The organism is Pseudomonas sivasensis (genome assembly GCF_013778505.1).
GTDB classification, from domain to species: domain Bacteria; phylum Pseudomonadota; class Gammaproteobacteria; order Pseudomonadales; family Pseudomonadaceae; genus Aquipseudomonas; species Aquipseudomonas sivasensis.
In genome coordinates this window covers 57,044-166,665 of the sequence record NZ_JAAOWU010000009.1, presented here as the reverse complement: position 1 = coordinate 166,665, position 109,622 = coordinate 57,044, and the positions used below count along the sequence as shown (strand labels likewise).

The 109,622-nt window shown below is 58.3% G+C and carries 114 protein-coding genes and 2 pseudogenes (2 of these 116 running past the window's edge); 64 read left to right on the top strand and 52 right to left on the bottom strand.

From position 1 onward, the window contains the following. Both G9Q84_RS16930 and G9Q84_RS16925 read right to left on the bottom strand, forming a co-directional pair. Nucleotides 1-586, bottom strand: partial view of a class I SAM-dependent methyltransferase gene (locus tag G9Q84_RS16930; protein WP_181643750.1) — the 5' portion only. The gene continues 77 nt to the left of window position 1, outside the view; 586 of the gene's 663 nt are visible here — the first part of the coding sequence; it begins with the start codon at nucleotides 584-586; the stop codon falls past the left edge of the window. Beyond that, the gene (locus G9Q84_RS16925) at nucleotides 583-1,038 is read right to left on the bottom strand and encodes a YbaY family lipoprotein (RefSeq protein ID WP_032884559.1); all 456 of its coding nucleotides are present in this window, start codon (nucleotides 1,036-1,038) and stop codon (nucleotides 583-585) included. Before G9Q84_RS16925 ends, G9Q84_RS16930 begins: the two co-directional genes overlap by 4 nt. A 139-nt stretch (nucleotides 1,039-1,177) precedes the next feature. Here G9Q84_RS16925 and nrdR point away from each other — a divergent pair, with 139 nt between their 5' ends. The 11 genes from nrdR to G9Q84_RS16870 all read left to right on the top strand — a co-directional run bounded on the left by nrdR (nucleotide 1,178) and on the right by G9Q84_RS16870 (nucleotide 9,383). Continuing rightward, a complete protein-coding gene (nrdR, locus tag G9Q84_RS16920; protein WP_160385008.1) occupies nucleotides 1,178-1,648 on the top strand; it encodes a transcriptional regulator NrdR in 471 nt (156 codons plus the stop codon). Continuing rightward, nucleotides 1,645-2,781, top strand: coding sequence for a bifunctional diaminohydroxyphosphoribosylaminopyrimidine deaminase/5-amino-6-(5-phosphoribosylamino)uracil reductase RibD (ribD, locus tag G9Q84_RS16915; protein ID WP_122681787.1), 1,137 nt, complete (start codon nucleotides 1,645-1,647; stop codon nucleotides 2,779-2,781). The genes nrdR and ribD overlap by 4 nt, the downstream gene beginning before the upstream one ends. 47 nt (nucleotides 2,782-2,828) lie before the next feature. Beyond that, complete coding sequence (locus G9Q84_RS16910; RefSeq protein ID WP_032884562.1) at nucleotides 2,829-3,491, top strand: riboflavin synthase; 663 nt, start codon at nucleotides 2,829-2,831, stop codon at nucleotides 3,489-3,491. A 15-nt stretch (nucleotides 3,492-3,506) separates the two neighbouring features. Next, on the top strand, nucleotides 3,507-4,598 hold the full coding sequence (gene ribBA / locus G9Q84_RS16905; RefSeq protein WP_032884563.1) for a bifunctional 3,4-dihydroxy-2-butanone-4-phosphate synthase/GTP cyclohydrolase II: 1,092 nt from the start codon (nucleotides 3,507-3,509) through the stop codon (nucleotides 4,596-4,598). An 88-nt stretch (nucleotides 4,599-4,686) separates the two neighbouring features. After that, nucleotides 4,687-5,163: a 6,7-dimethyl-8-ribityllumazine synthase gene (gene ribH, locus G9Q84_RS16900; protein WP_003176356.1), complete on the top strand. Its 477-nt coding sequence runs from the start codon at nucleotides 4,687-4,689 to the stop codon at nucleotides 5,161-5,163. Further along, complete coding sequence (nusB, locus tag G9Q84_RS16895; protein ID WP_032884564.1) at nucleotides 5,160-5,660, top strand: transcription antitermination factor NusB; 501 nt, start codon at nucleotides 5,160-5,162, stop codon at nucleotides 5,658-5,660. Before ribH ends, nusB begins: the two co-directional genes overlap by 4 nt. An 18-nt stretch (nucleotides 5,661-5,678) precedes the next feature. Further along, entirely contained in the window at nucleotides 5,679-6,644 is a 966-nt protein-coding gene (gene thiL / locus G9Q84_RS16890) for a thiamine-phosphate kinase (protein WP_032884565.1), read from the top strand. 66 nt (nucleotides 6,645-6,710) lie between these two features. Further along, complete coding sequence (locus tag G9Q84_RS16885; protein ID WP_181643749.1) at nucleotides 6,711-7,439, top strand: substrate-binding periplasmic protein; 729 nt, start codon at nucleotides 6,711-6,713, stop codon at nucleotides 7,437-7,439. Between the two features lie 128 nt (nucleotides 7,440-7,567). Further along, the gene (gene ribA / locus G9Q84_RS16880; RefSeq protein ID WP_032884567.1) at nucleotides 7,568-8,185 is read left to right on the top strand and encodes a GTP cyclohydrolase II; all 618 of its coding nucleotides are present in this window, start codon (nucleotides 7,568-7,570) and stop codon (nucleotides 8,183-8,185) included. After that, nucleotides 8,182-8,598, top strand: a complete 417-nt coding sequence (locus G9Q84_RS16875) for a nuclear FMR1 interacting 1 family protein (protein WP_095186193.1) — start codon at nucleotides 8,182-8,184, stop codon at nucleotides 8,596-8,598. The genes ribA and G9Q84_RS16875 overlap by 4 nt, the downstream gene beginning before the upstream one ends. Beyond that, complete coding sequence (locus tag G9Q84_RS16870) at nucleotides 8,595-9,383, top strand: cobalamin-binding protein (protein ID WP_181643748.1); 789 nt, start codon at nucleotides 8,595-8,597, stop codon at nucleotides 9,381-9,383. The genes G9Q84_RS16875 and G9Q84_RS16870 overlap by 4 nt, the downstream gene beginning before the upstream one ends. Before the next feature lie 19 nt (nucleotides 9,384-9,402). On the opposite strand, the gene G9Q84_RS16865 is transcribed toward G9Q84_RS16870, so the two are convergent. The 14 genes from G9Q84_RS16865 to exaC form a co-directional block, all read right to left on the bottom strand. Next, nucleotides 9,403-11,292 carry a TonB-dependent receptor domain-containing protein gene (locus tag G9Q84_RS16865; RefSeq protein ID WP_181643747.1) on the bottom strand — a complete coding sequence of 630 codons (1,890 nt, stop codon included), beginning with the start codon at nucleotides 11,290-11,292 and terminating at the stop codon, nucleotides 9,403-9,405. A 141-nt stretch (nucleotides 11,293-11,433) separates the two neighbouring features. Further along, nucleotides 11,434-13,332: a 1-deoxy-D-xylulose-5-phosphate synthase gene (gene dxs, locus G9Q84_RS16860; RefSeq protein WP_095186196.1), complete on the bottom strand. Its 1,899-nt coding sequence runs from the start codon at nucleotides 13,330-13,332 to the stop codon at nucleotides 11,434-11,436. 111 nt (nucleotides 13,333-13,443) lie between these two features. Then, nucleotides 13,444-14,331 carry a (2E,6E)-farnesyl diphosphate synthase gene (ispA, locus tag G9Q84_RS16855; protein ID WP_032884572.1) on the bottom strand — a complete coding sequence of 296 codons (888 nt, stop codon included), beginning with the start codon at nucleotides 14,329-14,331 and terminating at the stop codon, nucleotides 13,444-13,446. Beyond that, on the bottom strand, nucleotides 14,328-14,570 hold the full coding sequence (locus tag G9Q84_RS16850; protein ID WP_003176346.1) for an exodeoxyribonuclease VII small subunit: 243 nt from the start codon (nucleotides 14,568-14,570) through the stop codon (nucleotides 14,328-14,330). The genes ispA and G9Q84_RS16850 overlap by 4 nt, the downstream gene beginning before the upstream one ends. A 265-nt stretch (nucleotides 14,571-14,835) precedes the next feature. Continuing rightward, complete coding sequence (gene ycaC / locus G9Q84_RS16845) at nucleotides 14,836-15,468, bottom strand: isochorismate family cysteine hydrolase YcaC (RefSeq protein WP_027605204.1); 633 nt, start codon at nucleotides 15,466-15,468, stop codon at nucleotides 14,836-14,838. A gap of 423 nt (nucleotides 15,469-15,891) precedes the next feature. Beyond that, a complete protein-coding gene (locus G9Q84_RS16840) occupies nucleotides 15,892-16,668 on the bottom strand; it encodes a LexA family transcriptional regulator (protein WP_081797587.1) in 777 nt (258 codons plus the stop codon). A 211-nt stretch (nucleotides 16,669-16,879) separates the two neighbouring features. After that, nucleotides 16,880-17,407, bottom strand: a complete 528-nt coding sequence (ppa, locus tag G9Q84_RS16835; protein ID WP_003176323.1) for an inorganic diphosphatase — start codon at nucleotides 17,405-17,407, stop codon at nucleotides 16,880-16,882. Between the two features lie 108 nt (nucleotides 17,408-17,515). Continuing rightward, entirely contained in the window at nucleotides 17,516-18,331 is an 816-nt protein-coding gene (locus G9Q84_RS16830) for a M90 family metallopeptidase (RefSeq protein ID WP_032884574.1), read from the bottom strand. 6 nt (nucleotides 18,332-18,337) lie between these two features. Continuing rightward, nucleotides 18,338-18,994: a DedA family protein gene (locus tag G9Q84_RS16825; protein ID WP_122752993.1), complete on the bottom strand. Its 657-nt coding sequence runs from the start codon at nucleotides 18,992-18,994 to the stop codon at nucleotides 18,338-18,340. 300 nt (nucleotides 18,995-19,294) lie between these two features. Beyond that, a complete protein-coding gene (locus tag G9Q84_RS16820) occupies nucleotides 19,295-19,753 on the bottom strand; it encodes a GNAT family N-acetyltransferase (protein WP_032884576.1) in 459 nt (152 codons plus the stop codon). A gap of 91 nt (nucleotides 19,754-19,844) precedes the next feature. Continuing rightward, nucleotides 19,845-20,678, bottom strand: a complete 834-nt coding sequence (gene eutC, locus G9Q84_RS16815) for an ethanolamine ammonia-lyase subunit EutC (RefSeq protein ID WP_181643746.1) — start codon at nucleotides 20,676-20,678, stop codon at nucleotides 19,845-19,847. Then, a complete protein-coding gene (locus tag G9Q84_RS16810) occupies nucleotides 20,675-22,069 on the bottom strand; it encodes an ethanolamine ammonia-lyase subunit EutB (protein ID WP_099603283.1) in 1,395 nt (464 codons plus the stop codon). Before G9Q84_RS16810 ends, eutC begins: the two co-directional genes overlap by 4 nt. Nucleotides 22,070-22,121: 52 nt before the next feature. After that, complete coding sequence (eat, locus tag G9Q84_RS16805) at nucleotides 22,122-23,555, bottom strand: ethanolamine permease (RefSeq protein WP_181643745.1); 1,434 nt, start codon at nucleotides 23,553-23,555, stop codon at nucleotides 22,122-22,124. 145 nt (nucleotides 23,556-23,700) lie between these two features. Further along, nucleotides 23,701-25,221, bottom strand: a complete 1,521-nt coding sequence (gene exaC / locus G9Q84_RS16800; protein ID WP_032884580.1) for an acetaldehyde dehydrogenase ExaC — start codon at nucleotides 25,219-25,221, stop codon at nucleotides 23,701-23,703. 272 nt (nucleotides 25,222-25,493) lie between these two features. Here exaC and G9Q84_RS16795 point away from each other — a divergent pair, with 272 nt between their 5' ends. From G9Q84_RS16795 to G9Q84_RS16780, 4 genes are all read left to right on the top strand, one after another. Beyond that, entirely contained in the window at nucleotides 25,494-27,395 is a 1,902-nt protein-coding gene (locus G9Q84_RS16795; RefSeq protein ID WP_181640284.1) for a sigma-54-dependent Fis family transcriptional regulator, read from the top strand. Nucleotides 27,396-27,474: 79 nt separating this feature from the next. Further along, entirely contained in the window at nucleotides 27,475-28,824 is a 1,350-nt protein-coding gene (gene mpl / locus G9Q84_RS16790; protein WP_032884582.1) for a UDP-N-acetylmuramate:L-alanyl-gamma-D-glutamyl-meso-diaminopimelate ligase, read from the top strand. Next, a complete protein-coding gene (ubiX, locus tag G9Q84_RS16785; protein WP_032884583.1) occupies nucleotides 28,821-29,450 on the top strand; it encodes a flavin prenyltransferase UbiX in 630 nt (209 codons plus the stop codon). Before mpl ends, ubiX begins: the two co-directional genes overlap by 4 nt. Beyond that, nucleotides 29,443-29,727: a YceK/YidQ family lipoprotein gene (locus tag G9Q84_RS16780; RefSeq protein WP_032884584.1), complete on the top strand. Its 285-nt coding sequence runs from the start codon at nucleotides 29,443-29,445 to the stop codon at nucleotides 29,725-29,727. The genes ubiX and G9Q84_RS16780 overlap by 8 nt, the downstream gene beginning before the upstream one ends. 137 nt (nucleotides 29,728-29,864) lie before the next feature. Here G9Q84_RS16780 and G9Q84_RS16775 read toward each other — a convergent pair whose 3' ends face one another. The 3 genes from G9Q84_RS16775 to G9Q84_RS16765 form a co-directional block, all read right to left on the bottom strand. Further along, the gene (locus tag G9Q84_RS16775; RefSeq protein ID WP_122681778.1) at nucleotides 29,865-30,506 is read right to left on the bottom strand and encodes an oxidoreductase; all 642 of its coding nucleotides are present in this window, start codon (nucleotides 30,504-30,506) and stop codon (nucleotides 29,865-29,867) included. Nucleotides 30,507-30,535: 29 nt separating this feature from the next. Continuing rightward, on the bottom strand, nucleotides 30,536-32,254 hold the full coding sequence (locus G9Q84_RS16770; protein ID WP_181643744.1) for a C13 family peptidase: 1,719 nt from the start codon (nucleotides 32,252-32,254) through the stop codon (nucleotides 30,536-30,538). Nucleotides 32,255-32,359: 105 nt separating this feature from the next. After that, on the bottom strand, nucleotides 32,360-32,815 hold the full coding sequence (locus G9Q84_RS16765; RefSeq protein WP_032884587.1) for a MaoC family dehydratase: 456 nt from the start codon (nucleotides 32,813-32,815) through the stop codon (nucleotides 32,360-32,362). Between the two features lie 164 nt (nucleotides 32,816-32,979). Between G9Q84_RS16765 and G9Q84_RS16760 the strand changes: the two genes are divergently transcribed. The 3 genes from G9Q84_RS16760 to G9Q84_RS16750 are packed head-to-tail and all read left to right on the top strand — an operon-like array spanning nucleotide 32,980 to nucleotide 34,661. Further along, nucleotides 32,980-33,333 (top strand): CidA/LrgA family protein, encoded by a 354-nt coding sequence (locus G9Q84_RS16760; RefSeq protein WP_032884588.1) that lies wholly within the window; start codon nucleotides 32,980-32,982, stop codon nucleotides 33,331-33,333. Further along, entirely contained in the window at nucleotides 33,330-34,046 is a 717-nt protein-coding gene (locus G9Q84_RS16755; protein WP_032884589.1) for an LrgB family protein, read from the top strand. Before G9Q84_RS16760 ends, G9Q84_RS16755 begins: the two co-directional genes overlap by 4 nt. 21 nt (nucleotides 34,047-34,067) lie before the next feature. Beyond that, a complete protein-coding gene (locus G9Q84_RS16750; protein ID WP_095186203.1) occupies nucleotides 34,068-34,661 on the top strand; it encodes an LON peptidase substrate-binding domain-containing protein in 594 nt (197 codons plus the stop codon). Here the strand turns inward: G9Q84_RS16750 and G9Q84_RS16745 are convergent. Beyond that, nucleotides 34,655-35,971 carry a bifunctional DedA family/phosphatase PAP2 family protein gene (locus G9Q84_RS16745; protein ID WP_032884591.1) on the bottom strand — a complete coding sequence of 439 codons (1,317 nt, stop codon included), beginning with the start codon at nucleotides 35,969-35,971 and terminating at the stop codon, nucleotides 34,655-34,657. The genes G9Q84_RS16750 and G9Q84_RS16745 overlap by 7 nt on opposite strands. 25 nt (nucleotides 35,972-35,996) lie before the next feature. Next, nucleotides 35,997-36,680 carry a DNA-3-methyladenine glycosylase gene (locus tag G9Q84_RS16740; protein WP_095186266.1) on the bottom strand — a complete coding sequence of 228 codons (684 nt, stop codon included), beginning with the start codon at nucleotides 36,678-36,680 and terminating at the stop codon, nucleotides 35,997-35,999. A 174-nt stretch (nucleotides 36,681-36,854) separates the two neighbouring features. On the opposite strand from G9Q84_RS16740, the gene G9Q84_RS16735 reads away from it, so the two are divergent. The 13 genes from G9Q84_RS16735 to G9Q84_RS16675 all read left to right on the top strand — a co-directional run bounded on the left by G9Q84_RS16735 (nucleotide 36,855) and on the right by G9Q84_RS16675 (nucleotide 49,316). Continuing rightward, nucleotides 36,855-38,120, top strand: coding sequence for a glutamate-5-semialdehyde dehydrogenase (locus tag G9Q84_RS16735; protein ID WP_032884592.1), 1,266 nt, complete (start codon nucleotides 36,855-36,857; stop codon nucleotides 38,118-38,120). Continuing rightward, entirely contained in the window at nucleotides 38,120-38,764 is a 645-nt protein-coding gene (nadD, locus tag G9Q84_RS16730; RefSeq protein WP_095186205.1) for a nicotinate-nucleotide adenylyltransferase, read from the top strand. Before G9Q84_RS16735 ends, nadD begins: the two co-directional genes overlap by 1 nt. Before the next feature lie 69 nt (nucleotides 38,765-38,833). Next, nucleotides 38,834-39,328 (top strand): ribosome silencing factor, encoded by a 495-nt coding sequence (gene rsfS, locus G9Q84_RS16725; RefSeq protein WP_003176298.1) that lies wholly within the window; start codon nucleotides 38,834-38,836, stop codon nucleotides 39,326-39,328. A 9-nt stretch (nucleotides 39,329-39,337) separates the two neighbouring features. Further along, nucleotides 39,338-39,805 (top strand): 23S rRNA (pseudouridine(1915)-N(3))-methyltransferase RlmH, encoded by a 468-nt coding sequence (gene rlmH / locus G9Q84_RS16720; protein WP_003176297.1) that lies wholly within the window; start codon nucleotides 39,338-39,340, stop codon nucleotides 39,803-39,805. Nucleotides 39,806-39,820: 15 nt separating this feature from the next. After that, a complete protein-coding gene (mrdA, locus tag G9Q84_RS16715; RefSeq protein WP_032884594.1) occupies nucleotides 39,821-41,719 on the top strand; it encodes a penicillin-binding protein 2 in 1,899 nt (632 codons plus the stop codon). Nucleotides 41,720-41,750: 31 nt separating this feature from the next. After that, nucleotides 41,751-42,854 (top strand): rod shape-determining protein RodA, encoded by a 1,104-nt coding sequence (rodA, locus tag G9Q84_RS16710; RefSeq protein WP_050442794.1) that lies wholly within the window; start codon nucleotides 41,751-41,753, stop codon nucleotides 42,852-42,854. A gap of 17 nt (nucleotides 42,855-42,871) precedes the next feature. After that, entirely contained in the window at nucleotides 42,872-43,882 is a 1,011-nt protein-coding gene (mltB, locus tag G9Q84_RS16705) for a lytic murein transglycosylase B (RefSeq protein WP_032884595.1), read from the top strand. After that, entirely contained in the window at nucleotides 43,882-44,883 is a 1,002-nt protein-coding gene (locus tag G9Q84_RS16700) for a septal ring lytic transglycosylase RlpA family protein (protein ID WP_032884596.1), read from the top strand. The genes mltB and G9Q84_RS16700 overlap by 1 nt, the downstream gene beginning before the upstream one ends. A 180-nt stretch (nucleotides 44,884-45,063) precedes the next feature. Next, complete coding sequence (locus G9Q84_RS16695) at nucleotides 45,064-46,221, top strand: D-alanyl-D-alanine carboxypeptidase family protein (protein ID WP_032884597.1); 1,158 nt, start codon at nucleotides 45,064-45,066, stop codon at nucleotides 46,219-46,221. An 84-nt stretch (nucleotides 46,222-46,305) separates the two neighbouring features. Then, complete coding sequence (locus G9Q84_RS16690; protein ID WP_032884598.1) at nucleotides 46,306-46,581, top strand: DUF493 domain-containing protein; 276 nt, start codon at nucleotides 46,306-46,308, stop codon at nucleotides 46,579-46,581. Next, nucleotides 46,581-47,228, top strand: coding sequence for a lipoyl(octanoyl) transferase LipB (gene lipB, locus G9Q84_RS16685; RefSeq protein WP_032884599.1), 648 nt, complete (start codon nucleotides 46,581-46,583; stop codon nucleotides 47,226-47,228). The genes G9Q84_RS16690 and lipB overlap by 1 nt, the downstream gene beginning before the upstream one ends. Nucleotides 47,229-47,254: 26 nt before the next feature. After that, entirely contained in the window at nucleotides 47,255-48,256 is a 1,002-nt protein-coding gene (gene lipA / locus G9Q84_RS16680; protein ID WP_162163623.1) for a lipoyl synthase, read from the top strand. Between the two features lie 139 nt (nucleotides 48,257-48,395). Further along, a complete protein-coding gene (locus G9Q84_RS16675) occupies nucleotides 48,396-49,316 on the top strand; it encodes a S66 peptidase family protein (protein WP_181643743.1) in 921 nt (306 codons plus the stop codon). Between the two features lie 120 nt (nucleotides 49,317-49,436). Here the strand turns inward: G9Q84_RS16675 and G9Q84_RS16670 are convergent, their stop codons facing one another. The 5 genes from G9Q84_RS16670 to leuS form a co-directional block, all read right to left on the bottom strand. After that, complete coding sequence (locus tag G9Q84_RS16670) at nucleotides 49,437-50,762, bottom strand: lytic murein transglycosylase (protein ID WP_181643742.1); 1,326 nt, start codon at nucleotides 50,760-50,762, stop codon at nucleotides 49,437-49,439. 61 nt (nucleotides 50,763-50,823) lie between these two features. Next, the gene (gene arfA / locus G9Q84_RS16665; protein WP_003176285.1) at nucleotides 50,824-50,988 is read right to left on the bottom strand and encodes an alternative ribosome rescue factor ArfA; all 165 of its coding nucleotides are present in this window, start codon (nucleotides 50,986-50,988) and stop codon (nucleotides 50,824-50,826) included. Between the two features lie 228 nt (nucleotides 50,989-51,216). Continuing rightward, the gene (gene holA, locus G9Q84_RS16660) at nucleotides 51,217-52,254 is read right to left on the bottom strand and encodes a DNA polymerase III subunit delta (RefSeq protein ID WP_005791737.1); all 1,038 of its coding nucleotides are present in this window, start codon (nucleotides 52,252-52,254) and stop codon (nucleotides 51,217-51,219) included. Between the two features lie 39 nt (nucleotides 52,255-52,293). Further along, nucleotides 52,294-52,899 carry an LPS-assembly lipoprotein LptE gene (locus G9Q84_RS16655; protein ID WP_032884603.1) on the bottom strand — a complete coding sequence of 202 codons (606 nt, stop codon included), beginning with the start codon at nucleotides 52,897-52,899 and terminating at the stop codon, nucleotides 52,294-52,296. An 88-nt stretch (nucleotides 52,900-52,987) separates the two neighbouring features. After that, nucleotides 52,988-55,594: a leucine--tRNA ligase gene (leuS, locus tag G9Q84_RS16650; protein WP_032884604.1), complete on the bottom strand. Its 2,607-nt coding sequence runs from the start codon at nucleotides 55,592-55,594 to the stop codon at nucleotides 52,988-52,990. A 261-nt stretch (nucleotides 55,595-55,855) separates the two neighbouring features. On the opposite strand from leuS, the gene G9Q84_RS16645 reads away from it, so the two are divergent. Continuing rightward, nucleotides 55,856-56,173: a hypothetical protein gene (locus G9Q84_RS16645; RefSeq protein WP_181643741.1), complete on the top strand. Its 318-nt coding sequence runs from the start codon at nucleotides 55,856-55,858 to the stop codon at nucleotides 56,171-56,173. Between the two features lie 99 nt (nucleotides 56,174-56,272). Next, nucleotides 56,273-57,034 (top strand): YdcF family protein, encoded by a 762-nt coding sequence (locus G9Q84_RS16640; protein WP_095186210.1) that lies wholly within the window; start codon nucleotides 56,273-56,275, stop codon nucleotides 57,032-57,034. Nucleotides 57,035-57,108: 74 nt separating this feature from the next. On the opposite strand, the gene lnt is transcribed toward G9Q84_RS16640, so the two are convergent. From lnt to miaB, 5 genes are all read right to left on the bottom strand, one after another. Beyond that, nucleotides 57,109-58,632: an apolipoprotein N-acyltransferase gene (lnt, locus tag G9Q84_RS16635; protein ID WP_181643740.1), complete on the bottom strand. Its 1,524-nt coding sequence runs from the start codon at nucleotides 58,630-58,632 to the stop codon at nucleotides 57,109-57,111. An 8-nt stretch (nucleotides 58,633-58,640) separates the two neighbouring features. Continuing rightward, entirely contained in the window at nucleotides 58,641-59,480 is an 840-nt protein-coding gene (locus G9Q84_RS16630; RefSeq protein ID WP_005791724.1) for an HlyC/CorC family transporter, read from the bottom strand. A gap of 31 nt (nucleotides 59,481-59,511) precedes the next feature. Next, nucleotides 59,512-59,970, bottom strand: coding sequence for an rRNA maturation RNase YbeY (gene ybeY, locus G9Q84_RS16625; protein ID WP_032884608.1), 459 nt, complete (start codon nucleotides 59,968-59,970; stop codon nucleotides 59,512-59,514). Then, complete coding sequence (locus G9Q84_RS16620; RefSeq protein WP_181643739.1) at nucleotides 59,963-60,967, bottom strand: PhoH family protein; 1,005 nt, start codon at nucleotides 60,965-60,967, stop codon at nucleotides 59,963-59,965. Before G9Q84_RS16620 ends, ybeY begins: the two co-directional genes overlap by 8 nt. A 132-nt stretch (nucleotides 60,968-61,099) precedes the next feature. Further along, nucleotides 61,100-62,428, bottom strand: a complete 1,329-nt coding sequence (miaB, locus tag G9Q84_RS16615; protein WP_032884610.1) for a tRNA (N6-isopentenyl adenosine(37)-C2)-methylthiotransferase MiaB — start codon at nucleotides 62,426-62,428, stop codon at nucleotides 61,100-61,102. Between the two features lie 131 nt (nucleotides 62,429-62,559). Here miaB and G9Q84_RS16610 point away from each other — a divergent pair, with 131 nt between their 5' ends. Next, nucleotides 62,560-62,886, top strand: a complete 327-nt coding sequence (locus G9Q84_RS16610; RefSeq protein ID WP_003236992.1) for a DUF1820 family protein — start codon at nucleotides 62,560-62,562, stop codon at nucleotides 62,884-62,886. Nucleotides 62,887-62,894: 8 nt separating this feature from the next. Here G9Q84_RS16610 and G9Q84_RS16605 read toward each other — a convergent pair whose 3' ends face one another. The 4 genes from G9Q84_RS16605 to G9Q84_RS16590 all read right to left on the bottom strand — a co-directional run bounded on the left by G9Q84_RS16605 (nucleotide 62,895) and on the right by G9Q84_RS16590 (nucleotide 66,428). After that, complete coding sequence (locus G9Q84_RS16605) at nucleotides 62,895-63,449, bottom strand: tetratricopeptide repeat protein (RefSeq protein WP_032884611.1); 555 nt, start codon at nucleotides 63,447-63,449, stop codon at nucleotides 62,895-62,897. 225 nt (nucleotides 63,450-63,674) lie between these two features. Continuing rightward, on the bottom strand, nucleotides 63,675-64,958 hold the full coding sequence (gene hemL / locus G9Q84_RS16600; RefSeq protein WP_032884612.1) for a glutamate-1-semialdehyde 2,1-aminomutase: 1,284 nt from the start codon (nucleotides 64,956-64,958) through the stop codon (nucleotides 63,675-63,677). 17 nt (nucleotides 64,959-64,975) lie between these two features. After that, nucleotides 64,976-65,599 (bottom strand): thiamine phosphate synthase, encoded by a 624-nt coding sequence (gene thiE / locus G9Q84_RS16595; protein ID WP_032884613.1) that lies wholly within the window; start codon nucleotides 65,597-65,599, stop codon nucleotides 64,976-64,978. A gap of 31 nt (nucleotides 65,600-65,630) precedes the next feature. Further along, entirely contained in the window at nucleotides 65,631-66,428 is a 798-nt protein-coding gene (locus tag G9Q84_RS16590; protein WP_032884614.1) for a hydroxymethylpyrimidine/phosphomethylpyrimidine kinase, read from the bottom strand. A 275-nt stretch (nucleotides 66,429-66,703) separates the two neighbouring features. Here G9Q84_RS16590 and G9Q84_RS16585 point away from each other — a divergent pair, with 275 nt between their 5' ends. The 4 genes from G9Q84_RS16585 to G9Q84_RS16570 all read left to right on the top strand — a co-directional run bounded on the left by G9Q84_RS16585 (nucleotide 66,704) and on the right by G9Q84_RS16570 (nucleotide 73,194). Further along, nucleotides 66,704-69,094: a hybrid sensor histidine kinase/response regulator gene (locus G9Q84_RS16585; protein ID WP_095186214.1), complete on the top strand. Its 2,391-nt coding sequence runs from the start codon at nucleotides 66,704-66,706 to the stop codon at nucleotides 69,092-69,094. 68 nt (nucleotides 69,095-69,162) lie between these two features. After that, nucleotides 69,163-70,818, top strand: coding sequence for an acyl-CoA dehydrogenase family protein (locus G9Q84_RS16580; RefSeq protein WP_181643738.1), 1,656 nt, complete (start codon nucleotides 69,163-69,165; stop codon nucleotides 70,816-70,818). A 195-nt stretch (nucleotides 70,819-71,013) separates the two neighbouring features. Beyond that, complete coding sequence (amn, locus tag G9Q84_RS16575) at nucleotides 71,014-72,486, top strand: AMP nucleosidase (RefSeq protein WP_163033266.1); 1,473 nt, start codon at nucleotides 71,014-71,016, stop codon at nucleotides 72,484-72,486. A 72-nt stretch (nucleotides 72,487-72,558) separates the two neighbouring features. Then, nucleotides 72,559-73,194: a pseudouridine synthase gene (locus G9Q84_RS16570; RefSeq protein ID WP_242461451.1), complete on the top strand. Its 636-nt coding sequence runs from the start codon at nucleotides 72,559-72,561 to the stop codon at nucleotides 73,192-73,194. Here the strand turns inward: G9Q84_RS16570 and G9Q84_RS16565 are convergent. Next, nucleotides 73,189-73,398, bottom strand: a complete 210-nt coding sequence (locus tag G9Q84_RS16565) for a DUF2788 domain-containing protein (RefSeq protein ID WP_032884769.1) — start codon at nucleotides 73,396-73,398, stop codon at nucleotides 73,189-73,191. The two genes, G9Q84_RS16570 and G9Q84_RS16565, sit on opposite strands and share 6 nt — an antisense overlap. 196 nt (nucleotides 73,399-73,594) lie before the next feature. Further along, nucleotides 73,595-74,074 (bottom strand): Lrp/AsnC family transcriptional regulator, encoded by a 480-nt coding sequence (locus G9Q84_RS16560; protein WP_003176264.1) that lies wholly within the window; start codon nucleotides 74,072-74,074, stop codon nucleotides 73,595-73,597. Between the two features lie 416 nt (nucleotides 74,075-74,490). Between G9Q84_RS16560 and G9Q84_RS16555 the strand changes: the two genes are divergently transcribed. Next, nucleotides 74,491-75,564, top strand: coding sequence for a DUF6515 family protein (locus G9Q84_RS16555; protein WP_181643737.1), 1,074 nt, complete (start codon nucleotides 74,491-74,493; stop codon nucleotides 75,562-75,564). Here G9Q84_RS16555 and G9Q84_RS16550 read toward each other — a convergent pair. Together G9Q84_RS16550 and G9Q84_RS16545 are read right to left on the bottom strand one after the other, a co-directional pair. Next, the gene (locus tag G9Q84_RS16550; protein WP_032884620.1) at nucleotides 75,561-76,454 is read right to left on the bottom strand and encodes a cation diffusion facilitator family transporter; all 894 of its coding nucleotides are present in this window, start codon (nucleotides 76,452-76,454) and stop codon (nucleotides 75,561-75,563) included. The two genes, G9Q84_RS16555 and G9Q84_RS16550, sit on opposite strands and share 4 nt — an antisense overlap. Before the next feature lie 9 nt (nucleotides 76,455-76,463). Next, nucleotides 76,464-76,883 carry a hypothetical protein gene (locus G9Q84_RS16545; RefSeq protein WP_032884621.1) on the bottom strand — a complete coding sequence of 140 codons (420 nt, stop codon included), beginning with the start codon at nucleotides 76,881-76,883 and terminating at the stop codon, nucleotides 76,464-76,466. Between the two features lie 110 nt (nucleotides 76,884-76,993). Between G9Q84_RS16545 and G9Q84_RS16540 the strand changes: the two are divergent. Both G9Q84_RS16540 and hrpB read left to right on the top strand, forming a co-directional pair. Then, a pseudogene (locus tag G9Q84_RS16540) lies at nucleotides 76,994-77,374 on the top strand (DEAD/DEAH box helicase); the annotation flags it as partial. A gap of 129 nt (nucleotides 77,375-77,503) precedes the next feature. Continuing rightward, complete coding sequence (gene hrpB / locus G9Q84_RS16535) at nucleotides 77,504-80,026, top strand: ATP-dependent helicase HrpB (protein ID WP_145162405.1); 2,523 nt, start codon at nucleotides 77,504-77,506, stop codon at nucleotides 80,024-80,026. 147 nt (nucleotides 80,027-80,173) lie between these two features. Here hrpB and G9Q84_RS16530 read toward each other — a convergent pair whose 3' ends face one another. The 5 genes from G9Q84_RS16530 to G9Q84_RS16510 form a co-directional block, all read right to left on the bottom strand. Then, a complete protein-coding gene (locus G9Q84_RS16530; protein ID WP_008374671.1) occupies nucleotides 80,174-80,944 on the bottom strand; it encodes a DUF4365 domain-containing protein in 771 nt (256 codons plus the stop codon). Nucleotides 80,945-80,972: 28 nt separating this feature from the next. Continuing rightward, nucleotides 80,973-81,665, bottom strand: coding sequence for a helix-turn-helix domain-containing protein (locus G9Q84_RS16525; RefSeq protein WP_145162402.1), 693 nt, complete (start codon nucleotides 81,663-81,665; stop codon nucleotides 80,973-80,975). Between the two features lie 89 nt (nucleotides 81,666-81,754). Beyond that, a complete protein-coding gene (locus tag G9Q84_RS16520; protein WP_145162399.1) occupies nucleotides 81,755-83,383 on the bottom strand; it encodes a DUF2326 domain-containing protein in 1,629 nt (542 codons plus the stop codon). Then, complete coding sequence (locus G9Q84_RS16515) at nucleotides 83,376-83,546, bottom strand: ABC-three component system middle component 7 (RefSeq protein ID WP_242461450.1); 171 nt, start codon at nucleotides 83,544-83,546, stop codon at nucleotides 83,376-83,378. Before G9Q84_RS16515 ends, G9Q84_RS16520 begins: the two co-directional genes overlap by 8 nt. Before the next feature lie 37 nt (nucleotides 83,547-83,583). Further along, nucleotides 83,584-84,318 carry an ABC-three component system protein gene (locus G9Q84_RS16510; protein WP_145162393.1) on the bottom strand — a complete coding sequence of 245 codons (735 nt, stop codon included), beginning with the start codon at nucleotides 84,316-84,318 and terminating at the stop codon, nucleotides 83,584-83,586. Nucleotides 84,319-84,753: 435 nt separating this feature from the next. On the opposite strand from G9Q84_RS16510, the gene G9Q84_RS29845 reads away from it, so the two are divergent. Next, nucleotides 84,754-85,308 carry a hypothetical protein gene (locus tag G9Q84_RS29845; RefSeq protein WP_242461449.1) on the top strand — a complete coding sequence of 185 codons (555 nt, stop codon included), beginning with the start codon at nucleotides 84,754-84,756 and terminating at the stop codon, nucleotides 85,306-85,308. 75 nt (nucleotides 85,309-85,383) lie between these two features. Here the strand turns inward: G9Q84_RS29845 and G9Q84_RS16505 are convergent, their stop codons facing one another. Then, nucleotides 85,384-86,442, bottom strand: coding sequence for a hypothetical protein (locus tag G9Q84_RS16505; RefSeq protein WP_181643736.1), 1,059 nt, complete (start codon nucleotides 86,440-86,442; stop codon nucleotides 85,384-85,386). A gap of 356 nt (nucleotides 86,443-86,798) precedes the next feature. Here G9Q84_RS16505 and G9Q84_RS16500 point away from each other — a divergent pair, with 356 nt between their 5' ends. Together G9Q84_RS16500 and G9Q84_RS16495 are read left to right on the top strand one after the other, a co-directional pair. Then, on the top strand, nucleotides 86,799-87,755 hold the full coding sequence (locus tag G9Q84_RS16500; protein WP_181643735.1) for a restriction endonuclease: 957 nt from the start codon (nucleotides 86,799-86,801) through the stop codon (nucleotides 87,753-87,755). A gap of 281 nt (nucleotides 87,756-88,036) precedes the next feature. After that, the gene (locus tag G9Q84_RS16495; RefSeq protein WP_145162381.1) at nucleotides 88,037-88,831 is read left to right on the top strand and encodes a hypothetical protein; all 795 of its coding nucleotides are present in this window, start codon (nucleotides 88,037-88,039) and stop codon (nucleotides 88,829-88,831) included. Nucleotides 88,832-88,850: 19 nt separating this feature from the next. Here G9Q84_RS16495 and G9Q84_RS29625 read toward each other — a convergent pair whose 3' ends face one another. Beyond that, a complete protein-coding gene (locus G9Q84_RS29625; RefSeq protein WP_032861746.1) occupies nucleotides 88,851-89,057 on the bottom strand; it encodes a hypothetical protein in 207 nt (68 codons plus the stop codon). Between the two features lie 18 nt (nucleotides 89,058-89,075). Then, complete coding sequence (locus G9Q84_RS16490) at nucleotides 89,076-89,483, bottom strand: hypothetical protein (protein WP_032861954.1); 408 nt, start codon at nucleotides 89,481-89,483, stop codon at nucleotides 89,076-89,078. 272 nt (nucleotides 89,484-89,755) lie between these two features. Between G9Q84_RS16490 and G9Q84_RS16485 the strand changes: the two genes are divergently transcribed. From G9Q84_RS16485 to G9Q84_RS16460, 7 genes and pseudogenes are all read left to right on the top strand, one after another. Next, a complete protein-coding gene (locus G9Q84_RS16485) occupies nucleotides 89,756-89,989 on the top strand; it encodes a hypothetical protein (RefSeq protein ID WP_242461448.1) in 234 nt (77 codons plus the stop codon). An 84-nt stretch (nucleotides 89,990-90,073) separates the two neighbouring features. Continuing rightward, nucleotides 90,074-91,147 carry a hypothetical protein gene (locus tag G9Q84_RS16480; RefSeq protein WP_032861748.1) on the top strand — a complete coding sequence of 358 codons (1,074 nt, stop codon included), beginning with the start codon at nucleotides 90,074-90,076 and terminating at the stop codon, nucleotides 91,145-91,147. Between the two features lie 34 nt (nucleotides 91,148-91,181). Next, nucleotides 91,182-91,358: pseudogene (locus G9Q84_RS29355) on the top strand (NAD-dependent dehydratase); the annotation flags it as partial. Nucleotides 91,359-91,404: 46 nt separating this feature from the next. After that, complete coding sequence (locus G9Q84_RS16475) at nucleotides 91,405-91,614, top strand: hypothetical protein (protein WP_177068473.1); 210 nt, start codon at nucleotides 91,405-91,407, stop codon at nucleotides 91,612-91,614. Then, the gene (locus G9Q84_RS16470) at nucleotides 91,611-92,087 is read left to right on the top strand and encodes a hypothetical protein (RefSeq protein WP_145162372.1); all 477 of its coding nucleotides are present in this window, start codon (nucleotides 91,611-91,613) and stop codon (nucleotides 92,085-92,087) included. The genes G9Q84_RS16475 and G9Q84_RS16470 overlap by 4 nt, the downstream gene beginning before the upstream one ends. A 53-nt stretch (nucleotides 92,088-92,140) precedes the next feature. Continuing rightward, entirely contained in the window at nucleotides 92,141-92,545 is a 405-nt protein-coding gene (locus G9Q84_RS16465) for an SH3 domain-containing protein (protein WP_338104102.1), read from the top strand. Nucleotides 92,546-92,760: 215 nt separating this feature from the next. Then, the gene (locus tag G9Q84_RS16460; protein WP_032861751.1) at nucleotides 92,761-93,801 is read left to right on the top strand and encodes a DUF4062 domain-containing protein; all 1,041 of its coding nucleotides are present in this window, start codon (nucleotides 92,761-92,763) and stop codon (nucleotides 93,799-93,801) included. Between the two features lie 44 nt (nucleotides 93,802-93,845). Here G9Q84_RS16460 and G9Q84_RS16455 read toward each other — a convergent pair whose 3' ends face one another. Continuing rightward, nucleotides 93,846-94,301, bottom strand: coding sequence for a helix-turn-helix domain-containing protein (locus G9Q84_RS16455; RefSeq protein ID WP_032861752.1), 456 nt, complete (start codon nucleotides 94,299-94,301; stop codon nucleotides 93,846-93,848). 157 nt (nucleotides 94,302-94,458) lie between these two features. On the opposite strand from G9Q84_RS16455, the gene G9Q84_RS16450 reads away from it, so the two are divergent. The 6 genes from G9Q84_RS16450 (at nucleotide 94,459) to G9Q84_RS16425 (ending at nucleotide 97,900) form a co-directional block, all read left to right on the top strand. Then, nucleotides 94,459-94,854: a DUF6957 family protein gene (locus G9Q84_RS16450; RefSeq protein WP_032861754.1), complete on the top strand. Its 396-nt coding sequence runs from the start codon at nucleotides 94,459-94,461 to the stop codon at nucleotides 94,852-94,854. Nucleotides 94,855-94,894: 40 nt separating this feature from the next. Next, nucleotides 94,895-95,365: a hypothetical protein gene (locus G9Q84_RS16445; protein ID WP_181643734.1), complete on the top strand. Its 471-nt coding sequence runs from the start codon at nucleotides 94,895-94,897 to the stop codon at nucleotides 95,363-95,365. Nucleotides 95,366-95,367: 2 nt separating this feature from the next. Next, complete coding sequence (locus G9Q84_RS16440) at nucleotides 95,368-95,757, top strand: hypothetical protein (RefSeq protein ID WP_181643733.1); 390 nt, start codon at nucleotides 95,368-95,370, stop codon at nucleotides 95,755-95,757. Between the two features lie 654 nt (nucleotides 95,758-96,411). Continuing rightward, nucleotides 96,412-96,939, top strand: coding sequence for a hypothetical protein (locus G9Q84_RS16435; protein ID WP_181643732.1), 528 nt, complete (start codon nucleotides 96,412-96,414; stop codon nucleotides 96,937-96,939). A 176-nt stretch (nucleotides 96,940-97,115) separates the two neighbouring features. Next, nucleotides 97,116-97,481 carry a hypothetical protein gene (locus G9Q84_RS16430; protein ID WP_181643731.1) on the top strand — a complete coding sequence of 122 codons (366 nt, stop codon included), beginning with the start codon at nucleotides 97,116-97,118 and terminating at the stop codon, nucleotides 97,479-97,481. An 86-nt stretch (nucleotides 97,482-97,567) separates the two neighbouring features. Beyond that, on the top strand, nucleotides 97,568-97,900 hold the full coding sequence (locus G9Q84_RS16425) for a hypothetical protein (RefSeq protein ID WP_181643730.1): 333 nt from the start codon (nucleotides 97,568-97,570) through the stop codon (nucleotides 97,898-97,900). Between the two features lie 337 nt (nucleotides 97,901-98,237). Here the strand turns inward: G9Q84_RS16425 and G9Q84_RS16420 are convergent, their stop codons facing one another. Together G9Q84_RS16420 and G9Q84_RS16415 are read right to left on the bottom strand one after the other, a co-directional pair. After that, nucleotides 98,238-99,107: an ImmA/IrrE family metallo-endopeptidase gene (locus G9Q84_RS16420; RefSeq protein ID WP_181643729.1), complete on the bottom strand. Its 870-nt coding sequence runs from the start codon at nucleotides 99,105-99,107 to the stop codon at nucleotides 98,238-98,240. A 14-nt stretch (nucleotides 99,108-99,121) separates the two neighbouring features. After that, a complete protein-coding gene (locus tag G9Q84_RS16415; RefSeq protein WP_181643728.1) occupies nucleotides 99,122-99,493 on the bottom strand; it encodes a helix-turn-helix domain-containing protein in 372 nt (123 codons plus the stop codon). Nucleotides 99,494-99,707: 214 nt separating this feature from the next. Here G9Q84_RS16415 and G9Q84_RS16410 point away from each other — a divergent pair, with 214 nt between their 5' ends. From G9Q84_RS16410 to G9Q84_RS16390, 5 genes are all read left to right on the top strand, one after another. Next, the gene (locus G9Q84_RS16410; protein ID WP_181643727.1) at nucleotides 99,708-100,457 is read left to right on the top strand and encodes a multiubiquitin domain-containing protein; all 750 of its coding nucleotides are present in this window, start codon (nucleotides 99,708-99,710) and stop codon (nucleotides 100,455-100,457) included. Beyond that, nucleotides 100,432-101,622 carry a ThiF family adenylyltransferase gene (locus tag G9Q84_RS16405; protein ID WP_181643726.1) on the top strand — a complete coding sequence of 397 codons (1,191 nt, stop codon included), beginning with the start codon at nucleotides 100,432-100,434 and terminating at the stop codon, nucleotides 101,620-101,622. The genes G9Q84_RS16410 and G9Q84_RS16405 overlap by 26 nt, the downstream gene beginning before the upstream one ends. After that, nucleotides 101,619-102,062, top strand: a complete 444-nt coding sequence (locus G9Q84_RS16400; protein ID WP_122379444.1) for a ubiquitination-like system serine protease family protein — start codon at nucleotides 101,619-101,621, stop codon at nucleotides 102,060-102,062. The genes G9Q84_RS16405 and G9Q84_RS16400 overlap by 4 nt, the downstream gene beginning before the upstream one ends. 587 nt (nucleotides 102,063-102,649) lie before the next feature. Then, nucleotides 102,650-102,817 carry a hypothetical protein gene (locus G9Q84_RS16395; protein WP_181643725.1) on the top strand — a complete coding sequence of 56 codons (168 nt, stop codon included), beginning with the start codon at nucleotides 102,650-102,652 and terminating at the stop codon, nucleotides 102,815-102,817. A gap of 55 nt (nucleotides 102,818-102,872) precedes the next feature. After that, on the top strand, nucleotides 102,873-105,125 hold the full coding sequence (locus G9Q84_RS16390) for a C39 family peptidase (protein WP_242461447.1): 2,253 nt from the start codon (nucleotides 102,873-102,875) through the stop codon (nucleotides 105,123-105,125). Nucleotides 105,126-105,383: 258 nt separating this feature from the next. Here the strand turns inward: G9Q84_RS16390 and G9Q84_RS16385 are convergent, their stop codons facing one another. Beyond that, nucleotides 105,384-106,187: a DUF6694 family lipoprotein gene (locus G9Q84_RS16385; protein ID WP_122379464.1), complete on the bottom strand. Its 804-nt coding sequence runs from the start codon at nucleotides 106,185-106,187 to the stop codon at nucleotides 105,384-105,386. 230 nt (nucleotides 106,188-106,417) lie between these two features. Here G9Q84_RS16385 and G9Q84_RS16380 point away from each other — a divergent pair, with 230 nt between their 5' ends. Then, on the top strand, nucleotides 106,418-107,509 hold the full coding sequence (locus G9Q84_RS16380; RefSeq protein WP_181643724.1) for a hypothetical protein: 1,092 nt from the start codon (nucleotides 106,418-106,420) through the stop codon (nucleotides 107,507-107,509). Nucleotides 107,510-107,734: 225 nt separating this feature from the next. On the opposite strand, the gene G9Q84_RS16375 is transcribed toward G9Q84_RS16380, so the two are convergent. After that, nucleotides 107,735-108,487 (bottom strand): NAD-dependent protein deacylase, encoded by a 753-nt coding sequence (locus G9Q84_RS16375; RefSeq protein ID WP_181643723.1) that lies wholly within the window; start codon nucleotides 108,485-108,487, stop codon nucleotides 107,735-107,737. 311 nt (nucleotides 108,488-108,798) lie between these two features. Here G9Q84_RS16375 and G9Q84_RS16370 point away from each other — a divergent pair, with 311 nt between their 5' ends. Then, nucleotides 108,799-109,622: the 5' portion of a hypothetical protein gene (locus G9Q84_RS16370; protein WP_145162344.1), read on the top strand. Its footprint extends 82 nt past the window's final position; the window shows 824 of its 906 coding nt (coding positions 1-824); it begins with the start codon at nucleotides 108,799-108,801; its stop codon lies off the right edge, out of view.

The window sequence follows — 109,622 nt, the reverse complement described above, 5'->3', positions numbered from 1 at the left end:
GCGCATCGAGGATTTCCAGGCGCTGATAAGCCGGGTGTTGGAAGTCGCGCACCCGTGAGTCCGCCACCAGTGCTTCGCGGCCGCGGCTGAGGAAATGATCCAGCAGTGGCAGGTTGGCGCGATCGTAAAGCACATCGGCTACCAGGATCAGGTCGAAGCGATCGGCTTCGGCGAAGAAGTCCGGCGAATAGGTTAATTCCACGTTATTGAGCTCGGCATTGGCGCGGCAAGATGCCAACGCCAGCGGATCCAGGTCGCAGGCAACTACTTCCACCGCACCTGCCTTAACCGCCGCAATCGCGGCCACGCCGGAACCGGCGCCGAAGTCCAGCACGCGCTTACCCGCGACCCACTCGGGGTTCGCCGTCAAATACCGCGCCAATGCCAGGCCGCTGGCCCAGCAAAAACTCCAGTAGGGCGGCTCATGCAGAATGCGCCGGGTTTCTTCGGGACTGAAGGCGCGGTCCATGTTGTCCGCATCCAACAGCCACAACGAGAGTTCGGTGCCCGGCAGCGGGCAGGGCACCAGTTGAGCGTCGCCGATCAGCTCGCTCAGGGCGCGCTGCAAGTCCAACGGTGGCGTCATGGTGCCTTGACGAGTTCCAGGGGGCCGGTGGTCTGGGTGATTGCCTGGGTGATGCGTACGGCGGGCAGGTGCAGGATCAACTGACCGGACTGGCTGGCGCGGCCACGCAGCTCAACCCGTGCACCGGCCGGGAAAGCCTCTGGGTTAAAACGCAGGCGGAAGGCCACGGGCTTGCCGTTGCCGGTCAGTACGCTGCTGGCGAGCAGTTGTTGCGGGCGCGAACGGTCGTCGATCACCAGCAGGGCCATCTCGACTTCGGCGCCGGCGGGGACGTTGGTCAGGCTGCCGTTGATTTCACGTTGGTAGGCGGGTAGGGGGCCCAGGTCTTCAATGCCAGGGACTTTTTTCTCCTGCGCAGGCACCGGTTGGGGCGCAGACGGCTTGGGGGCTTCGCTGCTGCAGGCGACCAGGACACTGAACAGGGTGAGCAAAACAAGTGGTCGTAACTGCATGTACGGCTCCAGAAAGGACAAAATCCGTGGCTTGAAATGTAAGAAACATAATAGCCCGCCTGTATACCGTAAAGGCTATGGCTTGTCTTGCCACAGGGATGCGCTACCATGGCCCTCCCTTTTTTTGTTGCCTGCCACCATGCACTGTCCCTTCTGCGGTGCCAACGACACCAAGGTCATTGACTCGCGTCTGGTCGCCGAGGGCGATCAAGTACGTCGCCGGCGCGAATGCCTGGCCTCTGGCTGCGGTGAACGTTTCACCACCTTCGAAACCGCCGAACTGGTATTGCCACGTCTGATCAAGTCCGACGGCAGCCGCCAGCCTTTCGACGAAGAAAAACTGCGCGCCGGTATGCAGCGCGCGCTGGAAAAACGCCCAGTGAGTGTCGAGCGACTGGAAGCGGCGCTGGTGCATATCAAGCACAAGCTGCGAGCGACTGGCGAGCGCGAGGTCAAGAGCCTGGTGGTGGGAGAGTTGGTGATGGGCGAGCTGCAAAAGCTCGACGAAGTCGCCTATATCCGTTTCGCTTCGGTGTATCGACGCTTCCAGGACCTCAATGAGTTCCGCGAAGAGATCGACCGCCTAGCCCGTGAGCCGGTCAAACCATGATTCCTCCTTCTGCTGAACAAACTGTCCTCGACGCCCATTACATGGCCCGCGCCCTTGAACTGGCGCGCAACGGCCTGTACACCACCCACCCTAATCCGCGTGTTGGCTGCGTGATTGTGCGCGATGGGCAGATTGTCGGCGAAGGCTGGCATGTGCGCACGGGCGAGCCCCATGCGGAAGTGCATGCCTTGCGGGCTGCCGGCGATAAGGCCCGAGGCGCCACGGCATACGTCACCCTCGAACCGTGCAGCCACTATGGTCACACCCCGCCGTGCGCCGATGCGCTGGTGAGCGCCGGGCTGGCGCGGGTGGTCGCGGCGATGCAGGACCCTAACCCGGAAGTTGCCGGGCGCGGTATGCAGCGCTTGGCCCAGGCCGGGATCGAGGTGCGCAGTGGCGTACTGGAAGGTGAGGCGCGGGCGCTCAACAAAGGCTTTCTCAAACGCATGGAACACGGGTTGCCGTTCGTGCGGATCAAAATGGCGATGAGTCTGGACGGTCGTACCGCGATGGCCAGCGGCGAAAGCCAATGGATCACCGGTCCCGCCGCCCGCGCCGCCGTGCAGCGCCTGCGCGCCGAGGCCAGCGTGGTGCTGACTGGCGCCGACACGGTGTTGGCCGACGGTGCGCGGCTTACCGTCCGCGCGGCCGAGCTGGGACTGGATGAAGAAACCACCGCCCTGGCCATGTCGCGCCCGCCGTTGCGTGTGTTGATCGACGGCCGCCTGCGGGTGCCGCTCAACGCACCCTTCTTTAAGGCGGGCCCGGCATTGGTCATCACCTGTGTCACCCCGGAAAACCAGTTCCCCCGAGGCCCCGAGTGTCTGGTGGTGCCAGGCGTAGAAGGCCAGGTCGACCTGCGCTCGGCGCTGGTGGCGCTGGCCGCCCGTGGCGTCAACGAAGTCTTGGTGGAAGCTGGCCCAAGCCTGGCAGGGGCGTTTGCCCAGCAAGGTCTGGTGGACGAATACGTGATTTTCGTCGCCGGCAAGTTCCTCGGCTCCGCTGCCCGGCCTTTGCTGGACTGGCCGCTTGAGAAACTGGCCGACGCCCCCCAACTCAAGATCACTGAAATGCGCGCTGTAGGCGACGACTGGCGAGTCACTGCCATCCCTGTGCCAGCAGCGAGCGTATAATTCTGACCGGGCGCTCAAGTGCCCGCCCCGTTTTCCAGGAGAAGGCCATGTTCACCGGCATTATCGAATCCATCGGCAGCATTCGCGCCATGACCCCCAAGGGCGGCGACGTGCGCCTGCTGGTTGAAACCGGCAAGCTCGACCTCGGCGACGTCAAGCTGGGCGACAGCATCGCCGTCAGCGGCGTGTGCCTGACTGTCATCGAACTGCCGGGCAATGGCTTTGCCGCCGACGTCAGCCGGGAAACCCTGGACTGCACCGCGATGAATGACCTCAAGGCTGGCAGCCCGGTCAACCTCGAAAAAGCCCTGACGCCCACCACCCGTCTCGGTGGTCACCTGGTCAGCGGCCACGTCGACGGTGTCGGCGAAGTCGTTGCCCGCAGCGAAAATGCCCGTGCCGTGGAATTCCGCATCCGCGCGCCCAAAGAGCTGGCCAAATACATTGCCCACAAAGGTTCGATCACTGTCGACGGCACCAGCCTGACCGTGAACGCCGTGAATGGCGCCGAATTTGAACTGACCATCATTCCCCACACCCTGAGCGAAACCATCATGGCGTCGTACCAGCCTGGTCGCCGGGTGAACCTGGAAGTCGACTTGCTTGCCCGTTACCTGGAGCGCCTGCTGATGGGCGATAAGGCCGCAGAGCCTGCAACTGGGAACATCACTGAGAGTTTTTTGGCCGCTAACGGCTACCTGAAATCCTGACCAAGGGGGTGCCGCGTGGCGCTCAATAACATCGAAGAACTGGTTGAAGACATCCGCCAAGGCAAGATGGTCATCCTGATGGATGACGAAGACCGCGAAAACGAAGGCGACATCATCATGGCCGCCGAGGCCTGCAAGCCTGAGCACATCAACTTCATGGCCAAGCACGCTCGCGGGCTGATCTGCATGCCCATGAGCCGCGAGCGCTGCGAGCTGCTCAAGCTGCCGTTGATGGCGCCGCGTAACGGCTCGGGTTTTGGTACCAAGTTCACCGTGTCGATTGAAGCGACCACAGGCGTGACCACCGGCATTTCCGCCGCTGACCGCGCCCGCACCGTTCAAGCCGCTGCCGCCAAAGACGCCAAGGCCGAAGACATCGTCAGCCCAGGCCACATCTTCCCGCTGATGGCCCAACCGGGTGGCACCCTGGCCCGTGCCGGCCACACAGAAGCAGCCTGTGACCTGGCGCGCATGGCCGGTTTCGAGCCGAGCGGTGTGATCTGCGAAGTGATGAACGACGACGGCACCATGGCTCGTCGCGCCGAACTCGAAGCATTTGCCGCCGAGCACAACATCAAGATAGGCACCATTGCCGACTTGATTCACTACCGGATGATCCACGAACGTACCGTTCAGCGGATTGCCGAGCAGCCACTGGACAGCGAATTGGGCCAATTCAATTTGGTGACCTACCGCGATTCAGTGGAGGGCGATGTGCACATGGCCCTGACCCTGGGCACCATCAGCGCAGACGAACCGACCCTGGTGCGTGTGCACAACATGGACCCGCTGCGCGACCTGTTGATGGTCAAGCAACCGGGCCGTTGGAGCCTGCGCGCCGCGATGGCTGCGGTGTCCGAGGCGGGCAGCGGTGTGGTGCTGCTGCTGGGTAACCCGGTGGACGGCGATGTATTGCTTGCCCATATCCGCGAAACCGCCGAGCAGACCCAGGTTAAAACACCGACCACCTACAGCATCGTCGGTGCCGGTTCGCAGATCCTGCGTGACCTCGGTGTGCGCAAAATGCGCCTCATGAGCGCACCGATGAAATTTAATGCGATATCCGGATTCGATCTGGAAGTTGTAGAATACGTGCCCTCCGAATAAAGGCTGGCGTCTTTTGCCCCTTGTTCGCGGTTAAATCATCACTGAGGGACGCACTTTTCGCGTCCCGGCTCTTTAAGAGATTTGTCGAATGACCCTGAAGACCATCGAAGGTACCTTCATCGCCCCCAAAGGCCGCTATGCCCTGGTGGTTGGCCGCTTCAACAGCTTCGTGGTTGAAAGCCTGGTAAGCGGTGCCGTGGATGCCCTGGTTCGCCACGGTGTGAGCGAAAGCGATATCACGATTATCCGTGCCCCTGGCGCCTTCGAAATTCCACTGGTTGCGCAAAAAGTTGCTCAGCAGGGTGAATACGCAGCAATCATCGCCCTGGGCGCTGTGATTCGTGGCGGTACCCCGCACTTCGAATACGTGGCCGGCGAATGCACCAAGGGCCTGGCCCAGGTGTCCATGGAGTTCGGCGTGCCAGTCGCTTTCGGCGTACTGACCGTTGATTCCATCGAGCAAGCCATCGAGCGTTCCGGCACCAAGGCTGGCAACAAAGGCGCTGAAGCTGCTCTGTCCGCCCTGGAAATGGTCAGCCTGCTGTCGCAGTTGGAGGCCAAGTGATTTCCGACGAGAGCGATCGTTTCAACCCGCGCGACGAGCGTCCAGCGGACGCCGGCAAACCTTCGAAGAGCGAAAAGCGCCGTGCTGCCCGTCAGCTCGCCACCCAGGCGTTGTACCAGCGCCATATGGCCGGTACTTCGCTGAACGAAATCGAAGCGCAATTTCGCGTCGACAATGACTTCACCTTTGCCGACCAGAGCTATTTCCACGACATCCTGCACGGCGTTCCGGCCAACCTGACCGAGATCGACGCTGCACTGACGCCGTGCCTGGACCTGACCCTTGAAGAGCTGGACCCGGTTGAACTGGCAGTACTGCGCCTGTCCACCTGGGAGCTGCTCAAGCGCGTCGACGTGCCGTACCGCGTGGTGATCAACGAAGGTATCGAACTGGCGAAAGTCTACGGTTCGACCGACGGTCACAAGTTTGTCAACGGCGTGCTCGACAAGCTGGCTCCGCGCCTGCGTGAAGCCGAAGTGAAGGAACACAAGCGCTAAGTTGCGCTTGAGTTCTCGATGGGCGAGTTTGAGCTGATCCACAAGTACTTTGCCGCCGCGCCCTGTGCGCAGGGCGGCGAGGGCATTGCCTTGGGGATCGGCGACGACTGCGCCCTGCTGGCGCTCCCTGCCGGGGAGCAACTGGCAATCTCCACCGATACCTTAGTGGCCGGCGTGCACTTTGCCGACCCTTGCGATCCGTTCCTGCTCGGCCAGCGTTCGCTGGCGGTGGCGGTGAGCGATCTGGCTGCCATGGGCGCCAACCCCCTCGCGTTTACCCTTGCACTCACTACGCCCACCGTCGATGCCGACTGGTTGCAACGCTATGCCCAGGGTTTGAACGCCATGGCGCTAAGCTGCGGCGTGGGCTTGGTGGGCGGCGACACCACGCGGGGGCCGCTCAGTTTGACCCTGACGGTGTTCGGCCGTGTGCCAGCGGGCCAGGCGTTGACGCGCAGCGGTGCGCAGCCGGGGGACCTGCTGTGCGTGGGCGGTGAGTTGGGCAATGCCGCTGGCGCCTTGCCACTCGTGCTGGGCCAGCGCAACGCCGATGCGGCCATCGCTGATCCTCTGCTGGCCCATTACTGGTCACCGCAGCCGCAGTTGGCTTTAGGGCTGGCGCTGCGGGGCAAGGCGACGGCTGCGATGGATATCTCCGACGGGCTGTTGGCCGATTGCGGGCATATCGCCAAGGCGTCGGCCGTCAGCCTGTTGATCGAGCGTCAGAAGCTTCCGCTGTCCAGCGCCTTGCTGGCGTTTGTCGGTGATGACCAGGCGCGGGTGGCTGCATTGAGCGGTGGCGACGACTACGTGCTGGCCTTCACCTTGCCGTCCGTCGAGTTGGCACCGCTGCTGGCCGCGGGTTGGCCGGTGCACGTTATTGGCCGTGTCCAGGCGGGGCAGGGTGTGACGCTCCTCGACGCCAACGGGCAGGACATCACTCCGGCCATCCGGGGTTATCAGCACTTTCGCGAGACGCCCTGAGTCGGCGTGCTGCGCTACCCTCTACTACGTCATTACGCAAGCAAGGCATTGCAGGAGGTCGTACCCATGGATGTGCGCCACTGGCTGCTGACACTGCTGTGTGTCATTCCGGCGTGGGTCCTGGCGCAGGATGAGTCTGTTGTACCAGGCAAGATCATGCTCGCCAGTGAGGCTTGGGACGACTACACCAATGCGGACGGCAGCGGTCTGGCCTGGGATGTGCTGCGGCAGGTCTTCGAGCCGGTCGGGATCACTCTGCACACCCGCATCGAGCCCTATACCCGCTCGGTGGGCCTGGCCCAGCGCGGTGAGGTAGATGGTTGGGTCGGCTCTTACCGTGACGAGGTCACGGGCGTCCTTTACCCGCACTGGAAGTTGGACTCCGACGCTATCTACGCCCTTGGGCTGGCAACCTCCCCGACTCCGAGCGTCGCAACGCTGGGTGAATACCGCCTGGCCTGGGTACGCGGCTATCGGTACGAGGCGTACTTGCCCAATGTGCGACGTTTCAACCAGATCCAGCGGCGCGATGGGATTTTACCGATGCTCCAGCATGGTCGGGCCGATTTCTACATCGATGCCCTCAGCGAAACGCAATACGTCCTCAAACAGGCGCGAGACCCTTCCACGTTCAGGCTTACCCACATCATCGACCTGCCGCTATACGTTGGCTTTGCCGATACCGAGCGCGGCCGTTCGTTACGCACCGTGTACGATCAGCGCATGGCCGTGCTGGTCAAAAGCGGCGTGCTGAAGCCGATCTTCCAGCGCTGGAACCTGCCGTATCCCTTCTAACTGCATAGAACCGAGATGAAGGCCAATCGAACCGATTGATCTTTATCAGCGATCATTCAGCTTAAGCGTGTGCAGGAACCTGCTGTTACAATGCCCGCCTCTGTAAAATCTGAAATCAGGAGCACACGGTGCCCGTCGTTTTCGTCGCCGCTTCCAAGCTGCCTACCCCTTTTGCCACGTTCACCATGAACGGCTTTCTCGAAGAAGCCACCGGGCGTGAGCACGTTGTGCTCAGCCTCGGCGATATCGCGGATGGCGCGCCAGTACTGGGTCGTGTGCATTCCGAGTGCCTGACCGGCGATGCGTTGTTCAGCCAGCGCTGTGACTGCGGCTCGCAACTGGAGGCGGCCATGCGCGCCATCGCCCGTGAAGGCCGTGGCGTGCTGCTGTATCTGCGCCAGGAAGGCCGCGGTATTGGCCTGCTGAACAAAATCCGCGCCTACGAGCTGCAAGACGGCGGCGCTGATACCGTTGAGGCCAACGAGCGCCTGGGCTTCGCTGCAGACCAGCGTGACTACGCGATCTGCCTGCCAATGCTTGAGCACCTGGGCGTGAAATCCCTGCGTCTGATGACCAACAACCCGCGCAAGGTCAAAGCCTTGACCGAGATGGGCATCACCGTGGCCGAGCGTGTGCCGCTGCATACCGGGCAAAACCCCCACAACAAGCTCTATCTGGCGACCAAAGCCAGCAAGCTCGACCATATGATGGGCAACGAGCATCAGGGCGAGGTCGACCGCGCGTGACCCGTGGCCAGGTAAAGCGGCGACTGTCCTTCAACTGGTGGCAGTACCTGGCCTTGGCGCTGCTTCCGTTGTTCGTGCTCAACCTGGTGTTTGGCCAGGTAGCGCTGCTACCCGTGCTGGCGATGCCGTTCTTCATCGCTGGCGTGGCCTCGATGTTCCTAAGCCTGCGTTACTTCCACGGCTATAAACACGCGCTGATCGCCACTTCAAAAGCTCTCGATACTCCCGAAGAACCGGCTGCCTGGATCACCCTCGCGGCCCGCCGGCGCACGGCTTTGCTGGTGGCGGCGATTCCCGCGTGGGTGGGCGCGCTGGCGGTGTTCGTTGGCCTGGAAGCGGTGCCGCTGTTCCTGCTGGCGCTGTCGACGATGGTGCTGTTTTACCTCTACCGCATTCCCCGTCAACTCGGATGATGCGCCGCTGGCTGGCGCTTCTGCTGCTGACACTGAGTGCACAGGCCTTGGCCGCCGAGCGGGTGGTGAGCCTGGCGCCATCCCTGTCTGAAATCGTGGTCGAACTGGGTGCTGCCGATCTGCTGGTAGGCGTGCTTGATGGCGGCGAACGGCCGGCCGAGTTGGTGAAGGTGCCATCGGTGGGGCATTACGGCCAGTTAGACATGGAGCGCCTGCTCAGCCTCAATCCCGACCTGATTCTGCTGTGGCCCGGCAGTGTTGGCCCGGCCCAGCGCGAGCAGCTGCAACGCCTGAATATTCCGGTGTACGTCGCCGAACCTCATAGCCTCGAACAGTTGACCACCCAAGTCCAGGCCATAGCCGAGCAATTAGGCCGTGCCGACGCCGGCCGGCAATTGGCCGCGCAACTGCGCGAGCGCCTGGCCGGGTTGCGCCAGCGTTATCAACGTGTCGAACCGTTGCGGGTGTTCTATCAGGTGTGGAACCAGCCGCTGTACACCGTGGGCGGTGGCCAGATCATCAGCGACGCGCTGAGCGTGTGCGGTGCGCGCAACGTGTTTGACGACCTGAAGCTACCCGCACCGCAGGTCAGCATCGAGTCGGTGTTGCAACGTAATCCCGAAATGATTCTGGTGGGCGATCAGGCTCAGAAGGACGCCTGGAAGGACTGGCCAAGCATGGCGGCGCGGGTACAGTTGGTTCCGGACAAAGGCCTGGAACGGCCCAGCGGGCAGATGCTGGAAGCGCTGGCGCGGCTGTGTCAGGTAATTGCCCCGAGCCGATGAAGCCAGTACCAGGCGACAATCAGATTTCAGGTGTCCAGGTCACACCAAACATCCACGCCCGGCCCTCTTCACGGTAATCCTGATTGTTCAGAAATGCCGGATCGTTGTAGCTATAACGTGCCCGCGAATAGGATTTATCCAGCACGTTATCAACCTTCAGCGACAGCGCTACTTCTCGGCTAACCGCCCAACTGCTGCGCAACCCGAGCAATCCGTAGCCGCCCAGGCGCTGCGTGTTGTCTTCATTGTCGTAGCTATTGCTGATGGCCTGCCAACTGGCGCCCACGCCCACCTGATCGAATTGCCGATCCATATCCAGGCTCAATGTGCGGCGTGCACGACGGGCCAAGGTGTGGCCGCTGTCCCGGTCGCGCGGGTCGATGATCGAAACACCGAGGTTGCCCTGCCAGCCGAACAGTTCCTGTTTCAGCGCCGCTTCAAAGCCATCGATGCGCGCCGATGCCACATTCTGCGGTTTGTCGGTACGGTCGAGGATGATCGCATTGCTCAGGTCGGTGCGGTACACCGAGGCTTCCAGGCGCGTGCTGTCACTCAGTTGGCTGCGCCATTGCAGTTCGTAGCTTTTCGAGGTTTCGGGCTGCAGGTTGGGGTTGCTGTATTGCGTTTGCGGGTAATACAGGTCGTTGAAGCTCGGCGCACGGAATCCTTCGCTGTAACTCAGTAACAGGTCATTGTCGGGATTGACCGGCACGGTGAGCGTACCGCTCCAGCTGTTCTGGCCGCCAAACTGCTGGTTCTCGTCGTGGCGCAAACCCAGCTCTGTGGAGAACCGTTCGCTGCGGAAACGGTGCTGCACAAAGGCGGCGCGGTTCCAGCGGCTGTTTTCGGTGAAAGTGGTGGAGCCGTGGAAGCGGTCTTCGTACCAATCACCGCCCAAGATCAGGCTGTTCTGTTCATCCAGGGTCAGGTCGTTCTGCCAGTTGACGGAGTCGCGGTAGGTGTTGAATGCGCTGAAATAATCACTGAGGGTGTCGCGTTTGGTGTCACGGTTCTCGCTGTGGCCCAGTTCCACGCGCGATTGCCAGCGCTCACTGAACGTGGCGTCGATATAACCGCTGGCGCTGCTCACGGCGTAGTCGGTGTAGGGTTTTTGCCCAACAGTCTGCTTGGTGACGATGTCGTAGCGGCCGAAGCTGTTGTCGTACTCCGACTTGCCACGGTTATCCAGCAGGTTGAAACCCACCTCCAGCGCATCGCTGAACGAATGGCTGAGGTTCAGGCTCACCGATTGGTTGCGATAGGCATCATGGTCGCCGTCGCTGGGGAAGGATTCGTGGGTCGAATTGATCCCGGCAGTTTCATCCAGGCTCGCCCCGAGGTTGAAGCGCGTGTGTTCATCGCCACCCGAGAGACCGAGGCTGCGCTCCCAAGTGTTATTGCTGCCAAAACCCAGTTTCACGCGCGGTTGCAGGCCTTGCTCGGCGTTGCGCCGGGTAAACACTTGGATCACACCGCCGATGGCATCGCTGCCGTAGATCACCGAGCGCGAGCCGCGCAGGACTTCCACGCGCTCAATCTGGTCGATATTCAGGTATTGCAGGCCGCTGTCGCCGGACGTGGTGTTGGCGATGCGCTGGCCGTCCACCAGCACCAGGCTCTGGGCGGATTTAGTGCCGCGCAGGTAGATCCCCGGCAAACTGCCGCGCCCGCCGGTTCGCGCGACTTGCGCGCCGGGCACTCGGCTGAGCAGGTCAGTGAGGCTGGTGGGTTGCAGGCGATCGATGTCATCGCGGGTGAAGACGGAGTTGGCGGCGCTGCTGTCGTTGCGCGCCTGGACCTGACGGTTTGCGCTGATAACCACTTCGGGGAGCTTCAGGGCCTCGTCGCGGGTTTCGGCGAGCAATTCAGGGGAGGGCAGTAGCAGCAGGGTAAGGTACAGGCGATTCATAGACTGTTCACAGCTTTTGAAGGTGACACAAATCAAATGTGGGAGGGCGCTTGCCCCCGATGGCGGCCTGTCAGTCAGCATAGTTGTTGACTGAACTGCCGCTATCGGGGGCAAGCCCCCTCCCACATGTTGATCCGGTTTCTACAGGTCCAGCAGCGCCATTCGTGCGCGCACCGAAGCCTCGATCCCTGCTTCGTCCAAGCCGCACTCCGCCAGCATCTGCGCTGGCTTGGCGTGCTCGACGTACACATCCGGCAAGCCCAGGTGCAGCACCGACTTGAGGATATTCTCCCGTGCCAGGAACTCACTGACTGCCGCGCCGGCGCCGCCCATGATGGCGTTCTCTTCAACGGTCACCAGCAACTCATGGCTACCGGCGATCTCGCGTACCAAGGCTTCATCCAGCGGTTTGACGAAGCGCATATCGACCACGGTCGCGTCGATCTTTTCGGCGACTTTCAGTGCTTCGGCCAATTGCACGCCGAACACCAGGAACGCGACCTGGCTGCCCTGGCGACGCACGATGCCTTTGCCGATCTCGATCGGCTCCAGATCTTTTTCGATCACTGCATTCGGGCCATTACCACGCGGGTAACGCACGGCGGCCGGGCCGTTATACAGGTGGCCAGTGCTGAGCATCTTGCGCAGTTCGTTCTCGTCGCTCGGCGTCATTACCAGCATGCCGGGGATGCAACGCAGGTACGACAGGTCGAAGCTGCCGGCGTGAGTTGGGCCGTCTTCGCCTACAAGACCCGCGCGGTCGATGGCGAACAGCACGTCAAGGTTCTGCACCGCCACATCGTGAATGAGCTGGTCATAACCGCGTTGCAGGAACGTGGAGTAAATCGCTACTACTGGCTTGGCGCCTTCACAGGCCATACCGGCGGCGAAAGTCACCGCGTGCTGCTCGGCAATCGCCACGTCGAAATAGCGCAGCGGGAAACGCTCGCTGAACGCGACCAGGTCGGAGCCTTCCTTCATCGCCGGGGTAATGCCCACCAGGCGCGAGTCGGCAGCGGCCATGTCGCACAGCCATTCGCCAAACACACCGGAATACTTCGGCCCGCTGGCCTTTTTCGGCGCAGCGGCTGGGGCGTCCACAGGTTCCAGCTTGGTGATCGCGTGGTAACCAATCGGGTCGACTTCCGCCGGGGCGAAGCCTTTACCTTTCTTGGTGACGATATGCAGGAACTGCGGGCCTTTGAGGTCGCGCATGTTACGCAGCGTGGCGATCAGAGTGGGCAGGTCGTGGCCGTCAATTGGGCCGATGTAGTTCCAGCCCAGCTCTTCGAACAGGGTGCCGGGGACAAGCATGCCCTTGGCATATTCTTCGGTGCGTCGGGCAATTTCCCACGCGCCGGGCAGACGCGAGAGCACCTTCTTGCTGCCTTCGCGCATGCTGGCGTAGGTACGGCTGGAGAGGATTTTTGCCAGGTAATTGGACAGGCCACCGACATTGCGAGAGATCGACATGTCGTTGTCATTGAGGATCACCAACATGTTGGCGTTCACTTCAGGCGCATGGTTCAGCGCTTCGAAGGCCATGCCGGCGGTCAACGCGCCATCACCGATCACGGCAATCGCCTTGCGATCACTGTTTTGCAGGCGGGCGGCAATCGCCATGCCCAGCGCTGCACTGATAGAGGTGCTGGAGTGACCGACGCCAAAGGTGTCGTACTCGCTCTCGGCGCGGCGCGGGAAGGCGGCAACACCGTCCTTTTGGCGCAGGGTACTCATGCGCTCGCGTCGGCCGGTGAGGATTTTATGCGGATACGCCTGATGGCCCACGTCCCACACCAGCCGGTCGTCCGGGGTATCGAACACGTAATGCAACGCGATGGTCAGCTCGATGACGCCCAGGCCTGCACCAAAATGCCCACCGGTCTGACCGACCGTGTAGAGCAATTCCAGGCGCAGTTCATCGGCCAGGGTTTCCAGCTCGGCTTCACCCAGACGACGCAGGCCGTCCGGCGTGACAGCACGGTCGAGCAGGGGCGTGGACGGGCGCTTGCGGGGAATCTCTTGAAACGTCGTGGGCATCAGGCGAATCGTTATAGGTATAAGAAGAGGCGGCAGTTTACCTCAAGCATCGCAAACTGCCCACGCAGAGCGCCGAACTTGGCCGATATGCGGCTGCAATGGCCGCTGTTATCAGTGGCGGCGTTCGACGATATACCGCGCCAGGTCACGCAGTGGCGCGGCTGCCGCGTCGAAAGGTCGCAGGGCGTCCAGGGCCTGGTCGCGCAGTTCCAGGGCATATGCCTTGGCAGCGTCGAGACCAAGCAGCGCAGGATAAGTCGGTTTGTCCCGTGCGATATCGGCACCTTGGCGCTTGCCCAAGGTGGCCGTGTCACTTTCCACGTCGAGAATGTCGTCCTGCACTTGGAAAGCCAGGCCGATGGCGCGGGAATACGTCTGCAAGGCCGCCAACTGCGCAGCTTCGGCACGGCCACTGGCCAGGGCACCGAGGTGAACGGCAGCCTCGATGAGCGCGCCGGTCTTGTGGCGATGCATATGTTCCAGAGCTTTTTGATCCAGCTTGAGACTGACCGAACCCATGTCGATCGCCTGCCCACCGACCATACCGGCCGGGCCCGCAGCGTGGGCGAGGGCGGTGACCATGCGCAGGCGAGTCTCGGCGTTGACGCTGCTCAAGCCCGGGTCCAGCAATGCGCTGAACGCCAGACTTTGAAGGCCGTCACCGGCCAGAATCGCATAGGCTTCATCAAAGGCTTTGTGAGTGGTTGGCTGGCCGCGACGCAGATCGTCGTCGTCCATTGCCGGCAAATCGTCGTGTACCAGGGAATAAGCGTGGATCAGCTCCACCGCACACGCCGCGCCGTTGGCCTGCTCGGCAGGCGCACCGAGGGCTTCACACGCCGCATACGCCAGCAACGGGCGCACACGCTTGCCGCCATTCATCACGCTATAGCGCATGGCTGCATAGAGACGGTTCATTTCTGGGCTGGGCGCAACAAACAAGGGCTCCAGCGCCGCATTCACCCGGGCTTGGCTACTGGCCTGATACGCGTCGATCATTCCGGCTGTTCCGCATCGAAAGGTTCTTCGGCCAACTCCCCGTCACGCTCCAGCAACACCTGCACCTTCTGCTCCGCCTGCGCCAGCGCGCTCTGGCAGTCGCGAGTCAGGCCGATGCCTTGCTCAAACGCCGTCAGCGAGTCCTCCAGCGACAACTCGCCATTCTCCAGACGCTCGACCAGGGTTTGCAGGTCGGCGAGGGATTGTTCGAAATCGAGTGCAACTTTTTTGCGGGCCATGGCGGCTATTCCGGTAGACGGTAAACCGGCGGGACACTAGCAGACATGGGGGAGTGGGGCAAATGAGTGGTGGGAATTACGAGGTGGTAAATCGCACAGTCGATTGAACACAGGTGGTCCCGCAACACGCGGGATGGGGACGTTGCCGGCAGTTGCAAAACAGTTGCCAAGCCCCGAGCAAGTTGAGCGTGAACTGGCGGGTTACGCTCAGGTGAACACCGAAAGCCTGCTTTTCAAGGCAGGCTTATCGGGAATTTCGGCTGACTTATTTCTGATGGGCTGTCAGCGCCGCATAACCATTCATCAAGTTGCGATAGTTGGGAATACGCTGGGACAACAGATTGCCCAGGCCTTCGATATCGTTGCGCCAGTCGCGATGCAGCTCACACGCCACCGAGAACCAGTTCATCAACTGTGCACCGGCTTGCGTCATCCGGCTCCATGCCGCTTGTTGCACGGTGGTATTGAACGTGCCGGATGCATCGGTCACCACAAACACCTCAAACCCTTCTGCCAACGCCGACAAGGTCGGGAACGCTACGCACACATCCGTTACTACGCCGGCAATGATGATCTGCTTACGGCCGGTAGCCTTGATCGCCTTGACGAAGTCTTCGTTGTCCCACGCATTGATCTGGCCAGGACGAGCGATGTACGGCGCGTCCGGGAACATCTCCTTCAACTCAGGCACCAGAGGGCCGTTGGGGCCTTGCTCAAAGCTGGTGGTGAGGATGGTCGGCAGGTTGAAAAATTTGGCCAGGTCGGCCAGTGCCAGCACGTTGTTCTTGAACTCGTTGGGCGAGAAGTCTTGCACCAAGGAAATCAAGCCGGTCTGGTGGTCGACCAGCAGGACTACGGCGTCGTCTTTGTTCAAGCGGTTGTAGGTCGGAGTGCTCATGGTTGAATCCTTTTTTGTTTAAGTGGGTTTGGCGTTGCGTTCAACATGGGCACAGATTAATGGGTCGTGATTGGAGGATAAATCGGGCGAGGGGAGTCTTACTGTCAACTAAAAAGGGACAAAGGATGGAGGCTGGGCATGGGGTTGGGAGCGAGCGGAGGCAAAGAGGATGGGTGCACGTTGGCTTGATTTGCAGGGGGGGGAGATTATTAGAGGCATTAAAAAGCCGGCTTGTGGCCGGCTTCTCGGGGACTGCCTCAGCTTGTTTTTGACAAACCTCACCAGCCTTCAAATCGCTCAGCCCACATTGCGTCGGGCTGAATAGTAGGGGCATCCGCGGGAACTCCTCCGCTTCGCCGAGCAGGGTGGTTAGCCTTAAGCCACCCCCTGCCAAATGTGCGGCGCATGATACCCACATTCACCTTAAATGCCCACCTCCGGTTCCGATTTAGAGCCTTCCCAGCCTAATAGGTGCTCATCCAGCGGAACGGGCGGGCGGCGGTTGTTGAGGGTGGACCACCAGAATATCCAGCCGACAATTTTGAAGTTCTGCTCGAAGCGTTCTTCATGGTTGAGGTATTCGTCCGGGTGTTCGCTGGCGTTGTGGCTTCGCATGCGCAACCCTCCCCCTGGACGGTTGTAGAGATATTTGATGCGCAGCATGCCGTCGTGTTCGACGGCGTAGATTTCGCCATCAATGATTTGGGTGCGGCCTCTGTCGATGGCGAGGGTGGCGCCCTGTTGGATGATGTCGATCATGCTGTTGTCGACCATGTAGGCGCCTACCGCGCGGTCAGGGTTGACGGTGAGGGTTTCGAGGGTATGCAGGGAGACGCGGATGCGCTCGGTCGAGGTGAATGTGGGGTGGAGGGGAATCTCCACATCGAGTGGTTCCGGAGGGCAGGTTGGGCCTGTGAGGTACTTTCCGCCTCCTTCTCGGGTGCTGGGCAGTCCTTTCCGGGCGTCTGGGCCTTCCAGCAGGAAGTTGGCCGGTGGGTGTTTGGGGCCTTCGCCGGTGCGCAGCCAACGGCTGGAGACGCAGAGAAGTTCTGCAAACTCGTTGAGTCGGCCCATGGGTACACCGCGTTTGAACCAGTTGTTCACGTGTTGAGGCGTGACACCACGGTTTTTGGCGAAGTCGGATGCGGAAAGATGAACTTCCTGCAATAGCACTTTTAAACGATCACCTGATGTATTCATAAACGCAGAGTTTACTGGCCAAGAAAACCAATCAAATAAACCATGCGTTGAATTGCGCCTGTAGGTTTTTGCTTAGTTGTGGCTTGATCTTTCAGTTGTATCGCTTAGTTGAACAGCGTGTACTAATTTTTGAACTTGTTGTTTAGTTTTCCCACAAAAAAGCCCCGAATAATCGGGGCTTTTTAATTGCCGGGGCAATGAAGAGCGGGTATCAGCCTTTGTAGGCTGCAACCGACTTCATGATCTCGGCGCGGGCGGCGTCTGCGTTGCCCCAACCGTCGATCTTCACCCACTTGCCTTTTTCGAGGTCTTTGTAGTTCTCGAAGAAGTGCTTGATCTGTTCCAGCAGCAGTGGTGGCAGGTCGGTGTATTCCTTCACGTCCACATACAGCTGGGACAGCTTGTCGTGTGGGACTGCGATAACTTTGGCATCGCCGCCGCCGTCGTCGGTCATGTTCAGGATGCCGACCGGACGTGCGCGGATGACCGAACCAGGGGTGACCGGGTAAGGCGTTACGACCAGCACGTCGAGGGGATCACCGTCGTCAGCCAGGGTGTTCGGGATGAAACCGTAGTTGGCCGGATAGAACATCGGGGTGGCCATGAAACGGTCAACGAACAGGCAGTCGCTGTCTTTGTCGATTTCGTATTTGATCGGCGCGTGGTTGGCCGGAATCTCGATGGCGACGTAGATGTCGTTCGGCAGGTCTTTGCCAGCCGGAATCTTGCTGTAGCTCATTGGGCGTTGCCCCCGTAGTTGGCCATATGACATGGCCGGATTGGCCTAAAAGTGGCGGCGATTATAGGCATATTCTGACGGCGATGCCATGCGCCAGACGTCGTACGGTCATTCGTCTTGTGGCTGATAACGCGGGTCGTGGGCTTGCAGATGGGTCAGGCGGGCCAAGGGGTCTTGGCGATAAAAGCGACTGAGTTGGGCATACACCTGTGGATAAGTGCGGACCAGTAAATCCGGGGCGCTGAAAAAATATTCGCTGGTGACTGCGAAGAATTCCGCCGGGTTTTCTGCGGCGTAGGGGTCGATCTCGGTGTCGGCGTCCGGGTTGGCGTCCAACTGGCGATTGAGATCGTCATAAGCGCTTTGCATCACGCTGGCCCATTCCTGCACGCGCATGTCGTGGTGCAGCGGCGGTAGGCCGTTGGCGTCGCCGTTGAGCATGTCGAGTTTGTGGGCCAGTTCGTGGATCACCAGGTTGTAGCCCTCCCACTGGCCGCTGGCGAGTACGCCCGGCCAGGCGAGGATTACCGGGCCTTGCTGCCAGGCTTCACCGCTGTGTTCGCCGTCCCACTCGTGTTCGATACCGCTGCTGTCTCGATGGCGCTGGGGGCTCAGGAAGTCGTCGGGGTACAAAACGATTTCGTGGAAGCCCTGATACCAGTCGAGGTCGCCGAGGTTCATCAGTGGCAATTGCGCCTGAGCGGCGAGCAGCAGGCGCTGTTCCTGGTGCAGCTCGACGCCCGGCAGGGCGGTGAGGTGTTTTTCGGCGAGAAACACCACGCAGGCTTCGCGCAACCACTGGTCCTGCTCGGCGCTGATACCGTCGAGGAAGGTCAGGTGGTGGCGCACCCGTTGCCAGGTTTCATCGGCAATCGGGTGCTTGGCCAGCAGGCGCCGGCGACGCCAGGCGCTGAGGGACCACATCGCAGGTTACTGCGGCTTGGCTTCGGAGGAAGTGCGGCCAAAACGGCTGCGGAACACACCAATGATCATCGGCACCAGGGACAGCAGGATGATGAACACCACCAGCAGCGACAGGTTTTTCTTGATAAAGGGCACGTTGCCGAAGAAGTAGCCCAGGGTCACCAGGCCGCCGACCCAGAGGATAGTGCCCAGCACGCTGAATCCGAAGAACCGTGGGTAGGGCATTCTCGCGATGCCGGCCACGAACGGCGCAAAGGTGCGCAGAATCGGCAGGAAGCGCGCCAGGGTCACGGTTTTGCCGCCGTGCTTGTCGTAGAAATCGTGGGTTTTTTGCAGATAGTCGCGGCGGAAAATCTTCGAGTTCGGGTTACTGAACAGGCGTTCTCCAGCTGTTCGTCCGATTACGTAGTTGGTGCTGTCGCCGAGGATTGCCGCCAACATCAACAGGCCGCCCAGCAATACCGGGTCCATGCCGCCACCTGCGGCGATGGCTCCGGCGATAAACAGCAAGGAGTCGCCTGGCAGGAACGGCATGACCACCAGACCGGTTTCGCAAAAGATGACCAGAAACAGAATGGCGTAGATCCACGGACCGTAATTGGTTACCAGCAGGTCGAGGTAGACGTCGAGATGCAGGATAAGGTCGAGCGGGTTGAAATCCATGGATGGCACCTGTGTGAACGGCCCGGCTCAGCGGGCCTGTGCGGAAGCTCGGGTAATAAGGCTACAAGTGTATGCCGCATTTCTTACAACCCTGAAAGGTCCGCATTATACGGATTGAGAGGTGAAAAGCGTGTTGGTTTTGTAGCGGGGGATGTCGTGGCGTGAGGTCTGAAGATCGCCAGAAATCAATGTGGGAGCGGGCTTGCTCGCGAAAGCGGTGGGTCAGTTATAAATAGTCTGACTGACAAACCGCTATCGGGGGCAAGCCCCCTCCCACAAGGTGTCCACGGTGTCCGGGAGTCAGTCTTCGCTGATCGGCAAGGTGTAGTTCTTGAACTCGGTGTCTTCACGAAACCCGATTGACTCGTACGTTTTCTGCGCCACTTGGTTGTCACTGCTGGTCGACACCCGCAGCCGCACTGCGTGCGTCTCTTTGGCCATCTTTTTCGCGGTGCGCATCAGGTTATCCGCCACCAGCTGCCGACGCGCGTCTTCGGCTACGTAGATGTCATTGAGGATCCACACCCGCTTGAGCGAAAGCGACGAAAAGCTCGGATACAACTGACAAAAACCAAGCAACTTCTTGTCGTCATCATCGGCCAAGGCCAGGTAAATCACTGACTCCTTGCGGCGAAGGCGCTTTTCCAAAAAAGCCCGCGATGAGTCCGGGAACGGCAGGGCCCCATAAAACTCGCGGTATTTGACGAACAGCGGGGTCAACAGGTCCAGGTGTTCCAGGGTCGCTTGAGTAATCCGCATGCCAGGCCTCAACTTCCAAATGGGTATGACCACACGTGCGGCCGTGAATTGATGCTGCCTAAAGACGCCAAAAAGCGCAATCGTGCCGGGATCAGTCCTGCGGTGGGCTGAGCAGGAAATTACCTTTCATCAGGTTCGGGTCGTCGGACTCGATGGTCTGCAGCTGCGCCTCATCCTTGAGGTTTACCCCCGAGAGCTGCCGGCGACACGCCTCTTTCATCAAATACAGCAAACGATGGGCCGCCATCCCGTAACTCAAGCCTTCCAAGCGCACGTTGGAGATGCAATTGCGATAGGCATCGGTGAGTCCGATCTTAGGGTTGTATGTGAAATACAGCCCCAGACTGTCCGGCGAACTGAGCCCCGGCCGTTCGCCGATGAGGATCACCACCATTTTGGCGCCGAGCAGTTGCCCGATTTCGTCGGCCACCGCCACGCGCCCCTGTTCCACCAGGATCACCGGCGACAAGGACCACCCTTCGGCGTGGGTTTGTTCTTCCATGCGCGTAAGAAACGGCAACGTATGTTTATGCACTGCCAGCGCCGACAGACCATCAGCCACCACGACCGCCAGGTTCACGCCGCCGGGATGCGCTGCCGCGTAATCCCGCAGGCTCTGTGCCGATTCGTCGCTCAAGCGCCGCCCCAAATCCGGACGTTGCAAGTAGCTATGCCGGTCGGTTGCGGCGCTGTGCAGCAACAGGCTGTCACGCCCACGTTCGGCCAGTTGACTGCTAAGGCCTGCATGGTCGAAAGGCAGGTGCACCGCGTCCCGCGCCTGGGCGTGGGCAAATTGGAAATCAAGCTGGGCGTTGGTAGGAATGCTGGTACCGGTACGGCCCAAGGCAATACGCGCCGGGGTCAGGCGCCGCAGTTCCAACCACGGGTTTTCAGGCAGGTCGAGTTGCACAGGCGGCTCCTTCATCCCAATTGCGCCAGGGCGTGGCGAAACGCCGGTGGCAGGCTGTTGCCGAAGCGCACCTTGCCGTCGGCTTGCGTAAAAATGCCCATTTTTGCCAGCCACTGTTCAAACTCCGGTGCCGGCTTTAAACCCAACGTCTGGCGAGCGTACAAGGCGTCGTGGAACGAGGTTGTCTGGTAGTTGAGCATGATGTCGTCGGAGCCGGGGATACCCATGATGAAGTTGATCCCGGCCACGCCCAGCAGGGTCAGCAGGGTGTCCATGTCGTCCTGGTCGGCTTCGGCGTGGTTGGTGTAACAGATGTCGCAACCCATCGGTACACCCAGCAATTTGCCGCAGAAGTGGTCTTCCAGGCCGGCACGGATGATCTGCTTGCCGTTGTACAGGTACTCGGGGCCGATAAACCCGACCACCGTGTTTACCAGAAACGGTTTGAAATGCCGTGCCACGGCATAGGCGCGGGTTTCGCAGGTTTGCTGGTCGACGCCAAAATGCGCGTTGGCCGACAAGGCGCTGCCCTGGCCGGTTTCGAAATACATCAGGTTTTGGCCCAGAGTGCCCCGGTTCAAGCTCAAGCCCGCGTCGTAGCCTTCCTGCAGCACATTCAGGTTGATGCCGAAACTGGCGTTGGCCGCCTCGGTGCCGGCAATCGACTGGAACACCAGATCCAGTGGCACGCCGCGGTTGATGGCTTCGATGGAGGTGGTGACGTGGGTCAGCACACAGGCCTGGGTGGGGATTTCGTAGCGCTGGATAATGGCGTCGAGCATCTCCAGCATCGCGCAGATCGAGGCGATGCTGTCGGTGGCCGGGTTGATGCCGATCATGGCGTCGCCGTTACCGTACAACAGGCCGTCGAGAATGCTCGCAGCGATGCCCGCCGGCTCGTCGGTCGGGTGGTTGGGTTGCAGGCGGGTCGACAGGCGCCCGCGCAGGCCCATGGTGCCGCGAAACTGAGTGACGACGCGGATCTTCTGCGCCACGAGTACCAAGTCCTGCACGCGCATGATCTTGGACACGGCAGCAGCCATTTCCGGTGTCAGACCCGGCGCCAAGGCGCGTAGGGAATGTTCATCGGCAGCGTCGCTGAGCAGCCAGTCGCGCAGGCCACCGACGGTCAGGTGACTGACAACGGCGAAAGCCTGCTTGTCGTGGGTGTCGATGATCAGTCGGGTGACTTCATCGCTTTCATAGGGGATCAGCGCTTCTTCGAGGAAGTGTTTCAACGGGATATTTGCCAGCGCCATTTGCGCCGCCACCCGCTCACCGTCGTTCTGCGCGGCGACGCCGGCGAGAAAGTCTCCGGAGCGCGCGGGACTGGCCTTGGCCATCACGTCCTTGAGGCTGTCGAAGCGGTAGGTTTGTGCACCCACCGCGTGGGAAAAGCTTGCCATACAGTGTCTCCTTGACGACGCGGGCAGCAGCCCGCGTCGAGGTTTACGGCAGTTAGTGCAAGGCGGCCTCTGCGGCCTGGATCGCCGCGAATTCCTCTTCGGGCGTGCCTGCTACCAAGTGATGCCGGCTGTAGAAAGCAAAGTAAGCAATTAATACTCCATAGATGATCGCGGCGCCAATCACCACCCGTGGATCCACCAGAAAGCCCGCAACGACGGCCACGCAGGCGAGTACCAAGGCAACCCCTGAAGTGAAAATGCCACCCGGCGTGCGGTAAGGACGGTCCATTTTGGGGCGACGGATGCGTAGGGTGATGTGCGCGGCCATCATCAGTACGTAGGAAATGGTCGCGCCAAACACCGCCACCAGGATCAGCAAATCCCCCTGGCCGGTCAGCGACAGGCCGAAACCGATAATGCCGGGGATCACCAGCGCCAGTACCGGTGCCTTGCTCTTGTTGGTCTCAGACAGCTTGCGCGGCAGGTAGCCGGCACGGGACAAGGCGAAGATCTGCCGCGAATAGGCATAGATAATCGAGAAAAAGCTGGCGATCAGTCCGGCCAAGCCAACCAGGTTGACGAAGCTGCCCATCCAGGTCGAACCGCCGTAGGACAACGCCAGCGCTTCCACCAGCGGGTTTCCGGATTTGATTAACGCGTAAGTGCCCGCGCCGCCCGGTGCAATCACCAGGATCGACAAGGCAAAGCTGGTCAGCACCACAATGGCGCCGATCAGGCCACGAGGCAGGTCGCGCTTGGGGTTCTTGGTTTCTTCGGCGGCCAGCGGCACGCCTTCTACGGCGAGGAAAAACCAGATCGCGTAGGGAATTGCCGCCCACACGCCGACGTAGCCAAACGGCAGGAAGGTGCTGGCGCCCTTGGCCTCGGTCACCGGAATATCCAGCAAGTTGGCGACGTTGAAGTGCGGCACCATCGACACCAGGAACACGCCCAGTGCAACCGCGGCGATGGCAGTGATGACAAACATCAGCTTCAAGGCTTCGCCAACGCCAAAGATGTGGATGCCGATAAAGATGATGTAGAACGCCAAGTAGATCATCCAACCGCCAATGCCGAACAGCGACTCGCAGTAAGCGCCGATAAACACCGCGATGGCGGCGGGGGCTATGGCGTATTCGATCAGAATGGCCGTGCCCGTGAGAAAACCGCCCCAAGGCCCGAAGGCACTGCGGGCAAAGCCGTAGCCACCGCCAGCGGTAGGGATCATCGAAGACAGTTCGGCCAGGGAGAAACACATGCACAGGTACATGGTGGCCATCAGCAATGTGGCGAGGAACATACCGCCCCAGCCACCCTGGGCGAGGCCAAAGTTCCAGCCGGCGTAGTCGCCGGAAATAACGTAGGCAACGCCGAGCCCAACTAACAGGACCCAGCCGGCGGCGCCTTTTTTAAGTTCGCGTTGTTGGAAGTATTGGGAGTCGACTTTTTCGAAGTCGACAGAAGATCCAGTCGGTTCGCTAGGCATGAAGAAGTACCTTTCGTTGTTATTGTTTTTAACTCGGCCTCTGTGTGCCGAATGCTATTCGCAAGTACTTGTGACGATCTAAGTGTGGGAGGGGAAAACCCCCTCCCATCATTGACCTTGTTTCAAAAGTGGGAGGGGATGTTAGTTAGAAGAAGCCCAGTGGATTAATGTCGTAACTCACCAGCAAGTTCTTGGTCTGCTGGTAGTGGTCCAACATCATCTTGTGTGTCTCGCGGCCCACACCGGACTTCTTGTAGCCACCGAACGCGGCATGCGCCGGGTAAAGGTGGTAGCAGTTGGTCCACACTCGGCCCGCCTTGATCGCCCGGCCCATGCGGTAGGCGCGGTTGATGTCGCGGGTCCACACGCCGGCGCCCAGGCCGAACTCGGTGTCGTTGGCAATGGCCAGGGCTTCGGCTTCGTCCTTAAAGGTGGTGATGCTCACCACTGGGCCGAAGATTTCCTCCTGGAACACACGCATTTCGTTGGTGCCCTTGAGCAGCGTCGGCTGGATGTAATAACCGCCGGCCATGTCGCCGGTGAGCTGCTCCACCTTGCCGCCGGTGAGCAACTGCGCGCCTTCGCCCTTGGCGATTTCCAGGTAGGACAGGATCTTGTCGAACTGCTGCTCGGACGCCTGGGCGCCGACCATGGTGTCGGTGTCCAGCGGGTCACCGCGTTTGATCTGCTCGATTTTCTTCATCACCACTTTCATGAAGTCGTCGTAGATCGACTCTTCCACCAGCGCACGGGATGGGCAGGTGCACACCTCGCCCTGGTTGAAGAACGCCAGCACCAGGCCTTCGGCGGCTTTCTCGATGAAGGACGGTTCGGCTTTCATGATGTCGGCGAAGAAGATGTTCGGCGACTTGCCGCCCAGCTCAACGGTGGACGGAATAATGTTCTCCGCCGCCGCATGCATGATGTGCGAACCCACCGGGGTGGAGCCGGTGAAGGCGATCTTGGCGATGCGTTTGCTGGTGGCCAGAGCTTCGCCGGCTTCTTTGCCGAAACCGTGGACTACGTTCAGCACGCCCGGTGGCAGCAGGTCGCCGATGACTTCCATCAGCACGTTGATGCCCAGCGGGGTTTGTTCGGCGGGCTTGAGCACCACGCAGTTACCGGCCGCCAGGGCCGGGGCGAGTTTCCAGGCGGCCATCAGCAGCGGGAAGTTCCACGGGATGATCTGACCAACCACGCCCAGAGGCTCGTGGAAGTGATAGGACGCGGTGTGTTCGTTGATCTCGGCGCTGGTGCCTTCTTGGGCGCGGATGCAGCCGGCAAAGTAGCGGAAGTGGTCGGCGGCCAGCGGGATATCGGCGTTGAGGGTTTCACGCACGGCTTTGCCGTTGTCCCAGGTTTCGGTAATGGCCAGCAGTTCGAGGTTCTGTTCGATGCGGTCGGCGATTTTCAGCAGCACCAGCGAGCGGTCCTGGGCCGAGGTCTTGCCCCAGGCGTCAGCGGCGGCGTGGGCGGCGTCGAGGGCCTTGTCGATGTCTTTGGCAGTGGAGCGCGGGAATTCGGCGATGGGTTTGCCGTTGACCGGCGAGGTGTTGGTGAAATAGTTGCCGTCGACCGGCGCAACGAATTCGCCACCAATGTAGTTGCCGTACTTGGCCTTGAACGAAACGATCGCGCCTTCAGTACCGGGGTGTGCGTAACGCATGGTGGGTATCTCCTGGCTTTTATGTTTATTGGAGTGCAGCGCTCAAGCGCTTGGTAAAGCGTAGAGCAAAGGTCGGGCCACTGCCTTGAGGGCCAGGTAAATCAAGGGGTTGAGGTTTGTTGAAAGGCATTGCTGTCACACGCCTGGCACAGCCTGGGTGACACTTTGTGCCATAAACGGTACAGCCTGTGACCGGTGGGTCTGCACGGGATTGCATCTCTTGCAGGGCTGGGGGATGCTGGACGCTCTCACGCAGGGAGAATAATAAGAACATGCACAACGATCATTTCAGTCGCCATGCCCAGCAAGTCCTCACCGTGGCACGTGGCCGTGACCCCTCCAGCGATCCGTCCATCGCCCGTTCCTGGCTGCGGTGCCTGGAGGATTACCACCTGGATCCCGCGCAGACCATCGCACCCACCGTGCTTGAACACGGGCGCCTGTTGGAAAGCCGCGAGCGTCTGCAGCAAGTGCTGCACATCGCCGGCAGTGAGATGAATAGCCTGCACCAGCAGCTCTCCGGTGCCGGCCACGCGGTACTGCTGACCGATGCGCGCGGAGTGATCCTCAACTGTGTCACTGCGCCGTCCGAGCGCAAGATTTTCGAGCGCGCCGGTCTGTGGCTCGGTGCCGATTGGAGTGAAGCCTGCGAAGGGACCAATGGCATCGGCACCTGCCTGGTGGAGCGTCAGTCCCTGACCATTCATCGCGATGAACACTTCCGTGGCCGCCACACCGGGCTGACCTGCTCGGCGAGCCCGGTGTTCGACCCCCATGGTGAATTGCTGGCGGTGCTGGACGTGTCGTCAGCCCGGGAAGCGGTATCGCGCCAGAGTCAGTTTCACACCATGGCGCTGGTGAACCTGTCAGCGAAGATGATCGAGAGCTGCTACTTCCTGCGCCATTTCGAGCATCACTGGCTGTTGCGCTTTCATCTGCAGGCCGAGTCCGTGGGCCTGTTCAGCGAAGGGTTGCTGGCGTTCGATGGTGAAGGGCGCATTTGCGCGATGAACCAGAGCGCGCTGAATCTGCTGGGGCAGGTTCGAGGCAACCTGCTGGGTCAGCCGGTGGAGGCGTTCTTCGACTGTTCTCTGGATCAATTACTCGGTCGCGCCAGTGCCAATGCGACCGCCAGTTGGCCACTGCGCACCCGCGATGGGCGGCGCTTGTTTGCCGCACTGCGTGGTCAGCCACGCAGTGTGTCTTTACCCATCGCGAAGGCTGAGCCCGCCCGCCTGGCTGGCATCTGCCTGGGTGATCCTGCGTTGCAAAATGATTTTCGCAAGGCGCTGCGGGTATTCGAGCGAGATGTGCCGCTACTGATTAATGGGGAAACCGGCAGCGGTAAAGAAGCCTTCGCTAAGGCCGTGCACCATGCCAGCCAGCGTGCCGACAAAGCCTTCGTCGCCCTCAACTGTGCCGCCATCCCGGAAAGCCTGATCGAAAGCGAGCTGTTCGGTTATCGCGGCGGCAGTTTCACTGGCGCGCGGAAGGAGGGCATGCAAGGTAAGTTGCAACAGGCCGACGGCGGCACTCTGTTCCTCGATGAAATCGGTGATATGCCTCTGGCTCTGCAAACCCGCTTATTAAGGGTTCTGGAGGACCGTATGGTGGTGCCTATCGGCGGTGAGCCCCAGGCGGTTAACGTCAGAATTATCAGCGCGACGCACCGCAACTTGCTGGGGCGTGTCCAGGACGGCAGTTTCCGTGAGGACTTGTATTACCGGCTCAACGGCCTGGAAGTTGGTTTGCCTCCACTGCGTGAGCGCAGCGATAAATCTCAGTTGCTGGATTTTCTGCTGGCTGAAGAGGCGGGCGGGCAGACTGTACAACTCGACCCGGCGGCGCGTTCGGCGTTGTTGACCTTTGCCTGGCCCGGTAACGTCCGACAACTGCGCACGGTGCTGCGTACGTTGGCGGCGCTGTGTGACGACGGGCGCGTGGGCCTTGAAGATTTGCCCGCGTCGATCCGCCAGGCCCGGCCGCAACCGGTGGTTGAGGCTAAGCCCGCCGAGTCGCCCCTGGAAGACGCCGAGCGACTTGCCTTGCTAACGGCCTTGGAACAACAGCGCTGGCACATGTCCCATACGGCGGAGCAACTGGGTGTCAGCCGCAATACGTTGTATAGAAAGCTGCGCCGGCACGGCATCGCACGCGCGTCTCTGCCCGGGTGATCGTGGTTTGGTCCTACAGCTAAAGAGTGCGATTTTCGCCCCCCTGCGCTAACCTGCCTCGATGTTTACGAGGTCGACTATGCACATTCATATTCTTGGTATTTGCGGCACCTTCATGGGTTCGATGGCGGTTCTGGCTAAAGAGCTGGGCCATCACGTGACAGGCTCCGATGCCAATGTTTACCCGCCCATGAGCACGCAACTCGAAGCGCAGGGCATTGAACTGACCCAGGGTTACGATCCGGCGCAATTCGACCCGGTGCCGGATCTGGTGGTGATCGGCAATGCCATGTCCCGTGGCAACCCGGCCGTCGAGTACGTGCTCAACAAAGGTTTACCGTACGTTTCCGGCCCGCAATGGCTGGCCGATCATGTGCTGCAAGGCCGCTGGGTACTGGCCGTTGCCGGTACCCACGGCAAGACCACTACCAGCAGCATGCTGGCCTGGGTGCTGGAGCACGCGGGCATGAGTCCTGGCTTCCTGATCGGCGGCGTGCCACAAAACTTCTCGGTCTCCGCGCGCCTGGGCGACACGCCGTTCTTTGTGATCGAAGCTGACGAATACGACAGCGCCTTCTTCGACAAGCGCTCCAAGTTTGTCCACTACCGTCCGCGCACGGCGATCCTCAATAACCTTGAGTTTGATCATGCGGACATCTTCCCCGATCTGCCCGCTATCGAGCGGCAGTTCCACCATTTGGTGCGGACCATCCCAAGCGAAGGCCTGGTCATTTACCCGACTACCGAGCCGGCTTTGCAGCGCGTGATCGAGATGGGCTGTTGGACACCGGTGCAAACCACCGGTGCGGGTGGGCAATGGCAGGTCAAGTTGCTCAGTGAAGACGGTTCCAGGTTTGAAGTGCTGTTTGAGGGTGAGGCCCAAGGCATCGTCGAGTGGGACATGACTGGTCAGCACAACGTTGCCAATGCCTTGGTCACCCTGGCTGCCGCACGGCATGTGGGCGTGGTGCCTTCCATGGGTATTGCTGCGCTGAGCGCATTCAAAAGCGTAAAACGCCGCATGGAAAAAGTCGCCGACGTGAATGGGATTACCATCTACGACGACTTTGCCCACCACCCAACCGCCATTGCCACCACCCTTGACGGACTGCGCAAGCGCGTTGGCGATGCCCCGATCATTGCTATTGTCGAGCCGCGCTCAAACTCCATGAAGCTCGGTGCACACCGCGACGGCCTGCCGGAAAGCGTCAACGATGCCGACCAGGTGGTGTGGTACGCCCCGACCAATCTTGGCTGGGACTTACCGGCGATTGCGGCCCAGTGCACGGTGCCGTCGAAAGTCTGTGATTCCATCGAGGGCATCATTGAGTTCGTCAAGCAGCAGGCCAAGCCTGGCACCCATGTGGTGGTCATGAGCAACGGCGGCTTCGGCGGCTTGCACGGCAAACTGGCCGAGGCGCTGAAATGAGCGGGCCGGAACGCGTCACCCTGGCGATGACCGGTGCCTCGGGCGCGCCCTACGGCCTGCGTCTGCTTGACTGCCTGGTGCGTGAAGATCGCGAGGTGCACTTTCTGATCTCCAAGGCCGCGCAGTTGGTGATGGCGACCGAGACCGACGTGGCACTGCCTCCCAAGGTGCAGATGATGCAGGCCTTCCTCACCGAGTACACCGGTGCGGCGCCGGGGCAGATCAAGGTTTACGGCAAAGAAGATTGGATGTCGCCGGTGGCCTCGGGCTCCGGTGCACCGGCGGCAATGGTTGTTGTGCCGTGCTCCACCGGCACCTTGTCGGCGATTGCCACCGGGGCCTGCAATAACCTGATCGAGCGCGCGGCAGACGTGACATTGAAGGAGCGCCGCCAGTTGATCCTGGTGCCGCGCGAGGCGCCGTATTCGAGCATTCATCTGGAACACATGCTCAAGTTGTCGAACATGGGCGTGACCATCTTGCCTGCGTCGCCGGGCTTTTATCATCAGCCGCAGACCATCGATGACCTGGTGGATTTTGTGGTGGCGCGCATTCTCAACCTGCTGAATATTCCACAGGACATGCTGCCGCGTTGGGGCGAACACCATTTGAGCAGCGATGAATAAGGCACTGTTGGTGATACTGGCGTTGCAATTGGGCGGCTGCGCCACCGCGCGTACGCTGGACGCTGCGCAGCCCGGCGCGCCGGTGGTGTATGCCGGCACGCGGTTGGACTTGTACGCAATGAATGGAGGTTGCTGCGCCAAGGATCGGTTTGGTGCTGAGGCGCCGAGCTACCCCGGTGTCGACCTGCCGGCCAGTGCGTTGCTCGACACTTTGCTGTTGCCGCTGTCGGTGTTAACGGTGCTAGGAGTGGGATTTAACGCCACAGGCGGGCTCTAGCGCTCACCCGAAGGCAATACAAAACCAATGTGGGAGGGGGCTTGCTCCCGATAGCGGTGTATCAGTCACCCAATATGTTGACTGACCCTCCGCCATCGGGAGCAAGCCCCCTCCCACATTTTGCTTCGTGTTCGGCTTTATTTACCGAGCTTGCGCAGTTCGTCCGACTCTACGATCCGCACCCCATTCTGCTCTTCCAGCGCCAGGCGCCACATGGCCCGGGCCAGTTCACACACTTCGATGCCTCGGTACTTGCCTGGAATCAGTCGTGACAGCGGCCCTGCCAGTTGTTCGGCCAAACGGGGTTCCAGCCGCTCCCCCAATAACAGCGACGGTCGCACGATGGTCAGTTGCGGCCAGTCTTGGGCCTTGAGTGCCTGCTCCATTTCCCCTTTGACTCGGTTGTAGAAAATCGAAGATTTCGGATCGGCGCCAATCGCGCTGATCACGATCAGGTGCCGTGCGCCCATTTCCCGTGCGCGCTTGGCGAAGGCGACGACCATCTCCAGGTCAACCGCACGGAAAGCCTCTTCCGAGCCCGCTTTTTTGATTGTGGTGCCCAGGCAGCAGAAGGCGATATCCACCCGGCCGCTCAGTTGCGGCAGGAACACCGCTGGGTCGCCCACCGGGTTTTCCAGGTGTGGATGTTCGGCCAATGGCTTGCGGCTCGGCGCGAGCACGCGGGTCACGGTGGGTTCGTTGAGCAGGCGGTCGAGCAGGTGTTCGCCAGTGAGGCCGGAGGCCCCTGCGAGCAAGATATGCTGAGGTGTCAGGTACATAGTGTTTCCCCCTTGTTACACGTTGCAGCTTAGTTGCCTTTGGCTTCCTTGCTATTCATTGAGACGCTTTCGAGCGCCTTTCGTGCCTGCTGTTTACGTAAAAGTTGCCAGTGGGCAATCACGCCTTTGGGGGCCCAGATCTGCGGTTCGGACGCTTCGAAATTGTCGGCCTGTTCGCGCTCGCTCACATGCAGCTGTGCCAGCTTGAAGGCTTGCTGCAAATCGTCGGTCTGGTTGAAGGCTTGGGCGAAGAGGGCGTCGCCGAAGTAGGTGAAGTCGGCTTCTTCGGAGCAACCGAAGGACACGCGGTCGGCGCGGGAGGCGGTCATGATCAGCGTACGGTCGTCTTTGAGTGCCGGGATAAAGCCGCCGGAATAGCAGGCGGAAATTACGATGATCTTGTCGCGGTTTTTCAGCGGTGTCAGCACGGCGGCCAGCTCATCGGCGGGCAAATCGGCCAGCTCCATGCGCGGCTGATCCAGCACCAGTTCGTGTTCGTGGGTGCCGTGGCTGGTCATGTAGATAAACACCAGGTCTTCCGGGCCTGTGCGCTCGGCCAGGGTTTGCACGGCACGGCGCAAGCTTTCGCGGGTGGCCAGGGGGCGGTCGGCGATATGGTCGCGGTGGTTGACCAAACGGATCTGCCCACGTGCGCCGAAGCGGGTGGCGAGCATGTTGCTGACGTAATCGGCTTCGCGCAGGAACACGCTTTGTTTGCCGTCGCCGGCCACCGCCAGGGTGTACAACTCCACGGCAGGGGTGGAGGCGGGCACGGCGGCAAAGGCAGCATCGAGCAAATGCCCTTGGGCCAGCACGCCGATCTCCAGTGGGTCAGGCAACAATGTGCCGTCCGCGTCACGCACGCGCATGCCGTTGACCCAGGTACCGGCCTGCACCGTGCCGTCGGTGAGGACCAGCGTGCCGCGGCCCTGATAGTTGTCGCTGTCGAAGCCGCCGATGTAGAAGCTGCCGTCGGTCAGGTTCAGGCGACCTTCTCCGGTAAAGCGCCAATCGCTGAAATAGCCGACGTAGTGGCTGCCATCCACGCCGATCAGTTCGCCCTTGCCGCTGAGCGCGCCTTCCTTGAACTGGCCGATCCACACGTCGCCGTCAGCGTTTTCATAGCGGCCCTTGCCGTTGAGTTGGTTCTGCTTGAACTGACCGACATAGATGTCGCCGTCGGCGCTGTTGAAGGTGCCGTTGCCCTCCAACTGGCCATCGACGAAGCGACCACTGAACTGATTACCGCTGTCGTCGTTGCGCTGGCCTTCGCCATTCGGCTTGCCGTGGGCGAACTGGCCCTGGTATTGGCTGCCGTCGGCCAACTCCAGGCGGCCGAGACCGGAATACTGATCGTCTTTGAATTCGCCGCGATAGGTCATTTGCCCCTCTTTGAGGGTGCCTTCGCCGTTGCGCCGACCGTTGCGGAACCCGCCGACATACTGGCTGGCTGCGGTGGTCAGGCTGCCCTGTCCATCGAACAGACCTTGCCGGAACTGGCCTTTATAGACTTCGCCGTTGCTGCCATGCCACTCGCCCTGGCCGTGCCACTGGCCTTTGTCGAACGCGCCGGCGTACCAACTGCCGTTGGGGTAGTCCACACGGCCCTGGCCTTGCAGCAGGCCGTTGACCACATCGCCCCGATAGCGGCCGCCGTCGGGCAGGCGCGCATCGGGCGGCAACAGCGATTCGCCGTCTCCGCAAGCGGTGAGCAACAGGGCAAGGGCAAGGGGGGCGAGTGGGCGCATAGCGGGATCCGGATATTTGAGCGCCGAGTATGCCGCAGCTGCGAGTTTCATACATAAATTTACATACCCCGTGGTGAGTTTCAGCCTCTCACCACAGGGATGGCCTTACACGAAACAGAGTGAAAGCGACTCGGCAATGTAGGCCGGTTTTTCCTGGCCTTCGATCTCCAGTGTGGCAGTGGCCTTTAACAGCCACTGGCCGGGCTTTTTCTCGGTGACGTCAGTGAGGATCACGTTCAAGCGCACCTTGGAGTTGACCTTGACCGGCTGGATAAAGCGCACGGTGTCCAAGCCATAGTTGACCGCCATCTTCAGGCCTTCGGGCATGATCAGGATGTCTTCCATCAGCTTGGGTATCAGCGACAGCGACAGGAAACCGTGGGCAATGGTGCTGCCGAACGGCGTTTGCGCAGCCTTGACCGGGTCGACGTGGATGAACTGATGGTCGCCAGTGGCTTCTGCGAACAGGTTGATACGTGCCTGGTCGATGGTGAGCCATTCGGAACGTCCCAGTTCCTTGCCGACATAATCTTTGAGCTGCGCTACAGGTACATAGGGCATTGCGTCTCTCCTTGGTTCATCGATGCTGTTTTTATGGATTACAGAGAACCAATGTAGATCATCACGGGCAAACAGCCCGGTCAACCCACCATGCTTTTGGCGAATGCCGATGCATAGGGCCGGCATGCTTATAATGCGGGCGAGTTCAGAGGGGGGGAAAGCGGATGCTGTTACGTGGTCTGACATGGCTGGTGTTGTTTCAGTTGATCGGCACGGCGATCAATCATTTGCTGTTGCCGGTTCTGCCGGGGCCAATCATTGGCCTGCTGCTGATGCTGGGTTTCCTGATCTGGCGTGGCGAGGTGGGCGAGCCGTTGAGCCTGGCCGCTGGCAGCCTGTTGCGGTATCTGCCACTGCTGCTGGTGCCGCCGGCAGTCGGCGTGATGGTGTACGCCAAGGACATCGCGGCTGACTTTTGGGCCATCGTCGGCGCGCTGGTGTTGTCACTGGTGATCGCCATGGCATTCGTTGGCGTACTGATGCAGCAGATGGTCAAGCGCAAGGAGAAGGATCAATGATCTTCGACTGGCATGGCGCGTGGACGTCCGTGATTCATCACCCGCTGTTCGGTATCGGTATTACCCTGGGCGCCTATCAACTGGTGCTGGCGGGGTTCGAGAAAACCCGCTGGATCTTCCTGCAACCGGTACTGGTCTCCATGCTGCTGGTGATCGGCGTGTTGCTCACCTGCGGCCTGAGCTATGCCGAGTACCGCAAGAGCACCGAGATCATGGGCATTCTGCTGGGGCCTGCCACGGTGGCGCTGGCGGTGCCGCTTTATCTGAATCTGCGGCGCATTCGCCAATTATTTTGGCCAATTTTTACTACGCTGGTGATAGGCGGTGTATTGGCTACCGGCCTGTGTGTGCTGCTCGGCTGGTGGTTCGGCGCTGAACACATGATGCTGATGACCATGGCGCCCAAGTCGGTGACCTCGCCGATCGCCATGCTGGTGGCCGAGCAGATCGGCGGCGTGGCGGCACTGGCCGCGGTGTTTGTGCTGATCACTGGGGTCGTGGGGGCGATGGTGGGGCCGGCGTTACTTTCGCGCCTGGGTGTGCACAGTCCCGAGGCGCGTGGCATGGCGTTGGGCATGACCGCCCACGCGGTCGGCACCTCGGTGGCCCTGCAGGAGAGCGAAGAGTGTGGCGCCTTTGCGGCGCTGGCCATGAGTCTGATGGGCGTGGCCACGGCGGTGTTCCTGCCGTTGGCTGTGTCAGTGATTGTTTAAACCAGGTTTAAGGAAACCTTTATGAGTCTGGCGCTGTTCCCGCTCAATACCGTGCTGTTCCCTGGCTGCACCCTCGACCTGCAACTGTTCGAGGCGCGCTACCTGGACATGATCAGCCGTTGCATGAAAAAGGGCGAAAGCTTCGGCGTGGTGTGCATCCTTGACGGCAAGGAAGTAGGCATGGCTCCGGACGGCTACGCGCTGATCGGCTGTGAAGCGCTGATTCGCGACTTCAAGCAGCAGGACAATGGCCTGCTGGGGATTCGTGTTGAAGGCGGGCGGCGCTTTCGCGTGCTCGATACGGGCGTGCAAAAAGACCAGTTGCTGGTGGCCGAGGTGCAATGGCTGGATGAGCAGCCGGACCAGCCGTTAGACGAAGAGGACGCTGATCTGTTGGCATTGCTCCAGGCCCTGGCCGAGCATCCGATGGTCTCTTCGCTGGACATGGACGCTCACGCCGAGGGCCAGCAAGCCTTGGGCAATCAGCTTGCTTATCTCTTGCCCTTTACCGAGGCCGACAAGATCGACCTGCTGCAACTCGACGACCCGCAGCAGCGCCTGGATGCGATCCAGATGCTGCTTGATGAGCTACAGGAAGAGCTTTTCACTCAGTAGGCGTAGCGCAGCAGTGCGTGGGATGTGCCGGTGAGTGCAATAAAGCTCAAGACTGCCACTATGGCAGGCAGCAGCAGCCACCATGTTTTTTTGCGCAAGGGTGGCAGTGGGCTGCGGTGCTGGATGGCTGTCAGGCTGAACGCACACACCGTCATCGCCAGGAGCGTGCCGGCCAGGATGTCCGAGGGCCAATGGGCGCCCAGGTAAACCCGGGACAAGGCGATAAAGGCGGCGGGAATGCAGCCCAGCAGTATCCACGTCAGTCGCAGTCGTGTCGGTTGGCCACAACCTGCCAGCACCGCCAGCGCCAGGAAAAACGCGAAGGCGCCGGAGGCATGGCCGCTGGGCATGCTGAAACTGGTCAGGGGGTCGGTAAGGATTTCTGGGCGGCCACGGGCGAAAAATAATTTGCTCCCGGTGTTGATTACCGCCGATCCGGCCAGTGTGGCGCCCACAAAGATGGCGTGGCGCCACTGTCGAGCCAGTAGCAAAAGCCCGGTGAAGACGGCGCTGGCGACAAACATCTTCTTGAACTCACCCAATTGGGTGACCATCACCATGGCTTCATCCAGCCAGGCGCTGCGATGCTCCTGCACCAGTGCGCTCAGACCCTGATCGAAATCATTCAGGTGTGGATAACCGATAAACAGTGCGATCAACAACGTCAGGCTGGCGCAACCTATCCACAAGGTGGTGCGCCGGTGGTCGCGCAGGCTGCTGTTCAAACCCAGCCCCAGCAGTACCGCCAGGCACGCCGTGACAACGCCGGCCTCAGGCCAGAAGCCTTCCGGTAATGGCAGGCGGAACGCGGCGCCGGTGGCCCAGCCCGGCAGCAAGTAGGCCACCGACCAGCCGGCTGCGGCGAGGACGCTCACTGCCGCAAAGCGTGGGAACGGCATATCGCACATGCCGGCCACCATCGGCAGCATCGGGCGCAAGGGGCCGATGAAGCGTCCGACCAGCAGGCTGGCGATGCCGTACTTGTGGAAGTAGGTCTCTGCACCGTTCATCCATTCGGGGTGGTGGCGCAGACCGGGCAGGCGGCGGATGTTCTGGTGGAAATGTCGGCCCAGGAAGTAGGAAACCCCATCGCCCAGCAAACCGCCGAGAAAGCCCAGCAACAGCGTTTCACTCAATGACAGCGCGCCGCTGCCGGCCAATGCGGCAATGGCGAACAGCAATACCGTGCCCGGTACGATTAAACCGGCAATCGCCAGGCATTCCACGCACGCGACGATAAACACCGCCACCGCCAGCCATTGTGGGTTCAGGGTCAGCCAGCCGGTAATGCTATCGAGCCATTGGCCCATAAACGTCACTCCATCACCACAAAATTCAAATCAGAAAATAGTCGCGGCCTTCGACCTGGCCTCGGCGCAGCGGGTTCCGTGTGCAGTACGGTGCATAGCCTGCATCGACAAAACGGTACATCAGGTGTTCATCGCGGCCACTGGGGATGCCCAGGCGGGTCGTCTGGATGATTTGCGTCGGTACCTGGCCGACATCTTCCACATACAGCCTTTCCTGGTCGAAGCGCTTGGCGTCCCACATCGGCACTTTGAGCCCCAGCGCTTTGCACAACAACGTTTGGCCGGCGCACAGCTTCTGCGAGGTGCGCGGGCTGCCATCGGCATTCGGGTTGTTCAACTGCATCTGCGCGAGGCTCGCCTGGCCGGAAAGGTCATCGACCCACGGATAGGCCGATTTGATCAATACGGCATTGCCCGGTCCATGTGCGCTGAAGTTCAGGGAGTCGCCGCCACGGGCGTAGTACATGTAGATATGGCCGCCATCCAGAAACAAAGCCTTACGCTTTTCTGTGTAGCCGAGTGAAGCGTGGCTACCTTTTTCGGCCACGTAATAGGCTTCCGTTTCAATAATTCGAGCCGAAAGCCAGATTTCGCCGACGCGATGGCGTACAACTTTGCCGAGCAGTTCCCGCGCAAGAATTTGCGCATCACGGTCGAAGAAGCCGTCGGGCAGGGCGCTGGCGGGGCGTTGGGGCGATGAGCTGGGCATGGCGGTCAGGGGAAATGCGGCTAAATGTGACGGAATCATAACAACTCCCACCTTAATTACCGCTGAACCCCAGGTTTTTACAGTTCATTTCGACCATCCGCCCCTCACCGCTGTCAGTCGGGCGGCGTCACAGCTATAATCTGCCGCTTTCCTCTTTGCCAAGACTCCCTGACCATGACTGAGTCCGTTCTTGACTACATGACCCGCCTGGGTCGCGCTGCCCGTCAGGCCTCGCGGTTGATCGCCCGTGCGAGCACCGCGCAGAAGAACCGTGCCTTGCTGGCCGCCGCTGATGCTCTGGATGCTTCGCGCTCCGAACTCGCCGCGGCCAACGAACTGGACCTGGCCAACGGCCGCGCCAATGGCCTGGAACCGGCCCTGCTGGACCGTCTGGCGCTGACCCCGGCACGTATCGACGACATGATCGAAGGCCTGCGTCAGGTGGCCAAGCTGCCTGACCCCATCGGTGAAATCCGCGATATGCGTTACCTGCCGTCCGGTATTCAGGTCGGCAAGATGCGCGTGCCCCTGGGCGTGATCGGCATCATCTATGAGTCGCGACCTAACGTGACCATTGACGCCGCGAGCCTGTGCCTCAAGTCCGGCAATGCCACCATCCTGCGTGGCGGTTCCGAGGCGATCAATTCCAACCGCGCAATTGCCGCCTGCATCCAGCAAGGCCTGGCCGTGGCCGAACTGCCGGCCGAAGTGGTGCAAGTGGTGGAAACCACCGATCGCGCGGCCGTTGGCGCGCTGATCACCATGCCGGAATTCGTCGACGTGATCGTGCCGCGCGGTGGCAAGAGCCTGATCGAACGCGTCAGCCGTGATGCCAAGGTTCCGGTCATCAAGCACCTGGACGGCGTATGCCATGTGTTCATCGACATCGCCGCCGATATCGACAAGGCCATTCGCATCGCCGACAACGCCAAGACCCATCGCTACGCCCCGTGCAACACCATGGAGACTCTGCTGGTGCACGTCGGCATTGCCGATCGCGTGCTGCCGCCGCTGGCTGCCATCTATCGCGACAAGGGCGTGGAACTGCGCGGCTGCGAACGCACCCGCGCGCTGCTGGGCGCGGACGTGATCGAAGCGACTGAACAGGACTGGTACACCGAATACACGGCGCCGATCCTGTCAATCCGCATCGTTGATGACCTGGATCAGGCCATCGAACACATCAACACATACGGCTCCAAGCACACCGACGCGATTGTCTCCGAGCACTTCAGCGATGCGCGTCGTTTCCTCAACGAAGTGGATTCCGCTTCGGTGATGGTCAACGCCTCGACGCGCTTTGCCGACGGCTTTGAATACGGGCTGGGCGCCGAGATCGGCATCTCCACCGACAAGCTTCACGCACGCGGCCCGGTTGGCCTGGAAGGTCTGACCAGCGAGAAGTACGTGGTGTTCGGCGACGGTCATGTGCGCACTTGATGGCTAAACGCATCGGGCTGCTCGGCGGTACTTTCGACCCCGTGCACATCGGCCATTTGCGCAGCGCTCTCGAAGTCGCAGATGCCCTTGCACTGGACGAGTTGCGCGTGATGCCCAACGCGCGGCCGCCTCATCGCGATACGCCGCAGGTGTCACCGCAACAACGTCTGGAAATGGTGCGCCTTGCCGTAGAAGGCATACCGCCGCTGGTGGTGGACGACCGCGAACTCAAACGCGATAAACCGTCCTACACTGTCGACACCCTGGAGCTGATACGCGCCGAGTTGGCCGTAGATGACCAGTTGTTTCTGCTTTTGGGCTGGGACGCATTTTGCGGCCTGCCCTCTTGGCATCGCTGGGAGGAACTCCTCCAGCATTGCCACATCCTGGTTTTGCAACGCCCGGATGCCGACAGCGAACCGCCGGATGCCTTGCGCAACCTGCTGGCCGCGCGGTCGGTAAGTGACCCCTTGGCCCTGACCGGGCCGAACGGGAATATTGCATTCGTCTGGCAGACCCCGCTTGCGGTGTCTGCCACCCAGATCCGTCAACTGCTGGCCAGCGGGAAGTCGGTACGTTTCCTGGTGCCTGACGCGGTCCTGGCCTACATCGATGCGCACGGGCTTTACCGTGCGTCGAACTGAAAAGGCGCGCTTGAACGCACGAACAGTCGTGCAGCGAGCGCCCGAACATATGAGCAAAACGAGTTTTTTATGACGAACAAAGACGTAAGCAAAGTAAAACGCAAAGGCACGTTCAAAAGCGCCCCGCTGCCGGTTGAAGCCCACGTTGGTCCGGAACTGGCTGGCGAAGAGCTGGTAAAAGTCGCCGTTGCCGCCCTGGAAGACGTGAAGGCCCAGGACATTCAGGTTCTGGACGTACGCGACAAGCAGAGCATCACCGACTTCATGATCATCGCCACTGGTACTTCCAACCGCCAGATCGGCGCGATGCTGGACAAGGTCCGCGAAGCCGTCAAAGCCCAAGGCGTCAAGCCACTGGGTGAAGAAGGTAAGGGCGACAGCGACTGGGTGCTGCTGGACATGGACGACGTGATCGTTCACATGATGACCTCCAACGCCCGTCAGTTCTACGACCTGGAGCGTCTGTGGAAAGGCGCCGAGCAGAGCCGTGCCGCTGATGGCAAGCACCACAGCCCGGAAGTGGGCCACGCGCACTTCGACAAGCTCAACAAAGACCAGGAATAAGGAACGGCTGTGCGCCTGCGTCTGATCGCTGTCGGTTCACGCATGCCCAAGTGGGTGGAAGAAGGCTGGCACGAGTATGCCAAGCGTCTGCCCGCTGAGCTGTCGCTGGAACTGGTGGAAATACCGCTCAACACCCGGGGCAAGAATGCCGACGTAGCGCGCTTTATCCGTCAGGAAGGCGAAGCCATGTTGGCCAAGGTCGGCCCCAACGAGCGCATCGTCACCCTCGAAGTGCACGGCAAACCCTGGAGCACCGAGCAACTGGCGGTGGAACTGGATCGCTGGCGCCTGGACTCGCGCACCGTCAACTTCATGGTCGGTGGCCCGGAAGGGCTGGCGCCGGAAGTCTGCGCGCGAGCCGACCAGCGTTGGTCGCTGTCGGCACTGACGTTGCCGCACCCGTTGGTAAGGATTCTGATCGGTGAACAGCTGTATCGCGCCTGGACAGTTCTGTCCGGGCACCCTTACCACAAATAGTCTGCGCCCCTCCCGATGACCCAGCCGATCCGCATCAAGGACCACGAGAAAGACGCACGTCTGGTACGCGCTCGGGTCGTGTTTGGTGCGATTCTGGTCGTCGGGCTGATGTGTGTGCTGATCGCCCGCCTGTATTTCCTGCAGGTGATCCAGTACGAGTACCACTCCACGCTGTCGGAAAACAACCGGGTGCATGTGCAGCCGATTCCGCCGACCCGTGGGCTTATTTTCGACCGCAACGGTGTGGTGGTCGCGGATAACCGGCCCAGCTTCAGCCTGAGCATGACCCGCGAGCGTTCCGGCGATTGGCAGCAAGTCCTCGATGTTATCGTCGAGGTGCTGCAACTCACGCCGGAAGACCGAGTGATTTTCGAAAAGCGCATGAAGCAGGGGCGTCGGCCCTTTGAGCCGGTGCCGATCCTGTTTGAGTTGACCGAAGAGCAGATCGCCCGCATCGCGGTAAACCAGTTCCGGTTGCCGGGTGTGGAAGTGGTGGCACAGTTGGTACGTCATTACCCGCAGGGCGCGCACTTTGCGCACTCGGTCGGCTACATGGGGCGGATCAACGAAAAAGAGCTCAAGAGCCTCGACCCGGTCAATTACAGCGGTACCCACCATATCGGCAAGACCGGCATCGAGCGTTTTTACGAGCCGGAACTGCACGGCCAGGTGGGTTACGAAGAAGTAGAGACCAATGCCCGTGGCCGCGTATTGCGCGTGCTCAAGCGCACCGACCCGATTCCCGGCAAGGACATTGTGCTGAGCCTGGACATCAAGCTGCAGGAAGCGGCGGAGATGGCCTTGGGTGGGCGGCGTGGCGCGGTGGTGGCACTGGACCCGAAAACAGGCGAGGTCCTGGCCATGGTCAGCCAGCCAAGTTTCGACCCTAACCTGTTTGTGACCGGGATCAGCTTCAAGGCCTACGCCGAGTTGCGCGATTCCATCGACCGACCGCTGTTCAACCGCGTGCTGCGCGGCCTGTATCCGCCCGGTTCGACCATCAAGCCCGCGGTGGCGATTGCTGGCCTGGATGCAGGTGTGGTCACTGCTTCCAGTCGCGTGTACGACCCGGGCTACTACATGCTGCCCAACTACGATCACAAATACCGTAACTGGAACCGCACCGGTGACGGCTACGTCGACTTGGACACCGCGATCATGCGGTCCAACGACACCTATTTCTATGACCTGGCCCACAAGCTGGGGATCGACCGGCTGTCTGCCTACATGGGCAAGTTCGGCCTCGGTCAGAAAGTTTCCCTGGATATGTTCGAAGAATCTCCTGGCCTGATGCCGTCCCGGGAGTGGAAGCGTGCGACCCGTCGTCAGGCGTGGTTCCCGGGTGAAACCCTGATCCTCGGCATCGGCCAGGGCTATATGCAGGCCACCCCGTTGCAGCTGGCCCAGGCTACCGCGCTGGTGGCCAACAAAGGTATCTGGAATCGCCCGCACTTGGCCAAGACCATCGAGGGCGAGAAACCGGTGGATGACAACCCGATCCCGGACATCGTGCTGCGCGACTCGTCCGACTGGACCAAGGTCAACCATGGTATGCAGCAAGTGATGCACGGCGCCCGTGGCACCGCGCGAAAAGCCGCAATCGGTGCGCAGTACCGCATTGCCGGCAAGAGCGGTACGGCCCAGGTGGTCGCGATCAAGCAGGGCGAGAAATACGACCGCACCAAGGTCCAGGAGCGCCACCGCGACCACGCCTTGTTCGTCGGTTTTGCTCCGGCAGACGACCCGAAAATCGTCGTGGCCGTCATGGTGGAGAACGGCGAGTCCGGCTCCGGTGTTGCCGCCCCCGTGGTGCGCCAGGTGATGGATGCCTGGTTGTTGGCCGACGACGGCAGGCTCAAGCCCGAATATGGCGGCCCCCCTTCAAATCCCGAGGTTACGGCCAGTGAAGAGTAATTTTGACCGCATCCTCTCCAGCGAGGATGTGATGCGTCGCCGCGCGACGTTGCTGCAGCGCATGCACATTGATGGCCCGTTACTGATCCTGCTACTGACCCTGGCCGCCGGGAGCCTGTTTGTGCTGTATTCGGCCAGCGGCAAGAACTGGGACCTGCTGATCAAGCAAGCGTCGTCTTTTGGCCTGGGCCTGCTGTCCATGGTGGTGATTGCCCAGTTGGAGCCGCGTTTCATGGCGCGGTGGGTGCCGCTTGGCTACGTCGCCGGTGTATTGCTGCTGGTGGTGGTGGACGTGATGGGCCACAACGCCATGGGCGCAACCCGCTGGATCAACATTCCGGGGGTGATTCGCTTCCAGCCGTCGGAATTCATGAAGATCCTGATGCCGGCCACCATTGCCTGGTACCTGTCCAAGCGCACCTTGCCGCCGCAGCTTAAACACGTAGGCATCAGCCTGATTCTGATTGGCGTACCGTTCATCCTGATCGTTCGTCAGCCGGACCTCGGCACCTCGCTGCTGATTCTCGCCGGCGGTGCGTTCGTGCTGTTCATGGGTGGCTTGCGCTGGCGCTGGATCCTCAGTGTGCTGGCTGCGGCCGTACCGGTGGCCGTGGCCATGTGGTTCTTCTTTATGCACGACTACCAGAAGCAACGGATCCTCACGTTTCTCGATCCGGAAAGCGACCCGCTCGGCACCGGCTGGAACATCATCCAGTCCAAGGCAGCCATCGGTTCCGGCGGCGTGTTTGGCAAGGGTTGGCTGCTGGGCACCCAGTCGCACCTGGACTTTTTGCCAGAGAGCCACACCGACTTCATTATCGCGGTGATGGGCGAAGAGTTCGGCTTGGTAGGCATCTGCGCACTGTTGCTGATCTATTTGCTGCTGATCGGGCGCGGCCTGGTAATTACCGCACAGGCACAGACGCTGTTCGGCAAATTGCTCGCAGGCAGCCTGACCATGACTTTTTTTGTTTACGTTTTCGTCAACATCGGTATGGTCAGTGGCCTGTTGCCGGTGGTTGGGGTGCCGTTGCCGTTCATTAGCTACGGCGGAACTTCGCTGGTGACATTGCTGTCAGCGTTTGGGGTTTTGATGTCGATTCATACGCATCGCAAGTGGATCGCACAGGTTTGAATAAGGTGAAGATGTCAATGCAAGTAATGCGCGGCTGGGCCACTCGGCATGCGTCCTGGATGGGCCTGATTGGGCTACTGGGCGCAACGCAAGAGGCGCAGGCCGGTGACTACGATGGTTCACCCCAGGTCGCCGAATTTGTCGGTGAGATGACCCGCGACTACGGTTTCGCAGGTGAGCAGCTGATGGGCGTGTTCCGCGAAGCCCAGAAAAAGCAGGCGATCCTCGACGCCATCTCCCGCCCCGCCGAACGCGTGAAGCAGTGGAAGGAATATCGCCCGATGTTTCTCACCGACGCCCGCGTGGCGCGCGGTGTGGACTTCTGGCGCCAGCATGAAGCCGTACTGGCCCGCGCCGAGCAGGAATACGGCGTGCCGGCCCAGGTAATTGTTGCGATCATCGGCATTGAAACCTTTTACGGGCGCAATACCGGCAGCTATCGGGTGATCGACGCCTTGTCGACCCTGGGCTTCGATTACCCGCCTCGCGCCGACTTCTTCCGCAAGGAGCTGCGCGAATTCCTCCTGTTGGCCCGCGAAGAGCAGGTCGACCCGCTGACCCTCAAAGGCTCCTACGCCGGGGCGATGGGCTTGCCGCAGTTCATGCCGAGCAGCTTTCGCGCCTATGCCGTGGATTTTGACGGTGACGGCCACATCAACATCTGGAGTAATCCCGACGACGCCATTGGCAGCGTGGCCAGCTACTTCAAGCGCCATGGCTGGGTGGGCGGCGAGCCCGTAGTGATTCGCGCCGACGTCAGCGGGGAACGTGCCGATGAAGGCCTGACCCAGGGCATCGAGCCGGCCAAGACGGTCGGGGAGTTGCGGGCGCTGGGCTGGTCGAGTCAGAATGCGCCACGCGATGATATGCCGGTCACGGCGTTCCGCCTGGAAGGCGAAAATGGCCCTGAATATTGGATGGGCCTGAAGAATTTCTACGCAATCACGCGTTATAACCGCAGTGTGATGTACGCCATGGCCGTGCATCAGCTGTCAGACATGCTGGTCCAAGCACGGGGCAACAAGTAATGCGGGCATCGCCGTTCAATCAACCGCTCAAGCTGGTGGCGTTCGCCGCGTTGTCCCTGCTGGTCGTCAGTTGTTCCACAAGCCGTGGCCCGGCACCACAGAAGTCCGGCGGTACCGCCGTACGTTCCCAGCCAGGCCTGGACATCAACCGCGCGCACAAAGACGGCGCGCCGTGGTGGGATGTCGATGTGTCGAAAATCCCGGATGCCACGCCCACCTTGCACACCGGCCCTTACAAGGCCAACCCCTATACCGTGCTGGGTAAATCCTACTTTCCGTTGCAGGAATCCAAGACCTACGTGCAATCGGGCACGGCGTCCTGGTACGGCACCAAGTTCCATGGTCAGAACACTGCCAACGGCGAGGTCTATGACCTGTATGGCATGAGCGCAGCGCATAAAACCTTGCCGCTGCCCAGCTATGTGCGGGTGACCAACCTGGACAATAACCGCACGGTGATCCTGCGGGTCAACGATCGTGGGCCGTTCTATTCGGACCGGATCATCGATTTGTCCTACGCCGCCGCGAAGAAGCTCGGCTATGCCGAAACCGGTACGGCACGGGTCAAGGTCGAAGGTATCGACCCGGCGCAGTACTGGGCCCAGCGTGGCAAGCCCGCCCCGCTGATGCTCAATGAACCGCAGAGTGCGCAGCCGCAAGTGACGGCATCCACCGGCAAGATCGAACAGTGGACACCGCCACCGCAGCAACACGCACCGGACACGGTGGTCGTACCCCACGCAGCGCCGGGTGCTTCGGTCGCTGGCGGGCAATACCTGCAAGTGGGCGCTTTCGCCAACCCGGATGCGGCAGAACTGTTAAGGTCCAAGCTCAGCGGCATGGTCAACGCGCCGGTCTTTATCAGCTCCATCGTGCGTAACCAGCAAACCCTGCACCGCGTGCGCATGGGCCCGATCGGCTCGCCGAGCGAAGTGGCGCAAGTACAGAACAGCGTGCGCATGGCCAACCTGGGACAACCCAGCGTGGTCACCGCTGAATAACAAAGAATTGATGGTTCAGGCCCGTGCGCGGGTTTGAGCTGTGGTTGTTGGCTCGTTGAACAATAAAAACCCAGGGGCAAGGGGTGAGCGGGCAACCGAACACGTGACAGTCTGGTAGCGGGCTGTCTGAATAAGTTTTGCCCGCGAGGGCAAGTTTCCATAAGCAATTTCGAGAGACGGATGAACATCACCACCTTAGCCAAACGCACGTGCCTGCTTATCTCGCTGATCATCACCCCGGCCGCCTGGGCGGTTGAAATGGTGCCGGCTTCACCGCAACTGGCCGCTAAGGCGTGGGTCCTGATGGACGCCGCCAGCGGCAACGTGCTGGTAGAGAGCAACGGTGACCAACGCCTGCCGCCAGCCAGCCTGACCAAGCTGATGACCGCCTACATCGCGACCCTGGAAATCCGTCGCGGCCAGATCGGCGAGAACGACCCGGTGACCGTCAGCGAAAACGCCTGGCGTACCGGCGGTTCGCGCATGTTCATCAAGGTGGGCTCGCAAGTCACCGTAAGTGACCTGCTGCACGGCATCATCATCCAGTCCGGTAACGACGCCAGCGTCGCGCTGGCCGAGCACATCGCCGGCAGCGAAGATGCATTCGCCGACATGATGAACAAAACCGTCGCCGACCTGGGCATGACCAACAGCCACTTCATGAATCCGACTGGTTTGCCAAACCCTGAGCACTACTCGTCGGCTCACGACATGGCGATCCTGGCCCGCGCGATCATTCGTGTTGACCCGGTGCACTACGCGATTTATTCCCAGAAGGAGTTCTTCTGGAACAACATCAAGCAGCCTAACCGCAACCTGTTGTTGTGGCGTGACAAGACCGTTGATGGTCTGAAAACCGGCCACACCGAAGAGGCTGGCTATTGCATGGTGTCGTCCGCTGTTCGTGACGGCCAGCGCCTGATTGCAGTGGTATTCGGCACAAACAGCGAGCAGGCCCGTGCGGCCGAAACGCAAAAGCTGCTGACCTATGGTTTCCGCTTCTTCGAAACCCAGACCTTCTATCAGAAGGGTGCTGAACTGGCGACCGCGCCGGTATGGAAGGGCGCAACCTCTCAAGTCAAGGCCGGCCTGGCTGAAGACCTGACCCTGACCATGCCTAAAGGCCAGCTGAAAAAGCTCGCTGCCAGCATGACCATGAACCCGCAATTGGTTGCTCCAATCGCCAAGGGTGACGTGATCGGTAAAGTCGAAGTGAAACTGGACGACAAGGTGGTGCACAGCGCTGACCTGATCGCGCTGGACGCTGTCGACGAAGGTGGTATCTTCCGCCGCGTGTGGGATAGCATCCGTCTATTCTTCTACGGCTTGTTCAACTGATAGTGTGCACCTGCAAAGCCCCGCGTTGATCCGACGCGGGGCTTTGCCGTCGCCACGGCTTACCGCTTACGAGGCCGTTACGCCATGACCGATACCGAAGTAAAGGCACCCAAGATCGAATTCCCGGTGGTCGATTACCCGATCAAGGTGATCAGCGACACGGGTGTTGGCCGCAAGGACACGATTCTTGAGATCGTGCGTAAACACGCGACGATCAACGATAACCGAGTGGATGAGCGATCCAGCACCACCGGTAAATACACGACTATCCAGTTGCACATCGTTGCGACCGGCCAGGACCAGCTCTACGACATCAACAGCGAACTGCGGGCCACCGGCTTCGTGCACATGGTGCTGTGATGCCAGAGGTCCTGGGCTTTCGCGAGCTCGGCCAGATGGCCTACGAGCCTGTCTGGCACGCCATGCAACGGTTCACCAACGAGCGTGGCACCTCGGCCCCCGATGAGATCTGGCTGGTGGAACACCCGCCGGTGTTCACCCAGGGCCAGGCTGGCAAGGCTGAGCATTTGCTGCTGCCGGGGGATATTCCGGTGGTGCAGGTCGACCGAGGTGGCCAAGTGACTTACCATGGCCCCGGCCAGTTGGTCGCTTATCTGTTGCTGGACGTGCGCAAGCTGGGATTTGGCGTGCGCGATCTGGTCAGCCGGATAGAGGCTTGCCTGGTCGAGTTGCTGGCCAGTTATGGCGTGACCGCCGCGGCCAAGCCTGATGCTCCCGGTGTGTATGTGGATGGCGCGAAAATCGCCTCCCTGGGGCTTCGGATTCGTCACGGATGTTCCTTTCATGGCCTGGCCCTGAACGTGGACATGGACTTGGCCCCGTTTCGGCGGATCAACCCGTGCGGCTATGCCGGGTTGGCGATGACCCAACTGAGCGAACACGCTACACCGATTAAATTTGCCGAGGTAAGTGCCCGGCTGCGCGCGCAGCTCGTCAAACACCTCGACTATGCTGAGCAGACGACCCTAACGGGCGGAATCGACTGATTATGACTACTGATGCAGTGCAAACCATGATCCCGACGCTGGACGTTACCGAGCGTCCGGCCCCGGCCCCGCGTGCCAAGGTGGAAGCCGGCGTCAAGCTGCGCGGCGCCGAGAAGGTTGCACGCATCCCGGTGAAGATCATTCCGACCACCGAACTTCCGAAGAAACCCGACTGGATTCGCGTACGTATCCCGGTTTCGCCGGAAGTCGACCGTATCAAGGCCCTGCTGCGCAAACACAAGCTGCACAGCGTATGCGAAGAGGCCTCTTGCCCGAACCTGGGCGAATGCTTCTCCGGCGGCACCGCCACGTTCATGATCATGGGTGACATCTGCACCCGTCGTTGCCCGTTCTGCGACGTTGGCCATGGCCGGCCGAAGCCACTGGACGTGAACGAGCCGGAAAGCCTGGCCATCGCCATCGCCGATCTGAAACTCAAATATGTAGTGATCACTTCGGTGGACCGCGACGACTTGCGTGACGGCGGTGCACAGCACTTTGCCGACTGCATCCGCGAAATCCGCAAACTGTCGCCGAACGTGATGCTCGAAACCCTGGTCCCGGACTACCGTGGCCGTATGGACGTGGCGCTGGAAATCACCGCCGCCGAGCCACCGGATGTGTTCAACCACAACCTGGAAACCGTGCCACGCCTGTACAAGGCCGCGCGTCCGGGTTCGGACTACCAGTGGTCGCTGACCCTGCTGCAGAAATTCAAGCAGATGATGCCGCACATTCCGACCAAATCCGGCCTGATGCTGGGCCTGGGCGAAACCGACGAAGAAGTCATCGAAGTCATGAAACGCATGCGCGAACACGACATCGACATGCTGACCCTGGGCCAGTACCTGCAACCGTCGCGCAGCCACTTGCCGGTGCAGCGTTTCGTGCACCCGGACACCTTCGCCTGGTTCGCCGAGGAAGGCTACAAGATGGGCTTCAAGAACGTCGCCTCGGGCCCGTTGGTACGCTCTTCGTACCACGCTGACGAACAAGCCAAGTTGGTCAAGGCAAGCCTGGTTTCCTGATAGGGGTTTAGATCCAGTGTGGGAGGGGGCTTGCCCTCGATTGCGGTATGTCAGTCGCTACATGTGCTGGCTGATCCACCGCAATCGGGGGCACGCCCCCTCCCACATTTCGTTCCGCGCTAGTTAGGGAGAGTTGTGTATGACAGCAGCCGTTCCAGCCCTTCGTTCTGAAGGCACCATCGCCCTGATCGCACCTGCCGGCCCCGCCGTGCTGGACGTTGAAAGGGCTGGCCAATGGATGCGCACGCGCGGCTACGATCTGCGAATTTCCCCCGGCGTCTATGAACGCGACGGCTACCTCGCCGGCAGCGATGCAGTGCGCCTGCGTGACCTGCACGCCGCCTTCGCCGATCCGGACATCGACGCTATCTTTTGCCTGCGCGGCGGCTATGGAACACCGCGTCTGCTCGATAGCCTGGATTTCGAACTGCTACGCGCCAACCCCAAGCCATTCGTGGGCTACAGCGACATCACCGCCCTGCACTTGGCGATCAGCCGCTACGCCGGCTTCGTGACCTTCCACGGCCCGATGCTCAATGCCGACCTGCTCGGCGACAAGCAACAACCTACCGAATCGTCATTGTTCAGCCTTCTGCGCGGTCAGCTGGGCGCCGGCAGTGTGCTGTCGCACCCGGTGGCGTACCCGCTGACCACGATCGAGCCTGGCATTGCCTGTGGGCGCTTGCTGGGAGGTAACCTGTCGATGATTGCGGCGGTCATGGGGACGCCTTACGAAATCGACGCTGAAGGCATCATCCTGTTTATCGAAGACGTCAACGAGCCGATCTACCGCATTGACCGGTTGCTGACGCACTTGCGCCTGGCCGGTAAATTGGCCCAGGTTGCGGGTGTGCTGGTGGGGGATGTGGCGGGGGTGGATAACGCTGCGCTGGAGCGCCTACTGAAGCAGACGTTCGAGCCTTTGTGCATACCGGTGTTGGCCGGCTGGCGCAGTGGGCATTGCGATCCAAACCTGACGCTGCCAATGGGCGCGTTGGTGCGTTTGGATGCAGGGGAGAAGCGGGTGGTGTTGGAGCAGGATGTGGTGTTCAAACCCTGAATCTGTTGGTGCCTGCCAAACCGCCATCGGGGGCAAGCCCCCTCCCACACTTGAATGTATTCACAAATCAAAATGTGGGAGGGGGCTTGCCCCCGATAGCGATAGTCGCCATAAGCAGATCTAACGGTTTTGCAGCGACTCCAGCAATTTCACCGTCGGATACCCATCCGCCGGCCAGCCCAGCGCCTGCTGCGCCGCACGAATCGCCTTACGGGTGTTGGCGCCGATAATCCCATCCGGGTTGCCCGCGTCATAGCCATTGGCACTCAACGCCGTCTGCAAATCAATGCGCTGGGATCGGCTCAGTGGCAGCTCATCTTTCGGCCACTCGCCACGAATCACGCCACTGCCACCAAACCGCTCCGACAACAGGCCAACCGCCAGCGCGTAGGACGATGAGTTGTTGTACTTGAGGATGGCGCGGAAGTTATCCAGCACCAGGAACGCCGGGCCGCGATAGCCCGCAGGCAGCAGCAGGGCGGCGGAGAGTTGGTCGACATTGCTTGGCATGCTGGCGCCCGGCGGCAGCTGCACGCCCAGTTTGAGCCACTCAGCGACGGTTTTGCGGGTGCCGCCATCGGCCAGGGCGTAATCGAAGTTCGCTGGCAGTTGTTTCACCTCGAACCCCCACGGCTGGCCTTTCTGCCAGCCGGAGCTTTGCAGGTAGTGCGCAGTGGAGGCGAGGGCGTCGGCCGGGCTATTCCAGATATCGCGGCGACCGTCGCCGTCGAAGTCCACTGCGTGGGTGTTGTAGGTGGTCGGGATAAATTGGGTCTGGCCCATAGCGCCTGCCCAGGAGCCTTTCATCTGGTCGGCCTGGATATCGCCGTGTTGGATGATCTGCAGTGCCGCCAGCAATTGCGCCTGTGCAAAGGCTGGGCGTCGGCCTTCATAGGCCAGGGTCGCCAGGGAGCGGATTACCGAATTGTTGCCCTGGAACTGGCCGAAGTTACTCTCCATGCCCCACACCGACACCAACGCTTGGCGGTCGACGCCATAACGTTGCTCGATGCTTTGCAGGATGTCGGCATATTTGATTAGCAGTGCCTGGCCATTACGCACACGCAACGGCGATAGGGCACCGTCGAGGTATTCCCACACCGGGCGGGAAAACTCCGGCTGGCTGCGGTCGGCGCGGATCACCGCCATGTCGGGGGTGACATTGGCGAAGGCATTGTCGAACACGGCGGCGGTAATGCCGGCCTGCAGGGCTTGCGCGCGGAAACCCGCCTGCCATTCGGCGAAGGTTTGGGTCGGTTGGATATCGAGATTGTCCACGGCCAGCGGGGCCACGACGGCGGGCGCTACAACGGGTGCGGTTTGGAGCTTTGGCAACGGTTGGGCGTCGGCGGCGGTAGGTTTTTCCGCACAGGCGACAAGCAGAATGAGGCTGGAGGCAGCGATCAGTTGGCGAAGGTGCCAATGACGGGAAAGACGAGAGGGCATGCACAGGTCCAGGGATTACAAATCAGACGCTGACCTTATCATGCCAGAGGGGCGCTTGCCTTCAGGCAGCCAGAAAGTAAGAAGCCTCCCAGCTATTAGACTGGAAGGCTTCGCGGCGGTAGCTGCCCTTGCCCTTGCCGGCGCGTTCCTGACGGCTGCGGAACAGTGGCTGGGCGATGATGGATTTGGCCTTGTTGGGGCCATGCTTGGATGGCTTTTTGCTCATGGTCGATGCTCTCCTCAGATGTGATGCAGCGGTGCAAATCATCTGCCGAAGTTGGACAGCTGTAAAGCCCGGCGGCGGGTAGGAGATTTCATTGCGTACGCGATAGGACGTGTGGGAGGGGGCTTGCCCTCGATGGTGGTGTTTCAGTCAATACATGTGTCGACTTCAGCGCCGCCATCGGGAGCAAGCCCCCTCCCACATTGGTTCTGTGGTGTTTGGAAACTAGGATTATTCGGCTGGAAGTGTCAGGCGCTGACCGGCCATCAACAACGACAAACGGCTGAGGCTCATCCACGGTGAACCCGCCGCCTGGCCCTTGATCTGTGCATCAATGCGCTGCGCCTCCAGCAACAGTTGTGCCCAGCGTTGCGCCGAGTGCCGTTGAAGGGCTTTGCTCATCAGGGGTTTGCGCTTGTCCCACACCGGTGGCCGAGCCTGGCTGAAGCACTTGTCCAGCGGCGTGCCTTGGCTGTACTGCAGGGCAATATTGGCCAATACCCGAAGCTCTCGGGCCAGGGCCCAGAGAATCACTGGTGGCTCGACCCCTTCGCCACGCAGGCCTTCGAGCATGCGCAGGGCGTGGGCGGGTTCGCCGTTGAGGATTGCATCCACCAGCCCGAATACATCAAAACGTGCACTGTCTGCCACGGCGCCTTGTACCGTTTCGACGGTAATCTGCCCGTCTTCGGCCATCAGCTTGAGCTTTTCGATCTCCTGAGCAGCGGCAAGCAAGTTGCCCTCGACCCGGGCGGCGATCAGCTCAACGGCGTCTTGCGTTGCGGCCAGCCCCGATTGGGACAGGCGCTGGCGAATCCACTGCGGCAGCTGATTGCTGTCCACCGGCCATATCTGGATGAACTGGGTCTGCGCCCCTTCTACCAAGGCCTTGCCCCACTTGGTCTTCTGCGCGCTGCCGTCGAGTTTGGGCAGGCTGATCAGCAAGACCGTATCTTCAGCGGGACGTGAGCAGTATTCCATCAGTGCCGCCGCGCCTTTATCTCCAGGCTTGCCCGATGGCAGACGCAGCTCAAGCAGGCGTTTTTCGGCGAATAGCGACATGCTCGCGCCGGCTTGCAGCAGCGTGCCCCAGTCGAAACTGGCGTCGGCGCTGAATACCTGGCGTTCATCGAAGCCCTGCTGGCGTGCGGCGGTACGGATGGCGTCGGCGGCTTCCTGGCACAGCAGCGGGTCATCACCGCTGACGATGTAGACAGGCGCGAGGCCACCTTGCAGGTGTTTGGCGAGTTGGGCGGGGGCGAGTTTCATAGGCAGGTAGAGCGGGGCGCCTGGGGCGCCCCGTCTGGCTTACTCGACAGGTACTTCAACAGGCGATTGTTTCGGCGTGTTGTCTTCGTACTCTTTCGCAGCTTTCAGCGCATCGGCGTCAGCCTTGGCCTTGTTGTCAGCGGCTTGCTGCAAGGTTTCCAGCTTCTCCGGGGTCAGCATCGACAGGCGCAAGACTACGCGTTGCACCAGATCACGACGCATTTCCTTGCGGACCTGGATGATTTCGGCATCCGAGCCCACCAGGTTGTTGCCATCGTGGCTGACGATTTTCTGCACCTGGATGTTGTCACCCATCAATGGCAGGTGGTCGCGGCCCTGGATTTCAAAGCTGAGCACAGTGCTCAGTTCGATATCCGAGGCGCGCCCTGCGCTGGCGTAGCTCAGGTTGCGCTGGGTTTCTTTTTCGTTCGCCAGGAACAGCTTGTAGGTTGCGCCGGTGTAGACGTGTACCCCGTTGTTTTCCAGGACCTGGCGCAACTGGGTCACGGTTTCGCTGTAGGCGTCGCGCGCGCTGACATCCAGTTCCTTGATCGTCAGGTCATTGGTGCCGGTGCCGCGCAGCTGGAAGCCGCAAGCGCTCAGTAGCACGGCAAGGCCCATAACCAGCAGATTGCGTTTGATCATTTTGTTGCTCCCCTTGAAACCATGTGGGCCTTATCGAGGCCTTGAAGGCTTTGTTCGGCGCAGGGCTCAAGCCCTGCGCCCGATGCGATTAGCTAGCGACGATATTGACCAATTTGCCAGGCACCACGATCACTTTGCGGATCGTCAGGCCTTCGGTAAAGCGCAGCACGTTCTCGTTGACGCGTGCGGCCGCTTCGACTTCTTCACGGCTGGCACTGGCCGGCATGTCGATCTGGCCACGCAGCTTACCGTTGACCTGGATCACCAGTTGCAGCGTGTCCTGTACCAGGGCGCTGTCATCCTGCACCGGCCAGCGCGCATCGATGACTGCGTCGCTATGGCCCAGACGGCTCCACAGGTCGTGACTGATGTGCGGCGTAATCGGTGCCAGCAGCAGGGTGACCGTTTCCAGGCCTTCCTGTACCAGTGCGCGGTCCTGTTCGGTCGCTTGCGGGGCTTTCTCCAGCACGTTCATCAATGTCATCACCTGGGCGATGGCGGTGTTGAACTTGTGGTTTTGGCCTACATCCTGGCTGGCTTGCTTGATGGCCAGGTGGGTGCTGCGGCGAATAAGTTTCTGCTCGTCGCTCAGGGACGCCACGTCCAGCTTGGCCGGCAGGCCCTGGCTGACATGGGCGTGAGCCAGGCGCCAGACGCGCTTGAGGAAGCGGTGCGAGCCTTCGACGCCGGAGTCGGACCATTCGGCGCTCATGTCAGGTGGCGAGGCGAACATCATGAACAGACGGCAGGTGTCGGCACCGAACTGGTCGATCATCGACTGTGGGTCGACGCCATTGTTCTTCGACTTGGCCATTTTCTCGGTACCGCCGATCTCCACCGGCAGGCCGTCGGCGATCAGCTTGGCGCTGATGACCTTGGCTTTGCTGTCGCGCTCAAGTTCGACGTCCGCCGGGTTGAACCAGGTGTAGGCGCCATTGGCTTCGCGGCGATAGTAGGTCTCGGCGATCACCATGCCTTGGGTCAGCAGGTTCTTGAACGGCTCGTTGGAACTCACCAGGCCTTCGTCGCGCATCAGCTTATGGAAGAAACGCGCGTACAGCAGGTGAAGAATGGCGTGTTCGATGCCACCAATGTACTGATCCACCGGCAACCAATGGTCAGCCGCGGATTTTTCCACCAGGCCACCCTCGTAGTGAGGCGAGGCGTAGCGGGCGTAGTACCACGAGGACTCCACGAAGGTGTCCATGGTGTCGGTTTCACGCTTGGCAGGCTGGCCGCATTTAGGGCAACTGCACTCGTAGAACTCAGGCATGCGTGCCAATGGCGAACCGGCGCCGTCCGGCACCACGTCTTCCGGCAGCACGACTGGCAACTGGTCTTCCGGCACCGGCACGTCACCGCAGGTATCGCAGTGGATGATTGGGATCGGGCAGCCCCAGTAACGCTGGCGGCTGATGCCCCAGTCGCGCAGGCGGAACTGGGTGCGCGAGGCGCCGAGGTTCTTCTTGATCAGTGCGACTTCGATGGCGTCGAAGGCGCCGGCGAAGTCCAGGCCGTCGAACTCGCCGGAGTTGATCAGCGTGCCGTGCTCGCCATAAGCGTCTTGCCACGGGGCCGGGTTGGTGTCGCCCGAACTGGTGCGCACCACCGACTTGATCGGCAGGTTGTATTTGGTGGCGAATTCGAAATCACGCTCGTCGTGGGCCGGTACAGCCATTACTGCGCCATCGCCGTAGTGCATCAACACGTAATTGGCGACCCAAACCGGCAACTTCTCGCCGGTCAGTGGGTGCTCGACGAACAGGCCGGTCGGCAGGCCTTTTTTCTCTTGGGTGGCGACGTCGGCTTCAGCCACGCTGCCGCCTTTGCATTCGGCGATGAACGCCTGCAGCTCGGGGTTGTTCTGTGCGGCCTGGGTGGCCAGCGGGTGCTCGGCGGCCACGGCGACGTAGGTCGCGCCCATCAGGGTGTCGGGACGGGTGGTGAAGACTTTGAGTGCGCCCGCTTCGCCGATGGAGTCGACGTTGTACGGGAACTGCACTTCCATGCCCTTGGACTTGCCGATCCAGTTGCGCTGCATGGTCTTGACCTGTTCAGGCCAGCCCGGCAAATCGTCGAGGCTCGACAAGAGTTCATCCGCGTAGGCGGTGATCTTGAAGTAGTACATCGGGATTTCGCGCTTTTCGATCAGCGCGCCGGAACGCCAGCCGCGCCCGTCGATCACCTGCTCGTTGGCCAGCACGGTCTGGTCGATCGGGTCCCAGTTCACGGTGCCGCTTTTTTTGTAGATCACGCCTTTTTCGAACAGGCGAGTGAACAGCCATTGTTCCCAGCGGTAGTAATCCGGCTTGCAGGTGGTCACTTCGCGGGACCAGTCCACCGCCAGGCCCAGGCTGCGCAGCTGGGTCTTCATGTAGGCGATGTTTTCGTAGGTCCACTTGGCGGGAGCCACGTTGTTTTTCATCGCAGCGTTTTCCGCCGGCATGCCGAAGGCGTCCCAACCCATGGGTTGCAGGACGTTCTTGCCTTGCATGCGCTGGTAGCGGGAAATCACGTCGCCGATGGTGTAGTTACGCACGTGCCCCATGTGTAGCTTGCCGCTGGGGTAAGGGAACATCGATAGGCAATAGAAAGTCTCCTTGCCTGGCTGTTCACTGACTTCAAAGGACTTTTGCTCGTCCCAGAAGGTTTGGGCGGCATTTTCTATTTCACGGGGCTGATATTGTTCGTGCATGGCTACTTTTGAACTGGATAGGGGTGGCCTAATCCTCTTCGGTGCAACGTTCAGGTTGTTCGACACCAAAAAGCGGCGCGTCCGTGCCCAAACCCTGCGGGAAGTGGAGTTACAGGAAGCGCCGTAGCATACATGACCCCACTCTATCGAGGGAAACCCTGATTGCGTAGCCGAGGCCGTCTGTCGCGGCGCCGGGCAGGCGCAGCAACGAGGGCTACGCTGTTCAGTGGGGAGCAAGTCTTTCTTCAATGAGGTGAGGGGATGGTTGAATCGCAGCGAATCGCAACTAAACCGGACGTCTACGAGGGACTGATCGACCGATTGGGTCGTGCATTGGATGCAGCGAGGACAGCGGGCCGATTGCGTGATGAACGGCCTGTCGAGTTGGAACTGCGTGGATTGAGTCGCGCGGAGTTGGAACTGATCAAGGCTTACCTGGAACGCAACAAACGCAGTGCGCGCCCTTGGGTGGCAACCCCGCCAGTCCAAGAGCCTACGCACTCTGCCAAGGTGGTGTGGCTCAAGGACTTGCCGGCCGGTCGTGGCCCGGAAACATTCCGGTCCGCCCGCTACAAGTAGTTAACCCCCCGCTGAACAACACCATTGCGCTATTTCACTGTAGAGATTGTCGCTAAACCCCGTTACACCTTAGGCTTCGGGCATCTTTGGAGATGCCCGATGCCTATTCGTTATTTCATTAAACAACTGCTCCTGCCGCCCGGCATTCTCTTGCTGCTGCTGGCCCTTGCCTGGTGGTTTAGACGCACTCGCCCACGTTTGGCCGGCTGCTGCTTTGCCCTGGGGTTTGGCGGCATGTGGTTGATCAGCTTGCCGGTGGCCGTGGAGTGGGGCGCGCGGGCCCTGGAGACCGAGCCTCCGTTGGCGCGTGAAGACTGGTCGACCCTGGCCCAGCGCGCCGACGCCATTGTGGTGCTGGGCTCGGGACGCGAGCGCGGCGACCCGGCATGGGGTTCTGATCAGCCTACCGGTATTGGCCTGGAGCGCCAGCGGTATGCCGCCCGACTGGCCAAGGCGTCCGGCCTGCCGGTGCTTACCACCGGGGGATTGCACTACGGCACGCCGCCCAGCGAAGCTGAGCTGATGGCGGTATCGATGCAGGATGATTTCGGCGTTACGGTGCGCTGGAAGGAAGAGCGCAGCCGTACCACCTGGGAAAACGCACAGATGAGTGCCGAGATTCTATTGCCCGAGGGCATCAAGCGTGTGGTGGTCGTGACACAGGCCTGGCACATGCCGCGTTCGGTGTGGAGTTTTGAAAAGGCCGGCTTCACCGTGGTGCCGGCGCCGGTGGGGTTTCTGGGCGTGGACAATGCCCGGCCGCTGGGTGGATGGATGCCCGAGTTCAAGTCGGTGTGGCAGAGCGGGCAGTTGATCAACGAGGCGGTAGGGCAGGTGGGGTATCGGTTGTTCTATCGATAACCCTGCTGATTAAAATGCAGATCAAGATGTAGGAGGGGGCAAGTCCTCTCCCACATTTTGATTCGCGTTGGCTGTTAGACGGTTTTTGACATCCGGCCTGCCAGCAGCGCCCAACCAAACAACCCCAGGCACACGATGATCAGCGGCCACGAGCGCCATTGCAGGTATGGCGTCAGGTTATGCATCGGCACCACTTCGCCATAGAGGATTCCGCGCTCGAATTGCGGGATCTGCGCAGTGATCTGGCCAAACGGGTTGATCAACCCAGTCACGCCATTATTGGTCGCACGGATCATCCAGCGCCCAGCTTCCAACGCACGCATCTGCGCCATTTGCAGGTGCTGCAGCGGGCCAATGGAGCGGCCGAACCAGGTGTCATTGCTGATGGTCAGCAGCAGGTCGCTCTGGGCCGACAGTCCGGCGGCGAATTCCGGGTAGACCACTTCGTAGCAAATGAAAGGCGCGATCTGATAGCCCTTCGCCTGCAACATCGCCTGGTCGGCGGGGCCGCGGGCGAAGTCCGACATCGGCAGGTCGAAGAAGGCAATCAGTCCGCGCAGCATGTCCTGCAGCGGCACGTATTCGCCAAACGGCACGAGCTTCTGCTTCAGGTAAGTGCCGTCGCCTTCGCCTACCACGGTGATGCCATTGAAGTAGCGCTTCTGGTGGTGCACTTCCTGGCGTATTGGCACGCCGGTGATAAGCGCGGTGTGTCGGTCGGCGGCAAACTTGCCCATCATCCCCAGGTAGCCCTCGACGGACTCCTTGAGCACCGGCACCGCCGTTTCCGGCCACACCAGCAGGTCGACAGGCTTGGAGCTGAAACTCATGTCGCGGTACAGCGCGAGCTGCGCATTGAGCTGCTCGGGGTCCCACTTCATGCTTTGTTCGACGTTGCCCTGGATGGCCGCTACGGTCAGCGGAGCGCCGGACGGGGACGTCCAAGCGTGATGCTTGAGCGCCAGGCCGATGGCCCAGGGGGCGACCAGCAACACCAGACCTGCGCCGATAAACCCATTGCGTTTACTGGCCAGCAGGCGCGGCAGGTTGCCCAGCAGGGCCGCCGTCAGTGCCAGGGCAAAGGAAATCAGCCACATGCCACCCACTGGCGCCAGGCCGGTGAGGGGGCCGTCGAGCTGGCTATAACCGGAGTACAGCCACGGGAATCCGGTGAGGAACCAGCCGCGAAAGGCTTCCTGGCCGACCCACAATGCGGCAAACGTCAGCGCATCTGCCAACGGTGCTTCATTGCGACGCAACCAGCGCGCCCACAGCCAAGCCGGCAGGGCGAAGAACCAGGCAATGGCGGCGGTGAACAACAGCATCAGGAACCCCGCCAGCAGCACCGAAGCGCCGCCGAAGTGGTGGATACTGTAGTAAATCCAGCTGGTGCCAGCACCAAACAGGCCGAAACCGAAACACCAGCCACGGCCCAGGGCCTGACGGGGTGTCAGCTCTCGCAGGCCGACATAGAACACTCCCACCGCGATCAGTGCAAACGGCCACAGATCGAACGGCGCCAGCGCCAGGGTAGTGATGGCGCCGGCCACCACGGCCAGCAAGTTACCGGGCCAGCCGGGTGCGATCATGCGGCGCATTTCAGTCCTTAACGGGCAATAGGGGTCAAGCGGATCAAGTGGATACGACGGCTATCGGCATTCAGGATGCGGAAGCGATACGCGCCGATCTCGGTGGTTTCGTTACGCTTGGGCAGATGCCCGAACGCACTCATTACCAGGCCGCCAACGGTGTCGAACTCGTCGTCGGAGAATTCGCTGTCGAAAAACTCGTTGAAGTTCTCGATCGGCGTCAGCGCCTTGACCAGGAAGTCACCGCTCGGCAGCGGCTTGATGTAGCTGTCTTCTTCGACGTCGTGCTCATCTTCGATGTCGCCGACGATCTGTTCCAGCACGTCTTCGATGGTCACGAGGCCGGCCACGCCGCCGTATTCGTCGATCACAATGGCCATGTGATTGTGGTTGGCGCGGAATTCGCGCAGCAGCACATTCAGGCGCTTGGATTCGGGTACGAAGGTGGCGGGACGCAGCAGGTCCTTGATGTTGAAGCTGTCGCCGTTCTCCTTGAGGATCAGCGGCAGCAGGTCCTTGGCCAGCAGGACGCCCATGACGTCGTCATGGCTTTCACCGATCACCGGGTAGCGCGAGTGCGCGGAGTCGATCACGGCCGGGAGGAATTCCCGCGGGGTCTGGGTCGCCTTGATGCTGATCATCTGCGAGCGCGGGACCATGATGTCCCGTACTTGCAGGTCAGCGACCTGGATGGCGCCTTCGACGATGGCCAGCGCTTCGCTGTCCAGCAACTTGTTCTGGTGGGCCTCGCGCAGCAGCTCCAGCAGCTCCTGGCGGTTTTTCGGCTCGTGGGCAAAAGCCTGGGTCAGTTTACCCAGCCATGACTTTTGCCCGTTGCTCGATCGGTCTTCGCTCATAGCGATTACTCTAAATCCTTTGTTGTGTCAGTTATGTTTCGTCGTCTGCATACGGATCAGGGTGACCCAGTTCGGCAAGCAACGTTTGTTCCAGTGTTTCCATTTCCTCGGCTTCGTCATCGTCTATATGGTCGTAACCCAAGAGATGCAAGCAGCCGTGGATGACTAGATGAGCCCAGTGGGCTTCCAGCGTCTTACCTTGTTCCTTCGCCTCGCGCTCCACCACTTCGACGCAGATCACCAGATCGCCCAGCAACGGGATATCCAGCAGCTCGTCGGGTACGTCGGCGGGGAACGACAGCACGTTGGTCGCGTAGTCTTTCTGGCGCCAGGTGTGGTTCAACTCGCGGCCTTCGGGCTCGTCCACCAGACGGATGGTCAATTCCGAGTCGGCAGTGCGCTGGCGCAGGGCCAGTGCGCACCATTGGCGGAATTGTTCTTCACTGGGGGCGGGCGCCTCGGTGGCCAGTTGCAGGTCAAGCTCAAGCATCGCGGCGAATGTCCTTTGACAGTCCGTCGTCGCGGTGTTCGAAGCGCTCGTAGGCTTCGACGATGCGTTGCACCAGCGGGTGGCGCACTACGTCCTTGGGTGAGAAATGCGTGAAACTGATACCCGGCACGTCCTTGAGCACTTCAATCACATGGCTCAAGCCCGACTTGGTGCCCTTGGGCAGGTCAACCTGGGTAATGTCGCCTGTGATGATGGCCGTCGAGCCGAACCCGATGCGGGTCAGGAACATCTTCATCTGCTCGACCGTAGTGTTCTGGCTTTCGTCGAGGATGATGAAACTGTTGCTCAAGGTGCGGCCGCGCATGTAGGCCAGCGGGGCGATTTCAATCACCTGGCGTTCGATCAGCTTGGCCACGTATTCAAAGCCAAGCATCTCGTACAGCGCGTCGTAGAGTGGACGCAGGTACGGGTCGATCTTCTGTGCGAGGTCGCCGGGCAGGAAACCGAGCTTTTCGCCCGCTTCGACCGCCGGGCGCACCAGCAGGATGCGGCGCACTTGCTCGCGCTCAAGGGCATCCACTGCACAGGCCACGGCGAGGTAGGTCTTGCCGGTACCGGCGGGGCCGATGCCGAAATTGATATCGTTGCCGAGGATTGCCTTGACGTACTTCTGCTGATTCAAGCCCTTTGGGCGAATCATGCCTTTCTTGGTACGCAATGCCACGCTGGCTTCAGCGACGGGGTTGTTAGCCAAGTCTTCCACAGCCGACTCCTGCAAATACAGGTGCACGGTTTCTGGCGACAGCTCGCTACCCTTGGTTTCGCGGTAGAGACGGCGCAGCAGATTTTCTGCAGATTTAGTGGGCTGGGCTTCACCAATAAGCTCGAACTGATTGCCGCGATTGCGGATCTCGATGCCCAGGCGTTGTTCGATCAGGCGCAGGTGCTCGTCGAACTGTCCGCACAGATTGGCGAAACGGCGAGCCTCAAAGGGCTCAAGGATAAAACGATGGGGTTCTACTGTGGGTGCGTTCAAGGTCGCTTTTAGCCGCCCTTTGGCTGTTTAGGTGAAAGAGAGGATAACGCCAGTGACGCGGGTACGAAAGCACTTACGTCATTGGAATGTTGCACGGCTCCTATGTGGGAGGGGGCAAGCCCCCTCCCAAATTTATTGCACCAGAGAGCCGCGCAGCGAGTGTGGTTGCGCCGCATCGATGTGCACATCGGCAAATTGGCCGATCAGGGTTGGATTGTCGCAACGGAAGTTGACGATCCGATTGTTCTCGGTGCGGCCCTGCAATTCGCCGGGATCTTTCTTCGAGTAGTCGGTGACCAGGATGCGCTGGACTGAACCGACCATTTGTCGGCTGATCTCGAAGCCCTGCTGGTTCAGTCGGTGTTGTAGCGCGTTCAAGCGCTCTTTTTTCAGCGCTTCCGGGGTTTCGTCCACCAGATCGGCGGCGGGTGTGCCGGGGCGTTGGCTGTAGACGAACGAATAGGAGAAGTCGAAACCGACGTCTTCAATCAGCTTCATGGTCTGCTGGAAGTCTTTTTCGGTCTCGCCTGGGAAGCCGACGATAAAGTCTGAGCTGATGCAGATGCCCGGCACTGCTGCACGCAATTTGCGCAGTTTGGATTTGTATTCCAGGGCGGTGTGATTGCGCTTCATTGCCGACAAGATGCGATCCGAACCCGACTGCACCGGCAAATGCAGGTGCTTAACCAGCTCAGGCACGTCGGCGTGGGCCTGGATCAGGCTGTCGGAGAACTCCAGCGGGTGCGAAGTGGTGTAACGGATGCGCTCGATACCGTCCACTGCTGCCACTACGCGGATCAACTCTGCCAAGTCCGCCAGGCGCCCGTCCTCGGTCAAGCCGCGATAGCCGTTGACGTTCTGGCCCAACAGGGTCACTTCGCGCACGCCGTTTTCGGCCAGGTGGATGATCTCTGCCAGCACGTCGTCAAAGGGCCGGCTGACCTCTTCGCCACGGGTGTAGGGCACCACGCAGAAGGTGCAGTACTTGCTGCAGCCTTCCATCACCGATACATAGGCGCTTGGCCCGTCGATACGCGGCTCAGGCAAATGGTCGAATTTTTCGATTTCCGGGAACGAGACGTCTACCTGAGGCAGCTTGGTGATACGGGCCGCGTCGATCATTTCCGGCAAGCGGTGCAGGGTTTGCGGGCCGAAGACCACGTCGACATAGGGGGCGCGGTCGCGGATCGCGGCGCCTTCCTGGCTGGCCACGCAACCGCCGACGGCGATTACCATCTCTGGATTGGCCAGTTTCAATTCACGCCAGCGGCCCAACTGCGAGTACACACGGTCCTGGGCACGCTCGCGGATCGAGCAAGTATTGAGCAGGATAACGTCGGCATCTTCGGCGCGGGCGGTGACTTCCAGGGCCTGGTGTTCGCCCAGCAGATCGACCATGCGCGAGCTGTCGTACTCGTTCATCTGGCAACCGTGGGTTTCGATATAAAGCTTCTTGGCCATGGGAATCGTCAACTGGTGGTAAAGAACCGCGCATTATAGGGGGCATGCCCATTGGTTCCTAGCGTTGTGCATCGGGTGCCATGCTATAGTTCGCGCCCTCTTTTATATCCCCGATGTGTTATCCGCCCACCATGACCAAACGCGAAGCTCCAATCTACAAGGTGATTTTCCTCAACCAGGGCCAGGTGTTCGAAATGTACGCCAAGCAGATCTATCAAAGTGATCTGTGGGGCTTCCTGGAAGTGGAAGAGTTCGTCTTTGGCGAGCGCACCCAATTGGTCGTCGACCCGGGCGAAGAAAAGCTCAAGGCGCAGTTCGAAGGCGTGGTGCGCAGTTTTGTGCCGATGCATTCAATTGTGCGTATCGATGAAGTCGAGCGGCTGGGCACGCCGAAGATCAGCGAGGCACGGGGCGTGAGCAATGTCATGCCGTTTCCGATGCCAATGCCTGAGAAGTAAGACGGCTGTCAGGGCAGGGGTGAGAAGGGCGAACGCCCATCGGCACTCTGCAGTTCCTGCAGGTAGTTGCGGAAAATCTGGCCCAAGACCTGGGTGGCCACTTCCAGTTCATCGCGCTGCATGTGCTCGGCGACTTCGTCGGCCGTGTCCAGCGCGTCTTCGGCGCCGTTGACGGCGGCCATTTTCAGCACGATATACGCCTGAACGTTATTGGCCGGCACGCCTTCGCCTTTGAAGAACATGGTGCCTAGCTGGAATTGTGCCTGCGCGTGGCCCTGCAACGAGGCTTTCTCGAAGTAGCTCAAGGCTTTGTTGAGGTCGAGGGCGGGATTTTTGCTGTCGTGGTAGTACTCGCCCAACTCATATTGCGCCTGCGCATCACCCTCGTCGGCCTGTTTCTGGCACGCGCTCAGGGATTCGGCCTGGCTGTCTGGCTGGGTATTGAGGGTGCAACGACCCATCGCTGGGATTAACAACGAGTTGCCGCCTGCTTGGGCATTTGCCAGCAGCGGCTGAAGGAGCAACAGGCAGCCCAGTACCAGGGTGCGGCCGGTGCGTTTCATGGGAATCGACTTACCTCTGACGGGGCGCGCGGACCCTCACGGGATCCAATAAGCGCGCATTATGAAATAAGCAGGCCTCTGCTTACAAAGTCTTTACTCGTTTTTCTGCTGCTTGGGCAAGTTATCTGCCGGATTGCAGGTGAATTCTCGAAAAAATAAGGAAATCTCTGTAAGCAAAGTAGCAAATCTGGCGCCACCCACAGCGACGCCAGATGTTGCGACCGTTTATTTCAGGGCAGCGAATGCGCGTTCAGCGGCGTCCAGGGTCAGTTGCAACTCGGTTTCGCCATGGGCAATCGATGTGAAGCCCGCTTCAAAGGCACTCGGCGCCAGGTACACGCCGCCTTCCAGCATCAAGTGGAAGAAGCGTTTGAACAGGTCGGCGTCGCTGCCCATCACGTCATCAAAGGTGACGATATCGTCCGCACCGCTGAAGTACAGGCCGAACATACCCCCCGCCTGCGTGGTGACAAACGGGATGCCGGCCGCATCGGCGCGCTGTTGCAGGCCGTCCAGCAGGCGAGTGGTGTAGTCGGTCAGTTCAGCGTGGAAGCCCGGGCGGCTGATCAAACGCAGCGTGGTCAGGCCGGCAGCCATAGCCAGCGGGTTACCCGACAGCGTGCCTGCCTGGTAGACCGGCCCCAGTGGCGCGATGTGCTGCATGATTTCGCGTTTGCCGCCGAAGCAGCCTACCGGCATGCCGCCGCCGATGATCTTGCCGAAGGTGCTCAGGTCAGGCGTGACGCCATAGTGCGCCTGGGCACCACCAAGGGCGACACGGAAGCCGGTCATCACTTCATCAAAAATCAATACCACGCCATGCTTGTCGCACTGCTCGCGCAGGCCTTCGAGGAAACCCGGTGCAGGTGGTACGCAGTTCATGTTGCCGGCCACCGGCTCAACAATGATGCACGCCACGTCTTGGCCGACTTCGTTGAGCATCTGCTCGACGGCGGCTATGTCGTTGAACGGCAGCGTCAGAGTGTGCTTGGCAAATGCCGCTGGCACACCGGCCGAGCTGGGCACGCCTTGGGTCAAAAGGCCGGAGCCGGCTTTTACCAGCAGGCTGTCGGAGTGGCCGTGGTAGCAGCCTTCGAACTTGATGATGCTGTCGCGGCCGGTGAAACCACGGGCCAGACGAATCGCGCTCATGGTGGCTTCGGTGCCGGAGCTGACCATGCGCACCATTTCCATTGACGGCACGATTGAGCACACCAGGTCAGCCATCTCGGTTTCCATGGCGGTAGGGGCGCCGTAGGACAAGCCGTGCTCCAGCTGTTTACGCACTGCATCCAGCACGTCCGGGTGGCTGTGGCCCAGGATCATCGGGCCCCAGGAACCGACGTAATCTACATAGCGTTTATCATCTTCGTCGGTGACGTAGGCACCTTCGGCATGCTTGAAGAACAACGGCGTGCCGCCCACGCTCTTGAACGCACGCACGGGGGAGTTCACACCGCCGGGGATGTGTTTCTGGGCATTGGCAAACAGGGTTTCGGAACGAGACATGGTGGGGCTCTCTGAATTCAGGATTTGATTAAGGCGTTGAAAGCGCGGGCGCGGCGCGTGACTTCCTGGGTGCTGTCGGCACCGAACAGGCCGTGGACCACGGCCAGTAAGTCGGCACCGTGGGCCACCAAGGGCTCGGCGTTTTCCAGGGTGACGCCCCCGATCACGCAGATCGGCAGGTGCAGGCGCTTGCGGGCCTCAGCCAGCATTTCAAGGGTGGCGGCAGGTGCACCAGGCTTGGTATTGGAATTGAAGAAGCGACCGAAGGCGACGTAACTGGCGCCTTCGCGGGCGGCCTGTTCGGCCAGTTCAATCTGGCTGTGGCAGGTGGCGCCGATGATGGCTTTGGAGCCCAGCAGCGCACGGGCCGGTGTCAGCGGGCCGTCGGTCTGGCCCAGGTGCACGCCGACGCCCAGGCGCGCGGCCAACTCGGCGTCATCGTTGATGATCAGTTGGGTCTTGTAGCGCGAGCACAGTTCACGCAGCTTTTCGGCTTCACGCAGGCGCCGAGCTTCGTCGCTGCTTTTGTCGCGGTACTGCAACAGGGTCACGCCACCGTCCAACGCCGCTTCCACATAGGCGAGGAATTTGCCAGCCAACAGTTGGCTGTCGGTGATGGCGTAAAGGCCACGTAGTTTCATCGGGCAGGCCTCTTGATGTTCGAGCAGAAAGTTACGAGCAGAAATCCAGCGGCAGCCGGCGCGGTACAAACTGGCCCTGGCCGAGCTGTTCAGCGTCACGCAGGGTGCGCCAGGTGTAGTTGAGCGCCGATTGCACCGCGCTCACCAGACCTTCGCCCTGAGCGATCCTCCCGGCCAGTGCGCTGGCCAGGGTGCAGCCCGAACCGTGATAGCTGCCGGGCAGGCGCTGGCAGGTAAAGGTCTGGTGCGTGCCGTCGCGGCTGTAGAGGCGGTTGTGCACTTCATGCTCGTCGCCATGTCCGCCGGTGATCAACAGATGCTTTATAAATGGCAGCAGTTTTTCGGCGCATTCGTCCGCGGTGCCTTCGGGCAGTTCGGCGAGAATGCGCGCTTCGGGCAGGTTCGGTGTGGCAATCAGCGACAACGGCAGCAGCCGCTCGCGCATGGCGTAGCCCACTTCGTCCTTGCCCAGGCTCCCGCCGCCGCCGGCACGCAGCACCGGGTCGCACACCACCGGCAGGTGCGGATGCGCCTGCAGCAGTTCGACCACGGTGTCGACCATTGCGGTGGAACCGAGCATGCCCAACTTGACCGCCGCTACTTCGGAATCGCCGAGCACGGCATTGGCCTGGGCCAGTACCCACTCGCGGTCGAGCACGCGAAAATCGCTGACATTGACGGTGTTCTGCACGGTCAGGGCAGTAACGGCCGGAGCCGCGTGGCACCCTTGGGCGAGCAGGGCTTCGATATCTGCCTGCAAGCCGGCGCCACCACTGGGATCATGGCCGGAGAGACAGAGGACAACAGGGCGAGAGCTGTAGATATTCATGGTGCGCGAGCTTACCACCAAACGCTTTTGGCGTGGCCGTCGCCCGATGGTTGAATTTTGTCCAGGAGGCGACGCTTTTTTGGCACTTTTCTTCTCGCAAAAGTGTGCTGAAAGCCTTGTCCTAGAGCCTTCAGGAAAATTATTTCAATGGTGTCCAATGGCCTTTAGCGGCTATGCTAAAGTGGATCCAAACAACTTAACTGTATCGCCGGTGTACGTCTTCTCAAAAGGAATGGGGGCTTTTGACATAACCGGACAGGCCACGCTGGGGCTCTATGCGCTATTTGCTGATCTTATTGTTGTGCGGGCTGCCGATGCTCGCCAACGCCATCGAGTTCAACCAGGACACCCGCAGCCTGGCACTGGGCCGAGCCATGCAAGTGCTCGAAGACCCGACCGATGCCCTCACGATTGCCGATGTCAGCGCGCCTTCCGCCGCCCGACAATTCAAACCCCACGATAAAGACACCCTCAATGCCGGCTATTCACGCTCGGTGTTCTGGCTCAAGGTCAACCTGCATTACCTGCCACACAGCCCCGAGGCCCAACGTACTTGGTTGCTGGAGTTGGCCTACCCGCCGCTGGACCACCTTGACCTGTACCTGCCCGACAGCACCGGCAACTATCGCCTGGCCGGGCGCACCGGGGATGCGTTGCCGTTTTCCGCCCGTGAGATTCGCCAGAACAACTACCTGTTCAAGATCGATTTCACCCCCGGCGAGGCGAAAACCGTGTACCTGCGCCTGCAAAGCGAAGGCTCGATCCAGGCGCCGCTGACCCTTTGGTCCAGCACCGCCTACCTGGAACAGCAGCCGCTGCGCTTGTATGTATTGGGCCTGATCTACGGCGTGTTGTTGGGGATGCTGGTGTACAACCTGTTTATCTACCTCAGCGTGCGCGACACCAGCTACCTCTATTACATCTTCTATATCGCCTCGTTCGGCATGTACCAGTTGTCGGTCAACGGCGCGGCAGTGGAGTATTTCTGGCCGAACAACCCCTGGTGGGCGAATGCCGCGACGCCGTTCCTGATCGGTGCGGCCGCGTTGTTTGGCAGCTTGTTCGCGCGCAGCTTCCTGCATACGGCGCAGCACAGTCGCTGGATCAACCGCTTACTGCTGGCGTTGGTGGCCTGCGGTGCCGTGGTGATGTTGTTATCGCTGATGACCAGCTACGCCCTGGCGCTGCGCCTGGCTACCGGCTTGGCGTTGGTGTTTACCGTGACTATCTTTGTCGCCGCCATCAAGGCCTGGTACTGCGGGCAGCGGGTGGCGCGCTATTTCATCATTGCTTGGTCGGCCTTCCTGCTGGGCGGAGTGGTGAATACGCTGATGGTGCTGGGCTACCTGCCCAATGTGTTCCTTACGATGTACGCCAGCCAGATCGGCTCGGCGATTGAAGTGGCGCTGTTGTCCCTGGCGTTGGCTGATCGCATCAATGCCATGCGTGAGCAACAGGCGCAGATTCTGCTCGACGCCAGCCAGAAGCTCGAAGTGCTCAACCAGCAACTCGCCCGCAGCAACCGGCTCAAGGATGAGTTCCTCGCCACCCTGACCCACGAACTGCGCACCCCTATGAACGGCGTGATCGGCTCCCTTGAGTTGATGCAAACCGTGCCACTGGACGACGACCTCGCGCAATACCAGCAAACCGCCGCCGGCTCGGCGCGGGACATGATGCGCATGGTCAACGGCATTCTGACCCTCACCGAACTGCAGGCCGGGCGCCTCAGTGCACAGCTTCAGGTGTTCAGCCTACGCGGCGTGCTCGACACCTTGCGCCAGCAATTCAGCGCCAGCGCCCAAGCCAAAGGCTTGGCGTTTTCCATTGATGTGGCCGATGAACTGCCGGACCGCGTGGTGGGCGACGCAGACAAACTTATCCAGTGCCTGGATTGCCTGCTGGACAACGCATTCAAATTCACCCACGAAGGCGCCGTGCGCTTGCGGGTGGTGGGCGTGCCCCACAGCGACGGTGGCTTGCGCCTGAGCTTTATTGTGACCGACACCGGTATTGGCTTCGCCTTCCTCGACGAGGCCACCCTGTACCAGCGGTTTTTCCAGCTGGATGGCTCCATGACTCGTGAATACGGCGGCATGGGTATCGGCCTGGCTATCTGCCGGCAATTGATCGAGCTGTTGGGCGGGCGCCTCACGCACCATTCCGAGCCAAGCAAGGGCAGTCGTTTTCAACTGGAAGTGGAAGTCAGCCCGGTGGCGCCTGAAGCAAAACCGGCGGCGGATCGGCAGCGCGCGCCTCAGGATTGCGCGGTGCTGCTGGTGGATGACAACAGCATCGGCCAACTGGTGGTGCGCGGCATGTTGCTCAAACTCGGTTACCGAGTGAAAAACGTGGACAGCGGCCCGAGCGCATTGGCGGCCTTGCAGAGAGGCAATTTCGACGCGGTGGTGTTGGATATACCTGAGGGCGGCTTCTCATTGTGCTGTCAGATCCGTGCACTGCCGGGCTGCGCAGAGTTGCCGGTGATTGCCTTGAGCACGTCGCTGAATGTGTCTGAGCGCGAGCACTGTCATGGCATCGGTGTGTCCGACCGCCTCGCCAAGCCTGTGCGCTTTGAGGCCTTGCGGGCCGTGTTGGAGCGCCGGGTGCTGTGTCCGCAAGAGGGTGAAAGCGCCGGGCATTCGGCGGGTATGTCACTTTTTTAAGGCGGGTGACGGTGCTTAACTGAAATTCAGGCCTCAACTCAACGGGGCTTTTTCCATGAGGCCCCGTCATGAACCTGCACCCGTTCGCCGAAACCCACGACGTCACTAACCAGCCCCCATCCCTGGATGGCACCAACCTTTACCGCATCGATCTGCCGTTGCAAGAGTGGTCGCGCCGCTTTGGTGCCGGCTGGGCGCAACCGCGCCTCGATGCCTATGGCGCGCTGGCCGGTGGGCCGTTGATGGCGGCCGGTTTCCTGGCGAACCAGAACAAGCCCGTGTTCAACAGCCATGACCGTTATGGTCATCGCATCGACCTGGTGGAATTTCATCCTGCTTACCACGAACTGATGCGTATCGCCGTCGAACACGGCCTGCCGTCGTTGCCGTGGGCACACCCGCAGTCCGGCGCTCATGTGGCGCGGGCCGCGATGACTTATCTCCACAGCCAGGCCGAAGCCGGCACTGGCTGCCCGCTGACCATGACCTTCGCCTGCGTCCCGGCCCTGCGCCTGCAATCGGACCTGGCGAAGACGTGGTTGCCGAAAATCCTCAGCACCGAATATGACCCGCGCAATGTCGGTATCGCCCATAAGACCGGCGCCACCATCGGCATGGCCATGACCGAAAAACAGGGCGGCACCGATGTGCGGGCCAATACCACTCGCGCGTATCCGGTAGGGGCCGGCGGTCCAGGGCACGCTTATGAGCTGGTCGGGCATAAGTGGTTCTGCTCGGCGCCGATGTGCGATGCGTTCCTGACGCTGGCTCAGACTGACAAGGGCCTGACCTGTTTCCTACTGCCTCGGCACCGCCCGGATGACACGCGCAACGAGTTCTATATCCAGCGCCTTAAAAACAAGCTCGGTAACTGCTCCAACGCCTCCAGCGAAGTGGAGTTTCGCGGTGCCCTGGCCTGGATGATCGGCGAAGAAGGCCGTGGCGTGCCGACCATCATCGAGATGGTCGCCATGACCCGCTTTGACTGCATGGTCGGCTCCAGCGCCTTGATGCGCCAGGCGTTGACCCAGGCCAGTCATCATTGCGCCCATCGTTTGGTAGGTGGCCGTGTACTCAGTGAGCAACCGCTGATGCAAAACGTGCTGGCCGACCTGGCCCTGGAAAGCGAAGCCTCGCTGGCCTTGAGCATGCGCATGGGCTGCGCCCTGGATAATCTGGGTGATGAGCGGGAGGCCAAATTCGCCCGGCTGGTGACAGCGGTGGGCAAATATTGGATCTGCAAGCGCGCCCCGGCGATGATCAACGAAGCCGCCGAGTGCATGGGCGGCGCGGGGTATGTCGAGGACAGTATCCTGCCGCGCTTGTACCGTGAGGCACCGGTAAATTCGACGTGGGAAGGTTCCGGCAATGTGCAGTGCCTGGACGTGCTGCGCGCTCTGTCCAAAGAGCCCGGCGTGCTGGAAGCGCTGTTTGTCGAACTCGGTGACGGGCATGGTGATAAGCAGCTGGCGCGGCACATCGAACAACTGAAGTCGGCGTTCATGGACACCCAGGACATTCAGTATCGCGCGCGGCAGTTGACTGAGGACATCGCCGTGGCACTGCAGGCCAAGTTATTGCTGGAGGCCGGTCATGGGGCGGTCAGCGATGGGTTTATCGCCAGCCGTTTGGGCCAGTCGTCTGGCCGCGTCTACGGCACCTTGCCGCGTGGCGTCGATGTCGGGGCCATCGTCGCGCGCTCAAGCCCCAATGTCTCTGAATAGACACGGTCCAAATGTGGGAGGGGGCTTGCTCCCGATGGCTGAGTGTCCGTCAGCCTATCTATAAACTGACCCACCGCTATCGGGAGCAAGCCCCCTCCCACAAGGATTGCAGCCATCTTGGGAGGGCACTCCAATTCAAGGTTTGCGTCTGACAGGGATACAGGCAAGATAAAGGCCTGCAAGTCAGAACACAGGATGCTTACCGTGACCGAAGCTTTTGTTGTCGTTCAAACCGCCGAAGAGGCCGTGGATCGGCTGGCGGCCCTGCATGAGCGGGCTACCGGCGCGCTCAATCAAGCCCTCAAGCAATACCTCAAGGACCGCGTCGAACCCGACGCCGCACAACGCGCGTTGTTTCGTTATCCAGAATTGCGCCTGACCTACCATTGCCACGGCGAAGTCCCACAGACTACCCGGGCGTATGCCAAGGTCCAGCTACCAGGGACCTACAGCGTCACCGTCACCCATCCGGCGGCGTTTCGTAAGTATTTGCTGGAACAATTGGTGCCGCTGATGCACGACTTCACCGTGACGGTGGAAGTGGGCGTCAGCCAGCAGAACATTCCGTACCCGTACGTGGTGGAGCAGGGCGACGAACTGGCCGGCTCCGGCGTAACCGCGGCCACCCTGGCCCGTGTGTTCCCCAGCACCGATCTGTCGGCCGCCACCGATGGGATCGCCGACGGCCTCTACGACTGGGAAAACACCGACCCGCTGCCCCTGGCACTGTTCGATGCGGCGCGTGTGGACTTCTCCCTGCGCCGCCTGGTGCATTACACCGGCAGCGACTGGCGCCATGTGCAGCCGTGGATCCTGCTGACCAACTACCACCGTTATGTCGACCAGTTCATCCTGCATGGCCTGGAGCAACTGCGCAGCGACCCGCGCTTTATCCGCATGGTGCTGCCGGGCAACGTGGTGATCGATAAGAGCATGGACCACGGCGAAGCATCGGCCATTGCCGCGGGCGTGGTCTGGCATCGCTATCAGATGCCGGCCTATCACCTGCAGGCCAGCGATGGTCACGGCGTAACGCTGGTGAACATCGGCGTCGGCCCGTCCAACGCCAAGAACATCACTGACCACCTGGCCGTGCTGCGTCCGCATTGCTGGCTGATGATTGGCCACTGCGGCGGCCTGCGCCAATCCCAGACCATTGGCGACTACGTACTGGCCCACGCCTATATGCGCCGCGACGGGATTCTCGACCGCGTGGTGCCGCCGAACATTCCAATCCCGGCCCTGGCCGAAGTGCAGATGGCTTTGCAGCAAGCCGCCGCCAACGTCACCGGCGAAAAAGGCGAAGAGCTGAAAAAGCGCCTGCGCACAGGCACCGTGCTGACCTACGACGATCGCAACTGGGAACTGCGCTGGGCCCAGGAACGGCCATTGATCAACTTGTCCCGCGCCGTGGCGGTGGACATGGAAAGCGGCACCATCGCCGCCCAGGGCTACCGCTTGCGCGTACCGTACGGCACGTTGTTGTGTGTGTCGGACAAGCCGCTGCACAGTGAGATCAAATTGCCGGGTTCGGCCAACGCGTTCTACGAACGTGCGGTCAGCCAGCACTTGAAGATTGGCATCGAGGCGGTGGACCTGTTGCGCACCGAACTCAACTCGCTGCACTCGCGCAAGCTGCGCAGCTTCGACGAGCCGCCGTTCCGCTAAGCGGTTGGGATGGTCATTTAGCGGTCAGGCCACTAGCATTGTCGGTCCTGACCGTTAGATGTTCCTTTTGCCATGTCCCGTCCTACTCGCCCCGATTCGCGCCGCCCTGGCGTGAAACCTCCGTATTCTGCTGCGCGCCGTGTTGCCAAGGCGCCGCCTGCCGAGCCGAAGTTGGTCCTGTTCAATAAACCCTTCGATGTGCTGACCCAGTTCAGCGACGAAGGCGGGCGCGCGACGCTCAAGGACTTTATCGACATCCCCGGCATTTACCCGGCAGGCCGCCTGGACCGTGACAGCGAAGGCCTCTTGCTGCTGACCAACGATGGTCAGTTGCAGGCGCGTATTGCCGATCCCAAGCACAAACTGGCGAAAACGTACTGGGTGCAGGTGGAAGGCGAACCCACCGAAGCATTGCTGCAACGCCTGCGCGACGGAGTAGAGCTCAACGACGGCAAAACCTTGCCCGCCGAGGCCCGGCGTTTGAATGAGCCTGAGTTATGGCCACGCAACCCGCCGGTACGCTTTCGCAAAAACCTACCGACTTACTGGCTTGAACTGGTGATTCGAGAGGGGCGTAACCGCCAGGTGCGACGCATGACCGCCGCCGTGGGCCTGCCGACCTTGCGTCTGGTACGGGTGCGTATTGGCGATTGGACCATCGACGGCCTGGACCAAGGCCAATGGAAGGAAGTACCCGCGCGTTTATAAAGCGCCGGACTCGATGAGGCCGATCACCACGCTCTTGATGATGAACGCGGCCACGCCCAGGCCCAGCACGAAAAACAGGATGAACGAACCAAAGCGCCCGGCCTTGGATTTCTTCGCCAGGTCCCAGACGATAAAGCCCATGAAAATGATCAGGACAGTGACCAGGCCGGTCATCATCCATTCTTCGAAGAGTGCGGGGTCGATGTTATTCATGGGGGCTTCCGACGGGGCAGGCGGCAAGTATACGGCAGCGTCACAGGTGCAACATTGACTTGGATCGAAGTGCGTTCCAAATGTGGGAGGGGGCTTGCTCCCGATGGCGGTGTGTCAGTCAGCTAATCTGTGGCTGACACACCGTCATCGGGAGCAAGCCCCCTTCCACAGTTGACCTTCACCGATCTTAAGTACGCAGGTGGGTCAGCGGCAATTCGGTGCTGTTGAGCACCTGGTTCAGCACAAAGCTCGACCGGACGCTGGTCACGCCTTCAATGCGAGTGAGGTGGCCCAGCAGCAGCTTCTGGTAGTGATCCATGTCCGGCACCACCACTTTCAACTGATAGTCAGCATCCATCCCCGTCACCAAACTGCACTCCAGCACCTGGGGCAAGGTGCGGATGGCTGCTTCGAAATTTTCGAAGCGCTCCGGTGTATGCCGGTCCATACCGATCAGTACATAGGCGGTGAGGCTCAGGCCGAGCATCTTGCGGTCGAGCAGAGCGACCTGGCGGGAGATGTAGCCGTCGTCCTCCAACTGCTTGACCCGGCGCGAGCACGGCGACGGCGACAAGCCGATGCGCTCGGCCAACTCCTGGTTGGAGATCCTCGCGTCGCGCTGCAATTCCGCCAAAATACTCAGGTCGTATCGGTCAAGCTTGCTCATTGGGTTGGCCTTTGTCGTAACTATTGCGGCGAATTATCCATGAAGGGTTAAAAATTGCGCAAGCACTGTTTATTGACGCAATCTTCGCAATCATCTGTCGGGCGCTGGCGGGTATCTTTATCAACAGAATCACCGCCTGGACAACAGTCCACAGCAGCTCGCCCAATCAGGCCTGCTGCGGCCGCCACCCCAGCAGGGTTGAGCCGGCCTCCAGGCTGCACACTGTCCACAAGACGGCGTGAGGTGAGCCAACGTCAAAAGCGTTGAGCATGGACGAAGTTCTCAAGGGGTGGCCGACGGGTCACCCCTTTTCTTTTGCCTTAAGAAAATTGTTCTCGTGACTGATAACCTGTCTCAGAACCGGGCGAGGCTTTTCCAGTCTCATGTTCAAGCCCTAATCCGCAGTGAGGAATAGCATGAAGCGCATCTGGCGTATGGCAGGTGTTGGTTTGCTGGTGGTCACCGTCGGCACGCAAGTGATGGCTGAAGAGCAACGCCCTGAAGCGGGCGGTCAGCATGAAAGAGGGGCGGAGCGTGGTCGGCAGGGTAACGAACAGCCGCGCCCGCAAAATAACCAGCCGCGCCCGCAGCCTCAGAACAATCAACCACGGCCCGAAAACAATCAGCCGCGTCCACAGAACCCGCATTTTGATCGCGCCGAGCAACAACAGCACGGTGGCGGACAGGGACAAGGTCGCCCGCAAGGTGCCGAACAGCCTCGGCCAGCACCGCAGCCTGCGAATAACCTGCCGATCCAGAGCCGCCCCGATACCGTGCGCCAGACCCAGGAGCCACGCCAGGGTTACTACCGTGACATCCCGCGTCGTAACGACGGCAACCAGCATTGGGAGGCCGGTGGTCCCGGTTCACGTCCGGGCAACAACGGCGGCGGTTACAACAACGGCCATCCCGGCGATAACCGTTGGCCAGGCCGTCCCGATGGGCATGGCAACGGCTGGGGCCCTGGCCCGCAATATCGTCCCGGTTATATCGTCGACCGCTTCCCCGACCGCAATTACCGCGTGCCGTACCGTGGCCAGGATTACTTCTTCTCCGGCGGCTACTGGTACCGCCCTCAAGGCCCGCGCTATGTAGTCGTGGCGCCGCCGTATGGCATTCGGGTGCATTACTTGCCGGACTATGCGCGCGAAGTCTGGGTCGGTGGCTCGCTGTTGTTCCTCGCCGCTGGCGCTTACTACGCCTACGAACAAAGCACCCAGCAATACGTGGTGGTGCAACCGCCGGCGCAAGTGCCGGCGCCGCAGCCAGCACCGCAAGGCAATGGCTATGACGTGGTGGCCTATCCCGCCAACGGGCAGTCACCGGCGCAAGTCCAGCAGGACGGTTACGACTGTTATCGCTGGGCGGTGCAACAAAGCGGCTTCGACCCGCAGGCGGCCACCTACGCCCCTGACCCAGCGGTGGTGCAAACCTACCGCCAGGTCCAGGGCAACTGCCTGAGCAGTCGCGGGTATCAGGTGCAGTACTAGGCCTTGGCGCCCGTAACCACTTCTCGTGGGTCGGCGTGCACCAGCACTTCGGCACGCGGGTAGGCGGCGTGAATGGCATCGGCGGCCTGGTCGCTGATGCCGTGGGCCACTGACAGCGTCAACTCCCCTGGCAGCTCCAGGTGCAACTGCACAAACCAATGGTTGCCAGAGATGCGCGTGCGCAAGTCATGGGCACCCAGCACCCCCGGCACGCCGCGCGCCAGTTCCAGCATGTGCTGGCTGACGTCCGGCGGCAGTTCCTCGTCCATCAACACCGCAAAGCTTTCCTTGGCGATCTGGATCGCGCTCCACAAAATGTAGGCGGCGATGCCCAGGCCGAACCAAGCGTCGAACTGATGAAAACCCATGCCCGCCAGCACCAGCGCCACGAGGATGCTGCCGTTGAGCAGCAAGTCCGAGCGATAGTGCAACGAGTCCGCCCGCACGGCATTGGAGCCGGTTTCGCGCACAACTCGGTGTTGCAGCATCAGCAGTGCCACGGTCAGCGCCAGGGAAAACACGATCACCCCAATGCTCAGCCACGGCGCGCCGACGGGTTCCGGATGCTGCAAACGCTCGTAGGCCTGCAAGGCGATCAGCACCGCACTGCCACCGATAAACAACGCCTGGGCCATGCCCGCCAGCGACTCCGCCTTGCCGTGGCCGTAACGGTGATCGTCATCGGCTGGGCGCAGGGCGTAATGGACCGCCAGCAGGTTCAGCAGCGAGGTCACGCCATCGAGCAGTGAGTCAGTCAACCCGGCGAGCATGCTCACCGAGCCGCTGAGCCACCAGGCGATGGCCTTTGTGACGATCAGCGCACAGGCCACGCCCACCGAGGCGCGGGTGGCCAGGCGTAACAGCCGGGCGTGTTCGGGACTGCTGGTCATAAACGTTCCTTAGGCGGCGGGTTGCAGGCCCAGGGACGCAAGTTGTTGCACGCTGCCCTTGAACTGGATCATGCGTGGGTCGTCGAGCGGCAGGGTGCGGCCGGTTTCTTTCTGGATGATGCTTTGCAGCTTGGCGTTGTCGACCTTGCCGTCGGCGCCGATAGCTTCCTGGAGTTTTTCCGGGGCGACCTGGGCCGTCTTGCCGGGTTCGAAATAGATCGCGCCCGTGGCGAAGTCGACGCCGAACGCGATCAAGCCAGGGATCACGTAGAACAACAGGCCAACGGCATCGAGTACGGCAATGGCCGGGTCGATCTTGCCGTCGATCTGGCCACGACGGTCCGGGTAGAAAATCGAACCGCAGGCCGTCAGTTGGCTCAGCAGGGTGACGGCGAGGACACCGCCGATGACACGGGAAGCGATACGCATGAAGACTCTCCTGAACACGGTTGATAGGGGACTATATAGCACTGCCATTGAGACCATCGTCGGCATCCGGCAGTTCGCCGTTATACTCGCCGCTCTGCTTTGGAGCCAGTATGAATTCGTTGCCGATCGATGATGTTTTACCCGCCCTGCGTGACGCCTTGGCGAATCGCCATGAAGCCGTGCTGGAAGCGCCACCCGGCGCCGGTAAAACCACCCGTGTGCCCTTGGCCCTATTGAATGAACCCTGGCTGGCCGGGCAGACCATCCTGATGCTCGAACCCCGGCGTTTGGCCGCTCGCGCCGCCGCCGAACGTCTGGCCAGCGAGCTGGGCGAAAAGGTCGGTGAAACCGTCGGCTACCGCATCCGCCTCGACAGCAAAGTCGGCCCCAACACCCGCATCGAAGTCGTCACCGAAGGCATCCTCACGCGCCGCTTGCAGGACGACCCGGCGCTGGACGGCGTGGGCTTGCTGATCTTTGACGAGTTTCACGTTTTGCTGAATGCACAGAAACCATCACTTTCTTGTCAAAAACTCTCAAACAACGCCGTCTCAGTCTGAGGGCTTAATCTCCTCGCTTGATCCCCCGTCGTATACTGCCTCCCTGATTTGGGAGCCTCGATGATTTCACTACCTATTGACCTCGTATTGCCAGACCTACGAGAGGCCCTGGCCAACCGCCACGAAGTAATCCTTGAAGCTCCTCCTGGTGCGGGCAAGACCACTCGAGTGCCCCTAGCACTACTGAGTGAACCTTGGCTTGGTGATCAGAAGATCCTGATGCTCGAGCCTCGTCGATTGGCTGCTCGGGCCGCCGCTGAACGTTTGGCGAGTGAGCTTGGTGAGAAGGTTGGTGAGACTGTCGGATACCGCATTCGCCTTGAAAGCAAGGTAGGCCCTCGCACCCAGATTGAAGTGGTGACCGAAGGCATCTTGGCTCGCCGACTTCAAGATGACCCCGCGCTTGATGGAGTGGGCGTGGTTATCTTCGATGAGTACCACCTTAGAAACCTCGACTCCGACCTTGCGCTGGCCTTGTGCGTGAGTGCTCGGGAGCTTCTGCGTGATGAGCCGCCACTGAAGTTGCTTCTGATGTCCGCAACGCTGGACGGTGCTCGTCTTTCAAAGGTGCTGAATGATGCGCCTGTGGTCACCAGTGAGGGCCGGATGTATCCGGTCGTACCGGTTTGGGGCAGTCCATATCAGCCGGGCGAGCGTATGGATGCGCGAGTCACTGACACCTGTTTGGCTGCCATCAACGAACAGTCGGGAAGCGTTTTGGTTTTCCTTCCTGGGCAGGCAGAGATTCGGCGGGTGGCTGAGGCGCTCAAGGAGCAGTTGAGTGGTCGTCCAGAGGTAATCGTATGTCCTCTGTACGGCGACCTCGACTTAAATGCTCAGCGTGCTGCGATAGACCCGGCACCCAAAGGCTCCCGGAAGATCGTACTGGCCACGAACATCGCGGAGACTAGCTTGACCATCGAAGGTGTCAGAGTGGTGGTGGATAGTGGTCTCGAGCGAGTGCCGAAGTTCGATCCTCGCAGTGGAATGACCCGGCTCGACACACAGCGTATTTCGAAGGCCAGTGCTACTCAGCGTGCAGGGCGGGCAGGGCGATTGGAACCAGGTATCTGCTATCGCCTTTGGTCTGAGTCGCAGCACGAGCAAATGGCTGGCTACAGTACCCCTGAAATTTTGCTGGCTGATCTTGCAGCCTTGGCACTCCAGTTGGCGCGGTGGGGAATGAAGCCAGAGGAGATGGCCTGGCTCGACCAACCTCCATCAGCTCCCTTCGGCCAAGGTAGAGACCTGCTGAAGCGCCTGGGCGCACTCGACGATGGTGGACAGCTCACACCACACGGATCAGCCATGAGCGAGCTCCCAGCGCATCCACGGATCGCTCACATGCTCATTAAAGGCAACGCGATGGGGCTGGATGACCTTGCTTGCAACATCGCGGCGCTGCTGGGTGAGAAGGATATTTTGCGCGGTGCAGGTGCCGATCTTCACGCCAGATTGAGTGCATTATCCGGCGAGCAACATTCACGTCGAGACGGTGGCTCCTTTCAGCGCGTGAAGCAGTCTGCTCGGCAGTATCGATCCCTGCTACGAGGGAGTGTCGTTCACCCTGTCAGCGAACCCGATCACCCAAGATGGGTAGGGTGTCTACTGGCATTCGCCTACCCTGACCGAATCGGTCTCCAGAGGCGTGCAAGTGCATCCGAGTACCGTCTCTCCAACGGTCGGGCTGCCGTGTTCTCAGAGCCTGATGCTCTCACCAAGCACGAGTGGCTGGTGGTAGCCGATCTGGGTAGCCGGCAAGGCCAGCGTGAGGAGCGGATCTACCTGGCGAGTGACCTCGATCCGGCCCTTTTCGATGACGAGCTAGATGACCTCGTGAGGTCTGTCGATGAGGTCGATTGGGATGAAAGGGAAGGGGTGCTTAAGGCTGAGCGGCAGTTGAAGGTTGGGCATCTCATCCTGTCGACGACACCCCTGCCGAATCTTGATGAGCAAACCCGTTCGTTGGCCTTGGTCAACCTGGTGAGGCGTAAGGGCCTCGAGCTCCTGCCTTGGAACCCTGAGCTGCGCCAATGGCAGGCGCGGGTCGATCTGCTGCGTCAGCTGGATATCCACAATGGCCAAGCAGAAAGCAAGTGGCCTGACCTCAGCGATGCCAATCTTCTGGCCACATTGGAAGAGTGGCTCACACCGTACTTGGGCAAAGTCGCGAGGCTCAGCCACTTCAGTCATCTGGATCTGGCTTCGATTGTCAGAAGTCTTCTGCCTTGGCCGCTTCCACAGGAACTGGAGACTCAGGCACCTCAGACCATCCAGGTGCCTTCCGGCTCCAATATTCGTATCGACTACTCGCAGCATCCACCAGTCCTCGCAGTGCGCCTGCAGGAGCTTTTTGGCCTAGCAGAAACCCCACGCATTGCCCTTGGTAAGCAATCGCTGGTTTTGCATCTCCTGTCGCCGGCCCGCAGGCCGGTGCAAGTTACCCAAGATCTCGCAAATTTCTGGCGCAGCACCTACGTGGAAGTAAAGAAGGATCTTAAGGGCCGATATCCAAAGCATTATTGGCCCGAAGACCCATTGGTGGCTGAGCCAACCGCGCGAGCCAAGCCCAGAAAATCCTGATGAGGGATGAGAATGTTGCTGGCGGCATTGTGAGGCTGCCTTCGGCAGTCATTGAACCGTGATCCGCGAACCAAAACCCGCATGCTTCTCTTGTTTCGCATGTGTCAAATAAGACGCTAACAGGGTGATAAATGTGTTGGTGAGGTATTAAGCCTCATCAATGAATTTTTGAATCTCGCCGTCCCCGTACTTTCGGTCATCCCAATCGATATGCATATTCCAGTCTTCCATGAAAGTTCTCAGCTCATTCAGGGCTGCCTCTAAGGTTTCTTCCATTTTCTTGCATTCGGGTGCCCCGACCTTATAACTGGCGGAAAGAGTTTTGGCTTGTAATAAGTCATTGTAGGCCCCCCACCTACTGTTCATAATATCAATTAAGCTGGGTGGGTCTGAGTAATCGTCCATCTCTTCGATTGCTGATTTGACTTCGTCGATCTTAATCTGGACTTTAGACAAATGTTCCTCTATTGCCGACATGGTGCTTTCTTCGGCTGCCGCCTTAATTCGCTTGCCGCTTGATTCGGTGAAGTGCTCATTAACTAAATCAAAATCAATCCGGACTGAGTCTTTCTCAGTTATGTGGTAGCGGGATTTTTTCTTTATTTGATGCAAGTGAATAGTCTGCTTTTTTAGCGAGACCAATGCAACAAATACCGGTATGTCCATGTCGCGCCAGTAGTCGAGCTGATTTTTCGAAACGTACCAGTAAGGCTGAGGCTCCTCATCTGCAGAAGTTTTCACTTGGAAGGCGACAAATCGCCCGGTGCTATTTCGATTCTCGTCCAGTATTTCGACTTGTGCATCAATGCCAATGTCGATATCGAAGAGCCGACAAGGCCAACCGAGAACATACGAAATCTTGTAGGCAAAAAAATATTCTCCAGCATCGCCTGTTGCAATCTTGGATGGGTATTTCATGTTTTGTCGAGTTGCCTTTAGATAAGGTTTACCGAAAATTAAGCTTCCTTGGCAGTCCGAGTTCTTCCGGAGCCTCTCCATGCATGAATGCCAAGAGGTAAAGCACCTGACCCACTGGCTGTGGTTTCTGCTGCGGTTCGGAGGCGTCCTTCTGCACTATCTGTCTGGTCGCGTAGCGTAACGTTACGCCCAGAGCACTGAGCCGGTCTAGGAGCTCCTGCAACTGATCAAAAACCTCAAGGCGGGCGGTGCTTGAGTAGTGCTCGGCGCAGTCGCGATAGTCGCGTAGGTAATCAGTCAGCTCCGCGAATGCTAGTGCTTGATCACATGAGGGTTCGAAGGCGGGCTCGATGTAATCGCCGACGGTCTCAGCTGCAAGCCTAGCCAAACACCTTCCCGACGCGGGCTTGAGAGCCCTACGTACCACATAATCATTCTCAAACTGCTCGCGTGCAGCTTTCATTTGTTCATCGGTAGGGATGGCCATCGGTTTACTGAAAGCGTCGATGTCTCGGAATTCAAATGCACTGGCGATGGAGCGTAGGGTGTTGATACTCGTGCCCGAACCGGCTTCGATTCTTTGGATGGTGCGGGTTGTCGTCTGGGCGAGCTCCGCCAACGTCTCTTGAGACCATTGGCGAAGTTCTCTCAGATACCTGATTACCCGCCCCAGTTCGGCTTTGCTCAGAGTGCGTGTTTCAGTGGTGTCAAAGGTGCTCATATCGTGTCTCCTGCTACTAGGCTGATGTGATGAACCGAGTATGAACAGGCGCGGATCGCGGTGACACGACATGTACCCGACAGGCCTCTTTATGTCCTCTTCACTTTTGCCCGCCAGTCCTTGGTATAGAGCAGCTTGTCGCGATGCAATTGTAATACCTTATTGTTTTGCAGGATCTGCTGAGTCGCGAGGCTGAACTTTTTCGCTTCATCAAAAGCTAGGAAAATTTGCTTTTGTTTAAATGAGGCGAGAATTCGAATGATATGCTCAGTGGCGGCAATTTCGATGTTTTTGTAGATCATCGAATCATGGATGACAAATGGCAGACGCGTGAGCGAAAGCATTGACAAATCAAATCCAACCAAGCCTGCATACGATTTTCCTGTTCCAGTATCCAATGGCGAAGTAAAGCTGTAAGAGTTTGCATTCTTAATGCGAAGCTGTGACGGGTTGCGCTCAGGCCCATAAACAGTATTGTTAAATTTCTCAAGCTTCTGGTTAATGGTGCCTTCAATCTCAAGAAATATTTTGTCGTAGATAGCGTCTAGTCGAGTTTTGGAAGCGGCCTCGCTATCATCAATGGAAACCTTCTGCTCGAAGAATTTATTCTCTTCCCTAGCCTTGTCGGTAACCTCTTTAAGTTCAAAGACTTTCGTGAATAGATCTGTGGGGGTGCCTTTGGCTTTAAGGGTGAGTTTTATTTGTTGATCCAAGTCGGTGATAAGTCCGGTAATCTCAGATTCATTTGCGACCAAAAGCTCAAGTTCGCTTTTAAGTTCTTTGCTGACTAGCTTGCCAATTTTTGCGTGGAATTGCTCTACCTGTTCGAGTCTTTCTAGGTTGGCTTCTGGGAAAAATTCAGCAACGAGAGCTATGTTTGCAGCGAGGCGAGGTGTTACGCCAGATATGTCCCTCTGAAGCTTTTCTCTTCTAGCTGAAATCAGATTTCTCTGATTTATCATTTCGTTTTTGGTTTGTTGGATGGCCCTTAATTTTTCGTCGAACAGGGCTTCGTATGCGGTGATAGCTCCAGCGAAATTATCCTTGATATCACTAATAGCTTGCGCATTAGTTTTAATTAGCTGGTTGTTGGATTTGTATTTGGTCATCGTGATCCGTGGAATGATTTCCGCAGTCATCGACTTTCTCATCAGATCTTTTTTATCTTTCAAGGTCTGAAGTACAGCCCGCTCCACGGAAACATCACCGGTGCGTTCAAAGAGATCGAGCAGCCTGGCCACCCCGGCGCTGAGCCTTTCTTTTGAAGCTCCCGCCAATGGGTGATCTGGATCGGCTTCGCCCTTGTTCCATATCCGAGCAAATGGGCCAACAATGGATCGAAAGGTGCTCTCTAGCTCAGATAGGTCGTAGAGGCTTTTTAGCTTTTCTCTATACGCTTCTAGTGATATTTCGTCTTGTTTAACATGGTTGGAGTCGCAGACATCAACAACGTCTGGCTGCTCAGTAGACCTAGTTACGAATAGGGGGGCGCCACCGAAGTCAAATGTGATTTCGTATGAATGGTTCCCCAGCACCTTAATAACTCCGGCGTCGTCTACCAATAGGCTATTACCGCCCATTGCGAAGTCGATCACCAAGAGAGCTGAGGATTTGCCAATGGAGTTCTTGGCTTCGTCATCACCAAGGACAATATTTAGTCCAGCATGGAATTCAATAGGGGTTTGATTGAATAGGCTGCACTTCACTTGTTTAAGCATATTCAATCACTCCAGTTTCATCTTGAATATCTAAATAACCTAGAAAAAAAAGAACATCCATCGCAGCAAGAAATTCAGAAGTGTCTAAGAATTTATCGCGAGTCTTCGCGAGGGCTTGGGCTACTGTTTCGCCAGGCTCCTTCTCTGCTAGGATTACGTGCATCTTGAAAATCGTAGATTCCTCCAGCTTCGTAAACTTACTAGGCACTAACATCGAAAACCTCGCAGTTTTGAACAAAGAATGAAGTTATGATCTTCGAAACATCCAGCGATTTGCCGCTTTTGGCGCTAATCCATTGAGCGATATAATTGAAAATTACATCCTTGTTGTCAGGGTGCTCTCTATGCATCGCCCAAAAATAGGTATTTACTTGGTTGAGCAGCATCTTGACTGATGCTTGATCCCTTTGCTCAAGCAGCCGCAGTTCATCCCGAATTGTCACGAAATAGCCAACCACGTCGTTTCGTATGTTGCGTTTCAGGATGTTGGTAGCGCCTTTCTTTAGTTTCTCTTTTAAGGTGTAGGCATTAAGTTCTAAGTCAAAAGCGACGAGGCTTTCGTCGTCTAGATCAGCGAATGACTCAATCAGTTCTTTTATCTCAATCCTGAGGCTGTGTTCAGAAATCGACTTTCTTGCCTCGGTATCTCGGATGAAGCCATCCTTAATTTCCCGTAACCGATCATACTCTTCAATCTTAAAGTCCTTGTCATACTTCCGGTGACAAGAAGGACACAAGCAGATCACGTTGCCGAGACCGTTTATGTCGATAGGAATCGTGTGATTTATCAGTGCCAGAGTTTGAGCGGCAGTTGGATTCAGAGGGTAGATGTGAGCGATTTCATAAAACTTTCTAGGGTTTTTGGAACCTGGCTTCTTATCTATGATTACACGAGCGCAAAGCGGACAGATACCACCTGTTTCCGCATAAAGCATGCTGTGCTCTTCAGGATGGTAAGTTGTCCTTACATTCGCCATATAAAACCTAAGTTGTCTGCATGCCACTCAGGGCTGAGCAGTGCCCCGGTTGGCTGATGGAAGAGTAATGAAGAGGCGCAGGTATAGGTTCCAAGCGGCAAAACAAGAACGCCTGACCTACGGGTGATTGTGAGGGCAGCAAGACGCTGTCAGCCAACGGTGCGGCTGTGCCTAGTGATAAAGACATCCTGCTTTCGCAGGTTGCCTGTTTAAAATTCCACATTCCCTGTGCCTGATTTCCACTTGTCTCGCGCAACATACCATTTTGCCATCATCGCCGGTATAGCTAAGCCCCGCCTTTTGAGGAAGGGGCAACCAATGGCGGTGTGAGCATCATTGAAGCTGTGAGGTATGATCGCCAGAGCTTGCCTCCCTCAAATCAGGCTAGGAATGATGCTGAAGTTTTTAAAATGCGTCTTTAACGTCCTCTATCCCGACCGCCGTCCCGATTGGGAGCAGAAGCGCGAGCGTGAGTTCATCCTGGCAGCGAACGGATTAAAGACTCTTTCGGTCACCGACCGGGGTGGCATGTCTATCGACCCCGAAGAGCTCCGCGACCAGATAGTCGCCTCGCGTGAGCAGTTGAAGCATCTTGTCCACAGGCCAGAAGCGCCTAACCGATCATTCAGAGCAGCGGAAGATGCCCAAGTGGAAACGTTAGTGAGTTCCACCGTAGAGGCTCCGGTGAGCACCATGGACTGTATCGAGGTAGTGGCTTGGCGTCGGTTGCTGAGTGGCGCTGTAGTGCGGTACGTGTGCCTCCAATCTACGAGTACGGGGCGATTCGCTGTCGCGACTGCAAACCTGTTCTCAGAGGGCTCGCATAGTCTTCCATCTTGGATCGAAGCCAACACAGCCAGGCACGTCGCCCATGCTATACAGAACGATCATCTCCGCTGGTTGGCTACCGTGAGTGAGGCGATGGATGCATGGGATGCGGAGCTCTGATTGTCCTCGCTTGACCATTGATTTCACGGTCATCGATGCGGGGTGGGGGGGGGCGCATCAAGTGCTGTTCGGTTGTCACTCATAGTGCAGCTCTCCGAACAAACCGATCATGAGATCTCCTTCCAGGATTTCGAACGGAAGGGTGACATATTGATCTCGATGACGAGGTAGAGCTTTTCCGTCATGTGGCGCGTTCTTAGTGTGGCCTTGTACCCGCTCGCCATTTTCCTTGATATATGGAAGCACTACGATCCGACCATGATTTTTGGACAAAATAGTGCCTTCATGCCATAGCGTCGAACCTTCTTCGTTATTGGACTCGCCCCCGGTGTTCTTGATGACCCACCTCGGCTGCCCATCATCCTCGAACCAGAACACGAAGCCTCCACAGACCAGCACCCTCTGGCCGCGCATCCTGGCTTCGGCAAGCATTTGTTTGACGCTGGCCAGTTGAAGTAGCTGGTTAGCTCTTGGAAGCAGCAGAGCACGAATCTGTGCCTTGGTTCTTCCCCAGTGATCAGCTGCCGAAAGACCAAAACCCTTGGCAGTAAATTCTCTAAGGCATATCTGTGAGCGCTTCGGGGTTAGAGCGCCGATCTCTTCCCATTCCATGTCTCCGGTACGACGAAGACAAGCGTTAAACCTTGGGATTGCAACCACTTGCAAATACGGGGCACGTATAAGCTGTTCGTGTAGCGGCTCCCGCAAACTGTCCATCTTACTGGGCAGATTTAAATCTCGGATGGCTGGGCGGGGCAGATGAGCATTACGTTTGATCGCCTCGCGCTCCATTAGCTCCTCTTCGTCCTGAATGCGGCGAGCCGCAGTCAAAGCCTTGTCGACCTTTAGGGTGACTGAGGCTTGGAGCACGGGATCAAGCACCGCTATGCCTATGCGCTCGGCGATGGTCTGGTTGAACGCATCTGCCGCAATCATGGCTTCTGCAAAGGTGCTAAATGAGGAACCACGTGCATGCCCCTGGCCGTTATCGTAGAAATAGCGTTTCCAGGCGAGCAGGGAGTCAGGGAAGAGCTTCAGGGCTCGCAGTTGCCATGACCAGCCGATTCCAAATTGACGGAATGGGAGTACGGCTAGAGTAGGCATCGAGTGGTACGGCATCTGATCGAGGCGCATGGTTCTTCCTTGCAGATAGGCATTGGTCGCGCCGATAGATGCGCCCCGGTGGGATACCCTGTTTCCAACGATAGCGTATATACCCAATGGATAGCACATCGCCAGGATGATTCAACCTACTAGGGAGTCTGATACGAAACTTCTGACGCCCCGTGACGATGTTAAGTATCAATGGGCATCACTCAACGCTTGTGCCACATGCCCCAAAACCTAATCAGATGAGGCCGTAGCATGGCGCAGGAGCTTTGCCTGCTACCAAGACATGTCCGTCATGAGCTTTTTTCACATCCACCGATGGTGTCTTTGTGGTCTTGGTAGCTACTCTTGCATTTCACCACCACGTGCTGGGCTGGAACATGGACGCGCGCTACCACTATCCCCCTGATGTCTTTAACCTGCTGGTCGACACCATCCCGCTACTTTGCAAAAGTAAGGCTGATGTGCTGCTTTTTTTACGGGGAGCAGGAGTGCCTCAAGATGATCTCGCGCTGATGGACGTCACGGTTAAAACAAACCGTGATTCAGTCAGTACATTTGCCATAGTTCGCGACGTCCTTGAAAAGCTGAATAAGCGAGGGGATGGGGGCTTGGCGGCTAGGCGCGAAATCATCAAACGAGTGGTGGAGTTCGAGGAGTTTTCAGGATGCTGGCCCAACAATGTTCACAAGGCTAAAGCTAACGTGGGAGACCTGGCGCGCATCGTCAATGTTAAAGACTCGTTTACCCGAATGAACCAGCAACGAGAGGCCGCTCAAGCCGAGGTTGCCGCCAAGGCACGAGCCGAGCGTCAAGCGGCTGCAGCGAGGGATCGTAAAGTTGAAGACGTGCGTGATCGGCTGAGTGCTCTCTTTGGTATGGATAGAGAACCTCAAAAGCGCGGCAAGCTCTTGGAAGGAGTTTTGAACGACCTGTTCAGGGCACACGGAATCCTTTTACGAGAAGACTTCAAGCGACTTGATCAATCTGGAGGCGCCGTCGTTGAGCAAATAGATGGAGTCATCGAGTTTGAAGGACACATTTACCTTGTAGAGATGAAATGGCTCAAGGATCCAGTAGGAGTGAATGATCTCGCGGCGCACATGGTTAGACTGTTTGCGAGAGCTGACGCTCGAGGAATCTTCATCTCGAACTCAGATTTTGCCTCTACCACTATTGCCGAGTGCGTCACTCACTCAACCCAGAAAACGATGGTGCTTTGCACGCTAAGGGAAATCGTGGTGCTGCTCATGAACAAAAGCGACTTGGTCAGTCTCCTGCGAAGCAAGGTACGTGCTGCAGTGATTGATAAGAAGCCCTACCTCGAAAGCCTATAAGAAGGCGATGTGATTAGCCCGGCTAATTCTGGAGGTGACGTATGAGATGGTTTTCCAATGGCATTAATCGCCGACTCCTGTTGCGGCAGGACGTTGGGAGCGACGTGCAGAATCGATCCTAGTTTCATCCCAAGGCATTTGCACATAGGTAGCCTGTCGTAATTCGCGATCAGGCCCCACCGCCGTCGCCACTGGTCTCAGGACAAGATGAAAACCACAGATAGTCATGGGCCATCACTGTGGATAGGATGAGTTCTCGGACGAATGAGGGAATATGAAATATGAGCTCTGAATTGATGACCACCGCAGTGTGCTGGGAGGTGGGCGCCAACGTGTCGGCAGAGTACGCAAAAGACAACTCCACTTTCTATTATTTTTGTCCTGAGCAGAACTGCTTGGAAAAGGTCGTCCCAGCGCAAAGGAACAACAAATTTTTTAGGGCACCAAACAGGCATATCACGGGATGTAAGAATGAAAAGGAATCCATCGAGAACTCCAATGTACAGGGAGAGCAAAAAAAAGTTGCAATGGCAGTAGCACCCACGATCATCCCAAGCCACTTAGGCGCAGTTCCTACTACGAAAAAAAAGGCCATGCCTACGCGAGCACAAATGCTTGCGCTTGCTCAACAAGTTCAGAGCTCTCCAGCAATCCACCCTGGCACGCTACAGGAAGTTGTCGATGCTTGGAGAATTTTGAGCATGAACGAACGAGTCGAGCATCAGCTTTATATAGAAAATGAGCCGCTCAATTACTTTGATGCATTCGTTCCGTTGAGTCACGCTGGGGAGGATGTCAACTCAGTAAACTGGAGCAATACCATTGTTTTTGGAACTGCATCGGTTAACTTATTTAACGGCTCGTTCTATATCAAAACGTTCAGCAAATTTGCCAATGGTGCTAACAGAGCACAAATCCGGGTTAGGGTAAGGTCGAGCGAACCCTATTTTAACCTCCTGGTAGATGGCCAAAAAGTGACGCTATTCCTGCGCACATCCATGCCGACCATAGACGCCAGAAATAAATTTTTCGAAATCCAACCCTCAACGTTATATAGCGGCTTTGCTATTGGCTAGTAACACCGTGATGAGGGAATCATTCGCGCCAAAGGCCCCAAGTCGGCGGATTTTCGACTATATCAATCGACGTGCTGAGCTCGTACTGCATGTGTTCAAAAACTCTGTCGAGACTTGGATGAGCTTTCGACTCTCGCAGGACATTCACTAACGTCAATAGCTCCCGCCCTTGAGCCACCGGCATTTGGATATCGCAATACACGGTGTCATCGCTGTCTCGTTCCACGTCTTTTCTCCGTCTGCATCAATCCAGCTTGGGCTTACTGCTGGCAGCTCTGTGTGCCTCGAGGTGCTGCATCTCTGATTCCCAACAAGCCAGGAATTTATACCAGTCCGCAGCGTAAGGCCCATCTAACAATCTGGTCGACCCGATACTCGCCTGACTGAAGCGTTCCCTCCAGGGCTGGGGGATAGTCTGCTCCAAAATGATGTCGATTCCGGAGTGGTGATACTGCACGGTGACACAATCCCGAAGCTGGTTGAGCTCAAGTGCCTTGTCAGCATGAGGGGAGTCTTTTCGCTCTTGAAGTTCAAGGTCATCAAGAATGGATAAGGGATCGAACGCCTTCGAATCGCCTGGAGATATGTTCGCAAGCATCCACAAAGCTTTTCGTCTCTTGGCCTCCAGTTCGCGGAGTTCATCGTCGGGCATTTGAGTTACCTCTTGTTGGCGTTGATGGCGTGCCGCCTGCGGCGTCAGGCTGCTGTGAATCGAGCCCCGCCAAGGCGTGTCTCGTCCCTGCGGGCTCGCATCCCTCACGCCTGCGCGCTCCGCTTGCTTGGTGTCTGAGCCTATGGGAAGCATAGATCGCAACGCATCCTACCTTCATGATTCGGAGCTCGGCATCGCTATTCGAAGCGTTCTGTTATCGTTCTAAAAGTAATTTAGTCGCTCTTATTCATCAGCCTTCTGGGGAGCCGGGAATGGACACAACTCGACGCGTACTAGGCAGAGCCTACCAAACGGTTCGCGATCCTGAGCGTCTGCTCATTGAAGAGCGCGCCGAAGCTCTATCTGCTGCAGGCTACCCGCTGCCAGATGATGATCCGGCTATGTACGCTGAGCAGAGGCTCAAAGAGGCCAAGGAGGCTCGTTCAGCGCAAGTTGTTGGCGTTCCCGAACAAGCTTCAACTCAGAAAGATTTGCGAGGTACGTGAGAAGTGATCTTCGGTCGAAGTAGCCTGAAAATACGCTTTAACTAGAATGTAAACATTCCTGATTCTGCACACCGGGAGGCCGAAATGGACTTGCTAAAGCCCTTGTACGAACAGGACAGGCTTCATCCACACTTTCGCACCATATCTGACGGACGACCCGGCAGGCTTTACCAGCGAGAGGAGCTGCAACGCTGGCTTGATGGATTTCCAGACAGGGATAACAAATTCGTACGTGAGTTTCAGACCACGTTTAACTCAAGCTTTTGGGAAATCTATCTTCACGCAGTGTTCCGCGAGTATGGCTTTGCTTTCGACTGGACTTATCCAGCCCCTGATTTCCTAGTTTCGTCAGCAGACATTACGTTTACGGTGGAAGCAACCACTGCCAACCATTCCATTGACGCTACCCCGGAGTGGGGTAGGCCCATGACAGCGGAGTTCTTTGAAGACGTTGATTTCAATGAGCTCAATCGGGTCGCGATAATCAGGTTGGCCAACGCGTTCATGAGCAAATCACAAAAATTCCAAGATAAGTATCAGCATCATCCGCATGTCCAAGGACGCCCATTTGTCTTAGCAGTAGCACCGTTCGAACAGCCGGGTTTCAACCTCCAGGCCTACCGGGCTATCGAAGCCCTGCTATTCGATTACTACGTAGATGAAGCGGAATACCTGGCTAATCCGGAGCGCTTTCCTAACGGATTAGAGGGGAAATCTTTGGGAAGCGTACAGAAAGATAACGGTGCTGAAATCGAACTGGGGTTTTTCGATTGCTTGCGCTTCAGCCACATTAGCGCCGTGATATTCAGTAATCTGGCCACTTGGGGAAAAGTAGATGCCATGTGCGGAAATCCGGATGCGGTCATATCGTCTGTCTGGTCGCTACCGAATGGCGAGATGAAGCGCACTGTGTCCAGAGGCAACGAAGCCTCAGAAGGGATCACCGATGGGCTGCGTATCTATCACAACCCTTTTGCTACAACGCCGTTGCCGCTTGAAGTATTTCGACGAGAAGGTGTGATGCAGATGTGGGCTGATCCTTACGCTCGATCACTCATAAGTGAACAAGCCGAGAACTGCTTACAGTCCAGGACGGCTATGACTTTCTTCGTAAAGGATGATGATCCCTCTTGCGAGGGCTTATCTGAGAAAATTTAGCAGTGCGCTCTGGCCAATCCGGCTAGGCAGCAATTCGCCTGTGGATTGCTTGATATCCTCAACGAATACCGATGCAGACCTTACTCGACCAATCGAAGTCGTGACGGATATGTCAAAAAGCCGTGCAATGGGCTCAACCGCCTACCAAGCGAGCGATCAACCATTTTTTTTGTGTTGGGGCAAACTACGGAAGATGCGCTTGATACCCTAGGTCGTCCCAGAACACATATGCTCAGATGATTTCAGGGAGAAGGAAAATGGCAAGTGAATACTCGCTATCAGATGTGCTGGAAAGGATGTACCAAAATCAGCTCGCCCTTGAGGCTGCTCTCATGGAGCTAACCCTCCAGGTGGAAGCCCAAGGACATGCGGAAGTTGGCGACAACGTTCGTGGCACGCTTTACACAATTGGTGAGAACGCTGGCCATATCAAACAGGGGCTGGCCCGGCTCAAAAAACTCCCATGACCCAGCCGCTTTTCGATTTTGATCTCAAACGCGTTTCCCGCACGCATTACATCACTGGCAAGGCTGCGATCAACTTTCCGCACCCTGGAAGCATCACTGGCGGATGGCATTTCCTGTCCTACTTCGACCGCGATTCGGGCGTAGCGAAAGTGTCCTTGGCAGGTATTCATTATCCAGATACGACCGATTTCTTTGGAGGCGCTGGAGTCATCGACGTAACCGACAAGCTTGCGATGCGAGGCTGGTCAGAAGACGGCAAAAGGCTGTTCATGGCGGATCACTACAGAGCTGCAGCTGACATGGTGATGAAATGGGTGCTAAGTGATTCTAAGCACTGCAACGTCGAGGTCGCTGATTGGTTTCCCTCTTCCGAAACGAAGCAGCGGCTTTTTGAGATCCTAAATTCGGGAAGGCCCAAACTTTTAGATCCCGACAAGCTGCAAAAAATGGAAGCTTGGCTAAGCTCGCAGTAGTCCGAAGGACAGATCTGCATGGCAGCCGGCGTATTGCGTTTTAAGCGGGAGCAATGGATATGCGCAAAAAGTCCCAGTCGTGGTTTATCCCGCTCCTGATTCTTTTTGCCGTCCTGTGGGCAATGGGGAAAAAAGACACGCCTCAAACCCCGGTAGAGCCGAGCGCTCTGAGCACGCTAGTATCAACCACGCCGACGTCTCCATCCCCACCCACGCCGACCTCCGCAACTGAGCAGTTCGTGAGCGCTGATAACCTCAATGTCCGGGATCAACCAGGCGGAAAGGTCATCTCAAAACTGAAGCGCGGGGAGAAGGTTCAAGTTTTTGAGACCCGAAAGGATTGGGCGCGCATCAGCATTGATGGTCAACCTTCAAAGTGGCTTTCGTCCAAAAGCCTGTGTAGCGGCTCAGACTGCTACGTCGTTTTGAGGCTAAGACCAGCGATTCAGCCGAAATAGCCTGCTCGTCAACAGGCCCCAGCTTACGGTTCATCCTGCCCTTGTTCCTCTGGGAACGTGTGTATCGGGCCTCGCGGTGGTCGATATTGCATTACCTCTGGCGGTAACAAACGATACGGTGTCTGATCTGCTGTTCACCATTGAGACAATCTGCAACGATCACACCTAGTTACAGTCCAAAAGGACACATATGCCAGCGTTCAGAGGATGCACTGATGAAGGTGTTCATAAGCTCCGTAGTAAGAGGTTTCGAGCAGTTCAGAGCCGCCGCCAAAGACGCGGTGGAGACACTGGACATGAAGCCGGTCATGAGCGAGCACTTCGGAGCGCGAACCTATTCCTCGGAGCACGCCTGCCTGACAGAGGTCGATCAGTGCGACGTTTATATCCTGATTCTTGGCGCTAACTACGGCTATGAACCTCAGCCAGGTCTCTCGGTTACGCAGCAAGAATTCCACCAGGCAGTGAGCAAGCGTAAACCGATTCTGGTCTTCATCCAGCAGACTGACTTTGACGCGAAGCAGGCCGTGTTCGTCAACGAGGTGTCTGACTACAAACAAGGTTTTTTCAGAGCCTCATTCTCAGACCCCCAAGAGCTGTTGAAAGCTATTGTCCAGGGCCTGAGTAGAATGGAGAAATCCAAAAGCGCAATTTCTGAGAAAGCCTTTCACGAGCGCATTACAGAGGCATCAAGCTCTCGCTCCTACGGCGGTCACTCCTATGCGCCACAGCTTGAGTTCGCATTTCTGCCACAGCCCGTTGAGCAGCACGCTGTGCACGGAGCGGCCCTACGCCGTGATGAGATTTTCCATAGCTTCCATAACCTGGGCTTGGCGAAGTTCAAGCAAGGTTACGAAGACTGGGATGACAAGTTGTTCACAGGACTGAAGTCCGGAGATACGTCTTGGCGCGTTTTTGACGACGGGCTCGTCCTTTTGGAAACTGACGCAAGTGTGCCAGTCGAGGGGCGTACGGCTGGTCTCTATTTCGTGTCTCCGACCAACCTATCAAAGCTAATTATGTCCTGCTTCGAGGTGTCCGGATTCAACAGCGGATGGTATCGCATTACCTTGAAGAATTTAGACATGGCGAAGATAGAGGAGCCGCCAGCGACTGCCCCCAGCAGCTATTCGATGCCTATGCGCCGTGAAAAGATCGTTAGTGAGTCACGACTTTTCATCCCTGCCACACGGCCCATCGTGGAGCAATGGATACAGGAAAGCATCGTAAGAATGGCCAGAAGTTTGGCTTATTGATCAGTGACACCCGTGCCTCTGTCATTTTGAGCCAAGGGGGACTTTTAATCGTCAACGTGCCACAGGCGCCCAACAGTGCTTCTGGGTAATTCCAGTTGCCGGCAGACCTCTGCCTGAGAAAGACCTTCTGCCTTTAGTTTGCGTACTGCCTCGAGCCTTTCTGCGGCTGCGATTCTCTGTGGTGTGGTGATCTTCTGCGGCTCGGCAGGCAGCGCTTCATCAAGAACTCCTAACCGCATGAGTTCTATCATCGATTCATTCAAGACAGAGCGTGCTGTCTTCCCCTCATCGGCTGCGGCCACCAGAGTGAGCAGCGACAAAGGCGTTAGGCCCAGCGCATGCGCCAGATCCGCACTCAGATCAATAGTCGGTGTCGTCGTCGCAGCCTCCAAGCGGCTTATGTGAGCCTGGTCAGCTTGATGCTGGAGGTCTGCTTGCGATAAGCCATTTCGAATCCTCAGCCACTGTAGCGTCGCCGCATAAGCCTTCCGCAGGGACATCCAACCTACCTCTCCAAAAAAGAGACGGTATGACGCGTTTGATAGATCCCACACAAATGCATATAATCATATCGATGGGATTCCTGGCTTGTTGCCCGGTATTTTACGTGTTCGCAGAGCCTGATTTTTGGGTTTGCACCATGAGGATCATCAATTTATGGGTAATTCTTCGGAGCATGAGTTGCTCCGCGAGGGTGAGATATCGTCCTTTGGAACAGAGCTACCTCAAGCCGAAATAGAGGCATTGGTGTCGGATCGTTTCGGTCGGAAACCGTACTGTTTGGTCGAGGATTGGCTGATCTTTCATGTGGACGAGCCTCCTGAATCGCTCGCCAAGGTGCGCGCCATAGGCCTGCAGACAATGTTCCTTTATTCCCATTGCGTGACCTACGACAGCCAGGGCCGGTTCCCTCCAGGGGGCTGGGTACGCTCGACCCTGTGTAAGTCGTTCGACGGCGTTTGCCTGTTCGAGACCCGGAATACGGTGTACGCCTTGGTAGGCAAAGGGCGCGAGATGACCGCATCGCTCAAGACAATATTCGGCTTATGTTAATCGCAGGCGCTAAGCAGGCCTGCTCCACACGAGATGCACGATGTTCAGGATTAGCATGCAAGACCAGGCCGGCCCGGTGGGTATGTTCGGGGACGGTCTCGCTCACTTCCACGCCATGTCGCGATCCTTGGTTACTCATTGGTATCACGTCAGTCTCAAGCGCCGGCATGAGGGACGGTTCGTAGCTTATGAAGAAATGCTGAACGATGAGCCTCGCTTAGTGGAGCTGCTGGTCTCCCAGGACGAGAGCATGGTCATTCAAGATGTCCAGGTCGTTACCCCGGCATGGATGAACAAAGGGTCAGGCTGGAAGATGGAAAAGCTGAAATCACTTTCCATGGGGTTCAACCGGGCAGAAGTGCCAATCTGTGTTCTGCAGGTCGAGAGTGGTGATGTGTACGTCAATACCCATCAACGCGAGCTGGATGTCGATGCCTTGCTTGGGGTCAGGGTGCTATATCGGCGCCGTTCTGAGACCACTGACGTAGCCTCAGCGTCGGAGGCTTTGTAGCCATGGAAGACATCAATACTGTTGCAGTCGATTTACACGAAAAGCGCTACTCGGACTTTGACCTCCTTCGCATAGCCAAAGCAGTGAATCAGGACTGCGACGGGCTGGTCACGGCCTACCTGGTGAATGTCCATATCCATGCATGCAGCGCGGTCGGCGTCGTGTTTGGTCATATTTGTCCTGGGCCATATCAACGGCTTTCGGATGGTCGTCTGATCAGAACGTCGGACATCCAATCTGTAACGAAGGAGGGGCGGTTCTGGGTGATTAACACGGTGAACTCCAAGTACGTCATTGCGACGTTTAGACGTGATGTCGGACGGAGTAGTCTGCGTGAGTTCATGCGCATAGCGGGTGACACGTATCTACCAACGCCTGATCGCCTCCAGTAAGCCCTTCGTTACTACCGGGCTGGCTCATCGCTCAACGAGCCTAGATTTCCAATAGGCGCAATGCAGGCATAGAGAAAATTATGCTTGGGCGACATTTGTGTCGATTATGCGACAGCATGAAATGCCCGCCCTTGAAACGGTTTTTCAAAACCGGAGATGTATATTTTGAACTCAAAAGAAAAGCAGCTGTGGCTATGCCTCGCTGTTTTTTACTTTGGAAATTAGGTTGTTTTGTCGGTCGCTTTTTATTTGATCCGTTCGACCTAAAGGTTTTTTTGAGCTCATCTTCAAGTCTATGACATCGGTTTGGGATTGCCCTTCTGCTCTTAACCCAACTCGTCTGTTTGGGGCCGTAGGCCCCGGCTCGTTTTTGCCATCAAAAACCAAGTATTTAATCCTACTTTTTTGTGGGGTATCCGGGATTTGGTGTGATCAGTAAGCGAGAAAATCCAGCGATCAGCCAGAGGCAAAGCTCCGTGAATTCAACATGCGCTGACGGGGAGGAGAATCGCCGCAAGGCAGACTCAAGGTAGGTAAATATTCCCGACGCAGACTTGCTAATCGCCGCATTGAGTAAATGCGCAGGGTTCGGTTGAGAAGACTGTCGACCACGTCGTACCCTGAATGGATATCCAGCCCGCATAAGGAAAATCCATGCTTCTAAAACGCTTTCAAATACTCACGCCTATCGCGATTTTCAGCGCGATATCTATAACGTTCTGGATCATCCAGTTCCGTTTTTTCGACGTCATAGGCTGGAACTACAATGTCTGCCATGCGTTGTTCGGGTTCGCATTCCCACTCGCGCTCAGCTACTTCGGATTCCCCCTCACCAAGCTGCAGCGACCCAAGTTGTCTCAAGTCATTCGCAATGTGCTGAAAATTCCACTCCTGTTGTGGCCTTCTTCATTCGCCAGACTTTTGTGCCGCTCCATTGTCAGAGACGTTAAAGAGGGGATCCCTTGGACTCCTTGGATCGGCGTAGTGATCACGCTGTTTTTTTCCATCGGAAATGAAATGTTTGTTGATCCTGCCACCAACGGAATTCCGTTCATAAATGCGTATGATCATTTCGTGGCCGATGTGGTGGGCATGGCTCTATTTCTCCTCGTAGCTTCTTTCATTCTACGAAATAGGCTGCGTTCAATCGCCGTGTTTCCCATCCGGGCGGCGAGCGATTGATGTTACGTGCCCAAGTCAGCACCCTTCCGCGAGTCTGAATATCTAATAGCCTGCCGTTCAACGTAGAATTCGCGCCCCGTCCTCTGCGACCAACCCAGCTATATGAGCGTCGCTTTCGCCGAAAGCTGGGTAAAATTTGCAATCAGGAATGAGCTTGATGCTTTTAGGATTTCGCAATGAGTAGGGCACGCCTGGATATCGCCCAGGAGGGGAAGTTGTGGGAGATGGCCCTGGAGCATTTGGGCTCAGACGGCCTGCTTCAAGCGGTAATAGATATGTGGAGCCGTTCCGCCCCTCCGCCCAGACCACTCGTTGAGCATCTGTCCACCAATGAGGTCAGTCAGGAAGTCTTGAATATTCTTAAAATTGCCCAGCAGAGGGTAGGTGCTGTCGTACCAGGTCGAACGCCGGATGCGGGCACAGTCACGCTGTATGCTCGTCACGCTAGCAACTTAGCTGATGGGCTCATTACCCTCCTGCCAAAGGTGCAGCTTTCGCGAGCCTTGCGCGGCTCTTGTATTGAAATCGAACTGGGGATTTGACGTCCAGGCAGGCTCCCCTACGATACCGGTCGGCAACAACCCTAGTGGAGTTTGTCGAGATAATTAGCACCCCTTTGAGATCTTCCATGAGCTCTGACTTAACTGAAGAAGAAATGCGTCGTGCATTGTTTGGTTCGACTGAGCCAGAAGAGGTTCCTGCGCCTCCAACGCCCCAGCAGGCGCCAGAGGTCGTTTTTACCAAGCCGGTATCAACTTCTTCGCTCAAGAAGAAAGCGACGAAATCGTTCACGCCTAGGCTGAGGGTTACGCTTCGGGTTGGAAACGAATTCGAGGGGAAGATGCACGAGTTGATCCACGAGGCCGACACGTTGAGCTCGTTGCTTGCTGAGCAAGATGCTGTGAAGGCTGCAAGGAAGAAGTACAAGTATGTGGAAGTGGTCTCGGTTAAGTCGATGTAGACGCATCCAAGTGCACAACACCTTGGGCAGCTACAATCAAAGGCCTGACGCTGTGATTTGGAGCTAGTCGGGATATGTGCTCTCCTGCCGCAACTTCATCTCTCGCTACATGGACATCCCTGTCCAAAGCTCAACCATCACTGCTTACTTTCCTAAGCAACCTTCAAGGCCTGCCGGATATCTGCTCGGATGCTCCGGATTGGGAATGAGATCTCTTTTGCCAGTTGGCCTACGTACACCATAGTTGGCCAGCAAACTCTCCATCAGCATTTTGGAAGATTGGAGGTTAGAATCCGGTGCAGCCTGTTATACAACCGCCCAGTTGATTGAGAAGAGATCATCGATACTTCGACCATCCGGGTCTACCATCTAGCTCTTCAAGAAGGTCATCGTCCTCGTGTTTTGCTCGATAGCCGTTCGAAACCGGGCGAGGATCGAGCTCTTCGAAATTCAGGATCGATTGAGTCTGCCTAGTCGGGGCGTGGTATGTGGCTTGTTCGTAGCAGGCGAACCGCCGAGCATCATCACTGGTGCTCCAATCACTTCCCTCGATGTCTGCCTCATGAAGGCCGCTGATACCGGCTTTATACGCTTTTGCTGCGGCAGAGTTTTTAGGAAGGGGAATCCCTTGGCTGATCCACACTCTGGCATCGCGCAGGGCCTTTGAACCAATGGAATACTTCACAACGCCGTCTTCCGCGACGACAAAGGCCAAGTGGCCTTCTGAGGCTTGGGCGAACTTGGAAGCGATACATGAGCGCGATGCTTGGAAGCGTTCAGCCAATTCGGCAAGGTGCTCCAAAGTGAAGTTCCTGTCCTCCGCGAGTGGCTGAATCATTGCCCAGGGAACCAGGCACTCAGCAGCGAAGATGTCGCACGCAATCTCTTCCTGGGGACGCCCCGTGAAACGCTCAAGCTCATCCCCTGGCAATTTCTCACCGTGCTTGGACGGCAGCTCAAGGACGTGGTGAGCAATCTCATGAAGGATGGTGAAGCGCTGTCGAACCACACTGTCCTTTTCGTTGACCCAGATGTGTCTCTGTTTGCGCCTTTCAAAAGTGTTACCCGCTTCACCATCGGGGAGTTGCACGCACGAAACCTTGAAGCCCAAATGAACAGCAAGCGCCTCTACATCAACAGGTGCTGTACTGATGCCAGCTTCCTTTAACAGTTTCCTGGCCCGTGAGATCACAACGTTTTCGTCCATGAAACTCCTCGTCATTACATCTGCTGAATAAGTTCGATCCGTTTGAGCCAAGCCTCTTCGGTGTTCGGACGCTCACCTCGAAAGCTCATTGTTGCTACGTCTTCAAAATCTTCCCATGGGATGTCCGTGCGGGACACCATCAAGTGGTAAAGCGAGTCTTCAACAGTGACCGATTTGGCCAGTAACTTGAAAATATCACCCTCTCGGTCATCCAGCTCGAGCGCATGGCTCAGGCGTCCTACGACCTCCTCAGAGGGGGCTGCACGGTCTCCTTTTTCCAATCTCCAAATGTATGCGTGATCTAGATCGCCTGCACGTTTCTCCAAGTCACGAAAACTCAGCTCTTTTCGTTCACGCATGGCAGCGATGAACCCGGCCAAATCCATTTTTTTCTCCAACCACTTGCAATGCCCGATAGGGCGGGAGTAGTCTGTTGTCTAGTCAGGCAACAGCTCGCGATTCATCATCCATGATAAGCGGCTTTTTTTTGAAGTCCACTGTTGTCTGGCAGGACAACGACCCTCGGGTCGTTTTTTAAGGACGGTGGTGTTGTCTGTTTGGGCAACAGCTCATTTGGTTCAGATACGAGGATTTTTCCCTATGTCACAGTTGAACGATTTTGAGGTTGAAGACGTGGCTGCCGCCGTCTTAGCGGGCCGCGAGGTTCGTGATCACGGGCCGTATAAAATCCAGCTCGGCGACGATGCTCTGGAATACCGGCCATTGGTAATCGCGGATCCTGTTCCCACGGGGCAGCAAGTCTTGGAGGCTGCGGAGCTCCGCCCAGTGGACGATTACTTGCTGTTCCAAGTTCTCACCAATGGCTACTTGGAGCTGCTTAGCCCCACTGAAACTACCGACTTGCGCAAGGCCGGCATTGAGAAGTTTCTTGCATTCAAGAGTGATCGCACCTTCCGCTTCTTTATTGATGGACGTGCGCAGGACTGGGGCGCTCAGCGTATTTCTGGTCGCACTTTGAAGCAGCTGGCCGGCGTGGATGTTCAGAAGTACGACATCTTTCTGGTCATCCCCGGCGATGATGATGAGCTGATCGAAGACCGCGACTTGTTCGATTTGGCGCGCCCTGGCGTCGAGCATTTCGCTGCGGTGGAAATCAATATCAAGGTCTTCGTCAATACGCAGCCAGTGTTTATCCACTCCCACACTTTGTCGTACTGGGAGGTAGTGCACTTGGCCTACCCGGACGCGCAGCCTGCCCCCAATGCTCACTTCACCGTGACCTACGCCAAAGGCCACGAAGGCAACTCGCTCACCAACCTGGTTGACGGCCAACACGTCCGGATCAAGAAGGGGATGCACTTTAATGTCACACCAACTGATAAGTCGTAGTCCTCACCTCCTGCGTTTGCGCAACGAAGGGTACAACCTGGACACCTACGAGGGTTACCTCATGGTTCATGATGTACCCTATGTAAACGCGCAGCGTCAGGTATGCAGCAGCGGTGTGTTAGTGATGGCGCTCAATCTGGTGGCAGATGTAGCGGGCCAACCGAGCGACCATACGGCACATTTCATTGGTGATTGCCCTTGCGATTCGCAAGGGCGTCCCCTCGAACAGATCATTCACAACAGCAATTCGAATCAGCTATTGCCGAATTTGGTCGTGAACCACTACTTCTCGGCAAAACCTCGGAGTGGCAACTACGCCGATTATTACGAGAAGGTCTCGATCTACGCTTCAATCCTGAGCGGCCAAGCCGAGGCATTGGACAAGAGCGTCACAGCAAAGACCTTCGCGCCGATCCGGTCGGATGCGGAGGGAAGTGTCTTCGCATATACCGACACGGCATCGACACGCGCTGGCATAGGAATGCCCACTGAAAAGTTCAAAGGATTGAAGGTGGCAGTGGTGGGGCTCGGAGGTACCGGCGCCTATATTTTGGATCAGATCGCCAAGACTCCCGTGGAAGAGATCCATCTCTTCGATGCTGATGTGCTTCAGCAGCACAATGCGTTCCGCTACCCTGGAGCGGTGTCATTCGTTGATCTAGCACGGGGAATGAAGAAGGTTGAGTATCTCCAGGAGAAGTACGCAGAGATGCACCGCAACATCACCGCACACTCATGCATGATCACAGCGGAGAATGTCGATGAGCTATGTGCTTTCGACTACGTTTTCTTAAGTGTTGATAACCCCACGGTGAGGGATTTAGTGGTGAAGTCGCTCCGGGGTACCCATACATCTCTGATTGATGTCGGTATGGGAGTTCACCTGGTTGGCGATACCCAGCAAATCTGGGGAATGTGTCGGGTCACAACGCTTACACCTGAGCATTACGACCATGCTGGTCGCACCATGCCCCTGACTGAAAATCCTGCAGAGGACATCTACCGCTCGAACATTCAGATCGCTGATCTGAATGCCCTCAATGCGGTACTGGCCATTGGTGCCTGGAAGCGGCTCTGTGGTTTCTACGCGGATAACGTCCAGGTCGGTCACTTCACCTATGCGACTCATCTCAACGAGATGGGTAACAGTGAGGAGTACCCATGACCATTAGGAGCCTAACGCCTCTGTTTGTTGAGCATTTCCCTAATAGATTGGAGCCAGGCGAGCTTTACCTGGCAATGGAGTTCGCAACTGCAGCACACCTGTGTGCCTGTGGTTGCGGCAACAAAGTGATCACCCCCTTCTCTCCAACCGACTGGCAGATGTCATTCGATGGCGAAACGGTGTCACTCAAACCTTCAATTGGCAACTGGACATTTAAGTGCCGTTCTCACTACTGGGTGCGGTCTGGCCGCATTGAGTGGGCTGGAAACATGTCTCAAGAGGCGATCAACGCAGGGCGCAAGCGTGATGCTGAAGCGAAAGCACGGCAGCAGCCGGGGAGGCCAAGGGAGAGCGAGGTTAGTCAGCCTGCACCACAAATCCAGCAGCCGACCGAAGCACCGTCCTTGATCACCAGGCTGAAGAAGTTGTTCGGGTTCTGACCGAGTCGACCATCCGCCTCCCTAAAAAATAGAGGGCCCGACCAAGAGGAAAAGGGCTCTCTAATCATCTCTCCCCCCACCTGACCTCCTTTTCACTAAGCCTCGTAACGCAGATTGGTAGCGTGGAAGACTCAAAAATCGACGCTTCGATGCGCTGTAGTAGTGCAAAAATAATGGCGAAATACACTTTAAGTGGATGATCGCCATATGCCATACTCGATTTATCAAATGATTCTCGCCCGGCTAAGGCACCTCCGTGATGGAAGTTTTGGCGTGATAGCGCCCGTTAGCAGGGGAGAACCATCCAGCTTTGCTTACGAATGCGAAACTGTGATGGCGCTACCGTTTGGCAGATCATAGTGCTGTTTGTTTGTGAACCTTGGCGCTTTGGCTCGGTCTCAACTACAGTCGTGATGCCGCTTGTCGGGTGACGACAGGTACTGCTTGTGGAGCTTGGCAACCGGACTCGATAATCCGCGCCGCTGTCGCAAGCGCGTCAGTACCACGTTGATATCTCGTGAAGTCAGTGGTCGCGCATTTGGATTCTTTGATGCACTGTGAACCCAAAATTCTTAGAGGATGGAGCTATGACTCTGGAGCGTATGATCGAAGAGGCCCGTAATCGGAAGGGTACTCATGAAGCCAGCCTGAAGGCGGCTCGTGATCGCATGGCAGAGACCAACAACCGTCTGGCACGTGAATTCGCTAACCAAGAAGTCACCGCGACGTTGCTGGCTAAAGCCTGCAGCCTCTAATAACCCTCTTCACTCGAAAGCAGCCTGATGGGCTGCTTTTTTTTGCGCGATCAAAATGACTCCATATCTCATCACCAGTTTCGAGGAAGCGACGCTCGCAGCTCTGATTCATGAGCCCTACGGCTATGATCACGCTGACATCTTCGAAAAGCCGCAAATCAAGTACATCTACAACTATCTGAAGTCCTTCATGCCGAAGATTAAGAAGGGCAAGAAGACGGTAGGGAGCATCCTTCTTGAGCACGAGTACATCGACCGAGATTTTCTTGAAGACTACTCCCGCTTCTACCTGGGGCGTTTCCGTAACGATGGGTATAAGTGCGCTCGTCTTCACTTTTTCAATTGCGACCTGACCCACAAACGGTTGGACGCGTTATTGGCCGGTGACGCAAATACCGTGCTGGCTGACGATACCGATAAAAAGGCCGTAAAAACTATAAAGCAGCTCCAGTCGCACTACCTTGGCTTTATGGTAATCAAGCCGCTCACCAGAACATTCGTGGGGAAAACCTGCCTCCGTGTCATCGGTGATCGAGGCGTTGGCAAGAAGAAAATCGCCAAGTGCTATGATGTGAATCTCTTTGGCATCAAACTCACAATCGACTCTATTGCATTTCAAGAGCAGGACAAGGTTGTTGCTGCTTGCGCAACTACTGCCATTTGGACGGCGCTTCACAGCCTGCCAGGTCGAGGGGTGAAGGACATCAAGTCCTGTAGTGAGATCACTACAGCCGCTTTGAATTTCGTGGATGGCTCAAGCAACGGCTTCCCTAATAAAGAGTTAACCAACAAGCAGATTCAGCGAACGCTGGATGTCGAGGGGCTGCGCTATCACAACGCGGGCCTCGAAAAATCGACTAAAGAATCGTTCCGCGATTCCTTGGTCGCCCACATCGATAGTGACTTGCCTGTCATCTTGACGGGGACAGTATATGGTTTGAAGCCTAACGCCGCTGGTGAATACATCAAGGCAGGCCACGCCATTACCGCGCTCGGCTATGACTTCCGTGATGGAGCAGAGTGGGTGTATGTACACGACGACCGCCTGGGCCCATATGCCCGAGCCAAAATGGTCATGCTCGAAGATTTTCTGGGTGAATCCACTCCTGAGGCGGCGAAAGGGCGCTGGGGGCTGGCGATGTCCCTTCGCGAGGCAGACGCCACCACTTGGGTACCTCCTCACGAAATCATTGTCCCTGACATCTCAATCATCCCGGCAGATAAAAAGACAAGGATTGATTTCAAATTCGCTCGTGGCACTGCTGAGCGCATCTCTGATCAGGTTTTGGGCTATCTGGTGGACGAGATTTGTCCAGAGTTTGGTTTTGACGTGCCAGAAGTCACTTATGAGATCAAGCTCGCATCGATTGCTCAGACGAGGGACGAGGTTCGCGAGCATCGCACCCAGCGAAAGATCGGAGACACCTTAGGAAAATACACTCTCGATGAAGAGAGGATGATTCGCTGGAGGAAGGAGAAGCTTAGTTTCTTGACCGGAAATCTTGCTCGCCTGCAATGGCAAATCGACTTCTTCTGGAATTCCGAGCGTGCCTTCCGGGTTTTCCTGGATGCCACTGACATCCCATTGGGCAACGCCGTTTCTGGAATCTACATCCACGATCCGATTTACGCAGATGCCATGTTGGGCGGTTTCAAAGGACAGGAATGTCAGGTTGCCGGCATGGATGATGAGCATTTCTTCGCCGCCTTCACCAGGGCCATTAAGCAGAGACGTGAGGATTACGAGGGTCATCTCAACGATATGTATGGGACGTTGCGTGCACCCAACCATATCAAGGTAAACGAAGTTTCGCGAGACGGGGAGGGTACAAACCTAACTGCGAAACGAATCTGGGATCCGCAACAAATCCCCTTGGTTGAAGTTCACAAAGCGTACAAAAGAGTAGCGGATGAGGCGAGCAGTAACCCAGCTTCAAAAAGCCAGCTCATCTGGGCTATCGGCAAGGGTGGAGAGCTGTTTATCGCTGAAGATATTCCCAAGCCTCATGAACTTGGTCATCCCAGCATGACTGGTATGCAGGCCGCTCGGATTGCAGGCGAGATCAAGCGCAAGTGCGATTACTGGGAGGTCAATTTCTTCTCTGGCAGATACAGCGGTGACTACACCGATGCGGAGAAAACCCAGTTCCTGACCAATGCTTTGTATAAAATTCGATCTCTTTTTCCTCGTGACACGTTTGAGGCTTTCTATCCTGACGCACCTCCCTCCAAGGGCCAAGAGCCGAAAGACCCAGAGACACCCGAAGGCGGCAGCGATATGCCGGAAGCTAACCTAGGGGTCGCGTAACCTTTGTGAACAGAGATTGCTCACAGTCGGGTTCACTATCCAAATGCCTGTGGTGCAGTGCCGCAGGCTGCTGCAACTGATGAAGACATTCAGAGTGCCAATGCCCATCTGCCCGTGAATAATGTGCTTAGAGCAAGCCATACGACATCGCAGAGATGTTAGTGATCGATAGTAGCGAGTGGCAAGGGTAGCCGCCTGGGGCGGCTCGCCCGATCAAATTCAACTTAACCACGAGTCTGCTATAGAGCCTGCACCACGTTACTGAGCGTATTTTGTTTGGAGTGCGGTTAGCCTTGTTGCATCACGCTCGGTGAATGAGCCTACGTCGAATAAAGGCTTATCATCAGCACCATCAAGCCGTTCGACGGTTACGGTAAAGATGGCATCCTTTGGTGGTTCGACCTTGCCCCAGTCCGAGAACTGATTAGGTGCGAGACTCCAGGATTGAGATTCGCCCGGTTCCAAACCACCGCTGATTGAATAATTGAACGTTTCGACAAGCCAAGGCACTGAGCGTCCAGGAGAGGCGATGGTGCCTTTGAAATACGCCCGTGACACGGCGCTGGCAGTCCCGTTATTCACCGTTATTTCGATGATAGGTTGATTACCAAGGCCATACTCTTTGGCCCTTTGATAAAAGCGAGACTTTGAAACCTGAAAGCGGGTTAATTCTGTTTTTGCAGCTTCGGATTTTTTTTGCTTTTCGACCAGCTCCTGAATTTCCGTCAAGGCCTGTTGCCGTTCTCGCTCCGCACGTTCTGTTCGTACTCGGTTTGCTTCATCGGCAACCTGCTGAGCAGTCTTTCCGTTGAGTGCAGCAAGCATATCTGCGGACACACCTTCGGCATTTTTCTTGCCCTGTAAAACCTGAGAAATATCGAGTCCCTGAAATGCAAGCACCATCACATCAGATGCGAACTGCTTGCGCTTGTCCTCAGGCAAGCTCGCAGCAACCTTCGCCGCAGAGTCTTTGAAAGCCTGTTGTGAGCTACCGTCCAGCTTCGGCTCGCCACAGCCAGCTAGCATCCCTGCCATAAGCGCTATGCATATAAATCGACGCATCTGCATTCCCTCTCAGAAAATTCAGGGCAGCATATCAAAATGATGTCGGAATGCGATCTGTGCAGTTTTTGGTTTTCATTCTCAACAGAACAAATTCAGCACTGCGCTACTAGCAATGAGCATCCTGTAGGTTTGCGTGGACAGGCGATTATCCGAGCAGGTGCTCTGCTGATGATAGTCTGTAACTCAAAAGCTCTGTGGTTGTGGTTCGATTGACCAGGTAGGCCGGATTGAAAGCGAAAGCTAAAAAGACAGAATGGATGCTACCGATTGACTTTCCGGTGGATGATCTTATTGACGCGAGTGAGATGCTGAGAGCAGCAAGCTTGCTTACGCCTGGATACCTCGCTCCCGACGCAGGCATATATGAGCCTGCCGTGTACTTTTACGCGCGAGATCAGGGCGTCCAGACGGTCATACTGCCGGATCGAAACGTAGCCTCGCGTATCGCTCAATTAGCGAAAGGCAAAGAAACGACCAACGACAAGCAACTCAAGCTTTCAGCCGCACTGCTAGGATTTGCTCAGCTTCTAAATATCGATTTTGAACCTGGTGTTTCCTTCCATGAGCTGGCTCACCGATGTGGTAACACCAGCGCAGCGGATGAGCTTGGTTGGTTCAGGGCGGCTGACAACGCCCCTCCACAGGATATGCTGAACGTTGCGCTCGGTAGGACAAATCGTGTTTCCCGCACCTATAGCCCGGTCGAGGTACCGCACCTCAATCTACAACTACCATTGAAACGCTGGAATCGAAATTACATCACCGCGCTCAAAATTCTTGAGTTAGACCTTACCTCAGGTAAGCAAGTCGACAAGATGCTTCGTCTTCTAGATTGGATGAGTACGAGTCTTGTATTCGCGGGGCCGGCTCTGATGCTCGCGTGTGTGTATCTCGGTACTCATTCGCCTGCTCGCAAGAATGTGTTCAAGAACAGCAGGTCTGCTGATCGGATGGCGGCTATCGCTGGGGTGAGAAACGCTGCATGGGATATCACTCATCTGAGCGATTTTATTCTTCGCTCAAACGAGAGCGCCGATTTAGGGAACGTCCAATACTTGCTCGCTAGCTTCGATGTACATTTGAAACTAACGACGAGCCTCCTGATGACAGTAGGCCGCGAAGGGAGCGATGCCTCGCTTATTGCAGCTGGGCTTGCCCAGTGGTGGGGGGCAAAGGACGCTCAGCGTATTGCACATGAAGTGGTCATTCAGCTCCGACGAATCAATAGCGACTCGCACGTTCCCAAAACATCTGACGATCCCGATTACATTTCCAAGCTGATATTGCTCGGCGAGCGCCTGGTGATGGAAGCCATCTAGCATTCAGATCAATGCCTGTGTTTATGTTCTGCGTTATGTCTAGAGCCTAGACGGTTGGGTTACGCCCAGCTTTGCCATGCAAGCGGAGCGCGCAGGCATGAGGATGGAAGCCCGCAAGGGCCAAACCCGTCTTGTCCGGGGTTTGGTTCACGACAGCCGTACCCCGCTAGGGGGCAAGCCCAAAGCAAAAACGATGTGGATCGCTGGCAACTACGATGTAGGAACTTACCCGAATGCCTCGTCAAGCAGGCTCTGCACCATCACAGAGGCAGGGCCTTCAAGAAAGTGCTCTTGGCTGCTGACATCAAACCGCACAGGATTGATGTGAACGACAGTTGCCTCGTGACCCAAAGCACGTAGCGGTAGCTCAGCAGCCGGGTAAACGACCCCAGACGTACCAATCGAAAGGAAGACATCGCATTCCTTGGCGGCAGCTAGACCTGCGCTCCATGCGTCTTCAGGCAGCATCTCGCCAAACCACACAACGCCTGGTCGGACATACCCATTACATACACTGCATCGCGGCGGCTCAATACGACTTCCATCCTCAGGCAGGGCTTCAGTCGTGAGGGGCAACGTAAACGCAAGCCCGCAATCGATGCACCTAGGAGAGTGCAGGCTTCCATGTAGATGAATCACATCCTGGCTGCCAGCTCGCTCGTGTAGGTCATCAACATTTTGGGTGACCACAGTGAGCTTGGGCACATACTTGGTAAGCTCGGCGATAGCGAGATGTGCCCCGTTTGGCTGCGCCTGGATAACCTTCAGCCGGCGCCACTCGTACCATCCCCAACACAGGCTCGGGTCTGCACGAAATGCCTCAGGAGTCGCAAGCTGCGCAGGATCAAACCGCTCCCACAGTCCACTAAGCGCATCACGGAAGGTCGGGATGCCACTCTCCGCTGACGCCCCTGCGCCCGTGAACACAACGACATGCTGAGCCTCACGCAATCGCTCAGCGAGTGAACTGATAGTCACAAACTAATTCCTTGAGATTCGGCAGTTGATCATCGCTCGAGCGGCTTAGACCTGCAGCAGAATTCGAACTGGCCGGAGGCCGCTCATTTCCTGAGCCATTCGGACGCTCTCCCATTTTAACCACTGCAAATATAATATTGCGAAAGCACTCAACGATGGGTAGCATCCACGCAAGGTCTAGAGAACCATCCCCTCCCGCCCATCTTGGGCACGGTAAATCTCTGTTGAACAATTCTTTGCTGCGCTCCTAACTGAGCACTGAATGGCAAGGGGAGGCCCCGTTCTTACATGTGCTCATCATGGAGAAAGGTATGCCTGCTCTCAGTGTTGCCGAAGCAAAAGAATTAGCGCACTACGTAAAACATTCTCACGCTCACATCTTCAATACCGTACCGCTCGGGAAATGGCTGACAGCTATATCGCGTGCCTGTGGGTTCCGTGACTGGAACGTGATGAGTGTCAAAGCACCGAAATTACCTGACTCGTCCAGTAATGATTGGGGAGACTCTGGTCTCGGTTTTGCTGTTGTTTGCGCGCCGGGGCGTGCTACCTCCTACCACTTGATCCATGATCGCAGCAACGCCTGGAACATGGTGCAAGTCGCCGAAAAACTAGCTCAAAGGATCGCCAGCGGTGGAGAACATCGGTTTTCAGGCGCGACTTCAAAGTTTTCGTTGCTAGACCCAGCCGAGCCTATGGAAGACTGGCCAGCCTTCAATCTCCCCATACGAAGAAAGCATTCCACAGCGCTTCCCCCTGTTCAGGTCACGATAGCGGACGGAGAGGTCACTATTTGGCTCTGGTGGCTAAGTCCACGTTACCTGCTTCGCGCAGGCGATCCAGGTGAGCCGGAAACCCTCGCCTTCCACTCTCTGCATGAGCAATCCATGACTCCCAAAAATGAGTGCGTTACAAGCTTGTTTTTGCGTGAGCTGACCGGAAAGGTCTTGCCGAGAAAACATTGCTACTACTGCACCGAGCTTCCAAACGAGCGGCACATTTTCAGGCTGATGCTCGTTCAGGAAGGCAGTCGTGATGGGCAAGCTACCCAATACACCTACGATAATCATGAGTCCGCAGCCAGGCAGAAAATAGCGTTGAACTCGAGCCTTGGGTTGAGTGAGCGGGATGCCCA

What these genes read in the sequence shown, in the direction of transcription:
- G9Q84_RS16690 (WP_032884598.1), top strand. Translation starts at nt 46,306, where the DNA reads ATGACCGATACCGAAGTAAAGGCACCCAAGATCGAATTCCCGGTGGTC.
- G9Q84_RS16830 (WP_032884574.1), bottom strand. Translation starts at nt 18,331, where the DNA reads ATGTGGTCCCTCAGCGCCTGGCGTCGCCGGCGCCTGCTGGCCAAGCAC.
- G9Q84_RS16570 (WP_242461451.1), top strand. Translation starts at nt 72,559, where the DNA reads ATGTCCCGTCCTACTCGCCCCGATTCGCGCCGCCCTGGCGTGAAACCT.
- holA (WP_005791737.1), bottom strand. Translation starts at nt 52,254, where the DNA reads ATGAAACTCGCCCCCGCCCAACTCGCCAAACACCTGCAAGGTGGCCTC.
- G9Q84_RS16480 (WP_032861748.1), top strand. Translation starts at nt 90,074, where the DNA reads ATGGACTTGCTAAAGCCCTTGTACGAACAGGACAGGCTTCATCCACAC.
- exaC (WP_032884580.1), bottom strand. Translation starts at nt 25,221, where the DNA reads ATGCGTTACGCACACCCCGGTACTGAAGGCGCGATCGTTTCGTTCAAG.
- G9Q84_RS16885 (WP_181643749.1), top strand. Translation starts at nt 6,711, where the DNA reads ATGGATGTGCGCCACTGGCTGCTGACACTGCTGTGTGTCATTCCGGCG.
- G9Q84_RS16740 (WP_095186266.1), bottom strand. Translation starts at nt 36,680, where the DNA reads ATGCCCAGCTCATCGCCCCAACGCCCCGCCAGCGCCCTGCCCGACGGC.
- G9Q84_RS16865 (WP_181643747.1), bottom strand. Translation starts at nt 11,292, where the DNA reads ATGAATCGCCTGTACCTTACCCTGCTGCTACTGCCCTCCCCTGAATTG.
- ribH (WP_003176356.1), top strand. Translation starts at nt 4,687, where the DNA reads ATGACCCTGAAGACCATCGAAGGTACCTTCATCGCCCCCAAAGGCCGC.
- G9Q84_RS16475 (WP_177068473.1), top strand. Translation starts at nt 91,405, where the DNA reads ATGGCAAGTGAATACTCGCTATCAGATGTGCTGGAAAGGATGTACCAA.
- G9Q84_RS16670 (WP_181643742.1), bottom strand. Translation starts at nt 50,762, where the DNA reads ATGCCCTCTCGTCTTTCCCGTCATTGGCACCTTCGCCAACTGATCGCT.
- G9Q84_RS16605 (WP_032884611.1), bottom strand. Translation starts at nt 63,449, where the DNA reads ATGAAACGCACCGGCCGCACCCTGGTACTGGGCTGCCTGTTGCTCCTT.
- G9Q84_RS16485 (WP_242461448.1), top strand. Translation starts at nt 89,756, where the DNA reads ATGGACACAACTCGACGCGTACTAGGCAGAGCCTACCAAACGGTTCGC.
- nadD (WP_095186205.1), top strand. Translation starts at nt 38,120, where the DNA reads ATGGCTAAACGCATCGGGCTGCTCGGCGGTACTTTCGACCCCGTGCAC.
- G9Q84_RS16525 (WP_145162402.1), bottom strand. Translation starts at nt 81,665, where the DNA reads ATGAGCACCTTTGACACCACTGAAACACGCACTCTGAGCAAAGCCGAA.
- G9Q84_RS16780 (WP_032884584.1), top strand. Translation starts at nt 29,443, where the DNA reads ATGAATAAGGCACTGTTGGTGATACTGGCGTTGCAATTGGGCGGCTGC.
- G9Q84_RS16870 (WP_181643748.1), top strand. Translation starts at nt 8,595, where the DNA reads ATGATGCGCCGCTGGCTGGCGCTTCTGCTGCTGACACTGAGTGCACAG.
- ybeY (WP_032884608.1), bottom strand. Translation starts at nt 59,970, where the DNA reads ATGCTTGAGCTTGACCTGCAACTGGCCACCGAGGCGCCCGCCCCCAGT.
- G9Q84_RS16530 (WP_008374671.1), bottom strand. Translation starts at nt 80,944, where the DNA reads ATGAAATACCCATCCAAGATTGCAACAGGCGATGCTGGAGAATATTTT.
- mpl (WP_032884582.1), top strand. Translation starts at nt 27,475, where the DNA reads ATGCACATTCATATTCTTGGTATTTGCGGCACCTTCATGGGTTCGATG.
- G9Q84_RS16750 (WP_095186203.1), top strand. Translation starts at nt 34,068, where the DNA reads ATGAGTCTGGCGCTGTTCCCGCTCAATACCGTGCTGTTCCCTGGCTGC.
- G9Q84_RS16555 (WP_181643737.1), top strand. Translation starts at nt 74,491, where the DNA reads ATGAAGCGCATCTGGCGTATGGCAGGTGTTGGTTTGCTGGTGGTCACC.
- lipB (WP_032884599.1), top strand. Translation starts at nt 46,581, where the DNA reads ATGCCAGAGGTCCTGGGCTTTCGCGAGCTCGGCCAGATGGCCTACGAG.
- G9Q84_RS16510 (WP_145162393.1), bottom strand. Translation starts at nt 84,318, where the DNA reads ATGCTTTATGCGGAAACAGGTGGTATCTGTCCGCTTTGCGCTCGTGTA.
- G9Q84_RS16385 (WP_122379464.1), bottom strand. Translation starts at nt 106,187, where the DNA reads ATGCGTCGATTTATATGCATAGCGCTTATGGCAGGGATGCTAGCTGGC.
- hemL (WP_032884612.1), bottom strand. Translation starts at nt 64,958, where the DNA reads ATGTCTCGTTCCGAAACCCTGTTTGCCAATGCCCAGAAACACATCCCC.
- G9Q84_RS16400 (WP_122379444.1), top strand. Translation starts at nt 101,619, where the DNA reads ATGACCATTAGGAGCCTAACGCCTCTGTTTGTTGAGCATTTCCCTAAT.
- G9Q84_RS16655 (WP_032884603.1), bottom strand. Translation starts at nt 52,899, where the DNA reads ATGATCAAACGCAATCTGCTGGTTATGGGCCTTGCCGTGCTACTGAGC.
- G9Q84_RS16440 (WP_181643733.1), top strand. Translation starts at nt 95,368, where the DNA reads ATGGAAGACATCAATACTGTTGCAGTCGATTTACACGAAAAGCGCTAC.
- rodA (WP_050442794.1), top strand. Translation starts at nt 41,751, where the DNA reads ATGCGTCGCCGCGCGACGTTGCTGCAGCGCATGCACATTGATGGCCCG.
- miaB (WP_032884610.1), bottom strand. Translation starts at nt 62,428, where the DNA reads ATGGCCAAGAAGCTTTATATCGAAACCCACGGTTGCCAGATGAACGAG.
- G9Q84_RS16495 (WP_145162381.1), top strand. Translation starts at nt 88,037, where the DNA reads ATGAGCTCTGAATTGATGACCACCGCAGTGTGCTGGGAGGTGGGCGCC.
- G9Q84_RS16425 (WP_181643730.1), top strand. Translation starts at nt 97,568, where the DNA reads ATGAGCTCTGACTTAACTGAAGAAGAAATGCGTCGTGCATTGTTTGGT.
- G9Q84_RS16560 (WP_003176264.1), bottom strand. Translation starts at nt 74,074, where the DNA reads ATGAGCAAGCTTGACCGATACGACCTGAGTATTTTGGCGGAATTGCAG.
- lipA (WP_162163623.1), top strand. Translation starts at nt 47,255, where the DNA reads ATGATCCCGACGCTGGACGTTACCGAGCGTCCGGCCCCGGCCCCGCGT.
- G9Q84_RS16500 (WP_181643735.1), top strand. Translation starts at nt 86,799, where the DNA reads ATGGACGCGCGCTACCACTATCCCCCTGATGTCTTTAACCTGCTGGTC.
- G9Q84_RS29845 (WP_242461449.1), top strand. Translation starts at nt 84,754, where the DNA reads ATGCTGAAGTTTTTAAAATGCGTCTTTAACGTCCTCTATCCCGACCGC.
- rsfS (WP_003176298.1), top strand. Translation starts at nt 38,834, where the DNA reads ATGACGAACAAAGACGTAAGCAAAGTAAAACGCAAAGGCACGTTCAAA.
- G9Q84_RS16775 (WP_122681778.1), bottom strand. Translation starts at nt 30,506, where the DNA reads ATGTACCTGACACCTCAGCATATCTTGCTCGCAGGGGCCTCCGGCCTC.
- G9Q84_RS16590 (WP_032884614.1), bottom strand. Translation starts at nt 66,428, where the DNA reads ATGAATATCTACAGCTCTCGCCCTGTTGTCCTCTGTCTCTCCGGCCAT.
- G9Q84_RS16755 (WP_032884589.1), top strand. Translation starts at nt 33,330, where the DNA reads ATGATCTTCGACTGGCATGGCGCGTGGACGTCCGTGATTCATCACCCG.
- G9Q84_RS16445 (WP_181643734.1), top strand. Translation starts at nt 94,895, where the DNA reads ATGTTCAGGATTAGCATGCAAGACCAGGCCGGCCCGGTGGGTATGTTC.
- mrdA (WP_032884594.1), top strand. Translation starts at nt 39,821, where the DNA reads ATGACCCAGCCGATCCGCATCAAGGACCACGAGAAAGACGCACGTCTG.
- G9Q84_RS16420 (WP_181643729.1), bottom strand. Translation starts at nt 99,107, where the DNA reads ATGGACGAAAACGTTGTGATCTCACGGGCCAGGAAACTGTTAAAGGAA.
- G9Q84_RS16410 (WP_181643727.1), top strand. Translation starts at nt 99,708, where the DNA reads ATGTCACAGTTGAACGATTTTGAGGTTGAAGACGTGGCTGCCGCCGTC.
- arfA (WP_003176285.1), bottom strand. Translation starts at nt 50,988, where the DNA reads ATGAGCAAAAAGCCATCCAAGCATGGCCCCAACAAGGCCAAATCCATC.
- G9Q84_RS16610 (WP_003236992.1), top strand. Translation starts at nt 62,560, where the DNA reads ATGACCAAACGCGAAGCTCCAATCTACAAGGTGATTTTCCTCAACCAG.
- G9Q84_RS16395 (WP_181643725.1), top strand. Translation starts at nt 102,650, where the DNA reads ATGACTCTGGAGCGTATGATCGAAGAGGCCCGTAATCGGAAGGGTACT.
- dxs (WP_095186196.1), bottom strand. Translation starts at nt 13,332, where the DNA reads ATGCCCACGACGTTTCAAGAGATTCCCCGCAAGCGCCCGTCCACGCCC.
- G9Q84_RS16700 (WP_032884596.1), top strand. Translation starts at nt 43,882, where the DNA reads ATGCGGGCATCGCCGTTCAATCAACCGCTCAAGCTGGTGGCGTTCGCC.
- G9Q84_RS16390 (WP_242461447.1), top strand. Translation starts at nt 102,873, where the DNA reads ATGACTCCATATCTCATCACCAGTTTCGAGGAAGCGACGCTCGCAGCT.
- G9Q84_RS16450 (WP_032861754.1), top strand. Translation starts at nt 94,459, where the DNA reads ATGGGTAATTCTTCGGAGCATGAGTTGCTCCGCGAGGGTGAGATATCG.
- G9Q84_RS16810 (WP_099603283.1), bottom strand. Translation starts at nt 22,069, where the DNA reads ATGGCAAGCTTTTCCCACGCGGTGGGTGCACAAACCTACCGCTTCGAC.
- ppa (WP_003176323.1), bottom strand. Translation starts at nt 17,407, where the DNA reads ATGAGCTACAGCAAGATTCCGGCTGGCAAAGACCTGCCGAACGACATC.
- G9Q84_RS16675 (WP_181643743.1), top strand. Translation starts at nt 48,396, where the DNA reads ATGACAGCAGCCGTTCCAGCCCTTCGTTCTGAAGGCACCATCGCCCTG.
- G9Q84_RS16430 (WP_181643731.1), top strand. Translation starts at nt 97,116, where the DNA reads ATGAGTAGGGCACGCCTGGATATCGCCCAGGAGGGGAAGTTGTGGGAG.
- G9Q84_RS16460 (WP_032861751.1), top strand. Translation starts at nt 92,761, where the DNA reads ATGAAGGTGTTCATAAGCTCCGTAGTAAGAGGTTTCGAGCAGTTCAGA.
- lnt (WP_181643740.1), bottom strand. Translation starts at nt 58,632, where the DNA reads ATGCGCCGCATGATCGCACCCGGCTGGCCCGGTAACTTGCTGGCCGTG.
- G9Q84_RS16640 (WP_095186210.1), top strand. Translation starts at nt 56,273, where the DNA reads ATGCCTATTCGTTATTTCATTAAACAACTGCTCCTGCCGCCCGGCATT.
- ispA (WP_032884572.1), bottom strand. Translation starts at nt 14,331, where the DNA reads ATGATCGACGCGTATCAGGCCAGTAGCCAAGCCCGGGTGAATGCGGCG.
- G9Q84_RS16405 (WP_181643726.1), top strand. Translation starts at nt 100,432, where the DNA reads ATGTCACACCAACTGATAAGTCGTAGTCCTCACCTCCTGCGTTTGCGC.
- G9Q84_RS16695 (WP_032884597.1), top strand. Translation starts at nt 45,064, where the DNA reads ATGAACATCACCACCTTAGCCAAACGCACGTGCCTGCTTATCTCGCTG.
- nrdR (WP_160385008.1), top strand. Translation starts at nt 1,178, where the DNA reads ATGCACTGTCCCTTCTGCGGTGCCAACGACACCAAGGTCATTGACTCG.
- G9Q84_RS16515 (WP_242461450.1), bottom strand. Translation starts at nt 83,546, where the DNA reads ATGCACGTAATCCTAGCAGAGAAGGAGCCTGGCGAAACAGTAGCCCAA.
- G9Q84_RS16645 (WP_181643741.1), top strand. Translation starts at nt 55,856, where the DNA reads ATGGTTGAATCGCAGCGAATCGCAACTAAACCGGACGTCTACGAGGGA.
- G9Q84_RS16470 (WP_145162372.1), top strand. Translation starts at nt 91,611, where the DNA reads ATGACCCAGCCGCTTTTCGATTTTGATCTCAAACGCGTTTCCCGCACG.
- G9Q84_RS16735 (WP_032884592.1), top strand. Translation starts at nt 36,855, where the DNA reads ATGACTGAGTCCGTTCTTGACTACATGACCCGCCTGGGTCGCGCTGCC.
- G9Q84_RS16765 (WP_032884587.1), bottom strand. Translation starts at nt 32,815, where the DNA reads ATGCCCTATGTACCTGTAGCGCAGCTCAAAGATTATGTCGGCAAGGAA.
- G9Q84_RS16910 (WP_032884562.1), top strand. Translation starts at nt 2,829, where the DNA reads ATGTTCACCGGCATTATCGAATCCATCGGCAGCATTCGCGCCATGACC.
- G9Q84_RS16580 (WP_181643738.1), top strand. Translation starts at nt 69,163, where the DNA reads ATGAACCTGCACCCGTTCGCCGAAACCCACGACGTCACTAACCAGCCC.
- G9Q84_RS16505 (WP_181643736.1), bottom strand. Translation starts at nt 86,442, where the DNA reads ATGCGCCTCGATCAGATGCCGTACCACTCGATGCCTACTCTAGCCGTA.
- G9Q84_RS16455 (WP_032861752.1), bottom strand. Translation starts at nt 94,301, where the DNA reads ATGTCCCTGCGGAAGGCTTATGCGGCGACGCTACAGTGGCTGAGGATT.
- G9Q84_RS16490 (WP_032861954.1), bottom strand. Translation starts at nt 89,483, where the DNA reads ATGCCCGACGATGAACTCCGCGAACTGGAGGCCAAGAGACGAAAAGCT.
- G9Q84_RS16795 (WP_181640284.1), top strand. Translation starts at nt 25,494, where the DNA reads ATGCACAACGATCATTTCAGTCGCCATGCCCAGCAAGTCCTCACCGTG.
- G9Q84_RS16925 (WP_032884559.1), bottom strand. Translation starts at nt 1,038, where the DNA reads ATGCAGTTACGACCACTTGTTTTGCTCACCCTGTTCAGTGTCCTGGTC.
- ubiX (WP_032884583.1), top strand. Translation starts at nt 28,821, where the DNA reads ATGAGCGGGCCGGAACGCGTCACCCTGGCGATGACCGGTGCCTCGGGC.
- thiE (WP_032884613.1), bottom strand. Translation starts at nt 65,599, where the DNA reads ATGAAACTACGTGGCCTTTACGCCATCACCGACAGCCAACTGTTGGCT.
- G9Q84_RS16630 (WP_005791724.1), bottom strand. Translation starts at nt 59,480, where the DNA reads ATGAGCGAAGACCGATCGAGCAACGGGCAAAAGTCATGGCTGGGTAAA.
- amn (WP_163033266.1), top strand. Translation starts at nt 71,014, where the DNA reads ATGCTTACCGTGACCGAAGCTTTTGTTGTCGTTCAAACCGCCGAAGAG.
- G9Q84_RS16545 (WP_032884621.1), bottom strand. Translation starts at nt 76,883, where the DNA reads ATGCGTATCGCTTCCCGTGTCATCGGCGGTGTCCTCGCCGTCACCCTG.
- G9Q84_RS16820 (WP_032884576.1), bottom strand. Translation starts at nt 19,753, where the DNA reads ATGCGGATTACTCAAGCGACCCTGGAACACCTGGACCTGTTGACCCCG.
- thiL (WP_032884565.1), top strand. Translation starts at nt 5,679, where the DNA reads ATGGGCGAGTTTGAGCTGATCCACAAGTACTTTGCCGCCGCGCCCTGT.
- G9Q84_RS16435 (WP_181643732.1), top strand. Translation starts at nt 96,412, where the DNA reads ATGCTTCTAAAACGCTTTCAAATACTCACGCCTATCGCGATTTTCAGC.
- G9Q84_RS16840 (WP_081797587.1), bottom strand. Translation starts at nt 16,668, where the DNA reads ATGAATACATCAGGTGATCGTTTAAAAGTGCTATTGCAGGAAGTTCAT.
- G9Q84_RS16520 (WP_145162399.1), bottom strand. Translation starts at nt 83,383, where the DNA reads ATGCTTAAACAAGTGAAGTGCAGCCTATTCAATCAAACCCCTATTGAA.
- G9Q84_RS16760 (WP_032884588.1), top strand. Translation starts at nt 32,980, where the DNA reads ATGCTGTTACGTGGTCTGACATGGCTGGTGTTGTTTCAGTTGATCGGC.
- eutC (WP_181643746.1), bottom strand. Translation starts at nt 20,678, where the DNA reads ATGAAGGAGCCGCCTGTGCAACTCGACCTGCCTGAAAACCCGTGGTTG.
- mltB (WP_032884595.1), top strand. Translation starts at nt 42,872, where the DNA reads ATGCAAGTAATGCGCGGCTGGGCCACTCGGCATGCGTCCTGGATGGGC.
- ribD (WP_122681787.1), top strand. Translation starts at nt 1,645, where the DNA reads ATGATTCCTCCTTCTGCTGAACAAACTGTCCTCGACGCCCATTACATG.
- ycaC (WP_027605204.1), bottom strand. Translation starts at nt 15,468, where the DNA reads ATGAGCACTCCGACCTACAACCGCTTGAACAAAGACGACGCCGTAGTC.
- hrpB (WP_145162405.1), top strand. Translation starts at nt 77,504, where the DNA reads ATGATTTCACTACCTATTGACCTCGTATTGCCAGACCTACGAGAGGCC.
- G9Q84_RS16415 (WP_181643728.1), bottom strand. Translation starts at nt 99,493, where the DNA reads ATGGATTTGGCCGGGTTCATCGCTGCCATGCGTGAACGAAAAGAGCTG.
- G9Q84_RS16745 (WP_032884591.1), bottom strand. Translation starts at nt 35,971, where the DNA reads ATGGGCCAATGGCTCGATAGCATTACCGGCTGGCTGACCCTGAACCCA.
- leuS (WP_032884604.1), bottom strand. Translation starts at nt 55,594, where the DNA reads ATGCACGAACAATATCAGCCCCGTGAAATAGAAAATGCCGCCCAAACC.
- G9Q84_RS16585 (WP_095186214.1), top strand. Translation starts at nt 66,704, where the DNA reads ATGCGCTATTTGCTGATCTTATTGTTGTGCGGGCTGCCGATGCTCGCC.
- G9Q84_RS16550 (WP_032884620.1), bottom strand. Translation starts at nt 76,454, where the DNA reads ATGACCAGCAGTCCCGAACACGCCCGGCTGTTACGCCTGGCCACCCGC.
- G9Q84_RS16850 (WP_003176346.1), bottom strand. Translation starts at nt 14,570, where the DNA reads ATGGCCCGCAAAAAAGTTGCACTCGATTTCGAACAATCCCTCGCCGAC.
- G9Q84_RS16770 (WP_181643744.1), bottom strand. Translation starts at nt 32,254, where the DNA reads ATGCGCCCACTCGCCCCCCTTGCCCTTGCCCTGTTGCTCACCGCTTGC.
- eat (WP_181643745.1), bottom strand. Translation starts at nt 23,555, where the DNA reads ATGCCTAGCGAACCGACTGGATCTTCTGTCGACTTCGAAAAAGTCGAC.
- G9Q84_RS16825 (WP_122752993.1), bottom strand. Translation starts at nt 18,994, where the DNA reads ATGGATTTCAACCCGCTCGACCTTATCCTGCATCTCGACGTCTACCTC.
- G9Q84_RS16465 (WP_338104102.1), top strand. Translation starts at nt 92,141, where the DNA reads ATGGATATGCGCAAAAAGTCCCAGTCGTGGTTTATCCCGCTCCTGATT.